The organism is Niveibacterium sp. COAC-50 (assembly GCF_013184235.1).
Taxonomy (GTDB): domain Bacteria; phylum Pseudomonadota; class Gammaproteobacteria; order Burkholderiales; family Rhodocyclaceae; genus Niveibacterium; species Niveibacterium microcysteis.
Window position 1 is genome coordinate 56,606 of the sequence record NZ_JABCJM010000002.1, and the last position, 114,951, is coordinate 171,556.

The 114,951-nt window shown below is 65.7% G+C and carries 103 protein-coding genes (2 of these 103 only partly in view); 46 read left to right on the plus strand and 57 right to left on the minus strand.

What is annotated here, in order from left to right; genetic code table 11:
• The 3 genes in view from ispE to HH302_RS07730 are tightly spaced (each overlapping or abutting the next) and all read right to left on the minus strand, a layout consistent with a single transcriptional unit that may run on beyond the window.
• Positions 1-291 carry the beginning of a 4-(cytidine 5'-diphospho)-2-C-methyl-D-erythritol kinase gene (gene ispE / locus HH302_RS07720; protein ID WP_172200994.1) on the minus strand. The gene continues 576 nt to the left of window position 1, outside the view, so only the first 291 of its 867 coding nucleotides appear in the window; the start codon lies at positions 289-291; its stop codon lies off the left edge, out of view.
• Entirely contained in the window at positions 288-860 is a 573-nt protein-coding gene (locus tag HH302_RS07725; protein ID WP_172200997.1) for an outer membrane lipoprotein LolB, read from the minus strand. Before HH302_RS07725 ends, ispE begins: the two co-directional genes overlap by 4 nt.
• A complete protein-coding gene (locus HH302_RS07730) occupies positions 857-2,590 on the minus strand; it encodes a tetratricopeptide repeat protein (protein WP_172201000.1) in 1,734 nt (577 codons plus the stop codon). Before HH302_RS07730 ends, HH302_RS07725 begins: the two co-directional genes overlap by 4 nt.
• A gap of 92 nt (positions 2,591-2,682) precedes the next feature.
• On the opposite strand from HH302_RS07730, the gene mutM reads away from it, so the two are divergent.
• Together mutM and HH302_RS07740 are read left to right on the plus strand one after the other, a co-directional pair.
• Positions 2,683-3,495: a bifunctional DNA-formamidopyrimidine glycosylase/DNA-(apurinic or apyrimidinic site) lyase gene (gene mutM / locus HH302_RS07735; protein ID WP_172201003.1), complete on the plus strand. Its 813-nt coding sequence runs from the start codon at positions 2,683-2,685 to the stop codon at positions 3,493-3,495.
• Between the two features lie 160 nt (positions 3,496-3,655).
• Positions 3,656-5,620 carry a dynamin family protein gene (locus HH302_RS07740; protein WP_172201005.1) on the plus strand — a complete coding sequence of 655 codons (1,965 nt, stop codon included), beginning with the start codon at positions 3,656-3,658 and terminating at the stop codon, positions 5,618-5,620.
• Between the two features lie 66 nt (positions 5,621-5,686).
• Here HH302_RS07740 and HH302_RS07745 read toward each other — a convergent pair whose 3' ends face one another.
• The 3 genes from HH302_RS07745 to rsmD are packed head-to-tail and all read right to left on the minus strand — an operon-like array spanning position 5,687 to position 6,986.
• Positions 5,687-5,938, minus strand: a complete 252-nt coding sequence (locus HH302_RS07745; protein WP_172201007.1) for a YfhL family 4Fe-4S dicluster ferredoxin — start codon at positions 5,936-5,938, stop codon at positions 5,687-5,689.
• A 17-nt stretch (positions 5,939-5,955) separates the two neighbouring features.
• Positions 5,956-6,450, minus strand: coding sequence for a pantetheine-phosphate adenylyltransferase (coaD, locus tag HH302_RS07750; protein WP_172201009.1), 495 nt, complete (start codon positions 6,448-6,450; stop codon positions 5,956-5,958).
• Positions 6,447-6,986 carry a 16S rRNA (guanine(966)-N(2))-methyltransferase RsmD gene (gene rsmD, locus HH302_RS07755; RefSeq protein ID WP_172201011.1) on the minus strand — a complete coding sequence of 180 codons (540 nt, stop codon included), beginning with the start codon at positions 6,984-6,986 and terminating at the stop codon, positions 6,447-6,449. Before rsmD ends, coaD begins: the two co-directional genes overlap by 4 nt.
• Positions 6,987-7,153: 167 nt before the next feature.
• On the opposite strand from rsmD, the gene ftsY reads away from it, so the two are divergent.
• Genes ftsY through ftsX form a run of 3 tightly spaced genes read left to right on the plus strand, consistent with a single transcriptional unit; the run spans position 7,154 to position 9,880 of the window.
• Positions 7,154-8,284, plus strand: coding sequence for a signal recognition particle-docking protein FtsY (gene ftsY / locus HH302_RS07760; RefSeq protein ID WP_172201014.1), 1,131 nt, complete (start codon positions 7,154-7,156; stop codon positions 8,282-8,284).
• 25 nt (positions 8,285-8,309) lie between these two features.
• Positions 8,310-8,966, plus strand: coding sequence for a cell division ATP-binding protein FtsE (locus HH302_RS07765; RefSeq protein ID WP_172201016.1), 657 nt, complete (start codon positions 8,310-8,312; stop codon positions 8,964-8,966).
• Positions 8,963-9,880, plus strand: a complete 918-nt coding sequence (gene ftsX / locus HH302_RS07770) for a permease-like cell division protein FtsX (protein ID WP_172201019.1) — start codon at positions 8,963-8,965, stop codon at positions 9,878-9,880. The genes HH302_RS07765 and ftsX overlap by 4 nt, the downstream gene beginning before the upstream one ends.
• Positions 9,881-9,975: 95 nt before the next feature.
• Here the strand turns inward: ftsX and HH302_RS07775 are convergent, their stop codons facing one another.
• From HH302_RS07775 to HH302_RS07785, 3 genes are all read right to left on the minus strand, one after another.
• Positions 9,976-10,911 (minus strand): carbohydrate kinase family protein, encoded by a 936-nt coding sequence (locus tag HH302_RS07775; RefSeq protein WP_172201022.1) that lies wholly within the window; start codon positions 10,909-10,911, stop codon positions 9,976-9,978.
• Between the two features lie 120 nt (positions 10,912-11,031).
• Complete coding sequence (locus tag HH302_RS07780; protein ID WP_172201025.1) at positions 11,032-11,694, minus strand: hypothetical protein; 663 nt, start codon at positions 11,692-11,694, stop codon at positions 11,032-11,034.
• A gap of 139 nt (positions 11,695-11,833) precedes the next feature.
• The gene (locus tag HH302_RS07785) at positions 11,834-12,451 is read right to left on the minus strand and encodes an outer membrane beta-barrel protein (RefSeq protein WP_172201028.1); all 618 of its coding nucleotides are present in this window, start codon (positions 12,449-12,451) and stop codon (positions 11,834-11,836) included.
• Between the two features lie 358 nt (positions 12,452-12,809).
• Here HH302_RS07785 and HH302_RS07790 point away from each other — a divergent pair, with 358 nt between their 5' ends.
• Positions 12,810-13,664, plus strand: coding sequence for a hypothetical protein (locus tag HH302_RS07790; RefSeq protein ID WP_172201031.1), 855 nt, complete (start codon positions 12,810-12,812; stop codon positions 13,662-13,664).
• 875 nt (positions 13,665-14,539) lie between these two features.
• On the opposite strand, the gene tpx is transcribed toward HH302_RS07790, so the two are convergent.
• The 3 genes from tpx to HH302_RS07805 form a co-directional block, all read right to left on the minus strand.
• Positions 14,540-15,043, minus strand: a complete 504-nt coding sequence (tpx, locus tag HH302_RS07795) for a thiol peroxidase (protein WP_172201034.1) — start codon at positions 15,041-15,043, stop codon at positions 14,540-14,542.
• A 101-nt stretch (positions 15,044-15,144) separates the two neighbouring features.
• Complete coding sequence (locus HH302_RS07800; RefSeq protein WP_172201037.1) at positions 15,145-16,938, minus strand: ABC transporter ATP-binding protein; 1,794 nt, start codon at positions 16,936-16,938, stop codon at positions 15,145-15,147.
• Positions 16,935-19,604, minus strand: coding sequence for a M1 family metallopeptidase (locus HH302_RS07805; protein ID WP_172201040.1), 2,670 nt, complete (start codon positions 19,602-19,604; stop codon positions 16,935-16,937). Before HH302_RS07805 ends, HH302_RS07800 begins: the two co-directional genes overlap by 4 nt.
• Before the next feature lie 272 nt (positions 19,605-19,876).
• Here HH302_RS07805 and HH302_RS07810 point away from each other — a divergent pair, with 272 nt between their 5' ends.
• Positions 19,877-20,071, plus strand: a complete 195-nt coding sequence (locus HH302_RS07810; RefSeq protein WP_172201042.1) for a hypothetical protein — start codon at positions 19,877-19,879, stop codon at positions 20,069-20,071.
• A gap of 14 nt (positions 20,072-20,085) precedes the next feature.
• Here the strand turns inward: HH302_RS07810 and HH302_RS07815 are convergent, their stop codons facing one another.
• Entirely contained in the window at positions 20,086-20,490 is a 405-nt protein-coding gene (locus HH302_RS07815) for a hemerythrin domain-containing protein (RefSeq protein ID WP_172201044.1), read from the minus strand.
• Positions 20,491-20,773: 283 nt separating this feature from the next.
• On the opposite strand from HH302_RS07815, the gene HH302_RS07820 reads away from it, so the two are divergent.
• From HH302_RS07820 to rpoH, 7 genes are all read left to right on the plus strand, one after another.
• Entirely contained in the window at positions 20,774-22,408 is a 1,635-nt protein-coding gene (locus HH302_RS07820; RefSeq protein ID WP_216661833.1) for an ABC transporter substrate-binding protein, read from the plus strand.
• Between the two features lie 8 nt (positions 22,409-22,416).
• Positions 22,417-23,343, plus strand: a complete 927-nt coding sequence (gene oppB, locus HH302_RS07825) for an oligopeptide ABC transporter permease OppB (protein WP_172201046.1) — start codon at positions 22,417-22,419, stop codon at positions 23,341-23,343.
• A gap of 10 nt (positions 23,344-23,353) precedes the next feature.
• Entirely contained in the window at positions 23,354-24,307 is a 954-nt protein-coding gene (oppC, locus tag HH302_RS22290) for an oligopeptide ABC transporter permease OppC (RefSeq protein WP_216661834.1), read from the plus strand.
• A 2-nt stretch (positions 24,308-24,309) separates the two neighbouring features.
• Positions 24,310-25,347, plus strand: a complete 1,038-nt coding sequence (locus HH302_RS07830) for an oligopeptide/dipeptide ABC transporter ATP-binding protein (RefSeq protein WP_371814622.1) — start codon at positions 24,310-24,312, stop codon at positions 25,345-25,347.
• The gene (locus HH302_RS07835) at positions 25,344-26,345 is read left to right on the plus strand and encodes an oligopeptide/dipeptide ABC transporter ATP-binding protein (protein WP_172201058.1); all 1,002 of its coding nucleotides are present in this window, start codon (positions 25,344-25,346) and stop codon (positions 26,343-26,345) included. The genes HH302_RS07830 and HH302_RS07835 overlap by 4 nt, the downstream gene beginning before the upstream one ends.
• Positions 26,346-26,738: 393 nt before the next feature.
• A complete protein-coding gene (locus HH302_RS07840) occupies positions 26,739-26,975 on the plus strand; it encodes a hypothetical protein (RefSeq protein ID WP_172201060.1) in 237 nt (78 codons plus the stop codon).
• Positions 26,976-27,133: 158 nt separating this feature from the next.
• Complete coding sequence (gene rpoH / locus HH302_RS07845; RefSeq protein ID WP_172201062.1) at positions 27,134-27,991, plus strand: RNA polymerase sigma factor RpoH; 858 nt, start codon at positions 27,134-27,136, stop codon at positions 27,989-27,991.
• Between the two features lie 64 nt (positions 27,992-28,055).
• Here rpoH and HH302_RS07850 read toward each other — a convergent pair whose 3' ends face one another.
• From HH302_RS07850 to HH302_RS07875, 6 genes are all read right to left on the minus strand, one after another.
• Complete coding sequence (locus HH302_RS07850) at positions 28,056-30,110, minus strand: FecR family protein (protein ID WP_172201064.1); 2,055 nt, start codon at positions 30,108-30,110, stop codon at positions 28,056-28,058.
• Between the two features lie 128 nt (positions 30,111-30,238).
• The gene (locus HH302_RS07855) at positions 30,239-30,823 is read right to left on the minus strand and encodes an SCO family protein (protein WP_172201065.1); all 585 of its coding nucleotides are present in this window, start codon (positions 30,821-30,823) and stop codon (positions 30,239-30,241) included.
• On the minus strand, positions 30,823-31,719 hold the full coding sequence (gene cyoE / locus HH302_RS07860; protein WP_172201067.1) for a heme o synthase: 897 nt from the start codon (positions 31,717-31,719) through the stop codon (positions 30,823-30,825). Before cyoE ends, HH302_RS07855 begins: the two co-directional genes overlap by 1 nt.
• Positions 31,700-32,713, minus strand: coding sequence for a heme A synthase (locus HH302_RS07865; protein WP_172201069.1), 1,014 nt, complete (start codon positions 32,711-32,713; stop codon positions 31,700-31,702). Before HH302_RS07865 ends, cyoE begins: the two co-directional genes overlap by 20 nt.
• Before the next feature lie 5 nt (positions 32,714-32,718).
• Positions 32,719-33,258, minus strand: a complete 540-nt coding sequence (locus HH302_RS07870; RefSeq protein ID WP_216661835.1) for a hypothetical protein — start codon at positions 33,256-33,258, stop codon at positions 32,719-32,721.
• Positions 33,245-34,009, minus strand: coding sequence for an SURF1 family protein (locus HH302_RS07875; protein ID WP_253946071.1), 765 nt, complete (start codon positions 34,007-34,009; stop codon positions 33,245-33,247). Before HH302_RS07875 ends, HH302_RS07870 begins: the two co-directional genes overlap by 14 nt.
• On the opposite strand from HH302_RS07875, the gene HH302_RS07880 reads away from it, so the two are divergent.
• Positions 34,008-34,202 carry a DUF2909 domain-containing protein gene (locus HH302_RS07880; protein ID WP_172201071.1) on the plus strand — a complete coding sequence of 65 codons (195 nt, stop codon included), beginning with the start codon at positions 34,008-34,010 and terminating at the stop codon, positions 34,200-34,202. The two genes, HH302_RS07875 and HH302_RS07880, sit on opposite strands and share 2 nt — an antisense overlap.
• A 12-nt stretch (positions 34,203-34,214) precedes the next feature.
• On the opposite strand, the gene HH302_RS07885 is transcribed toward HH302_RS07880, so the two are convergent.
• The 6 genes from HH302_RS07885 to mpl form a co-directional block, all read right to left on the minus strand.
• The gene (locus tag HH302_RS07885) at positions 34,215-35,063 is read right to left on the minus strand and encodes a cytochrome c oxidase subunit 3 (protein WP_172201073.1); all 849 of its coding nucleotides are present in this window, start codon (positions 35,061-35,063) and stop codon (positions 34,215-34,217) included.
• A 40-nt stretch (positions 35,064-35,103) separates the two neighbouring features.
• On the minus strand, positions 35,104-35,307 hold the full coding sequence (locus tag HH302_RS07890) for a DUF2970 domain-containing protein (RefSeq protein WP_172201075.1): 204 nt from the start codon (positions 35,305-35,307) through the stop codon (positions 35,104-35,106).
• Entirely contained in the window at positions 35,304-35,864 is a 561-nt protein-coding gene (locus HH302_RS07895; RefSeq protein WP_172201077.1) for a cytochrome c oxidase assembly protein, read from the minus strand. The genes HH302_RS07890 and HH302_RS07895 overlap by 4 nt, the downstream gene beginning before the upstream one ends.
• Before the next feature lie 121 nt (positions 35,865-35,985).
• Positions 35,986-37,566, minus strand: coding sequence for a cytochrome c oxidase subunit I (ctaD, locus tag HH302_RS07900; protein WP_172201079.1), 1,581 nt, complete (start codon positions 37,564-37,566; stop codon positions 35,986-35,988).
• Between the two features lie 32 nt (positions 37,567-37,598).
• Positions 37,599-38,444 (minus strand): cytochrome c oxidase subunit II, encoded by an 846-nt coding sequence (gene coxB / locus HH302_RS07905; RefSeq protein WP_172201081.1) that lies wholly within the window; start codon positions 38,442-38,444, stop codon positions 37,599-37,601.
• Positions 38,445-38,772: 328 nt separating this feature from the next.
• Positions 38,773-40,122 carry a UDP-N-acetylmuramate:L-alanyl-gamma-D-glutamyl-meso-diaminopimelate ligase gene (mpl, locus tag HH302_RS07910; protein ID WP_172201083.1) on the minus strand — a complete coding sequence of 450 codons (1,350 nt, stop codon included), beginning with the start codon at positions 40,120-40,122 and terminating at the stop codon, positions 38,773-38,775.
• Between the two features lie 81 nt (positions 40,123-40,203).
• On the opposite strand from mpl, the gene HH302_RS07915 reads away from it, so the two are divergent.
• The 9 genes from HH302_RS07915 to HH302_RS07955 all read left to right on the plus strand — a co-directional run bounded on the left by HH302_RS07915 (position 40,204) and on the right by HH302_RS07955 (position 47,051).
• A complete protein-coding gene (locus tag HH302_RS07915) occupies positions 40,204-40,806 on the plus strand; it encodes a hypothetical protein (RefSeq protein ID WP_172201085.1) in 603 nt (200 codons plus the stop codon).
• The gene (locus HH302_RS07920) at positions 40,803-41,360 is read left to right on the plus strand and encodes a TlpA disulfide reductase family protein (protein WP_172201087.1); all 558 of its coding nucleotides are present in this window, start codon (positions 40,803-40,805) and stop codon (positions 41,358-41,360) included. Before HH302_RS07915 ends, HH302_RS07920 begins: the two co-directional genes overlap by 4 nt.
• Before the next feature lie 141 nt (positions 41,361-41,501).
• Positions 41,502-41,993: a type II 3-dehydroquinate dehydratase gene (aroQ, locus tag HH302_RS07925; RefSeq protein WP_172201089.1), complete on the plus strand. Its 492-nt coding sequence runs from the start codon at positions 41,502-41,504 to the stop codon at positions 41,991-41,993.
• Between the two features lie 58 nt (positions 41,994-42,051).
• A complete protein-coding gene (accB, locus tag HH302_RS07930; protein WP_172201091.1) occupies positions 42,052-42,504 on the plus strand; it encodes an acetyl-CoA carboxylase biotin carboxyl carrier protein in 453 nt (150 codons plus the stop codon).
• Positions 42,505-42,564: 60 nt separating this feature from the next.
• Positions 42,565-43,911 (plus strand): acetyl-CoA carboxylase biotin carboxylase subunit, encoded by a 1,347-nt coding sequence (accC, locus tag HH302_RS07935; RefSeq protein ID WP_172201093.1) that lies wholly within the window; start codon positions 42,565-42,567, stop codon positions 43,909-43,911.
• An 11-nt stretch (positions 43,912-43,922) separates the two neighbouring features.
• A complete protein-coding gene (gene prmA, locus HH302_RS07940; protein WP_172201095.1) occupies positions 43,923-44,807 on the plus strand; it encodes a 50S ribosomal protein L11 methyltransferase in 885 nt (294 codons plus the stop codon).
• On the plus strand, positions 44,807-46,309 hold the full coding sequence (locus HH302_RS07945) for a DUF3426 domain-containing protein (RefSeq protein WP_172201097.1): 1,503 nt from the start codon (positions 44,807-44,809) through the stop codon (positions 46,307-46,309). Before prmA ends, HH302_RS07945 begins: the two co-directional genes overlap by 1 nt.
• Positions 46,310-46,453: 144 nt before the next feature.
• Positions 46,454-46,669, plus strand: coding sequence for a hypothetical protein (locus tag HH302_RS07950; protein ID WP_172201099.1), 216 nt, complete (start codon positions 46,454-46,456; stop codon positions 46,667-46,669).
• 178 nt (positions 46,670-46,847) lie between these two features.
• Positions 46,848-47,051, plus strand: a complete 204-nt coding sequence (locus HH302_RS07955) for a hypothetical protein (protein ID WP_172201101.1) — start codon at positions 46,848-46,850, stop codon at positions 47,049-47,051.
• Positions 47,052-47,170: 119 nt separating this feature from the next.
• On the opposite strand, the gene HH302_RS07960 is transcribed toward HH302_RS07955, so the two are convergent.
• From HH302_RS07960 to HH302_RS07970, 3 genes are all read right to left on the minus strand, one after another.
• On the minus strand, positions 47,171-47,815 hold the full coding sequence (locus HH302_RS07960) for a DNA-3-methyladenine glycosylase 2 family protein (RefSeq protein WP_216661836.1): 645 nt from the start codon (positions 47,813-47,815) through the stop codon (positions 47,171-47,173).
• Positions 47,812-49,038 (minus strand): GGDEF domain-containing protein, encoded by a 1,227-nt coding sequence (locus HH302_RS07965; RefSeq protein WP_172201103.1) that lies wholly within the window; start codon positions 49,036-49,038, stop codon positions 47,812-47,814. Before HH302_RS07965 ends, HH302_RS07960 begins: the two co-directional genes overlap by 4 nt.
• Before the next feature lie 150 nt (positions 49,039-49,188).
• Positions 49,189-50,469, minus strand: coding sequence for a threonine/serine exporter family protein (locus HH302_RS07970; protein ID WP_172201105.1), 1,281 nt, complete (start codon positions 50,467-50,469; stop codon positions 49,189-49,191).
• Between the two features lie 242 nt (positions 50,470-50,711).
• On the opposite strand from HH302_RS07970, the gene HH302_RS07975 reads away from it, so the two are divergent.
• Both HH302_RS07975 and HH302_RS07980 read left to right on the plus strand, forming a co-directional pair.
• Positions 50,712-52,286 (plus strand): M4 family metallopeptidase, encoded by a 1,575-nt coding sequence (locus HH302_RS07975; protein WP_172201107.1) that lies wholly within the window; start codon positions 50,712-50,714, stop codon positions 52,284-52,286.
• 152 nt (positions 52,287-52,438) lie between these two features.
• Positions 52,439-52,975: a GNAT family N-acetyltransferase gene (locus tag HH302_RS07980; RefSeq protein WP_172201109.1), complete on the plus strand. Its 537-nt coding sequence runs from the start codon at positions 52,439-52,441 to the stop codon at positions 52,973-52,975.
• A gap of 13 nt (positions 52,976-52,988) precedes the next feature.
• On the opposite strand, the gene HH302_RS07985 is transcribed toward HH302_RS07980, so the two are convergent.
• Positions 52,989-53,912 carry a DUF2167 domain-containing protein gene (locus HH302_RS07985; RefSeq protein ID WP_172201111.1) on the minus strand — a complete coding sequence of 308 codons (924 nt, stop codon included), beginning with the start codon at positions 53,910-53,912 and terminating at the stop codon, positions 52,989-52,991.
• 221 nt (positions 53,913-54,133) lie between these two features.
• Between HH302_RS07985 and HH302_RS07990 the strand changes: the two genes are divergently transcribed.
• Positions 54,134-54,577: a CBS domain-containing protein gene (locus HH302_RS07990; RefSeq protein WP_172201113.1), complete on the plus strand. Its 444-nt coding sequence runs from the start codon at positions 54,134-54,136 to the stop codon at positions 54,575-54,577.
• 27 nt (positions 54,578-54,604) lie between these two features.
• Here HH302_RS07990 and pbpC read toward each other — a convergent pair whose 3' ends face one another.
• The 3 genes from pbpC to HH302_RS08005 all read right to left on the minus strand — a co-directional run bounded on the left by pbpC (position 54,605) and on the right by HH302_RS08005 (position 58,997).
• Entirely contained in the window at positions 54,605-56,998 is a 2,394-nt protein-coding gene (gene pbpC / locus HH302_RS07995) for a penicillin-binding protein 1C (protein WP_253946073.1), read from the minus strand.
• Between the two features lie 69 nt (positions 56,999-57,067).
• A complete protein-coding gene (locus tag HH302_RS08000) occupies positions 57,068-57,730 on the minus strand; it encodes a VC0807 family protein (RefSeq protein ID WP_216661837.1) in 663 nt (220 codons plus the stop codon).
• A 115-nt stretch (positions 57,731-57,845) separates the two neighbouring features.
• Complete coding sequence (locus HH302_RS08005; protein ID WP_172201115.1) at positions 57,846-58,997, minus strand: alpha/beta hydrolase-fold protein; 1,152 nt, start codon at positions 58,995-58,997, stop codon at positions 57,846-57,848.
• A 68-nt stretch (positions 58,998-59,065) separates the two neighbouring features.
• On the opposite strand from HH302_RS08005, the gene HH302_RS08010 reads away from it, so the two are divergent.
• Positions 59,066-59,224 (plus strand): hypothetical protein, encoded by a 159-nt coding sequence (locus HH302_RS08010; protein ID WP_172201117.1) that lies wholly within the window; start codon positions 59,066-59,068, stop codon positions 59,222-59,224.
• Positions 59,225-59,484: 260 nt separating this feature from the next.
• Here the strand turns inward: HH302_RS08010 and HH302_RS08015 are convergent, their stop codons facing one another.
• The 4 genes from HH302_RS08015 to ybaK all read right to left on the minus strand — a co-directional run bounded on the left by HH302_RS08015 (position 59,485) and on the right by ybaK (position 67,992).
• Positions 59,485-60,309 carry a PHB depolymerase family esterase gene (locus HH302_RS08015; RefSeq protein ID WP_172201119.1) on the minus strand — a complete coding sequence of 275 codons (825 nt, stop codon included), beginning with the start codon at positions 60,307-60,309 and terminating at the stop codon, positions 59,485-59,487.
• Between the two features lie 222 nt (positions 60,310-60,531).
• Positions 60,532-65,661: an MG2 domain-containing protein gene (locus HH302_RS08020; RefSeq protein WP_216661838.1), complete on the minus strand. Its 5,130-nt coding sequence runs from the start codon at positions 65,659-65,661 to the stop codon at positions 60,532-60,534.
• Positions 65,662-66,575: 914 nt separating this feature from the next.
• Entirely contained in the window at positions 66,576-67,280 is a 705-nt protein-coding gene (locus tag HH302_RS08025; RefSeq protein WP_172201121.1) for a PEP-CTERM sorting domain-containing protein, read from the minus strand.
• Between the two features lie 229 nt (positions 67,281-67,509).
• On the minus strand, positions 67,510-67,992 hold the full coding sequence (ybaK, locus tag HH302_RS08030; RefSeq protein ID WP_371814623.1) for a Cys-tRNA(Pro) deacylase: 483 nt from the start codon (positions 67,990-67,992) through the stop codon (positions 67,510-67,512).
• A 112-nt stretch (positions 67,993-68,104) separates the two neighbouring features.
• Between ybaK and HH302_RS08035 the strand changes: the two genes are divergently transcribed.
• Together HH302_RS08035 and HH302_RS08040 are read left to right on the plus strand one after the other, a co-directional pair.
• The gene (locus HH302_RS08035) at positions 68,105-68,863 is read left to right on the plus strand and encodes a GNAT family N-acetyltransferase (RefSeq protein WP_172201133.1); all 759 of its coding nucleotides are present in this window, start codon (positions 68,105-68,107) and stop codon (positions 68,861-68,863) included.
• A gap of 122 nt (positions 68,864-68,985) precedes the next feature.
• Positions 68,986-69,807 carry a 1-acyl-sn-glycerol-3-phosphate acyltransferase gene (locus HH302_RS08040; protein ID WP_172201135.1) on the plus strand — a complete coding sequence of 274 codons (822 nt, stop codon included), beginning with the start codon at positions 68,986-68,988 and terminating at the stop codon, positions 69,805-69,807.
• A gap of 19 nt (positions 69,808-69,826) precedes the next feature.
• Here HH302_RS08040 and HH302_RS08045 read toward each other — a convergent pair whose 3' ends face one another.
• A complete protein-coding gene (locus tag HH302_RS08045; protein WP_172201137.1) occupies positions 69,827-70,342 on the minus strand; it encodes a DNA-deoxyinosine glycosylase in 516 nt (171 codons plus the stop codon).
• On the minus strand, positions 70,326-72,116 hold the full coding sequence (locus HH302_RS08050) for an endonuclease/exonuclease/phosphatase family protein (RefSeq protein WP_172201139.1): 1,791 nt from the start codon (positions 72,114-72,116) through the stop codon (positions 70,326-70,328). The genes HH302_RS08045 and HH302_RS08050 overlap by 17 nt, the downstream gene beginning before the upstream one ends.
• A gap of 92 nt (positions 72,117-72,208) precedes the next feature.
• Here HH302_RS08050 and HH302_RS08055 point away from each other — a divergent pair, with 92 nt between their 5' ends.
• Together HH302_RS08055 and HH302_RS08060 are read left to right on the plus strand one after the other, a co-directional pair.
• On the plus strand, positions 72,209-73,837 hold the full coding sequence (locus HH302_RS08055) for an isovaleryl-CoA dehydrogenase (RefSeq protein ID WP_172201141.1): 1,629 nt from the start codon (positions 72,209-72,211) through the stop codon (positions 73,835-73,837).
• A 60-nt stretch (positions 73,838-73,897) separates the two neighbouring features.
• A complete protein-coding gene (locus tag HH302_RS08060) occupies positions 73,898-74,824 on the plus strand; it encodes a transporter substrate-binding domain-containing protein (protein WP_172201142.1) in 927 nt (308 codons plus the stop codon).
• On the opposite strand, the gene HH302_RS08065 is transcribed toward HH302_RS08060, so the two are convergent.
• Positions 74,807-75,274: a putative toxin-antitoxin system toxin component, PIN family gene (locus tag HH302_RS08065; RefSeq protein ID WP_172201143.1), complete on the minus strand. Its 468-nt coding sequence runs from the start codon at positions 75,272-75,274 to the stop codon at positions 74,807-74,809. The two genes, HH302_RS08060 and HH302_RS08065, sit on opposite strands and share 18 nt — an antisense overlap.
• 134 nt (positions 75,275-75,408) lie before the next feature.
• On the opposite strand from HH302_RS08065, the gene HH302_RS08070 reads away from it, so the two are divergent.
• Positions 75,409-77,043, plus strand: coding sequence for a bifunctional aminoglycoside phosphotransferase/ATP-binding protein (locus HH302_RS08070; RefSeq protein ID WP_172201144.1), 1,635 nt, complete (start codon positions 75,409-75,411; stop codon positions 77,041-77,043).
• Here HH302_RS08070 and HH302_RS08075 read toward each other — a convergent pair.
• From HH302_RS08075 to HH302_RS08100, 7 genes are all read right to left on the minus strand, one after another.
• Entirely contained in the window at positions 77,028-79,823 is a 2,796-nt protein-coding gene (locus HH302_RS08075; protein WP_172201145.1) for an AMP-binding protein, read from the minus strand. The genes HH302_RS08070 and HH302_RS08075 overlap by 16 nt on opposite strands.
• Before the next feature lie 82 nt (positions 79,824-79,905).
• Positions 79,906-80,709 carry a hypothetical protein gene (locus HH302_RS08080; RefSeq protein ID WP_172201146.1) on the minus strand — a complete coding sequence of 268 codons (804 nt, stop codon included), beginning with the start codon at positions 80,707-80,709 and terminating at the stop codon, positions 79,906-79,908.
• 49 nt (positions 80,710-80,758) lie between these two features.
• Positions 80,759-81,238, minus strand: coding sequence for an Lrp/AsnC family transcriptional regulator (locus HH302_RS22295; RefSeq protein WP_206254986.1), 480 nt, complete (start codon positions 81,236-81,238; stop codon positions 80,759-80,761).
• Positions 81,239-81,253: 15 nt separating this feature from the next.
• Positions 81,254-81,730, minus strand: coding sequence for an Lrp/AsnC family transcriptional regulator (locus tag HH302_RS22300; RefSeq protein ID WP_216661839.1), 477 nt, complete (start codon positions 81,728-81,730; stop codon positions 81,254-81,256).
• Positions 81,731-81,734: 4 nt separating this feature from the next.
• A complete protein-coding gene (locus tag HH302_RS08090; RefSeq protein WP_246479762.1) occupies positions 81,735-82,817 on the minus strand; it encodes an Lrp/AsnC family transcriptional regulator in 1,083 nt (360 codons plus the stop codon).
• A complete protein-coding gene (locus HH302_RS08095) occupies positions 82,817-84,007 on the minus strand; it encodes a cytochrome D1 domain-containing protein (RefSeq protein ID WP_371814625.1) in 1,191 nt (396 codons plus the stop codon). The genes HH302_RS08090 and HH302_RS08095 overlap by 1 nt, the downstream gene beginning before the upstream one ends.
• Positions 83,997-84,362 (minus strand): cytochrome c, encoded by a 366-nt coding sequence (locus HH302_RS08100; protein ID WP_172201147.1) that lies wholly within the window; start codon positions 84,360-84,362, stop codon positions 83,997-83,999. Before HH302_RS08100 ends, HH302_RS08095 begins: the two co-directional genes overlap by 11 nt.
• Positions 84,363-84,641: 279 nt before the next feature.
• Here HH302_RS08100 and HH302_RS08105 point away from each other — a divergent pair, with 279 nt between their 5' ends.
• Positions 84,642-86,015 (plus strand): hypothetical protein, encoded by a 1,374-nt coding sequence (locus HH302_RS08105; protein ID WP_172201148.1) that lies wholly within the window; start codon positions 84,642-84,644, stop codon positions 86,013-86,015.
• 65 nt (positions 86,016-86,080) lie between these two features.
• Here HH302_RS08105 and HH302_RS08110 read toward each other — a convergent pair whose 3' ends face one another.
• A complete protein-coding gene (locus HH302_RS08110; RefSeq protein ID WP_172201149.1) occupies positions 86,081-86,389 on the minus strand; it encodes a c-type cytochrome in 309 nt (102 codons plus the stop codon).
• A 121-nt stretch (positions 86,390-86,510) separates the two neighbouring features.
• Positions 86,511-88,235: a nitrite reductase gene (locus tag HH302_RS08115; protein WP_172201151.1), complete on the minus strand. Its 1,725-nt coding sequence runs from the start codon at positions 88,233-88,235 to the stop codon at positions 86,511-86,513.
• 155 nt (positions 88,236-88,390) lie between these two features.
• On the opposite strand from HH302_RS08115, the gene HH302_RS08120 reads away from it, so the two are divergent.
• Entirely contained in the window at positions 88,391-88,699 is a 309-nt protein-coding gene (locus HH302_RS08120; protein WP_172201153.1) for a metal-sulfur cluster assembly factor, read from the plus strand.
• On the plus strand, positions 88,696-89,778 hold the full coding sequence (locus HH302_RS08125; RefSeq protein ID WP_172201155.1) for a hypothetical protein: 1,083 nt from the start codon (positions 88,696-88,698) through the stop codon (positions 89,776-89,778). Before HH302_RS08120 ends, HH302_RS08125 begins: the two co-directional genes overlap by 4 nt.
• A 6-nt stretch (positions 89,779-89,784) precedes the next feature.
• Here HH302_RS08125 and HH302_RS08130 read toward each other — a convergent pair whose 3' ends face one another.
• Entirely contained in the window at positions 89,785-89,967 is a 183-nt protein-coding gene (locus HH302_RS08130; protein WP_172201157.1) for a hypothetical protein, read from the minus strand.
• 265 nt (positions 89,968-90,232) lie between these two features.
• Between HH302_RS08130 and cysK the strand changes: the two genes are divergently transcribed.
• Positions 90,233-91,165, plus strand: coding sequence for a cysteine synthase A (cysK, locus tag HH302_RS08135; RefSeq protein WP_172201159.1), 933 nt, complete (start codon positions 90,233-90,235; stop codon positions 91,163-91,165).
• Between the two features lie 113 nt (positions 91,166-91,278).
• Positions 91,279-92,418, plus strand: coding sequence for a MalY/PatB family protein (locus tag HH302_RS08140; RefSeq protein ID WP_172201161.1), 1,140 nt, complete (start codon positions 91,279-91,281; stop codon positions 92,416-92,418).
• A 351-nt stretch (positions 92,419-92,769) separates the two neighbouring features.
• On the opposite strand, the gene HH302_RS08145 is transcribed toward HH302_RS08140, so the two are convergent.
• Positions 92,770-94,257, minus strand: coding sequence for a methyl-accepting chemotaxis protein (locus HH302_RS08145; protein ID WP_172201163.1), 1,488 nt, complete (start codon positions 94,255-94,257; stop codon positions 92,770-92,772).
• A 142-nt stretch (positions 94,258-94,399) separates the two neighbouring features.
• On the opposite strand from HH302_RS08145, the gene HH302_RS08150 reads away from it, so the two are divergent.
• A complete protein-coding gene (locus HH302_RS08150; RefSeq protein ID WP_172201165.1) occupies positions 94,400-95,914 on the plus strand; it encodes a pyruvate kinase in 1,515 nt (504 codons plus the stop codon).
• Between the two features lies 1 nt (position 95,915).
• Here the strand turns inward: HH302_RS08150 and HH302_RS08155 are convergent, their stop codons facing one another.
• Together HH302_RS08155 and HH302_RS08160 are read right to left on the minus strand one after the other, a co-directional pair.
• Positions 95,916-96,215, minus strand: a complete 300-nt coding sequence (locus tag HH302_RS08155; RefSeq protein WP_172201167.1) for a chorismate mutase — start codon at positions 96,213-96,215, stop codon at positions 95,916-95,918.
• Positions 96,216-96,240: 25 nt separating this feature from the next.
• The gene (locus tag HH302_RS08160; protein ID WP_172201169.1) at positions 96,241-98,676 is read right to left on the minus strand and encodes an EAL domain-containing protein; all 2,436 of its coding nucleotides are present in this window, start codon (positions 98,674-98,676) and stop codon (positions 96,241-96,243) included.
• Between the two features lie 680 nt (positions 98,677-99,356).
• Here HH302_RS08160 and pepN point away from each other — a divergent pair.
• Positions 99,357-102,056 (plus strand): aminopeptidase N, encoded by a 2,700-nt coding sequence (pepN, locus tag HH302_RS08165; protein WP_172201171.1) that lies wholly within the window; start codon positions 99,357-99,359, stop codon positions 102,054-102,056.
• A 114-nt stretch (positions 102,057-102,170) separates the two neighbouring features.
• Here the strand turns inward: pepN and HH302_RS08170 are convergent, their stop codons facing one another.
• Complete coding sequence (locus tag HH302_RS08170) at positions 102,171-103,982, minus strand: S8 family peptidase (RefSeq protein WP_172201173.1); 1,812 nt, start codon at positions 103,980-103,982, stop codon at positions 102,171-102,173.
• A gap of 507 nt (positions 103,983-104,489) precedes the next feature.
• Here HH302_RS08170 and rhlP point away from each other — a divergent pair.
• Both rhlP and HH302_RS08180 read left to right on the plus strand, forming a co-directional pair.
• Positions 104,490-105,329, plus strand: a complete 840-nt coding sequence (rhlP, locus tag HH302_RS08175; protein WP_172201175.1) for a rhombotarget lipoprotein — start codon at positions 104,490-104,492, stop codon at positions 105,327-105,329.
• The gene (locus HH302_RS08180) at positions 105,326-105,928 is read left to right on the plus strand and encodes a rhomboid family intramembrane serine protease (RefSeq protein ID WP_172201186.1); all 603 of its coding nucleotides are present in this window, start codon (positions 105,326-105,328) and stop codon (positions 105,926-105,928) included. Before rhlP ends, HH302_RS08180 begins: the two co-directional genes overlap by 4 nt.
• On the opposite strand, the gene HH302_RS08185 is transcribed toward HH302_RS08180, so the two are convergent.
• Together HH302_RS08185 and HH302_RS08190 are read right to left on the minus strand one after the other, a co-directional pair.
• Positions 105,907-107,031 (minus strand): radical SAM protein, encoded by a 1,125-nt coding sequence (locus HH302_RS08185; RefSeq protein ID WP_371814626.1) that lies wholly within the window; start codon positions 107,029-107,031, stop codon positions 105,907-105,909. The two genes, HH302_RS08180 and HH302_RS08185, sit on opposite strands and share 22 nt — an antisense overlap.
• A 242-nt stretch (positions 107,032-107,273) precedes the next feature.
• Entirely contained in the window at positions 107,274-108,893 is a 1,620-nt protein-coding gene (locus tag HH302_RS08190) for an ABC-F family ATPase (protein WP_172201190.1), read from the minus strand.
• A 189-nt stretch (positions 108,894-109,082) separates the two neighbouring features.
• Here HH302_RS08190 and HH302_RS08195 point away from each other — a divergent pair, with 189 nt between their 5' ends.
• From HH302_RS08195 to egtD, 3 genes are read left to right on the plus strand one after another with little or no spacing between them, the layout of a single operon-like run.
• A complete protein-coding gene (locus HH302_RS08195) occupies positions 109,083-109,466 on the plus strand; it encodes a VOC family protein (RefSeq protein WP_172201192.1) in 384 nt (127 codons plus the stop codon).
• Between the two features lie 31 nt (positions 109,467-109,497).
• The gene (gene egtB / locus HH302_RS08200; protein WP_371814628.1) at positions 109,498-110,760 is read left to right on the plus strand and encodes an ergothioneine biosynthesis protein EgtB; all 1,263 of its coding nucleotides are present in this window, start codon (positions 109,498-109,500) and stop codon (positions 110,758-110,760) included.
• Positions 110,761-110,763: 3 nt separating this feature from the next.
• Entirely contained in the window at positions 110,764-111,735 is a 972-nt protein-coding gene (gene egtD, locus HH302_RS08205; RefSeq protein WP_172201196.1) for an L-histidine N(alpha)-methyltransferase, read from the plus strand.
• A 55-nt stretch (positions 111,736-111,790) separates the two neighbouring features.
• Here the strand turns inward: egtD and HH302_RS08210 are convergent, their stop codons facing one another.
• The gene (locus HH302_RS08210; protein ID WP_172201198.1) at positions 111,791-113,410 is read right to left on the minus strand and encodes an alpha-amylase family glycosyl hydrolase; all 1,620 of its coding nucleotides are present in this window, start codon (positions 113,408-113,410) and stop codon (positions 111,791-111,793) included.
• Between the two features lie 145 nt (positions 113,411-113,555).
• On the opposite strand from HH302_RS08210, the gene pyrF reads away from it, so the two are divergent.
• Positions 113,556-114,374, plus strand: a complete 819-nt coding sequence (gene pyrF, locus HH302_RS08215; RefSeq protein WP_172201200.1) for an orotidine-5'-phosphate decarboxylase — start codon at positions 113,556-113,558, stop codon at positions 114,372-114,374.
• A 91-nt stretch (positions 114,375-114,465) separates the two neighbouring features.
• Here the strand turns inward: pyrF and HH302_RS08220 are convergent, their stop codons facing one another.
• On the minus strand, positions 114,466-114,951 hold the final stretch of the coding sequence (locus HH302_RS08220; RefSeq protein ID WP_172201202.1) for an efflux RND transporter permease subunit. Its footprint extends 2,712 nt past the window's final position; 486 of the gene's 3,198 nt are visible here — the last part of the coding sequence; the start codon falls outside the window, past its right edge; it ends in the stop codon at positions 114,466-114,468.

The following is a 114,951-nucleotide window of genomic DNA, read 5'->3' on the forward strand; positions in this document are numbered from 1 at the left end:
TTCGACCTCGATATCCACGCCGAGTGCGACGCCCGCTTTCTGCTGCAGCAGGCGCGCCGCGCGTACGACCAGATCCTGCTCGGGAGGGACGCCAGCGAGTTCGGACAGGCGATTGATCTTGCCGTCATCGCGAACCGTCAGGGTGATCCAGTCGCTGCGGTCGAGCAGGCGGAAGGCGCTCTGCAGCAGGTGATAGCCGTCGGCGCGACGGCCAACCACGTGCAGAAACAGATTGATCTTCGCCGGCGCCGGCACTCGCGCGACACGGCCGCGCACATCCACACCACTCATTCCACGACTCCGTGCAACCACGATTCGATCTTGACGCGCACCACCACATCTCCTTGCCTGGCTTCGATCAGGCTCGGGCCGGCGACGGATTCCACCGCGCCGTAGCCGGAATAACTCAAGAGCCAGCCGCTATCGCGCATCGACACGATACGCGCGTCGGAATCCCGCTCGATCGCGACAGCGCTGGCGCCCGGCTCGGCACGCAGCCAGCCGGAAAACTGGCGAAGCGGCAGCGGCACACCGATCACCTGCTCGGCAAGCGCGACATCATCCGCAGCCTCGAAGGCACGCCCATCGCCGAGCTGAACATGCGCGCGTTGCGGATCGAGCTGCAGCTCTGCGACCGTCTGCCCCAGCGGTGTTTCAAGACGCACCGTGTCGCGCATGCCGAGGTGCGTCCAGTTCAGACGCAGTACGTCGGCGCGGTTGGCCTGCCTGACCAGCACGCGGCCGCTCAGCGAATAGTCGCCTGCGCGAAGTGGCGCCTGCTGCGGCGCCGTGGCACAAGCATTGAGGAGCGCCACCGCGGCCAAACTCAGCGCAGCAGAAATGCGACGCCCGAAGCTCATGGTGTGAAACGTTTGATGACCTTAGCGAGTTCCTCATTCTGAGGATGCGCGGCAAGGGCGTCCTGCCAGGTCTTACGGGCGTCGTCCTGGCGCCCCATCATCCACAGCACCTCGCCGATATGCGCGGCAATCTCCGGATCCGGCCGCACCTCGAACGCCCGCTTCAGATGTTCATAAGCGGATTCCAGGTTGCCGCTTCGATACAGCACCCAGCCCATCGAATCGAGGATGAACGCATCGTCCGGCGCCAGCTCAAGCGCCTTGCGGATCAGTGTATTGGCCTCAGCAAGACGGATATTGCGATCCGCAAATGAATAGCCGAGCGCATTGTAGGACTGCGCCTCGTCGGGCTTGAGCTTGATCAGGCGGCGCAAATCGCGCTCCATTTCGTCGTACTTGCCCAAACGTTCGGCCAGCAACGCGCGGTCGTAGATCAGCTCGGTCTGGTCAGGCTGCTTGCGAATCGCGGCATCGAGCAGCGCATAGGCCTCGGCCGCGCGATCGAGTTCCCGCAGGATCTGCGCTTCGGCAAGCAGGAAGGTGTTTGCTTCCTTCGGCTCGGCAGCGCGCAGGCGCGCGAGTTCGCTGCGCGCCCCTGCCAGATCGCCGCCGCGAGCCTGCAAGAGGGCTGCGCGAATCCACGCCGAGTTGCGCTGCGCACCGCCGGTGATCGCGCGATACGACAGAATCGCCTCGGGAATCCGCTTCTGCTCTTCCTGAATCTGGGCAATCTGCATCCGGACCGTATCCGAGTCGGGCTTGCCGAGCACCAGCAAGCGCTTGAATTCAGCCTCCGCCGCATTCGCGTCACCCGCCTGCAGCAACAGCAAGGCCCGGGTGTAGCCGATCTCGCCGTTGTCCGGCGCCAGCGTCACCAGCTTGTCGAACTCGACCCGCGCGGCGTCGTACTGCCGATCAGCGGCCAGCAAACGGGCATAGGCATGCTGGATATCAACCGACTGCGGCTGCTTGCTGCGGAAGGCGGCGAGGAAGGCGATCGCGTCCTTGGTTCGCCCCTGTTGTTGCAGCAGTTGCGCCTTGAGCAGCGCCGCCGGCTCCCAATCGCTCTTGCGCACCAGCGCAGCGTCGAGCGAGGCAAGCGCAGCATCGGCATCGCCTGCATTGAACGCGGCATGGGCGCGCGCGAAGTTAGCCTCGGGCAACTTCAGATAGGGCTCCGTGAGCCGATCCACGCTGCGCCGAACCTCGGCCTTGTCCGGGTAGCGCTGCAAGGTGCCATTCAGCGCCATCAGCAGTCCCGCCGGGCCCTCAGGGCTTTTTGCCAGAATGCGTGCGAGCTGCGGCTCCAGTTCATCGAGCTGCCCCATGCCGCCGGCCAGCAAACCGGCGAGCATCTGCACCGCCTGCAGGTTATCCGGCTCCAACTTGTTCCACAGACGTGCCGCCTCAAGGGCGTCCGGTACGCGGCGCGCGTAGAGGGCGATCTCTGCGGCGCGATGGGCGATGCGCGCATCCTGCGTTTTTCGCGCCAGGTCCAGATAGCCTTGCGACGCCAGCTCCAGATTGCCGCGCGCGCCAGCAATTTCCGCCAGCAGAAACTGGTACAGCACTTGTGGCGTCAGGGCGCTCGCCTGCTCTGCTGCGGGGCTCTGAGCAGGCGTCGACTGTGTCGCCGCGGGCTCGTCGGCACGCGCCACGAACACGCCGGCGCCCAGGCACAGGCCGAGCACGAGGCGCGAAACGGTTTTCAGCAACGGGCGCGGCGACATGGCGGAAACTCCAATCCGGGTAGGCGTCATCTGGGACAGTCGGAAGTAACATGCGTTCGTCCGATGTTATCAGCTTGCCGTGATACCCCTCGATGCCCGAACTGCCTGAAGTTGAAACCACTTGTCGCGGCATCGCGCCGCATGTCGAGGGCCGCACCGTCACCGCGGTGGCTGTGCGCGAGGCACGCATGCGTCGCCCGGTCCCGCCCGAGCTGGCTGCCGAGTTACCAGGGCAGACGATCGCATCGGTCACTCGCCGCGGGAAATACCTGTTGCTGAGCGCCCCGGCCGGCACCGTGCTGATTCACCTCGGCATGTCGGGCAGCCTGCGGGTGGTGCCGCCCGATGCGCCGCTGCGCAAGCACGACCATGTCGACATCGTGTTCGGCGCGCACGCGCTGCGCTATCACGACCCGCGACGATTCGGCGTGATCGACTGGTGGGTCGCGCCGATCGACACGCACCCACTGATTGCACCGCTTGGCATTGAGCCGCTCTCCAGCGCCTTCAGCGGCCCCTGGCTGTATCGAGCTACGCGCGGGCGGCGCAGCGCGATCAAACTCTTCCTAATGGATGCCCATACGCTGGTCGGCGTCGGCAACATCTACGCATCCGAAAGCCTGTTTCGCGCTGGCATCCGGCCCAGTACGCCGGCAGGGCGAACCTCCGCTGCGCGCTGCGAGCGACTGGTCGAGGCCGTCAAGGACACCCTGCGCGCGGCGATCCAGGCCGGCGGTTCGACGCTGCGCGATTTCGTTGGCAGCGACGGCGAGCCCGGCTATTTTCAACAGGAAGCCTTCGTCTACGGGCGTGCAGGCTTGCCCTGCCGGCAATGCGGAACGCCGATCCGGCAGCAAGTGATGGGCCAGCGCAGCACCTTCTGGTGCCCGACGTGCCAGCACTGAATTAGCGCGCACGCGAGCACCCGCGCAGCCGATTACCGTTCGTCGGCCGCGGCCCGCCCAGCCGGACTGAATTTCGTTATGCTTGAGGAATTCGTCAAAATCCAGGCGCTGATCGTCGGCGCGGGCCGCTGGCGGCTGATCTCCACCCCCGGGAGCGGGTATGAACCTGACTGACAGTTTCTCCGAGTTTTCAGAGTGGCGCGACAGCGTCGGCCAGTCCATTTCGCAGCTGAAAACCTGGCTCACCCGCAACGAGGTCGGCGACGCCCAGACCGACTTGCGCCTGCGCTACCTGCTCGAGCGCCTGCGCGACGAGAAGCTCACCGTCGCTTTCGTCGCCGAGTTCTCGCGCGGCAAGTCCGAGCTCATCAACGCAGTGTTCTTCGCCGACTACGGCGACCGCATCCTGCCCTCCTCCGCCGGCCGCACCACCATGTGCCCGACCGAGTTGCAGTGGGAAAACGGCCAGTCGCCGTCGATCCGCCTACTGCCGATCGAAACGCGCGGACGCGGCGCCAGCGTTCAGGAATTCAAACGCCACCCGGAAGAATGGATCACGGTCCCGATCGATGTTGAATCGACCGAGAGCATGCAGCGCGCCATGGCACGCGTTGGCGAGACCAAGCGCGTCGCGCCGGACGAGGCGGAGCGCCTCGGCTTCGCGGTGGATCCGAGCGGCAAGAAGGGCACGCGGGTCGAGGAAGATGGCAAGGTCGAGATCGCGGCTTGGCGCCATGCGCTGATCCAGTTCCCGCACCCCTTGCTGAAGCAAGGTCTCGTCGTCGTCGACACCCCGGGCCTGAACGCGATTGGCTCCGAACCCGAGCTGACGCTTTCGCTGCTGCCCAACGCGCACGCGGTGCTGTTCATTCTTGCCGTGGATACCGGCGTCACGCAGAGCGATCTGGCCGTCTGGCAAGAACACATCGTTGCCGGCAAGGCGCAGCAGCGCGGCCGCGTGGTGGTGCTCAACAAGATCGACAGCCTGTGGGACGGCATCCGCTCGGAATCGCAGATCGACAACGAGATCCGCGGCCAGGTCACCAGCGTGGCGCGCACGCTGTCGGTACCGGAGAACCAAGTATTTCCGGTTTCGGCTCAGAAGGCGCTGCTCGCCAAGGTGACGCGCGACCCGGACCTGCTCGACCGCAGCCGCGTCGAAACACTTGAGAGCGCACTGACCAGCGAGCTGCTGCCGACGCGCCAGGAGATCGTGCGCGACAACGCACGCGGCGAAACCGGCGAGATCATCCGCCGCACCCGTGAGCTTCTGAATGCGCGTTTGCGGGGCGTTCAGGAGCAGGTGCGCGAACTCTCCGAGTTGCGCGGCAAGAACCGCAGCGTCATCGAGTACATGATGCGCAAGGTGCGCGCCGAGAAGACCGAGTTCGAACAAGGCCTGCAGAAGTACCACGCAACGCGCAGCGTGTTCACCAGCCTGTCGAACAACCTCTACGCACACCTTGGCCTCGACGCCCTTCGCCACGAGACCCGGCGCACGCGTGAAGCGATGCTGGATGCGAACTTCTCGCGCGGGCTGCGCGAGGCGATGGAGAGCTTCTTCGATCAGCTGCGCGGCAACCTGCGCAAGTCTTCGGACGAGGTCGGCGAGATTCAGCGGATGCTCGACACGATGTACAAGAAGTTCGCCATCGAGCACGGCCTCAAACTCGCCGCGCCGTCGAGCTTCTCGACGCTGCGCTACGAGAAGGAAATCGAGCGCCTCCGCGCCGCCTTCAACCAGCAGCTCAACACCGTCGGCGCGATGGTGCTGCACCGCAAGGGCACCGTCACGCAACGCTTCTTCGACACCATTGCGCTGGAAGCCCGCCGCACCTTCGAAATGGCCAACCGCGACGTTGACCAATGGCTGCGCGCGGTGATGAGCCCGCTCGAAACACAGGTGCGCGAGTATCAGATCCAGCTCAAGCGCCGGCTTGAAAGCGTCAAGCGCATCCACGAGGCCACTGGCACGCTGGAAGAGCGCATCGCGGAGCTCGATCAGGCCGAGCGCGGGTTGCTGCAGCAGATGGCCGAGCTGACCCGCCTGGAGCGCGGCATCGCCGCCGCAATTGGCATCACCGGTGATCTGGCCGAAGCCGAGGCTCCCGCCCGCGCCGCCTGATCAGTGCGGTAGCCGGAAACGCAAACGGGCGGCCGAGGCCGCCCGTTTCTGTTGCTGCACCGGCGCTTACTTCTGCGCGGTCAGCTTGAGGAATTTGTCCATCAGCTGATCCTTGGTCTCAACGCGTTCCGGATTCAGCGGGATGCAGTCGACCGGGCAGACCTGCTGGCACTGCGGCTCGTCGTAGTGACCGACGCACTCGGTGCACTTGTTCGGGTCGATTTCATAAATCTCGGCACCTTGCGAAATCGCGTTGTTCGGGCACTCGGGCTCGCACACGTCGCAGTTGATGCATTCGTCGGTGATCATCAAAGCCATGGCTTCTTACCTCTTCCTTACCCTCGCAGGGCGCTAATCTTCTCTCTCAACCGCGCCTGCACGGCCGGTTGCACGAACTGACTCACATCGCCGCCAAGCAGTGCGATCTCGCGCACCATCGTCGCCGACAGGAACATGAACTCATCGGCCGGTGTCAGGAACACGTATTCGACCTCGGGATACAGCCGGCGGTTCATCCCGGCCATCTGGAATTCGTATTCGAAGTCCGACACGGCACGCAGGCCGCGCAGCACGATGCGCGCATCCTGCTTCTTCAGGAAATCCAGCAGCAGGCCGGAAAACCCGTCGACCTCGACGTTCGGATAGCCGCTGAGCACCTCGCGCGCGATCTGGACCCGCTCGTCCAGTTCGAAGATCGGCCGCTTGCCGCGGCTGTCTGCGACCGCGACGATGACCTTCTCGAACATGCGCGAAGCGCGCCGCACGAGGTCTTCATGGCCGCGCGTCAGCGGATCGAACGTTCCCGGATAAACCGCTACGCGTTCCCTCATGCGTCGCCTCGTTGCAGTAGTTGATAGTGAACTTGTCCGGCCTTGCCGGCCTTGACGGCACGCAAGCCACCCAGGGTTTCGACCGGCGATTCCGCTTCGACGTACACAAAGCCGTCATCGGCCAACATCCGTTCGAGCTTCGGCGCGAGCCGCTCCAGCCACTGCTGGCGGAACGGCGGATCAAGGAAGATCAGATCGAAGCGGCGTGGTGTTGTGTCGACCAACCTCAGCGCGTCGCCACGTTGGCATACCAAGGCCTCGCCCCCAAGCAGGCGGGCGTTTTGCTGCAGGACAGCATACGCAGCCGGGTCGCGCTCAACAAGCAGCACATGGGCAGCACCGCGCGAAGCCGCCTCGAAGCCGAGCGCACCGCTCCCGGCGAACAGATCCAGGCACGACCAGCCATCCAGATCCTGCCCCAGCCAGTTGAACAAGGTTTCTCGCACCCGGTCGGGCGTTGGCCGCAGCCCCGGGACATCCGCCACCTGCAGGCGGCGCGAACGCCATTGGCCGCCCACGATGCGCAATTGGCTCATCGGGCAGCTCCGGACACCGCAAACTCAGGATGGATGGGGGGCATCTGCTAGACTTCTGGGTCGAATTTTCCTGCCGGCGCAGCCTCTGCAGGCTACCGCGGGCGCAGCATATTAGCGGCACACGGGCTTGCGCGCCACTCGCGCACCCGGCATCCACGGAAGCTCCCATGTTCGATTTCTTCAAGAAGAGACCCGCCGACAGCGCCGCGCCGCAGCCAAGCCCTGCCGCGCCAGCGCCCGCAACGGCCCCGGAAGCAGCGCCGGTTGACGCCGCACCGATTGCTTCGACGGTAACCACCCCGGCCCCTGCGCCAGAGACGAACAGCGCGCCGGCGGACGCACGCTCTTGGGCCGCGCGCCTGCGCGACGGCCTGTCGAAGACCCGCGCGAAGCTGAACGCCGCGGTCGGCCCGACACTGGGCGCCGACGTCGGCGACGTGATGTCGGACCTGTTTTCGCGACGCAAGATCGACGACGAACTGCTCGACGAGATCGAGACCACCCTGCTCACCGCCGACTGCGGTGTCGACGCGACGCAGTACCTGATCGACGAAATGCGCAAGCGCTGGAAGCGCGACAAGCTCGAAACCGGCGAGCAGCTCAAGGGCGTACTGATGGAACTGCTCGAAGGCCTGCTGACGCCGCTGCAGCAGCCGCTCGACATCCACACCCACAAGCCGACGATCATCATGCTGGCCGGCGTGAATGGCTCCGGCAAGACCACATCGATCGGCAAGCTGGCCAAGCGCTTCCAGGCCGAAGGCAAGAGCGTGTTGCTTGCCGCGGGCGACACCTTCCGCGCCGCCGCCCGAGAGCAACTGCAGGAATGGGGCCGCCGCAATGATGTGACGGTGATTTCGCAAGACGGCGGCGACCCGGCCGCAGTCGTGTTCGACGCCATCAACGCTGCGCGCGCCCGCGGCATCGACATCGTGCTGGCCGACACCGCCGGCCGCCTGCCTACACAACTGCACCTGATGGAAGAGATCGCCAAGGTGCGTCGCGTAATCCAGAAGGCGGACCCGACCGGGCCGCATGAAGTGTTGCTGGTGCTCGACTCCAACATCGGCCAGAACGCGCTGGCGCAACTGGCCGCCTTCGACAAGGCGGTTGGCGTCACCGGACTGGTCGTGACAAAGCTCGACGGCACCGCCAAGGGCGGCGTGCTCGCCGCCATCGCACGTACCAACCCGAAGCCGATCCGCTTCATCGGCGTGGGCGAGCGCATCGACGACATGCAGCCCTTCGTGGCGCGCGAATTCGTCGAGGCACTGTTCGACGCCGCGCCCGCCAACTAGCCGATCACAGCCAGGAGCGCGCCGCGTGATCCAGTTCGACAACGTTTCGAAGCGCTACCCCGGCGGGTACGAAGCGCTGATCGGCATCAACCTGCGCATCGAGCGCGGCGAGCTGGTCGTGCTGCGCGGCCACTCGGGCGCTGGCAAGAGCACCCTGCTGAAGCTGCTGCCGGTGCTCGAACGCCCCACCAGCGGCCGCGTGCTGATCAACGATCAGGACGTGAGTCGCTTGTCGGCCGGCGCGATTCCCTATCTGCGCCGCAGCCTCGGCCTCGTCACGCAAGACAGCCGCCTGCTCTACGACCGCAATGTGCTGGACAACGTGATGCTGCCGCTGATCCTCGCCGACATGCCGGTACGCGACGCCAAGGCGCGTGTCCGCGCGGCGCTGGAGCGCGTCGGCCTGGCACAGCATGAACGTTCGATGCCGATTTCGCTTTCGGGCGGCGAGCAACAACGCGTCGCGATCGCGCGCGCGATCGTCAATCGCCCGACCATGCTGATTGCGGACGAACCAACCGCCAACCTCGATGCGGCCTATGCGCAGGACATCGCTGCGCTGTTCCGCGACTACAACGAAGCCGGCGTGACGATGATCATCGCGACCCACGACGAACGCCTGTTCGCCGATCGCGCGCCGCGCCGCATCGAACTCTCGAAGGGAAGGCTGGTGAGCGCATGACCCGCTGGTTCGCCCTCCACGGCATCGCGCTCACGCGCGCCGTCAAACGTCTCACCCATACCCCGCTCGGCACCCTGCTATCGGTGCTCGTGGTTGCCATCGCGCTGGTGCTGCCCGCCTTGGGCTATGTGCTTGCCGACAGCGTCGCCCGACTTGCACAAGGCCTGTCCGGCCAACCCGAGATCAGCCTCTTCATGGAAGTGGGCGCCGACAAGGCCAAGGTCGCCGCAGTCGAACGTGCGCTGCGCAGCGACAAAGGCGTCACCGGCCTGCGCTTCGTTCCGCGCGACGAAGCGCTCAAGCAGCTGGCAAGCGGCAGCGGCCTGGGCGACGTAACCCGCGCGCTCGGTGAGAATCCGTTGCCCGACGCCTTCATCATCACCCCGCACAGCGACGCACCCGCCGAGTTCACACGCCTCGCCGAGAGCTTCCGCAAACTGCCCGGCGTCGCGCATGTGCAACTCGACACCGAATGGGTGCAACGGCTGGCAGCATTGGTGAGCCTAGTACACTCGGCGGTCGGTGCACTGGCCGGCCTGCTGGGCGCCGCGCTGGTCATCGTCACCTTCAACACCATCCGGTTGCAGATCCTGACGCAGCGGCACGAAATCGGCGTCAGCCTGCTGCTCGGCGCAACCCAACAATGGGTGCGCCGCCCCTTCCTGTGGTTCGGTGCGCTGCAAGGCGCGCTCGGCGGCCTCGCCGCCTGGGGGCTGCTGCTCGGCATCCTTGCGCTGATGCAGGGGCCCGCCACGCGACTCGCCGAGTCCTACGGCATCCCGCTCGAACTCGGCGGGCCGGATCTCCTCGGCGTAACCGTGCTGATCGGTTTCGCAAGCCTGCTCGGCTGGCTCGGCGCCGCGCTGTCGGTTCGCCGGCATCTGCATGCGGCCGGTGAGCGCGGTGACGGCTGAACACGACGGCACGGCCCCGCGGCTGCGAAAGCGATAGCACGTAAAAAAGGCCGGGGTGCAAACGCCCGGCCTTTTTCGTTACTGCCTATAGCAGATCAGAACGGCCGTGCGCCGTAGGCCTTCTCGAACCGCGCCGCGATCTCATCGCGCGTCGGCGCGTAGTTTTGCGGGCCGCGAACTTCGATCTTGTAAGCGCCCATCACGCTTGCAAGCTGACACGCCTTCTCCAGCGACCAACCGTTGGATAGCCCGTACAGCAGCCCGCCGCGGTAGGCATCGCCACACCCGGTGGGATCAGCGATCGCGGTGATCGGCACCACCGGTACGCGCGTTTCGCGCCCGTCGGCAAAGATGTCCGAACCTTCGCCGCCGCGCGTGACAACCAGCCCCTGCACCTTGGCCGCGATCTGCGGCAGCGTGAGACCGGTGCGCTCGCACAGCAGATGGGCTTCGTAGTCGTTAACGGTGCACCAGGTCGCCCAGTCGAGGAACTGCAGGAAGTCCTCGCCCGAGAACAACGGCATCGCCTGACCCGGATCGAATACGAAGGGGATGCCCGCGGCGTGGAAGTCGCGTGCGTGCTGCAGCATGCCGTCTCGACCGTCCGGCCCGACGATGCCGAGCTTCACGCCGGCCGCATCCGCCACATGGTTCTGGTGCGAGAAGCTCATCGCGCCGGGGTGGAAGGCGGTGATCTGGTTGTCGTCCAGATCGGTGGTGATGAAGGCTTGCGCGGTGTAGCTGCCGGGCACCTCGCGCACATGCGTATCCGGAATCCCGAGGTCGGCCAGCCGCTTGCGGTACGGCGCGGCGTCCTCACCCGCCGTGGCCATGATCAGCGGCGCACCGCCGAGCAGCTTCAGCGCGTAGGCAATGTTGCCGGCGCAGCCGCCGAACTCGCGTCGCATGTCCGGCACGAGGAAGGAAACGTTCAGGATGTGGATCTGGTCAGGCAGGATGTGCTTCTTGAAGCGATCCTGGAAAACCATGATCGTGTCGTAGGCGATCGACCCGCAGATGAGGACGGACATGGGAGCTCCGGATTTGGGAAAACCGGGATTCTAGTCTGCGCAGGCTTCACCGCTGACCCGATCTACCGCAGATGCCTCGCCGCGGCAGACGGTGACGCCTTGCAATCTGCCACACGGCATTCAGTTGGGCATGCCAGGCATCAGCTGCGCGCTGCTTCCCTGCCCGACGTTTGCGGCCATTATCTTCTGCACCGCGGCTTGGGCCGCGATGGTCCATAACCGCTCAATCACAGCGGGATCCTTCAGCTCTGCTTCGTCCACGCCGTCTGCGGGGTTGCCGAGCGGCCCAACATAGCCCCGCCTCGTGGCGACCCTGTCGCCGTTCTTGCCGAATACAGCGCAACTCACGCTCAGAACCGGCACCAGCTTCGAGCTGAACCCATGCGGAATGCTGAACCCATATAACTGAATCTCTAGTTTGAACATTGAATCGACGGACAAGGCCCCCTCCGTCACAACCCCTCTGCCGGACTTCTTGAGCTCGGCAAGCAATGCCTCCAAGACGATTCTCTCGATGAACACACCGTTATCTTCTGCGTGCCGCTGGATCGCCTGAGCAGGGGTCATCGCCTTTTCCACTGCGGCGGCACCCAAGGCGCCAAACATCAGCGCTGCACCTCCTCCCGGCCCGAAGTAGTACATCGGTTTGGGTTTGGCCAATTCACGGTCAACAAAGATGGTTTGGGTGGTCTCCGCTACCTCCTGCGCCATTGATGGCGGGCAAAGGAAAAGGCAAAGGCAAAAAGCGAGCAAAACGGAAAGAGAGGGGACAGGGAGTTTCATGGATCGACAACAGTGAAGAACGCGTTGGCAAATGCTGAATCGGGCGAGCGAAAAAATGCCTGCCGTTGCTGCCCTCGGACTGCGATACGAGAGGTGACCAGCGGTGCAGAAACGCACCACTGATCACCTCTGGACGAGATCAGAACCCGAACACGACGTTCACGCCGCCGTAGCTGGCGTTGACCTTCTCCTGGTTCGAGATGTCGTAGCGCCAACCGCCCACCTTGAGCGATTCCGGCTCGTACTCCTCGATACCAATTCGGGCGTTGACCCAGCCTTGCTTCGTGATCCGGTAGCCCGCCTCGATCACATAGCCCACGGCGTTCTTGTAGTCGACCGTCTCGGTTGCAGCGCCATCGCGCTTGAGTTCCGCGCTGATGCTGTTCACGAAGCGCAGGCCGGCGCCGAAACGCCACTTGTCGACACCGGTGTAGTAGCCCATCAGCTCGAAGGGCACGCGCGAGAAGGTGGCATCGCCGTTCTTGGCGCTGGCGTAGTCGGAATGGTAGTTCAGCGTAGCCTGCACCGCGATCGGCATGTTCGTCGGCGCCCACAGCGCACCCGCACCGATGTTGAACAGGTTGCCGGCACGCAGTTCGGTGGAACTGCCATCGGTGTAGGTGATGGTGGCGATCTCGTCGCCGCCGTAGGTGAGGCCACCGGTCAGCGCGAAGAAGACGGAGCGGCCTTCATCGGCCTGGGCGCTCAGGGTGCAAAAACAGGCCGCAACGGCGGCCAACAGCGTTTTCTTGTTCATCTTGGGTCGGGTCGTTGTGCTCGCGAACCATCGCGGCGAGCTGCGCGAGCGCTCATCCGGCTTGGCGGGCGCGGGCGGATTCTGCCGTGTGTTGTGCCCATCGCGTGGCCCATTCCGTCACGCCGAGGCGTGGTCGTGTGCCGCGATTGATCCGGCGCAAGCGGGCTTGCGCGTAGGGCCGCGACGGGACATACCCGCCGCAGAGTGTGAAGTAGCCTCGCACGGCAAAGCGGCCATCCGCGGACAATACCGGCGGACCACTGCGCTGCCTGCAAGCGCACCGACGCCGCAGCCGATCTGCCGATCTGCCGAACGGATCATGAGCCATACACCACATGCTTTCCGGAGAACTGCGCGAATGCCAGCGCTGAATATGAAAACCCGCTGGGTGCTGGGCCTGCTGACGCTGGCGGCCTTGCTCGCCAAACCCGCCTACGACTACCACCTCGCCCGCCAGGCGCGGGCGGCGGCGCAAGCACGGTATGCCGCGGACAAGGCTGAGTTTCAGCGTTTGTGCCGGGAGGTCGCCGGCTACAAGTTCTATCGCAAGGCCGAGAATGTTGAGGGGATTCTGCTCTTGAAGGTTCGTCGCGATGGTGATTGGCAGGATCTTATGGCGCCGGGGGCGGCCTTTGCGCTGGAGACCACTGACGATGGCTACATCACATCGTTTCTCGAATACCGATACCCCTCCTCCGGAGTGAACGACGAAAGCTACTTTACAAGCACCGAACGGATGGATGGAGCAATCCCCGGATTCAGCTATGTCGACGTCATCGATGAGAAGACTGGCAAGCGGATTCACTACACGCCTCGCTGGGACGAGCCGTGGCAGCACGACAACAAGTCCTACTTGAAGGGTTACATCAAGTTTTGGCTTGATGAAAACCCACCGCAAGATCCGGCCCCTCGCTATGCGGTGACTTTCGAAGACCATGTCGTGCCTACCGAACGGGCGCGCGGTCTGGCAAGCAGCACCGTCAAGGTGATCGACACGCAGACCAATGAAGTGATGGCCGAGATGCTTCGCTACGCCTGGGGCGCGCGGCAAGCGTCCTCCGCGCACCCGTATCCTTGGCTCACTGCCTACAAATGTCCAGGCGTTGGGCATGGCTCGAGTGCAGCGACGCGTCAGTTTGTCGACCGGGTCCTCGTCCCGCCAGGTGCGACTGCGCCACCGTTTCCTCCGCCTCGGCACGAGAACCGGCGGTGACGTAGGTTGGGTTGAGCGTAGCGAAGGCCAAGGTTTGGCTTGCGCGCAGGTTGCGGCGGCTGGCGATTCGCTTTGTCGCTTTGCAGGCGTGCGTTGGCCGGGGTCCCGCCCCCGGCGGGCGTGTTACTTCTTTTGCTTCGTCAAAAGAAGTAACCAAGAAAAGACGACCCGAAATAGTGCAGTGTTTGCACACACTGCCCGCTCCAGCGGCGCGGAGCAGTGCTCCGCGAAACCCCGCTTACGCCGTTCGCGGTCAGGTGCTGCGCACCTGACTTCCCTGCGCTGCTCGCACGACCGGGGGCCTGCGGAACTCGCCCTCGCTGCGCTCGGTTCTCAAACAGTCCTCGGCCTTCTTCCCGGTCGCGCTCCGCTACTCGGCGCTCTCGACGGGACCCACAGTCAAAACCGTCGCCGTTTTCACGCGGATCGGATTTGCAAAAAGCGGCTGATCGCTGACGCTTTTCAATCCCCCTCTGAAACGCCAAGCAGCGCAGAAGCATCGGGTTCCGACATGCGAAGCATGGCGGTGGCGAGGACTGTTTGAGCTCCGAGCGCAGCGAGGGCGAGTTCCGCAGCCACCCGATGCTTCGAGCAGCGCAGGGCACCCCGCGGCAGGCGGGGCGTTGAAGCGGGGCGACTTTCTTTGGGTACTTTCTTTGTTCACACAAAGAAAGTACCCCGCCCGCCGGGACGGGACCCGGCTTGAGCGGTCACACCGTCGCAACGCGACACAACCCATCGCAAGCCAAACCCGTCGGGCTTCGCAAAGCCCAGAACAAACCTACAAATCCACGACGCCACAAAACAAAAGAGCCCGCACTCAGCGGGCTCCTTCCACAACGCACACGGCCGTCACAACGGCCCCAGCCAAAACCTTACTTCAAGGCCGCCAGCGCCGCCTCATAGTTCGGCTCGTTCTTGATCTCGCTGACGAGTTCGCTGTGCAGCACCTTGTTGTCAGCATCCAGCACAACCACGGCGCGGGCGGTAACGCCGGCGAGCGGGCCGCTGGCGATATCCACACCGTAGGCCTGCTTGAAGGCCTCGCCACCGCGCATGGTCGACAGCGTCATCACGTTCTTCAGGCCTTCGACTTCGCAGAAGCGCTTGGCGGCGAAGGGCAGGTCGGCGGAGATGACCAGCACGACGGTGTTGTCGAGCGACGAGGCCTTCTCGTTGAACTTGCGGGTCGAGACTGCGCAGGTCGGCGTATCGAGCGAGGGCACGATGTTCAGCACCTTGCGCTTGCCGGCGAACTCGGCGAGGCCATGGTTGGCGAGGTCGGCGCCGACCAGCGCGAACTCGGCGGCGGTGCTACCGGGGGCCGGGAAGGTGCCGGCGACATCGATCGGGTTACCGCCCAGAGTGACTGTGCTCATGGTGTTGCTCCTGTCAGGGTTGAGGGTGGTGTTGCGGGCGCCATCTGTCGGGCGCCTCGGGTTCTCTGTTTGTACGCGTTTCGCGTGACAAGTTCGCGAGCCTACACCGAATCGGCCGCAGATTCGGCCACCGTGCGTTCGCCCGTCTGCAGGCGCCACAACGCGGCGTACTGGCCGCCGAGCGCGAGCAGCGCGTCGTGCGTGCCCTGCTCGACGATGCGGCCCTGCTCCATCACGTAGATGGTGTCGGCGTGCCGCACGGTGGAGAGCCGGTGCGCGATGATCAGGCTGGTGCGGTTGCGGGTGACGCGTTCAAGCGAGCGCTGAATCGCGGCCTCGGTCTCGTTGTCGACCGCGCTGGTGGCTTCGTCCAGCACCAGGATCGGCGGGTTCTTCAGGATCGCGCGGGCCAGCGCGATGCGCTGCCGCTGGCCGCCGGAGAGCTTCTGCCCGCGCTCACCGACCGGCGTGTCGTAGCCCTGCGGCATCTGGGCGATGAACTCGTGCGCTTCAGCGGCCACCGCGGCGACGACAATGTCGTCCCGCTTGGCCGTTGGCAGGCCGTAAGCAATGTTGTCGGCGACGGTCGCATCGGCGAGGAAGCTGTCTTGCGCAACATAGCCGATCGCGCGGCGCAGGTCTTGCAGGTTGGCTTCTCCGATGGCGGTGTCGTCGAGCAGGATGCGGCCACGCTGCGGTTCGATGAAGCGCAGCAGCAGCTTCACCAGCGTGCTCTTGCCGCTGCCGGTGCTGCCGACGAAGGCAACGGTGTGGCCGGCCGGCACCGTCAGCGAGATGCCCTGCAGCGTGGGCTGTTCGCCGTAGGCGAAGTGCACCGCGTCGAAGGTCAGCGCGCCCTTCACCGAACCGGCGGGCAGGTGACGGCCCTCGTAGGGAATCGCAAGCGGCGTGTCGATCAGGTTCATGACCCGTTCGATGGAGGCCATCGAGCGCTGGTACAGATCGGTCATGTCCGCAAGCCGGGTCAGCGGCCACAGCAGACGCTGCGTCAGGTACACCAGCACCGAGTAGCTGCCGACACCCAACTCGCCGTTCAGCGTCAGGAAGCCGCCGTAGAGCAATGTGACGGTGAAGCCGGCCAGGATCGCCATGCGGATCACCGGTGTAATCGCCGCGGAGAGGCGGATTGCCTCAGCATTGCGCACCCGGTAGGCGTCGGAGCCCTCGCGCACATGCTCGGCCTCGTAGGCTTCCGCCGTGTAGGCCTTGATCGTGGCGATGCCGAGCAGGTTGTTCGACAGTCGTGACGCGAGCGTGCCGGCCGCCTCGCGCACACCGGCATAGCGCGGCGCAAGCCGGCTCTGGAACCAGAAGGCGCCGTAGAGGATCACCGGCACCGGGATCAGCGACAGGAAGGCGAGCTTGGCGGTGAGCGCGAAGAACACCGCGCCGACCATCAGCGACGAGCAGAACACCTGGATCAGGTCGTTCGCGCCGCCGTTGAGGAAACGCTCCATCTGGTTGATGTCGTCGCCGAGGATGGACATCAGGTTGCCGGTGCGCTGGCGCTCGAAGAAGCCCATCTCCAGGCGCTGCACATGCTGGTAGGCCTGTTGCCGCAAGTCGTGTTGCAGGTTCTGCGCGAGGGTGCGCCATTTCACGTCGTAGAGGTACTGGAACAGCGATTCGCCGACCCAGATCAGCGCGGTGACCGCGGCCAGCAGCACCAGCTGGTCCTTCGGCTCATGCACGCCGACGCGGGCGAGGAAGGAGTCCTTGCGATTGACCACCACGTCGACCGCGACACCGATCAGCACCTCCGGCAGCACATCAAAGAACTTGTTGAGCACCGAGTACAGCGAGGCGAGCCAGACGTCGCGACGATAGGCGCGCGCATGGCCAAGCAGCCGGGCAAGCGGGTGCTGCGCAGTCATGACGGATCCCCCTTCGGTGGCGCAGACGCGCCAGTCGAGGCGGTGGCTGCGCTGTCCGGCAAGCCCAGCACCCGCGCCAGCGGCTCGCCAATGCGCTGCCAGGCTTCGATGTTGCGCGCGCTGCCAGCGAGCGCCTGCTTCACGGTGGGCCGCTCGTCATCCGTCAGATGCGCCGCGGCATAGGCGTCGATCTCGGCCGCAAGGGCTGCATCGCGTGCGCCGTCCAACGGACTGCTGACGATGTAACGGCGGGCCCAGGTGGAGGCGCGCGCAAACAGTGTGTCGATATGCGCCTGAGTGAAGGTCCACACCCGTCGTGCATGGCCGTGCTCAGCCAGCCACCCCGCGAGGCTGTCGCGCACCGCGCGCGGCAGGGCATCTTCGAGGCTCAGGGCCAGCACCTTTTCCACCGCCTCGGGGGTCGGTGCATATGCGAGCGCGTTGCCGTAAGCCCATTCGAGGCCGGTATCGCGGTTCTCCCGGCTGCGTGCAAGCAGGGCGTCGAATTCGGCTGGCGTTGCCTGGGCAGCGAACACCTGCAGCAAACCCACATAACGATCGCGCGACACGTTTGGCTCGGCGCGCGCGAATTGCTGGCGCGCCAGCGCGATCACGCCAACATCGCCCGCCAAGCCGCGCAAGGTTTCCACGTCGGCGATCAAGATCGCGAACGCGGGTTGCTCCTGCTGATCGGTCGGCAGCGCCGCCAGCCGCTCGCCCACCGGCGCCAGCCAGCCTCGCACACGAGCATCCCAAGCGGCCGCGTGTGGCGTGTTGCGTGTGAGCCCGCGTACCGCCCGCATCACAGCGATCGCGCTGCTCCAGGTTTGCGGCGTATCGGACACCGGCAGCGCGTCGAGCATCGCAACAACCGTATCGATCCGCACGTCGCCGGTTTGCGCGAGCGCCCAGGCATCGCCCAGCAGGCGTGCGCGCTGCTCCGAACTGAGTTGCGGGAAGCGTGCCAGCAAGGCGTGCAGGCTGTTGTCATCCCAAGCTAGGCGCCACAGATCGAAAGGCGAAGGCTCGACGCTACGCATCGTGCGGCAGGCGGGGCCGGTGACGACCTGCGGTGCGCTGCCCAGCTCGATGCGCTCGCGTGTAGCGCCATCCTGCGCCGCCAACTGCAGCGGCAGCGGCCATTGCTCGTCCGCCCCCGCAATCGCGCCGAAACCATAGCGCTGTTGGCGCAGGCTGATCTGTTCCTGCCCCTGCTCACAGGTGCGGCTGGCGAACACCGTCGGGTGGCCGGGGCGAGTCGTCCACGCCTGCGCGAAGGCCGCAACCGGTTTGCCGCTGCGCTTGGCGAGCGCGTCCCAGAGGTCCGCGCCGGTTGCGTTGCTGTAGGCATGCTTGCCAAGGTAGCTGCGGATGCCGTCGCGCAGACCCTGCTCACCCAGGTACTGCTCGATCAGGCCGATCACCATGTGGCCCTTGTTGTAGGTGGTCGCATCGAAGGAATCGAAGGCTGCGCGATCGCTGGCAACGGCGCGCGCGATCGGCTTCGCGGTGGGCAGCGCATCATCCAGCATGGCCTTGTCGCGCTCGTGCCCGAGGTTATCGAGTGCGCGCCAGGCCGGGTTGAGCTCCCGCGCGGCCTTCACGCCCATCCATTCGGCAAAGGCTTCGTTGAGCCACAGATCGTCCCACCAGGCCATCGTCACCAGGTTGCCGAACCACTGATGCGCGATCTCGTGCGCGATCGTGGTGAAGCTGCCTTCCCGCTGGCGGAAACCGGCGCGGTCGGGATCCATCACGAGCAGGGATTCGCCATAGGTGATCAGCCCCCAGTTCTCCATCGCGCCACGCTTTCCGGGTACCGCCAGCTGATCGAGTTTGGGCAGCGGATAGCGGATGCCGAACCACTGGTGGTAGTAGTCGAGCACCTGCCAGGTGGCGGCCATCGCGTAGCCGGTTTGCTGGCTGAGGCCTTCAGTCGTCCAGATCGCCAGTTCGATGCCGTCGTGCGTGGCGCGGGCCGCCTCGAATTCGCCAACAGCGAGCGCGACCAGATACGACGCCATCTTCGGCGTCGGCATGAAGCGCACTTCCTTTCGGCCGTCGGGCAGACTGCGTTCGCTCGCCTGCGGCATGTTGCCCAACACGGTGAAGCGGGCCGGAGTGCGCACACTGATGTCGAAGCGGGCGCGGAAGACGGGCTCATCGAACAGCGGCATCATTCGGCGCGTGCCGATCGGCTCCATGTCCGTCGCGAGCATCCGCTTCTCGACGCCGTCCGGGGTGCGGTAGCGCGCCACGTACAACCCCTCGCCGTTCTCTTCGATACGGCCCTGCCAGCTCAGGCCCAGCGTGTGCCGCCCTGGCTCCAGCCTGCGCGGCAGCCGGATCGTGATGGTCTGCGCCTGGGCGTCCGCCTCGACGGGCATGGCCTGCGCGACGCCGTCCAGCGCGTCCGCGCGCACCGTCAGTGCATCGGCGTGCAAGACGATCTCACGTGTGGCGCGGCGCAGGTCGAAGCGGATTGTCTGGCGGCCGGAGAAGCTGTCGGCGTAAGGATCGGCGTCCAGCTCGACGCGATAGTCGACCGGCACCACGCTGCGCGACAGCGCGCCCGGTACCTGATCGAGTTTGAAGGCATATGCCGCGCCGGCACACAGCGTCAGGCTCAGGCCGAGAAGGCTGCCGCCAAGTCTGCGCAGGAACATCGTTGTCTCCATCGGGTGCGCTGGCAGGGGGCCAAGCGCCGAGGGCGACAGTTTAGGGCCAGACGCAGCGCTTGCCGGCTCATGCAGCGAGACGCCGCCCTGCAAGGAAGCTGGCACCCGCACAGCGCCGTCGACAACCGGGACGGTGACTCAAGGCTGCCGGGTGCGGCCCGCGAAATTCGTCACGCTTGGCGCGACGCAATCTTTGACAAGCACCTTTGTACAAAACCCGGACAATTGCATCCATCCCCTTTAATGCGCCCGAGGTCTGGATGTCCGCAACGCTCCCCCTTCCCTGTGCAGGACGCTGCCGGCACTTTGCGCCGGAAAGCTCGCATTGCCACCTGCACGGCAAGGGTATCGAAGCGCCATTCGAGCAGCGCTGCGATCACCACGAGGTGATGGAGTCGTTCTCGGTGAGCAGCAATCTTTCGCTGCTCGACGGCCTCGATCTGGACCGGGGCTGACCCCGGCCAGGCAATCAGATCGCGTCCGGATCGAAGGACATGCCGGCGCCGGGTTCCAGCGCCTCCCACACGATGTTTTCTTCAAACGCGACGTGTGCGGTCAATGCCGCGGCAAACGCACGCACGCCTTCCACCGTAGGTGTGGCCAGCGCATCGGCGAGTTCGCGCAGGCGCTCGTGATCGCGCCGCGTGCGCTCAGCCAGCTCGGTTCGCCCTGCCGCCTCCAGGCGCGGCAGCACATGTTTTTCTTCTTCCTCGAAATGCGCCGAGAGTTCGCGCTCGAACGTATCGCGAATCCGCTGCGCAACTGCCGGCAGCGCAGACGGGTCTTCCGGCGTGAGGGCCCGCACCGCGAGTGCGAGCTTGAGCGCCGAAGCGTGTTCGTGAGAAAGATGGATCAGGCGAGGGCTGCGTGTCATGTGTGGTTCTGGCCTAGCGGTTCGGAAGCCCCGTCTGCTTGGACGGGAAAATGGCAGATTCGCATTTAACGGCAAAGTTCTGCACCAAGGATTGAGGCGGATCAAAGCGCGCCGATCGCCGCCAAGGCAGGCATGTTGCTTGCACGGTACCCTCCGAACGCCTACCCTTGCCCGCTTTGCCCGGTACGGCAAGCCCGGACACACGCCGGACGCCCTTGACCGCTGCGCAGCCCAACCGGGCAGCGCGATACCGGGATGCGCCCCATTCAGGAGCCCAGAAACGATGCACATGCCCCAACGGCTTGCATGCTTGATCAGCGCTGCAGCCGCGCTAGCCGGCGCGATCGGCGCATTCGCGGCCGAGGTGCCGCCGGGCACCAAACTCCATCCGGTGCAGGAGATCGTGCGCGGCAATGGAACCGAGCCAGCCACACTCGATCCGAATAAGTCAGAGGGGCGTCCCGAATCGAACATGGCGGTCGAGCTCTTCGAAGGCCTGGTGACACTCAACCCGGACGGCAAGGTGATACCGGGCGTCGCCGAGAAATGGGAGAGCCGGGAAGACGGCCGCGTCTGGCTATTCACGCTACGCAGGACCGCGAAGTGGTCAGACGGCAGCCCAGTGACCGCGCACGACTTCGAGTACTCGTTCAAGCGCATGGTCGATCCGAAGACCGCTTCGCAATACGCTTGGTATCTGGGCAAAGCCAGCAACGTGAAAAACGGTCGCGCCATCGTGGCGGGCAAGGTGCCGCCCTCCGAATTGGGCGTCAAGGCGCTTGGCGACCACACGCTCCAGATCACGCTGGAGAAGCCGGTCTCTTACCTGATTGCCACGCTCTCGCACGGCAGTCTGATGCCGGTACCCCGCAAGGCCATCGAGAAATACGGCGACAAGTGGACCGAGCCCGGCAACATGATCTCCAACGGGGCCTACAAACTGGCCGAGCGCGTCGTCAACGAGCGGATCGTGATGGTGCGCAACCCGCACTACTGGAACAACGCGAAGACGGTGATCGACAAGGTGACCTTCCTGCCGATCGTCAACCAGTCAGCCGAATACCAGCGGTATCGCGCCAACGGCATCGACATGACCGCCGACGGCGGCGTGCCGCCAGAGCAGCTCAAGCAGATCCGCCGCGAGATTCCGAACGAACTGGCAACCTGGCCGCAGTTGGGCACCTACTGCTACGTCTTCAACTTCCGCAAGAAGCCTTTCGACGACGTGCGGGTGCGCAAGGCCCTCTCGCTGGCGCTGCAGCGCGAGGTGATCGCGCAAAAGCTGGTCGGCACTGGCGAGACCCCCGCCTACAGCTTCACCCCAGAAACCGCTGAAGGGTATTCGCCGATCGAGCACGATTGGCAACGCTGGACGCAAGCCCAACGCGAAGACGAGGCGCGTCGCCTGCTCGCTGCGGCGGGGTATACCAAGGCGCGTCCGCTCCGCTTCGAGCTTCTGTACAACACCAATGAACAGCACAAGAAGATCGCGCTGGCGGCGGCGTGGATGTGGCGCCGCATCGGTCCGGTGGAAGTGGTGTTGGTAAATCAGGAGTGGAAGACCTTTCTCGACTCCCGCAACCGCGGCGACTTCGAAGTCTCGCGCTACGCGTGGATTGCCGATTACAACGAACCGTCGACGATGCTCGACCTGTTCCACTCCCAGCATGGCAACAACGACGGCAAGTACAACAACCCGCAGTACGACGCAATCATGGACCGCGCCAAGAGCACGCTCGATGCTGGCGAACGAACACGCCTTTACCAGGATGCCGAACGGATTCTGGCGAGGGACTTTCCGACTGTTAACGTTTACCACTACAGCAACCGCCACCTGATCAAACCATGGGTCAAGGGCTACGGCCACAACCCGGAGGGCCGCATCCTCACGCGCGACCTCTACATCCTCGCGCACTGAAGCCGCCCATGCTCAAGTTCATCCTCCGCCGCCTGCTGCTTGAAGCCTTGCCAACCCTGCTGGTGCTGGTGACGGTCACTTTCTTCCTGATCCGCCTGGCGCCCGGAGGCCCCTTCTCGTCGGAGGCGAACATGCCGCCCGAGGTGATGGCTGCCATCGCGGCCAAGTACCGCCTCGACCAGCCCGCCTGGCAGCAATACCTCGGCTACCTTGCCGATCTGGCGCGCGGCGACTTTGGCCCGTCGTTCAAGTACAAGGACTTTACTGTCAACGATCTGGTGTGGGCCGCCGCGCCAGTGAGCTTCCGCCTGGGCTTGATGGCCTTCGTCGTCGCGGTCGTGGTCGGCATTGCAGCGGGTGTGACCGCCGCGCTGCGGCAGAACAGTTGGGTCGATTATTCGGTGATGGGGATTGCGATGATCGGCGTAGTGCTGCCGAACTTCGTGCTCGCGCCGGTGCTGGCGCTGGTCTTCGCAATCGGCCTCAAGTGGTTGCCCGCCGGCGGTTGGGAAGGTGGCAAGCTGATCTATGTGGTGCTGCCGGTAGCGGTGCTGTGTCAGCACTACATCTCGGTAATCGCCCGCATCACCCGCGGCAGCATGATCGAAGTACTCGGCAGCCCCTTCATCCGCACGGCACGCGCCAAAGGCCTGCCGGCGGGCTACATCCTGCGCCGGCATGCGCTGCGCCCGGCGCTTCTGCCGGTGATCTCCTACCTCGGCCCCGCCTTCGTCGGCATCATCACCGGCTCGGTGGTGGTCGAGACCTTCTTCGGCATCCCCGGCATCGGGCAGCTCTTCGTCAACGGCGCACTGAACCGGGACTACCCGATGGTGCTCGGGCTGACGATCCTGATCGGTACGCTGACGATCTTCTTCAACGCGGTGGTCGACATCCTGTACGGCTTCATCGACCCGCGCATCCGCATCCACTGAAGGGCCGACGATGCATTCGCCTTCCCACGCGCCGTCGGCGCCCACCTTGGTCGAACGCCTCGCGCGACCGCTGCCGCCGCTACCCGGGCTCGACGACACCCTGTCGCAAAGCATCCGCGGTCGCAGCCTGTGGGCCGATGCCCGCCGGCGCTTCCTGCGCAACCGCGCAGCGCTCGCGAGCCTGGTGATCCTCACCGTGATCGTGCTGCTGTGTGCCTTTGGCGCCCAGCCGTCGCCGCACGCCTTCGACGAGCCGGATTTCGACAACATGCACGTCGCCCCCGCCACCGACACCGCACACTGGTTCGGCACCGACAACCTGGGGCGCGACCTCTATGTACGCACCCTGCTCGGCGGCCGCATCTCGCTGATGGTCGGCGCCCTCGGCGCGCTGGTCGCTGTGCTGATCGGCACGCTCTACGGCGCCACCGCCGGTTTCCTGGGCGGCAAGACCGACAGCGTGATGATGCGCTTCCTCGAGATCCTCGCCAGCTTCCCGGTGATGTTTCTGGTGATCCTGCTGATGACCTTCTTCGGCCGCGAGCTGTGGCTGATCTTCCTTGCGATCGGCGCGGTCAGCTGGCTGGACATGGCGCGCATCGTGCGCGGCCAGACCCTGTCGCTCAAGCGCAAGGAATTCGTCGAGGCGGCGCGGGTCTGCGGCGTGTCGCGCTGGGGCATCATCACCCGGCACATCGTGCCCAACGTGCTGGGCATCGTAGCGGTGTACGCCACGCTGCTGGTGCCCTCGATGATCCTGTTCGAGAGCTTCCTCTCGTACCTCGGGCTCGGCGTGCAGGAGCCGATGACCTCATGGGGCGCACTGCTAGAACAGGGCGCCAAGTCGATCGAGGCCGCGCCCTGGGAGCTGGGCTTCCCGGCCGCTTTCCTCGTCACCACGCTGTTCTGCTTCAACTTCATTGGCGACGGCCTGCGCGACGCGCTGGATCCGAAGGACCGATAACCGTGTCACTGCTCCAAGTCCGCAACCTGAACGTCCGCTTCGCCACGCCGGAAGGCGAGGTCGCCGCGGTTAATGACCTCTCGTTCTCGCTGCAGGAAGGCGAATCGCTGGGGATCGTCGGCGAGTCCGGTTCCGGCAAAAGCCAGACTGCGTTTGCGCTGATGGGCCTGCTCGCGAGGAACGGGTGCGCCACCGGTGAAGTGCTCTACGGCGGCGCCAATCTGCTTGCGCTCACGGAAGCCGAATTGAACACCCGCCGCGGGGCCGAGATCGCAATGATCTACCAGGACCCGATGACCGCGTTGAACCCCTACCTGACGGTCGGCGACCAACTCACCGAGGTACTGCGCTTCCACAAGGGGCTGGACCGCAAGGCCGCATTGGCGGAATCGGCGCGCATGCTGGATGCGGTGAAGATTGCAGAGTCGAAGAAGCGTCTGACCATGTACCCGCACGAGTTCTCTGGCGGTATGCGCCAGCGGGTCGTGATCGCGATGGCGCTGCTGTGCCGGCCGAAACTGCTGATCGCGGATGAACCGACCACCGCGCTCGACGTCACGGTGCAGGCGCAGATCCTGCGGCTGCTTCAGGATCTGCGGCGCGACTTCCGCACCGCGGTGATCATGATCACGCACGATCTGGGCGTGGTTGCCGGGGTATGCGACCAGGTGCTGGTGATGTACGCCGGCCGCGTGATGGAACAGGGCCCGGCGGAAGCGCTGTTCGTGCATCCCAGTCACCCCTACACGATGGGTCTGCTGCATGCGGTACCGCGGATGGATCACCCACACGGCAGTGACCGTCTCGCGACCATCCCCGGCAACCCACCCAACCTGCTCGCGCTGCCGCCCGGTTGCCCGTTTGCGCCACGCTGTGTTGAACGCGACACCGCCTGCCTCGCCCCTGCCCCCCTCACCGCCTTTGCTGAGGGACGTCGGCGTGCCTGCCATCGGCCAATCGAACACCTTTGCTATGCCGATGCCACCGCAGCGCCGGCAGCGGATAGCGCGCAAATTAACGATCGGAGGGTCGCACCGTGAGCGCGCCGCTGCTTGAGGTTCGCGACCTGCAAGTCCAATTCCAGGTCGGGCGAGAGGGCTTGCTGCCTTGGTCACCACCGCGGCTGCTGCGGGCGGTCAACGGCGTGAGCTTTACCCTGAATGCTGGAGAAACGCTGGGCATCGTCGGTGAGTCCGGCTGCGGCAAGAGTTCGCTCGCACGGGCACTGATCGGTCTTAACCCGATCGCAGGCGGCAGCGTGAAGCTGGGCGGGCGCGAGCTCGCCGGACTGCTTGAAACCGACTGGCAGCCGCTGCGCGCCGACCTGCAGATGATCTTTCAGGACCCGCTGTCTTCGCTGAACCCGCGTATGACCATCGGCGACATCATCGGCGAACCCCTGCGCACGCTGCGCCCGGGCATCGGTGCGCACGCGGTGAAGGCCGAAGTGGAGCGCGTGATGGCGCGCGTGGGCCTGCAACCCAACGTGATCAACCGCTACCCGCATGAATTCTCGGGCGGTCAGTGCCAGCGCGTCGGCATCGCGCGTGCGCTGATCGTCAAGCCGAAGCTGATCATCTGCGACGAACCGGTGTCGGCGCTGGATGTGTCGATCCAAGCCCAGGTCATCAACCTGCTGATGGATCTGCAGCAGGAAGACGGCCTCGCACTGGTCTTCATCGCCCACGACCTGGCGGTGGTGCGCCACATCTCAGACCGCGTGCTGGTGATGTACCTCGGCCGCGCGATGGAGATGGCCGATGCCGACGCGCTGTTCCGCGCTCCGGCCCATCCCTATACCCGCGCTCTGCTCTCCGCCGTACCGATCCCGGACCCGGCACGCGAGCGCAGCAAGGCAGTGCAGATCCTTGAAGGCGACCTGCCAAGCCCGATTGCGCCGCCCTCAGGCTGCGTGTTCCGCACCCGCTGCCCGCTCGCCATCGAAGCCTGCAGCGCAGCGATCCCACCTCTGACCGCCCAGGGCGGCAGCACGCATGCGGTCGCCTGCACGCGCGCACCGCTTGAGCCGGCAGGCTGATCAGTCGGCGGCCTCACGCAATTTTCATCAAGTCATGACACCTATTGCCAACCGTACCGACCCGAGCTGCGGCATCGCAATATGAAACAGGGCCCACGGCGCCTTTCGCTGCGGCCATTCAGCCGCAATTTATGACCAAATTCGCTGGATCAGCCTGCGCAGCGCTTCTCGGGCAGGGTGCGCGAACACGCTGCGCGGCATTTATCCCAAGTTCATTTGCTGCAACGCAAAACGCATTCTTGCCAACTGGATAGCTTTTTGTCATTTTTGGCGCTTAAAATCGCCAAACACAATCAAGACGCGACTTCACCACAAGCGAAGAATCCGCGACAGAGACAAAACCCGATCGCGCTCCAACAACGCGACCGTTCTTCCAGAGCGAGAACACAAGACATGAGCACGCAAACCCAGAGCTTCGAAGTCGGACATCGCGTCCGCATCGGTCACCTCGACGCCGGCGCTGCCGCCCGGCAGGCCTTTTTCAACGGACGCACGGGCACCCTGGTGCGCAAAAACCGCCTCGGCGGCAATGCGCGTGAAGCCATGTGGTACGTCAAGGTTGATCCGGACGAGGCCTGCGCCTCGCTGGAAGCGCTGTTCTACGCATCCGAACTCGAACCCGTCGCCTGAGTGCGCGGCACGGCCGTTCCGGCACACCGCAATTGAGTGCGCCGGAGCTGCCGTCGGTCTGCATGCGGAAACAAATCCCGGGAACAAAATCCGTTATTAGCACTCTCTAGCGTCGAGTGCTAACATTGTTCCAGAGGTAATTTGTTGGAGGTATGCAGATGACCACATCGCTGTCGTTCCCCGTCCCGTCCGCACTGGGCAGTCTGGATCAGTACGTTCAGGCGGCGAACCGGTTCCCGATCCTGACGGAAGCGCAGGAGCTTTCGCTCGCACGCAAACTGCGTGATGAACAGGATCTCGAGGCCGCGCGTCAGCTCGTGCTCTCGCACCTGCGGCTGGTGGTTTCGGTCGCCCGCAACTATCTCGGTTACGGCCTGCCGCACGGCGACCTGATCCAGGAAGGCAATGTCGGCCTGATGAAGGCCGTCAAACGCTACGACCCGGATCGCGGCGTACGTCTGGTGAGCTTTGCAATCCACTGGATCAAGGCCGAGATCCATGAGTACATTCTGAAGAACTGGCGCCTGGTGAAGATCGCTACCACCAAGGCGCAGCGCAAGCTGTTCTTCAACCTGCGCAGCATGAAGTCCGACAGCAGCACGCTGACCACCGGCGAAGTGGCCGAGATGGCGCGCGTGCTGGGCGTGAAGCCGGAAGAAGTGCGCGAGATGGAAACCCGCTTCTCGGGTGGTGACGTCGCGCTTGAACTGGGCCCGGAAGAGGATGACGACGGCCGGGTCGCGCCGATCGCCTATCTGGCCGACGCCAACGCCGAACCGACCGCCGTGCTTGAGGCGCGCGGCCGCGACCGCCTGCAAAGCGAAGGTCTGGAGAGCGCGCTGGAAGCGCTGGACGAACGTAGCCGCGCAATCATCCGCCGCCGCTGGCTGGCTGACGACGAAAGCGCGACGCTGCAAGAGCTGGCCTCCGAATACGGCGTCTCCGCCGAGCGTATTCGCCAGATCGAAGCCAAAGCACTGCAGAAGATGAAGGGCGCGCTGGCGGCTTACGTCTGACCCGGCTGCCAGGCCCTCCCAAATGACCAAGGCCCCGCAAGGGGCCTTGTCGTTTTTGCCCGCTCTACTCGCTTTGCTGCCCAGGGCGGCGCGGCCGATCCTGCTCCGGTCGCCCGTGTTCGCGTGACTCGTGCCCGCGATTGCCGCCGCCTTCAGGCGCGCGAGGCGCCTGCGGGCTGACGGCGGGCATCGCCTGGCGATCGGCGCGCGGCTCTACCGGCCGCCCTTCCGGCACGCGCGGGCGTGGCGCCGCGTGCTGCGCCTCTGCACCCGACACGCCCGACACCCCTGGCATGGGCATCGCGCGCGGCGGATTGCCGTGCGGTTGCGGCGCTGCCGGCTGTTCGCTGCCCGGTGCGGGCGGCCAACGCCGGGGCGGCCCCCCCTCGCTGCCGCGCGGCATCACTGCCGGATCGGAACGGCTCGCCTCGCCCCCTTGCCTCGGCATACCTGGTACGACGCCGGGCTGGTTCTGTTGTGGCCCGATGTTAGGCATGCCCGGCTGGCGCTGCGGCGGCGCGGATTGCGGCCGCACGTCGCGCTCGATCGGGATCGTCGGCATCGGGGCGCTACGCGTTGGCGGTGCCGCCGGGGCGGGCCGATCAACCGGCGCTGGCGGCGCGGCACGCTCGCCGCCCCAGCCCTGCGGCGCCCGACGCGGATCGCCGATCGGATAGCGCGGCAGGTCACCGCGCTGCGGATCGCCCGGAATACGAGGCGGCATCGACTGCGGCCCCGGCCCGCCGGACGGGCGCGGATCCGGTACTGGCATGTCACCCCCGCCCGGCCCGCGCGGCGGACGCGGCGTGACGCCCGGCGGCGGGGGCGGCGCGCCACCGATCGGCAAGTGCCGAATGACATCCGTGTTCACACGGCCCTGACCATGCTGTATCGGGCGTTGGCGGAAGAAGTCGTCACGCGACACAAAGGTTGCGGCGTCGCGCTGCGCGCCATAGCGGTAGTCGATCGGCCGGCGCGGGTAGTCGCCATTCGGGCCACCCGGCATCGGCGGCATGCGTGTGACGTGCGTGATGTTGATACGCTGGATGTAGGTCTCGCTGTAGGTGTAGGCCGGGCGGTACACCTCAAAGGGTGCAAGCGGGAACCAACCGACGACCGGGCCGAGGCGAACACTGATCGAGAAGCCTGGCGCGCCACCGTAAAAGCCGACCAGCGCCGGCGCATAGACCGGCCGCGCAACATAGCTGCCCGGTGCCCACCCCCAGCGCCCACCGATCATGATCCAGCGGCCATAGTGGAAGGGCGCAAAGCCCCAGGGGGCGTCGTCGATCCAGGTCCAGCCCCAAGGTGCCACCCACGCCCAGTGGCCGTAACGGTAAGGCGCCCAACCGGGCGCCACCGCCACCGGGTACCACAGCGGGCCGTAGCGGCTGTCTTCCTCCCAACGGCCGTGACCATCCAGCGCTTCGATGCCGGTCATCTCGGGCGACACATAGCGGCTCGACGCAAGCCGATCCTGTTCGCGGTCGCGACGCTCGGCCCATTCATCAAAGCTGCTGCGACCAGCTTCTTCCGACGCCACAAGGCGCAGCGCTACCGCATCCAGCTCAACGCGTTGGCCGGCAAGCACGGTAAGCCGCTCGGCAATTCCGCTGACACGCGCACGGCCGGCAAACACGGAGACCCAGGCACGGCGTGAGCCAGGGTCGTACTCCAGAGCATAGTCGCCCGCGCGCTGCGCCTCGACACGCACACCACCGGCACTTATCACGAGCTGATCGTCATCCGGCAGGCTGCGCAGGCGCACACGTGCCACGCCGCGTCGCACTTCAAGCGCGATGACTGCATCGTCGACGCGGTCAAAATTGAGTTGTGAATCGGCATCCAGCCGAACCGAAGTACTCCCGATACGGACTTCTGCGCGACCATCCGTCGCGGTCCAGAGCCCGATGCCGGACGTCACCGGCATGTTCACATTGATCGGTGCCCAGTCCTGACTATCAGCCGTCCATGCCTCGATCCGACCTTCGACATAGCTGACCCGGCCGACCCGCCCCGGCGGGTCCGGCACCTCGGCCGATGCCTGCGCCATGAGGCAGAGTGCGCCGATGAGCGCACACACCCAACGCAAGCCGCCGTCTGCTCGCCACTCCCGCATGAAAGCCCCCAACGCGCCGCGCGCGTACCAGAATCGCCACGCCGACTTGGCGGGCGTACACGCTCAACGCCTCACTGTTCAGCGTAGCTGACGGCGGCGGGGCTGCGAGTTGTAACAGTCGGTGAAGCTTACTTGCCCGCGATCAGGAGGCGCAGATCGTCGGCGATGTTCTGCGGTGTCTCGCCGTGGCGGATGTACAGCCGCAAACGACCCTGCGGATCGTAGGCATAGGTGCCGGCAGTGTGATCCACCGTGTAGTTGCCGCCCGCGATGTCCCCCTGCTTCTGCGCGAAGATGCGGAAATCTTTCATCACACGCTCGGTCGTTGCGGCATCACCCCGCAGGCCGAGGAAAGTGGGGTGGAAGGCGGGCATGTATTCGGACAGCAGTTGCTGGGTATCGCGCTCCGGATCAACCGTGACGAAGACCACCTGCAGGCGCTCGCCATCGGCCCCCAGCAGCTTCACGACCTGCGCCATCGTCGAGAGATTGGTCGGGCAGACGTCCGGGCATTGGGTGTAGCCAAAGAAGACGGTGACCGCCTTGCCCTTGAATTCGGCGAGCGTGCGCGGTTTGCCATGCTGGTCGGTCAGCGTGAAGGCTTTCGCATAGTCCGCCCCCGTGATGTCGGCGGCGTGGAATTTCGGGGCGTCAGAAACGCCGCAGCCGCCTAACAGGGCGGCTGCGAGCACGGCAAGAAAGCGGCGGCGCATCACAGGTAGTGGTCGATCAGCAGGGCGGCGAACAGCGCTGAAAGATACACGATCGAATAGCGGAAGGCGCGCCGCGCCAATGCGTCCGAGTAGTCCACCCAGAGTCGCCAGCCATAGCGGATGAAGCCAGCCCCCAGACCGACAGCGGCGACGAGGTAGGGCAAGCCGCTCATCTTGGTCGCATACGGCAGCAGCGTTACCGCGAACAGGATCAGGGTGTAGAGCAGCACCTGCAAGCGGGTGTATTCCGAACCGTGGGTTACCGGCAGCATCGGCAAACCGGCGCGGGCGTACTCTTGGGTCCGGTACAAGGCGAGCGCCCAGAAGTGCGGCGGCGTCCAAGCGAAGATGATCAGGAACAGGAGGCAGGCATCGGCCGAGACCTCACCGGTCACCGCGGCCCAGCCGAGCACCGGCGGCATCGCCCCCGATGCGCCACCGATCACGATGTTCTGCGGTGTGTAGGGCTTCAGCAGCACGGTGTAGATCACCGCATAGCCGACGAAGGTCGCGAGTGTCAGCCACATGGTCAGCGGGTTGACCGCCTGCCACAGCACGGTCAGACCGAAGCCGCCCAGCAGGCCCGAGAACGCCAGCGTCTCGGCCGGTGTCAGCACGCCGCGCGGCAGCGGTCGTGCGCGCGTGCGCGCCATCACGGCGTCGATCTTCTGCTCGATGAGGCAATTGATCGCGGCCGCCGCGCCAGCCACGCAAGCGATCCCCAGCGTGGCGGCGATCACCGTCGCGGCATTGGGTAGCCCCCCTGGCACCGCGAGGAACATGCCGATCACCGCGCAGAACACGATCAACAGGTTGACGCGGAATTTCGTCAGCGCACCGAAGGCGCGCAAACGATCGGCCAGTGGCTGAGCAAATTCAAGCGAGAGCGTTCTCATTCAGGCACCTCCCCCGACGCACCACCACGGCACGCGGCCGCAGGGCGTGATTGATCCGGACCATCACCAGCACCAGCACCAAAGCGCCGGCGTTATGCATCACCGCAAGCGGCAGTGGCAGGCTCAACAGTACGTTGGCCACACCGAGCGAAATCTGCAGCACCAGCGCTGCAAGCAGCAGCGCACCGAGCCCGCGCGTTGCGGTACGCCGTAGCAGCGCAATCGCCAGCGCAGCAAGCAAGGCACCCGCCACCAGCGCTCCGACACGATGACTCAGGTGAATCGCGGTCAACGCCGCGTTTGAGAGCAGATCACCGCTGGCTGTCATGCCCAGTTCACGCACGAGGTGGAACGCATTGTGGAAGTCCGTCTCCGGCCACCACTGGCCGTGACAGGTCGGCAGATCGGCGCACGCCAGCGCCGCGTAGTTCGTGCTCACCCAGCCGCCGAGAACGACCTGGCACGCAAGCGCGAGAAACGCAGCTCGGGCAAGCCAGGCTTGCGCCGGCGGTACGTCAATGCGGCGCAAGCCCGCGAGCCGGCAGGCAAGCCACGCGAGCAGCGCCGCGGTGGTCATGCCGCCGATCAGGTGACCGCTGACAATCGCGGGTTTCAGCAGGAGCGTGACCGTCCATTTGCCCAGGAGCCCCTGAAAAATCACCACGCCAACAAGGGCCGCAGCAAGACCCAGCGGCGCGCCCTCGCGACGGCGGCGCCAGGTCAGCACCGCAATGCAGAGGATCATCAGACCAAGCGTTGCCGCCAGATAGCGATGAACCATCTCCTTCCAGGCCTTGGGCATCGACACCGGCCCCTGTGGCGCGTCGGCCTGCGCGGCAGAGATCGCTTCGGCCGCGTGATGCGGACTCAATTGGCCATAGCAACCGGGCCAATCCGGGCAGCCGAGACCCGCATCCGACAGCCGGACGTAGGCGCCCAGCACGATCACGATGCAGGCCAAAGAGAGGGAGGCGAGAACGAGTCTGCGCAACATGCCGTTCAGCCCAGCCGCGAGTACTTCAGGATGCGGGTCAGATCCTTGATGATCCGCTTCGGCTCAGGCTGTGCCGGGTAACGCATCATCCGGTTGCCCAGCGGGTCAACCATCTCGATCCGCCCTGCTGGCGCCGCGGCGGCCTCGGCGCGCACCACGCGCAGCCCCGGATGCTCGGCGAGCAATTCGGCACTGGGCGCGCTGCCGTCGGTCACGAGCCAGACCCGCTCGACGCGCTCCATCTCCTTGCCCTGTGCTGTGCGCACCTGACGCATGATCCAGAGGTCGTGGCGGCAGGCGGCGTCGCACGCCGCTGGCGCGGCGTAGACCATCACCCAGCGGCCCTTCAGGCTTGCAGGTTCGATCGCAGCGCCGCCGAGCTCGACCATTCGGCCCGGTTGCCACGGCGCTGGCTGCAGCAGCTCGCCGTAGTTGGCGCCCGTCGGCGCTCTGCCAAACCAGTAGAGCGTGTAGCTTGCGATGACCGGGGCGGCACAGACCGCGGCAATCAGCAGCAAGGTGCGGCGGGCGTCAGGCTTCATCACGTCGCAAACTCCTCCATCCAAACCACAGCGTCAGCCCCGCAGTGAGGGCCGCGAGCAAGAACCATTGCAGCGCGTACCCGCGGTGCTTCTCCGGCCCGAACGCAGGTGGCGCCCACTCGCGCACGAGGCCATCACCCACATTGCTTTCGAGTTGCAGCACCAGCGGGTAGACCTTTGCTGCGCCTGCCCACCGCTGCATCTGGGCAACATCGATGCGCGACCACAGCGCGTCGCGGGCATCGCCGCCCGCGAGCGTGTAGCCGCCGGTCGCAGGCTGCACCGCCACCCCGATCAGTGCCTGTGCCGCGCCGCTTGGCAATGACGGCAATGGCAACTGACGACGATCGCCCGGCATGGGCGCCCAACCCCTGTTTACGAACAGCCAGCTGCCGTCGGCGAGCGCGAGCGGCGTAAGCACATGGACGCCTGCGCGGCCGGCGTGGGTTCGGTTGTCGATCCAGACGGTGCGGTCGATCAACCACTTCCCGCTCACCACCACACGAGCGCCGTCGTAGTGCGCCGCGTCGGCAGACGGTGGTAGCGGCTGTGCCGAACCTGCTGCAGCATGGGCAGCGGCGAGCGCTGCCTTGAACTCGGCACGCTGCAATTGCCAGCGCCCCAAACCCAGAAACAGCACGCAGAACGCCAGGCCTGTCAGCAATGCCAGCGCGCGACGCAGCGACGCACGCCGGCTGGCCGACGCCGCCGGGGCTGAACTACACTGCGTGACAACCATTCCGGAGTGAGACATGCGCGTTCTGGTGATCGTGTTTCTGGTGCTGATCGTGGCAAGCCTGGCTTCCGCGCTGGGCTTCCTGCTCAAGGACCGCGGTGCCGGTCAACGCACCGCGATGGCCTTGTCGATTCGGGTTGGCATGTCCTTGCTGCTATTCCTGTTGCTGATGGCGAGCTATCACTTCGGTCTGATCAACGGCAGGCTCTGAGTCCCGCCGCAGTCAAAGCCAGTAGACGACGACGAACAGGAACAGCCACACGACGTCGACGAAGTGCCAGTACCAGGCCACCGCCTCGAAGGCGAAGTGGCGTTCCGCCGTGAAGTGCCCCTTGATGCTGCGTGCGAGGATCACGATCAGCATCGTTGCGCCGATCGTCACATGCATGCCGTGGAAGCCGGTGAGCATGAAGAAGGTGGAGCCATAGATGCCGGACGCCAGCGTGAGGTTCATCTCCGCGTAGGCATGGTGATACTCATACGCCTGCAGGCACAGGAAGATCACGCCGAGCAGCACGGTCAGCGCGAGCCCATTGATCAGCTGGCCGCGAGCACCCTTCAACAATCCCCAATGCGCCCACGTGAGCGTGACGCCGGAACTGAGCAGGATCGCGGTGTTGATGGCCGGAATACCCCACGCGGCCATCGGCGTGAAGGCCTCTTCCGCGTAAGGGCCGGCATTGGGCCAGGCACTCTTGAACCCGTCCCACAGCATCGCGGACTTGCCGGAACCCAGCTCAGGCAAAGCCAGCACGCGAACATAGAAGAGCACGCCGAAGAAGGCCGCGAAGAACATCACCTCCGAAAAGATGAACCAGCCCATGCTCCAGCGGAACGAACGGTCGACCTGTGCGCCGTACTTGCCGCCTTCGGATTCGCGCACCACTTGGCCGAACCAGCCGAACAGCATGTAGATCAGCGTCGCGAAACCGGCCGCCACCATCCAAGAGCCAGGCGATACCCGGTTGAGCCACATCGCCGCACCCGCACCGATCAGCAACAAGGCGGCGGAGCCGAAGATCGGAAAGCGTGAGGGCTCGGGTACGAAATACTTTTCGAGCGTGGAGCTCATCTGTGCGTCTCCCTGTCGATGCTGTTTTATGTCGGCGCCTTCAAGGCGACGCCGTAACCCATGACACAACCATCACGAGCGTGAAGATGAACAACGCACCCGCGATCAAGCCCGCCACCACCACCGCAAGCGGATTCAGCGAACTCGCGTCTTGCTGATAATCCTGTCGTTTGCGCACACCGATGAACGACCACAACACCGCACGCAGCGTTGCCAGGAAGCCGGCCCGCGGCGTCGCCGTCACCCGGCCCGCCCCGCAGCGGCCACAGGCGCAGCGCCTTCCACCTCGAAGAAGGTGTACGACAAGGTCACGGTATTCACTTCAGCCGGCAGCGCCGCGTCCACCACGAAGACCACCGGCATGACACGGCGCTCGTGCGGCGCCAGGGTCTGCTGCTGGAAACAAAAGCACTCGAGCTTCTTCACGTACTGCGCGGCGACGCGTGGCCCGTAGCTCGGGATCGCTTGCCCCACCACCGTTTTGTCCGTGGTGTTCTCCAGCACGTAATCCACCCGCACCAGTGCGCCGGGGTGCGTGCTCACACTCGACTGCTGCGGCGAGAAGCGCCACGGCAACGCGTGGGTGTTGGCGTCAAACTCGACGGTCAGCGTGCGCGAGGCATCGACCTGGCTGTTGGCCGCCTGCGCATCCGCTTTCATCAGGCGATTGATGCCGGTGACCTCACAGATCGTGTTGTAGAACGGCACCAGCAGAAAGCCGAAACCGAACATCGCGACCGCAGCCACGGCCAGCCGCAGCAGCAGACGACGATTCTCGGAGGCGCGTTCCAGTGAGCTCATTGGTGGTTCTGCAGCCAGTACTTGAGCATCACGCCGAAGAAGAACACCAGGGCGATCGATCCCAGCCCCAGTGCCGTCTTCAGGTTGCTGCGCGTTGCGCTCCGCTTGGCCATGTTGCGAATCACTTGACCTGAGGCGGCTCTTCAAAGGTGTGGTATGGCGCCGGCGACGGCACCGTCCACTCAAGCCCCTCGGCACCGTCCCAAGGCTTGGCTGCGGCCTTCTCACCACCGCGCACACACTTGATGACCGTGAAGAGGAAGATCAGCTGTGAAAGCCCGAACCCGAAGGCGCCGATCGTGGCGATGGCATTGAAGTCCGCGAACATCGGGTTGTAGTCCGGAATGCGCCGCGGCATGCCAGCCAGGCCGAGGAAGTGCATCGGGAAGAAGGTGATGTTGAAGAAGATGATCGAGCACCAGAAGTGCAGCTTGCCGAGGCGCTCGTCATACATGTGCCCGGTCCATTTCGGCAGCCAGTAGTAGGCGCCGGAGAACAGCGCGAACAGTGAGCCGGCCACCAGCACATAGTGGAAGTGCGCCACGACGTAATACGTATCCTGGATCTGGATGTCGATCGGTGCGATCGCGCAGATCAGCCCGGTGAATCCGCCCATCGTGAACACGAACAGGAAGCCGACCGAGAACAGCATCGGCGCCTCAAAGGTCATCGAGCCGCGCCACATCGTCGCGACCCAATTGAACACTTTCACGCCCGTCGGCACCGCAATCAGCATCGTTGCGTACATGAAGAACAACTGGCCGGTCGCGGGCATGCCGGTCGTGAACATGTGGTGCGCCCACACCATGAAGGAAAGAATCGCGATCGACGCCGTCGCGTAGACCATCGAGGCGTAGCCGAACAGGGGCTTGCGCGCAAAGGTCGGAATCACCTGCGAGACGATGCCGAAGGCCGGCAGGATCATGATGTACACCTCGGGGTGCCCGAAGAACCAGAACACATGCTGGTAGAGCACCGGATCACCGCCACCGGCCGCGTTGAAAAAGCTGGTGCCGAAGTGCCGATCCGTGAGGATCATCGTCACGGCCCCCGCCAGCACCGGCATCACGGCGATCAACAGGTAAGCCGTGATCAGCCAGGTCCAGCAGAACAGCGGCATCTTCATCAGCGTCATGCCGGGGGCGCGCATGTTCAGCACGGTCACGACGATGTTGATGGCGCCCATGATCGAGCTGATGCCCATGATGTGGACCGCGAAGATCGCCATGTCCATGCCCATGCCCATCTGGATCGACAGCGGCGCGTAAAGCGTCCAGCCAGCCGCCGATGCTCCGCCCGGCACGAAGAACGACCCCACCAACAGGATCGCAGCCGGCGGCAACAGCCAGAAGCTCCAGTTGTTCATGCGCGCGAAGGCCATGTCGCTCGCGCCGATCATCAGCGGGATCTGCCAGTTCGCGAAGCCGACGAAGGCCGGCATGATCGCGCCGAACACCATCACCAGCCCGTGCATGGTTGTGAGCTGGTTGAAAAACTCCGGCTGCACCACCTGCAGGCCGGGCTGAAAGAGTTCGGCACGGATCGTCAGCGCCATCACGCCCCCGGAGAGGAACATGATGAAGCTGAAGATCAGGTACATCGTGCCGATGTCCTTGTGATTCGTGGTTTGAATCCAGCGCATCAACCCGCTCGGGTGATGGTGGTCATGTCCGTGTTCCAGGCCGTGTGGGACCGCACTCATGCTCTAGCTCCTGTCTCGGAATCGGTGCGTGATCAACCGGCCGCGGCCGTGTTGGCAGATGCCTGCGGGGCCGCGGGCTGTGCTTCAGCGGCCATGCGTTTCTTCTGCGCCGCAACCCATTCGGCGTACTTCTCAGCAGACACCACATGCACCTCGATCGGCATGAAGCCATGCTCCTTGCCGCACAGTTCGGCGCAGTTGCCGCGATACACGCCCTCCTTCTCGGCGCGGAACCAGGTGTCGCGGATGAAGCCGGGGATCGCGTCCTGCTTCACGCCGAAGGCAGGCACCCACCAGGCGTGGATCACATCGTTCGCGGTGGTGAGGATGCGGATCTTCTTGCCCACCGGCACGACCACCGGGTTATCGACTTCGAGCAGGTAGTTGGCGCCCTTGGCCGCCCCGCCTTCGATCTGGTCGCGCGGCGTGGACAGCGTCGAGATGAAGCGCACGCCCTCGCCCTCGCCCTTGAGGTAGTCGTAACCCCACATCCACTGGTAGCCGGTGGCCTTGATCGTGATGTCCGGGTTTGACGTGTCCTTCATCGAGATCACCGTCTTCGTCGCCGGGTAGGCCATGCCGAGCAGAATCAGCACCGGCACGACAGTCCAGGCAATCTCGACCGCTGTGTTCTCGTGGAAATGGGCTGCAACCGCGCCCTTCGATTTGCGGTGCCGGAACACCGACCAGAACATCACGCCGAAGACACCGACGAAGATCACCAGGCAGATCACGAGCATCATCGAATGCATGCCGTAGATCTGTTCGGCAATGCCGGTGACAGGAGGCTGGAGGTTGTAACGTGCGTCGGCTGCCGACGCGGCGTTGGCGACAAACGCCATTGCCAGTGGAACTGATGCGCGAGTGGTATGCCTCATGGGTCCTCGAAAAACACCGGATGAGTGCTGCTTCTGACGACAGCTTTGCAGTCCGTGAGCACCCGACCTCGCGACGCCTCACACGACCGCTTGCCGCAACTCCAACTCCCGCGCGGGGGAACGACGCCCTTTCGGGCCGCCCCGCCGCGTTCGGTTTTGATGGTGCCACAGCGAAGGCGCTCGCAGCAACAAATGTTGATTCATATCAATGTGTTGCATTGCCGCACATGCTGCATCGCCATATCCATCTGCCTGAACACACACCGCTTACGCAGCACAGAAAAACAAAAGGCGCCCGAAGGCGCCTTTTCTCTCTGCGTGCAAGGGGTCAAGCGACAGCCAGCGCATCCAGCAACTTCTGATGGACACCGCCGAAGCCCCCGTTGCTCATCACGAGGACATGGTCGCCGGGTGCGGATTGCTGCACCACAGCACGCACAAGTTCATCGATCGACTCAAAGGTGCGTGCCCTCTCGCCCAGCGGATTCAATGCCTCGGCCGGATCCCAGCCGAGTTTGTTCGCATAGCAATAGACAAAATCCGCCTGCGTGAGGCTTGGCGCCAAACGATCCTTCATCGTGCCGAGCTTCATCGTGTTGGAACGCGGCTCCAGCACGGCGAGGATGCGCCCTTGCGGCTGCCGCCGGCGCAAGCCTTCAACGGTGGTTTGGATCGCAGTCGGGTGATGAGCAAAATCGTCATACACGGTAACCCCGCGCACGACGCCACGCACTTCGAGCCGCCTCTTGATGCCCTTGAAGCCCGCGAGCGCGGCAATCGCATCCTGCGGGCGCACGCCGACATGGCGAGCCGCCGCAATCGCCGCCAGCGCATTGGCGCGGTTGTGCGCTCCAGCCAGCGGCATCTCGGCACGCCCGATCTCGTTGCCATTAAGAGAAAACACCGCCTCCGACACCGAATCACCCTCTCGCGCGTGCCACGCACCCGCGTCGTCAAACCATTCGAGCTCGCTCCAGCAACCGCGGTCGATCACGCGTCGCAGACTCGCCTCGGCCCCGTTGGCCACGATGCGACCAAGGCGCGGAATCGTGCGCACCAAGTGATGGAACTGCGTTTCGATCGCGGCCAGGTCGGGGAAGATGTCTGCGTGGTCGTACTCAAGATTGTTCAGGATCACCGTGCGCGGGCGGTAATGAACAAACTTCGAGCGCTTGTCGCAGAAAGCGGTGTCGTACTCATCGGCTTCGATGACGAAGAAGGGCGACTCGGTCAGCCGCGCCGACACGCCAAAGTCCTGCGGCACCCCGCCAACCAGAAAGCCGGGATTGAGCCCGGCGGACTCCAGCAGATAGGCCAGCAGCGACGTGGTGGTGGTCTTGCCATGCGTGCCCGCAACCGCCAGCACCCACTTGCCCGGCAGGATGTGCTCAGCCAGCCACTGCGGCCCGGAGGTGTAGGGCAAGCCGCGATCCAGAATCGCTTCGAGCAGCGGATTGCCCCGCGACACCGCGTTGCCTACCACATACATATCTGCCGCCTGATCCAGCTGCGACGGATCGAAGCCTTCGATCAGGCCAATCCCCTGTTCCGCCAGTTGCGTGCTCATCGGCGGATAAACATTGGCATCGCAGCCAGTGACGCGATGGCCTGCGGCGCGGGCAAGCAAGGCAATGCCGCCCATGAAGGTGCCGCAGATACCAAGAATGTGAATATGCATCAGGGACGGCGCAGCCGGGAGACCGCGCGGGGTGTGGTTAGAATAGGCTCAATTGTAGCCGAGGCCCCGCGCCCAACCCCGATGCCGCTCGATGCACCGCCCCCGCGCAGTTCGCTGCGCCAGAACGTCGCCGCACTGGCAGCCCGCCTGATGGCCGAAGACGGCATATCCGATTACGGCCTCGCCAAACGGAAGGCTGCGCGCCAACTCGGCGTCACCGAGGGCGAAGCGATGCCGAACAACGCCGAGATCGACGCCGCATTGCGCGAGTATCAGGCGCTCTACCCCGACGACGAGCATGAGGAACGCCTGGAAACCATGCGCGAAACCGCCTGCGAGGTCATGCGGCTGCTCGCCCCCTGGCGCCCCGCCCTGACCGGCGCGGTGCTCGACGGCTCGGCAAATGGATTCTCGGAAGTCGAAATCGACCTGTTTGCCGACAGCGCCAAGGAAGTCGAGATCTTCCTGCTGAACCAGGCGCTCGACTATGAACACCGCGAAGTGCGCCGGCCGGGCCCGGAGTCGCCCGAGGCGATCCTCGCGTTTGAATGGGACGAAGTGCCGGTCAAGCTCTGCGTGTTCGGCCCGCTGGCGGAGCGCATTCCGCGCCGCAACGGTTCGGACCGCGCCAAGCTGCCCGCGGTGGAAGCCCTGCTCACTTCACCGGCACAGCGCGACGAATGAACCCCACCACTCGACGCGCCCTCGCAGCGGCGCTGATCATCGGTGTATCCGCCATTGCCGGCTACGCGGGCTGGCGCACCCAGCGCCATGTCGACCAAGCGACACCCGCACCGAAGGTCAGCGACAGCGCACTCCGGCAGCTGATGGCATTGCAACTGCCCGACTCGGACGGCCGACCTCAGGCCCTCCAGCAATGGCAGGGCAAAGTGCTCGTCATCAACTTCTGGGCGACCTGGTGCCCACCCTGCCGCAAGGAAATGCCCTTGCTGGATGCAGCCCAACGCAAATGGGCGGATAAGGGTGTGCAAATCGTTGGCATCGGCATCGACGAAGCCGACGCGATTCACAACTATGCAGTCACGAACAAGCTCGCGTTCCCGCTGCTGGTCGGCGGCGCGGAACTGGTCGACCTCACCGTCGCGCTCGGCAACGCAGCGCAAGGACTTCCGTTTTCAGTCGTGATCGGGCCAGACGGCCGCGTTGCACAAACCAAGCTCGGTGCATTCAAGGACGATGCGCTGGAGAAACTGCTGCAGGAACTCGCCACGCGTTGATCTGGCGGCCGCCGCGCTTGCAAAGTGCGGCATCGAGTGGCATCGTGCAGCGAACTCGCCGCATGAGGCTGGCCGACTATTTTCGTCGGTTCCTGCCTCGACGGTAGTCATCTTCGTCGATTTCCGGCAAACTTGTCGGTTATGGCGACCTCCAATCGCAAATCGAAGCGCACTTCTGCTGCACCGCCGCAGCGCCGCATCCTCGTGCTGCACGGGCCGAACCTGAACCTGCTCGGCACGCGCGAGCCGGAGGTATACGGCCGCACGACGCTGGCGGACATCCACGACATGCTCTCGGCGCGCTCGCGTGCCGATGGCGTGCTGCTCGAATCCTTCCAGAGCAATCACGAAGGCGAGCTGATCGACCGTGTACAAGCTGCGCGCAGCGAAGGGATCGACTTCATCCTGATCAATCCGGGTGGTTACACCCACACCAGCGTCGCGTTGCGCGACGCCTTCTCCGCGGTGCAGATCCCGTTCATCGAGGTGCACCTGTCGAACATTCACGCCCGCGAGCCTTTCCGGCATCACTCCTATTTTTCGGAGATCGCGGTGGGCGTGATTTGCGGACTCGGCGCCCAGGGCTACGCGCTCGCGCTCGAGTACGCACTCAACCGCATTCGCGAAAACTAAGCCGTCACCGCCTCCCCAGACAAATGGCGGGCCGGCATCCACGTGAGGGAGCAATAAATTGGACCTGAGAAAACTCAAGAAGCTGATCGACCTCGTCCAGGAGTCGGGCATTTCTGAACTGGAAGTGACCGAGGGCGAAGAAAAAGTCCGCATCGCGAAGCATCTCGGCGCACCGAGTGGTGCCGCCCCGGCACAGTACTACGCGGCGCCGGCCCCGGTTGCCGCAGCACCGGCCCCGGCCGCACCCGCCGCGCCGGCAGAAGCCGCGCAGCCGGACGGCCATGTCGTCAAGTCACCGATGGTCGGCACCTTCTATCGGACCTCGGCCCCCGGAGCGAAACCCTTCGTCGAGCTCGGCCAGTCGGTTTCGAGCGGCGACACGCTGTGCATCATCGAGGCGATGAAGCTGATGAACGAGATCGAGTCCGATGCAACGGGCACGATCAAGGCGATCCTGGTCGAAAACGGCCAGCCGGTCGAATACGGCCAGCCGCTGTTCGTGATCGGTTAAGGGTTCGGGCGCGAGCCCTTCCCCCTACCGACCCTATTCACCTTTCACGGACACTGCCTCATGTTTGAAAAAGTCCTGATTGCCAACCGGGGCGAGATCGCGCTGCGCGTGTTGCGCGCCTGCCGCGAGCTTGGCATCCGCACGGTTGCAGTGCACTCCGAGGCCGACATCTCGGCCAAGTACGTCAAGCTGGCCGATGAGTCGGTCTGCATTGGCCCGGCCGCCTCGGCGCAGAGCTATCTGAACGTGCCGGCGATCATCGCCGCCGCGGAAGTGACCGACGCCGAAGCGATTCACCCGGGTTACGGCTTCCTGTCGGAAAACGCCGATTTCGCTGAGCGCGTCGAGAAATCCGGCTTCGTGTTCATCGGTCCGCGCCCCGACACCATCCGCCTGATGGGCGACAAGGTTTCGGCCAAGCAGGCGATGATCGAAGCAGGCGTGCCTTGCGTGCCCGGTTCGGGCGGCGCGCTGCCGGACGACCCGAAGGAAATCACCAAGATCGCCCGCGCGATCGGCTTCCCGGTCATCATCAAGGCGGCCGGTGGTGGCGGCGGCCGCGGCATGCGCGTGGTGCATACCGAAGGCGCGCTGATCCAGTCGGTTACGATGACCCGTACCGAAGCGCAGGCGGCCTTCAGCAACCCGACCGTCTACATGGAAAAGTATCTGGAGAATCCGCGCCACGTGGAGATCCAGATCCTCGCCGATCAGCACGGCAATGCGATCTACCTTGGCGAGCGCGATTGCTCGATGCAGCGCCGCCACCAGAAGGTGATCGAAGAAGCGCCTGCGCCCGGCATCGATCGCAAGCTGATCGAAAAGGTCGGCAAGAGCTGTGTCGACGCTTGCAAGCGCATCGGTTATCGCGGCGCCGGCACCTTCGAGTTCCTGTACGAGAACGGCGAATTCTTCTTCATCGAGATGAACACCCGCGTTCAGGTGGAGCACCCGGTGACCGAGATGATCACCGGCATCGACATCGTGCAGGAGCAGATCCGCGTCGCATTTGGCGAGAAGCTGCGCTACACGCAGAAGGACGTCGTGCTGCGCGGTCACGCGATGGAATGTCGCATCAACGCCGAAGACCCGTTCAAGTTCACGCCGTCTCCCGGCAAGATCACCAACTGGCACACGCCGGGCGGCCCGGGTATCCGCGTGGACTCGCATGTGTACAACGGCTACACGATCCCGCCGAATTACGATTCGATGATCGGCAAGGTGATTTCGTACGGCGACACACGCGAGCAGGCAATCCGCCGGCTGCGCATCGCGCTGTCCGAGATGCTGGTCGAAGGCATCAAGACCAACATTCCGCTGCACCAAGAACTGCTGCATGACGGCAACTTCATGCGCGGCGGCACCAGCATTCACTATCTCGAAGCGAAGCTGGCGAAGAAAGACTGAGGAACACGACGATGTGGCTGCAGGTTGCCGTTCAGGCGGATGAAGCGCATGCGGAAACGCTTTCCGAGGCGCTGATGGACGCGGGAGCGTTGTCGGTGTCGATCGATGACGCCGATGCCGGCACGCCTGACGAGGTGCCGCAGTTCGGCGAGCCGGGCCATCCGGCCCAGCCCTTGTGGCAACACAGCCGCGTCGTCGCGTTGTTCGATCGTGATGTCGAGCTGGCGGTAGCGCTCGCCGAAGCGGCGGCGCAGGCCGGCCTCGACGCGGTACCGCCATTCACCGTCGAAGAGGTCGCCGAACAAGACTGGGTGCGCCTGACGCAAAGCCAGTTCGATCCGATCGAGATCGATCCCCGCCTGTGGATCGTGCCGTCGTGGCATGTGGCACCGAACCCAGACGCGATCAACATCGAGATGGATCCGGGCCTCGCATTCGGCACCGGGTCGCACCCGACCACCCGCCTGTGCCTGCAGTGGGTGCTCGACAACATCCCCGCCGGCTGCAGCGTGCTCGACTACGGCTGCGGCTCCGGCATCCTCGCGATCGCGGCGGCCAAGGTCGGCGCGGGCAAGGTTGTCGGTATCGACATCGACGAACGCGCGCTCGAAAGCACACGCGACAACGCCGAGCGCAACGGCGTATCGATCGAGGTGGTGCATAGCGGGACGCCGGTTACGGCCCGCTACGACCGCGTGATCGCGAACATTCTGACCAACCCGCTGTGCGTGCTCGCCCCCGCCATTGCGGCCTGTGTCGCAGACGGCGGCAAGCTGGTGCTCTCCGGCGTGCTGGAACCACAAGCCGAGCAGGTCATCGCCGCGTACGCCCCCTACATCGCGCTCAAAGTCGGCGCGACACATGAGGGCTGGGTGCGCCTGGAGGGTCAGCGCTAATGCTGATGACGCGCTGCCCGCACTGCGGCACCGCGTTCCGGGTCAAACCCGAGCAGCTCCGCGCGCGCGGCGGGCGGGTGCGCTGCGGCCACTGCCAAGCCCCCTTCTCTGCGCTCGAATCCCTGATCGATTCGCCGCCGGCGCCGCAAGGCACCGAGGATGCGAACACCGAAGTGGCGGTCACGACCTCGCCCGCGACGCCCGCGAGTACACCTGCACCTGCACCTGCACCTGCACCTGCACCTGCACCTGCACCTGCCAGCGTGACGCCGTCGCCCGCGGTTGTGACAACGCCTCCGCGCGTCACCGCGCCAGTCGAGCCGCCGAAAGCGCCGCTCGCGGTGAACTCGGCGCTCGCTACACATCGCACGAGTTCCTGGGCCGGCACCTCGACCACCGAGATCGTTCCGCCGATGCCGGAACTCGATCCCGCCGCGCCGCCACGCAGCAGCTACGAGCTCGATTTCGACCTCGATGCCGACGTGCCCGCGACCGCTACGCCGGCCCCCGTTGCGCCACCCGCCACGGCCGACTTCATCCGGCCCGCGCGCGACGACGAGAAAACGACACTCACGTTCGACTGGCGCACCGGCGGCGACATCCCGGGCGGGCATGGCGGTGCAGCACAAGCACATGAGGCGGAAGTCGACCTCGCCGCTTCTGACTGGCACAGCGAGCCGGTTGAGCGAGTCCCGGTCGAATCCCTGTCGGAAGTACCGCTCGAGGCAGAAGAACTCGCACCCGCGGACGAAGACGACGCGCCGATCTTTGTTACCGCCTACGCTTCACCTGCAGGGGTGACACAAGAACCGAGCTGGCCGACCGAGGTGCACGAACTCGATGCCATCGAGGAAGACCGCTTTGCCCCGCTGCCCGAGCCGGCCGTTGCCAGCGCCGCCGTGGTGGGGGACGACCTGCATACGGTACCGGGCGAGCCCGAGCTGATCGAGCACGTCGACGACGAAGATGAGCCGCCGCATGAGGCTGCGCAGCAGTTCGCCTGGGAAAAGCCGCGGACCCCGAAATCCGTCAGCTGGATGTGGGGCATCGCGATTTTTGTACTGTTCGCCGGCGTTGTCGCCCAAGGACTGCTTTGGGCGCGGCACGACATCGCGCGTGAGCTGCCCGAGACCCGGCCATTGTTCGAGGCTGCGTGCGCGAAGCTGGGCTGCGCAATGCCGTGGCCGCGCGTGTCGTCGCAGATCAGTATCGACGCCTCGGATCTGCATCCTCGCCCAGGCAAGGACGGCCAGTTTGAATTGAGCGGCACACTCCGCAACAAAGCGGCATTCAGCCAGTCTTACCCGCACATCGAGGTTACGCTCACCGATGTGTTCAATCGTGCGCTGGTCCGCCGCGCGCTACCGCCTGAGGAATGGCTGCCGCCGAATCTGCAGCACACGCAGGCCTTTGCAGCGGGCAGCGACGTGTCCTTCACGCTCTATCTGGACGCAACCGGCCAGAAGGCCACCGGCTACAAGCTCTACGCCTTCTACCCCTGACCGCCATTTGCGGCAGCGCAACAAATCCCGCTTATACAGCAATCGGAAAGATGAATTGGTGCTCCCTTTAAGGCGGAGTAGTCTTTGTGCTGTGCACAAAATCATAACAAGGCACGCAGTACAACTACCCTGGGGGTACAGATCATGAGTGAAAACGCTCTCGAAGTTTTTGAAGTCTCCAACGGTTCGGTGCGCGTCTTCGGTGGCGTCTATGCCGCCAATGATGGCTTCTTCGCCGAAATCCACGAACAGCGTGACGGGTCGATCCGCCGCGTCGACAAGTCCGACATGCTGCCTTCGCACGAGATCGCGGTGGCATGGATGCAGAGCCGGCCCTGGTTCAAGCACTCCGCCGCCTGATTCCGCCCCTCGCCCGACATCCGGGCGCCCTGACGTAATGGCCACCAAACGGTGGCCATTATTCATTTTGGGTCTCCGATAGAAAAAACTATCGACATATCAAAAGCTTGAATTTGTTAGCTGCTTTGGCTGCGACTAGAATTCAACTCAGCAGTAAAGCAAAAAGAAAGGAATAGTCATGGCCCCCCTACCGCTTGACGTGATGGAAACCGGCACCGGTCGCAACTGCGTATTCGGTGGTGTGTATGCCGCGAACGACGGCTTCTTTGCAGAGATCCACGAACAGAAAGACGGCCGCGTCCGTTTGATCGCGAAGTCGAGCAGCATGCCGACCCGCGAGATCGCGGTGGCATGGATGCGCACCCGCTGCCAGGCAAACTAAAGATCTCCCCCGCTGGGCGTGCTTTACGCGCGCACCGGCACAAGCACCGAGACAGGTGCAAAGCAAACAGGGCCAAACGGCCCTGTTTGTTTTTTTGGGTCGGCATGCGCGATATGCGCTCAAGGAGCGTCGGCAGCCCGCCACAGGTACCAGCTGGCAACGCTCCGCCAGGGCGCCCAGCACTGTCCCGCCGCGCGAAGTTCGCTGGCGCTTGGCAAATGCTCCAGCCCATAGGCTCGCGCATAGCCTGCACGAATGCCGTAGTCGTCGAGCGGCAGCACGTCGATACGGCCCAGCGTGAAGATCAGGAACATCTCCACCGTCCAGCGCCCGACGCCTCGCACGGCTGTGAGCCGCGTCACGATCGCATCGCTGGACAAGCGCTCGAGTTCGCCACTCGCCATCGGCACGACGCCTTCCAGCGCCTTGGCGGCGAGGTCCCGCAGATAAGCTTGCTTCTGCCTTGAGAGCCCGGCCGAGCGAAGTTGCTCATCGCTCGCAGCGAGCACCGCAGCTGGCGGCGGGAATGCGTGCTCGGGAAACAGCGCGAGGAAGCGGCGATGAATCGTCTCCGCCGCCTTGCCGGCAAGTTGCTGGTACATCACCGCCGTCGCCAGCGCCTCATACGGCGAACGAGCGGGGTCGGGCGCCAACAGACAGCGGCCATGGCGTGCTATCAGCGCAGCGAGCACCGGATCCGCCGCCGCAAGCCCACGCTCGGCGGCACGCAGCCGGCGCGGCGTGATCAGAATCTGCTTGGTCACGCGCGCAAGGGGCTGCGCAGGAAACTCGTCAGCGGGCCCGTGTCGTCTTCGGAAATCGGTGACGGTACTTCCGCTGGCGGCTGCCAGCCTTCGACGCGATTGCCGCCCGCTTGCCGCGCACTCACCAAGGCAAGATCGGCGCGACGCAACACGGCATGCGACCGCTCACCGACCATGCAGTCGGCAACGCCAATGCTGACACTCACGGCGATCGCGCCATCAGCAAGCACGAAAGGCTCCTCGCCGATCGCCTGGCGCACACGCTCTGCCAGGACATGCGCCTCGCCCACATTCGTATCGGGCAGAAGGATGCAGAACTCGTCGCCACCGAAGCGTCCGCAGACATCGTCCGCACGGGCGACGCCAATAATCCGCTTTGCCACTTCGAGCAGCACCCTGTCGCCGGTGGCGGCACCAAAACCGGCATCGATATCACCGAAGCGGTCTACGTTGATCATCACAACGCTGTAGGGGCGCCCGCTCCGCAGCCAGCGCGCGTGCTGGCGAGCCAGCAGTTCGGTGAGAGACAGACGGTTCGCGAGTCCGGTGAGATCGTCGATGCGCGCAAGCCGGGCCAGCTGAGATGAGACACGGATGTTCGCCCAGAGCAGGCAGCCGAACGAGAACACGATCGACAGCACGCTGACACCGGCATAGCAGAGCACGCGCGTGGTCGCATCGTTGGCATTCAGACCGCCGGGCAACAAGTTTGCGGCGATGCGGGTGCAGAAGATACCGCCAAGTCCGGTCGCGGCCAGCAGGACCACGACGCGAGCGGATTGCTCCTCGACAGCACCAGGGCCGAGCACACGCAACGCGATCGCACCGCTGGCCAAAACCAGCAGACCCGACATCAAGGTCACTCGGATCGTCGCCTGCATGCCCTCGCCCGCAAAGCCAAAGCTGATGACCAGGCCCGCCAGTGCAGCGAGCGGCACCAGCCACAGGCGGGCCTCGGCGCCATCGAAACGGCGTACGCCTTCGAGGAAGGCAACAAAACCGGCGAGCACGCCGGCATTGAACACGGCACGCCCGCCGGGCAAGCCGATCCACATCAGGCCGACCAGTGCGATCAGGCCGGTCGCCACGAGACTCATGCCAAGGCACCAGAGGTCACCGCCGGGCACTTCGCTCCGCCGGCGGATCGTCAGCGTCAGCACCAGTGCCAGGGCGGTGTGAATGGCGGCCGCCATGATCGCCATCGTCGGTTCGTGAAACTGCATGGTGACGCTCCTTCCCAGCCTCGCTGACGGGCATGTATCACCTGCCGTCGCGCCGCCTCACCCGATCATTGCAATCTAGTCATGCTACGCCCGGCGTTTCGCTTGCGAGCGAGAAATTCGTCAAACCTGCCGACAAACGGCTGGCGGCGATCAATCCCGCGGGCGCCGTACCAATCCAGCCAGGCGCGCGCCGATCAGCAAGCCCAGCCCCATCGCGCCCACCACGAAGCAGGCCTTGAAGAAGCACGCGAAAGTCGCGGCCAGTTGCGCCGCATCAGCATGCGCGCCTTCACGCGCGATCTGCATCGCGCCGGCGATGCCTTGGTAGATGAACACGCCGGGCATCATCGGTACTGCGCCAGCAAAGGCCACGGCGGCAAAAGGCAGACGCATGCGGTCAACCGCAACGTTGGCCATTGCCCCGATCGCGAGGCAGGCAAACAAGGTCGCGATCTCCTGCGACACGCCGTTGCGCATGGCGACGTAGCGGATGCCGTGGCCCACCATGCCACACAGGATCGATGTCCAGAGCACACGCCAGGGTTCGTTGTAGAACGCGCCGAAGCCACAGGCCGCCACGCCCGCCAGAAGTACGTCGACCAGCAAGGTGATGTTGGCGTCTGGCGAGGGCGCCGCGGACACGGTGGTCATGCCCAGCGTCAGCCAGCCGCCCAGGAAGACGCCGAGTGCCGCCGCCACGAGGATCCCCGTGGCCAGCCCGAGGCGCGCGATCCCGGTCTGCATGTGGTTTTCCAGCATGTCGTAGAGGCCGTTGATCAGATGTGGCCCAGGCACCAGCATCAGCGCGGGCACCATCAGGCAGAAGCCCGGTGTCGCGGTCCATCCGGCACGGATCACCAGCCCGCCGAGGATCGAGCCGATCAGCGCCGCGGTGAACGGCATGGCGAACAGCACGACATGCCGTTTCGCGAGCTCCTGGCGCGCCAGCAGACCAAGCCCTGAGGACACGCCACTCACGGCGACCGCCCCCCAATCCGCTTGCAGCAAGCGGGCCAGCGCTGCGGCTGCAACGCCGAAAATGCAGGCGAGCAGCCAGCGGTTATGGCGCACGGCACGGCGCTCGATCGATTCCAACTCTGCAGTTGCTTCGGCCAACCCGATGCGGCCTTCGCACACCTCGTCAATCACGCGATTGACGACCGAGCTGACGGCGACGTTGATGCGCAGCTCGGGAGCTTGTGCGTGGAACTGTTGCCCGCCGGGCGAAAAGAGCGTGACACCGCGGTAGCTGACGAAGACCAGGATATCGAGGCCAAGGTGCGACGCAGCGCGGAGCAATTTCCGCCGCAGCAGTTCAGCGCGCATGTTGTATTCACAGAGCAATCGCGCAGCAAGAACAAGGAACCGCATCGCCGGCAAAACATCGGCTGCGGGGATGGGAGTGGCGTGCTGGGCTTGGGCAGTATTCATCGTGTGACCTCTGCTGGCGCCCGCGTGGTTGCGGGGCCGGATCGCTGCCGGATGAGCAGCGTGGCAATCGTAGCGGATGCGGCGCGACAGCCACGCCGGATCGGTCAACTCCGGCCTTCGATGCGGGAAACGCTGGACAGCGCGTCCGCCGCAACTATGCTATTCGAATCCCCCCGACCGACGAGGGTACGTGGCACAACTGCGCACCCCGACTCTCCAGCCCGACAGAGAAGGAGTTACCCATGGTGTTTCGCAAACGTCAGCTTGTGGTCTCAATCGCAGTCGCACTGTCCAGCGTTGGCGCCGCCTCGGCGCAGGAAGCATCCGCCCCGGCGGTCAAACGCGCCCAGATCCATCTGCAGAACTTCGGCGCAAACGTGCAGGCATCCGAAGGCGATCAGTTCATCGCACGCGGCACGATTACCGATGCCGACGGTAGTGAGCATGTCCGCTTCGACCGCACCTACAAGGGGCTGCGCGTGATCGGCGGCGACATCGTCGTGCATTCGAATGCGCGCGGACAAGCGCAGCGCTTCAGCCACACGATGGCGACACGGCATCAGATCGACACCCGCCCGACGCTCGACGACCTCGCGGCCACGGCCGTCGCGGAATCGGCATTCCGCGGCCAGCGTGACGGCGCCTCGCGCAGCGAGCAGGTGATCTTCGCGCGCGGCAGCCAGCCCACGCTCGCCTATGAAGTGGTGACGACCGGCACGGCACCCGACGGCACCCCCAGCGTGATGCACACCTTCATCGACGCCCACGGTGGCCAGGTGCTCGACAAGTGGGACGAGATCGAAACTGCCGCCACCTTGGGCACCGGCAAGAGCCTGTTCGACGGCACCGTTTCGCTGACCACCGACAGCCAGAGCACTGGCGGCTACGCCTTGCGTGATCCCTCGCGTGGCAACCACTACACCACCAACCTGAAGAACCGCACCAGCGGTGGCACCATCTTCACCGACGCCGACAACGTGTGGGGCGACGGCACCACCGCCGACACCGCCACCGCGGCCGTCGACGCCACCTTCGGGCAGAACGTCACCTGGGATTACTACAAGAATGTACACGGTCGCAACGGCATTGCGAACGATGGACGTGGCGCCTATTCGCGGGTGCATTACAGCCGCAAGTATGTGAACGCGTTCTGGAGCGACTCCTGCTTCTGCATGACTTACGGCGACGGGGATGGCACCAGCTACTATCCGCTCACCTCGCTCGACGTGGCTGGCCACGAGATGACGCACGGCGTCACCAGCCGTTCGGCCAACCTCACCTACTCGGGTGAATCAGGCGGCCTGAACGAAGCAACGTCGGACATCTTCGGCACGCTGGTGGAGTTCTATGCCAGCAATGCATCGGACCCCGGCGACTATCTGATCGGCGAGAAGATCTTCGTCGCGAACAAGGGCGTCAGCAACCCGACCAAGGCGCTGCGCTACATGTTCAAGCCAAGCCTTGATGGCTCATCGCCCGATTGCTACAGCAGCACGCTGGGTTCGCTCGACGTGCACTATTCGTCCGGCGTGGCGAACCACTTCTTCTACCTGCTCGCCGAGGGCGCCAAGGTGCCGACCGGCTTCAACCTGTCGGCCTCACAACTGGTCTGCAACGCCGATACCGGGCTTACCGCGATCGGGCGCGATGCGGCAGGCAAGATCTGGTACCGCGCGCTCACGGTGTACATGACGTCCAACACCAACTACAAGGGCGCCCGCACCGCAACGCTCAGCGCGGCGGCGGACCTCTTCGGGGCAAGCTCTGCGCAATACGCCGCCGTGGCGCGCGCTTGGTCGGCCGTCAGCGTGAATTGAACCTCGCACGCCGGCGCGCACGGCGCTGGTTACGCAAAACGCCCGGCGGCCACCATCGCGCCGGGCGTTTTTGCATGAATTTGCCAAGCTGGTCTGGTGCAACGCGCACACTTGCGGTACGAATCACCCCTCCAGGGCCCCACCGTCAGACCATGCCTGTAACGCCTGACACGATCTTGCTCGAACCGCTCGCCACGCACCACGCAGAGGCCTTCTGGCCCCATGCGCAGTCCGATGCGCTGTATGCGTTCGTCCCGATCGAGCAGCCGGGTTCGCAACAGGAACTGGCCGCGTGGTTCGCGCGCCTCGCCGCTGGCGCGCCCGCGCACCTGAACGAGGAGTGGCTCAACTGGGCCGTGCGGCTTCCGGAAGGTGGCGCCGTTGCCGGCATTGTGCAGGCGACCGTGATGCCCGACGGAGAGGCCGAACTGGCCTACCTGATCGCACCGGCATTCTGGGGCCACGGCATCGGCCGCGTGGCGGTGCGACGCATGATTGAATGGCTGTGGCACGAGCGCGCGGTGGCGGTGCTCCGTGCGGTGGCGGACACCCGCAACCTGCGCTCGCAGGCGCTGCTCGATGCGCTCGGCTTTGTGCTCGCCGGGGAGGTGGCGTCGTCGATACGCGGCGTGCCGAGCACGGACCGGGTGTACGCCGCTCAGGCGCGCAGCGTGCTCCGGCGCGCCTGATTCGACACCGCGCTCAGACGGACGCGTCGTCCTGCTGCGCCTTGCGCCCGCCAAACAGGCGGCGGGCCGCGGCCACCAGCGCAACACCGCCGAGCGCGATCAGCTTGAACGACTTGGCCGCGAAGGCGGCAATCACGGCGAAGAGCCCGAGCTTTTTCACCGCCAGGCCGCCAACAAGCGCGGCAAGCCCGTACTCAGCCACCTTGTCGGTGGAGGCATTGAAGTCCGAGTAGCGCTTGCCGTCGCCGTACTCGAGGGCGGCAAGCAGGGCATGCGCGACCGGCTTGTCCTGCGCGATGCGATCGGCGCCGGTAACCAGGTTCAGGCTGAAGTAACCATCGCGCCCGAGTGCGTAGGTGTTGTAGTTGATCGAACCTTCGGCGCTCTCAGGCTGGCCTTTCTGGCGTGCGCGGATCGACCACACAAGGCGGTGCGTGGTAGCGTCGTAGGTCGGCGCCTGCACCCAGCCGAGCACGTCGAGCTCAGGGATGCCGCGCGCACGGCGATCTTCGTTGCTGGCGGCGGTGCCTTGCTTGATGTTTTCAAGCAACTCGTCGGCCTTCCAGTCACGCGCGTCGTCGTCCTTGATGTAGCCCGCCTTCTCGAACTCTGCGACAACCAGCCAGTCGCCCTCGCCGTCCGGGAAGATCACGCCAGCAAGGCGGTCATCCGCACTGTTGCCCATCGCGTGCATCAGCTTGCCGGCAGCCGGCTGCGGCACCCAGATGCGGCCAGCGGGCAACTTCAACGTGGCCTGGTCGAGCAGCTTCACTTCGGCCGGGCCGACCACCTTCACCGCTTCGGCGGCCTGCACCGCAGCCGACATCTCTGCCTGACGCGCGGCGACCTGGGCATCGTCGGCCGACGATGGGCCTGCACACAACAGCATCGAACACACGCTAAGGCAACTCAGGGCACGGCGGGCAAACGCAATCATGATCGGTCCGAAAGGGTCGGGAACATTGGCGGGGCTGGCCCTGCCGGGAAAGGAGGGGGTACGATGCCCTCCGCCGTTGCCGGCAGCAAGGGCTGGCTGCGGTGCCGTGTGTCCTCGCGCACACTGCAAAGCAATCCTTGTGATTTTGATGCGGGCAGTCCAGATTAGAAGCTCACAGATCCGCCCGAGAGCGGCATACCCACAGCGAGGAGAGCAAGGCAATGACGATTACGGTACGGCAGATGCTTCAAGCCAAGGGTGGCAAGGTGTTCACCGTTTCGCCGGATCAAAGCGTGTTGCATGCGCTGGAGTTGATGGCGAAGAACGATGTGGGTTCGGTGCTGGTCACCGAAGGCGAGCGCCTCGCCGGCATATTCACCGAACGTGACTACGCGCGGAAAGTGGTGCTCAAGGGCCGCACCTCGGCTGAGTCGACCATCGGGGACCTGATGACCTGCAACGTGCTGACCGTCTCGCCAACGCAGACGATCGACGACTGCATGGCGATCATGACCAACAACCGCATCCGCCACCTGCCAGTGGTCGAAAAGGGCCAGCTGATCGGCATCGTCACGATCGGTGATGCGGTGAAAACGGTGATCGAAGAACAGCAACGCACGATCAGCCAGCTCTCCAGCTACATCTCAGGCGAACTCACGACCTGATTCGGCAGCGCAGCCGTCGCCGGGTGCTCAGTTCGCCCGCGGCAGACTCATGCTGAAATCCACCACCGCGAAACGCCCGCCGGCATCCACCACGCTGACAGTGTGGGCGCCGGCGGTAGCGACCTCGATCAGCTGAGTCGCAGCGGCCGGCGCGCTGCGCAGCACCCGCCCGTCTAGCAGCCACCACACGGCGCCGCTCGCCCCCAGCAGCTGCAACTGCACCCGTGCGGAGGACTGGCCAGGCGCCGGCCGAAGCACACTGCCCGGCGTCAGACCATTGATGCGGAGATTGCCCGCACCGTCGCCGGCGGCCATGCAGCGCGGCGACCAGGCGGGGATGCCAACCCGTTCACGCATTGCAGGGCCGAGGAAGGGCTCCAGATGCGTCGGCCAACGCGCGACGCGGCGGGCCTGGGCATCGGCTCGACAGGCGGGTGTAGTGCGCAAGCCGCTATCCGGATCGATCCAGACCGTATCGAGCTGCCCGCTCGGACGCACGCGGTCCGGCAGCGTTGGCGGCGCGGCACCGTTAAGCGTCCATGCAGTGCGCTGCTGGTGGCAATGCGCCGGCTCGGTGTCGGCCAATGCGCGGCCAAGCGGCCAGCAGATCTCCGCCACGCCGACGTTCTTCGGCGGCGAGCGCGGCGCGCTCGCGGCGGCGCCGGGCAGCGCGGCCGCGATGTCCTTCAGTAGCGGCGCGGCGATGTTGGCCCCGAAGAAGCCGGGGTTGGGTGTGCCGTCCGGGCGGCCGACCCAGACGCCTATCGTGTGGCGATCGGTCACACCAACCGCCCATGCGTCGCGAAAACCAAAGCTGGTGCCGGTTTTCCACGCCACGCGCCGTGAGCCCGCCTCGATGAAGGGCCTGTCGGGGTGACCACCGGTTTCAAGGATGTCGCGCACGATGAAGGCGGCCCCCTCGCTCATGATGCGGTTCTCCACCCGCGGGGCATCGGGCGTGAGGCGTGGTTGGCCAGCCAACCCGCCCGCGGCCAGCGCCCGATACGCGCCGACGAGTTCCTCCAGCGTTGTACCTGCGCCACCGAGTATGAGTGACAGGTTGGGCGTAGCGCCCTTGGCCATGCGCAAACGCAGGCCGCCCGCCCGCAACCGGGCGGCAAAACGTTGCGGCCCCACGCGGTCGAGCAGATCGACCGCCGGCACGTTGAGCGACCGTGTCAGTGCTTCGGCAACGCTGACCGGGCCGGAGAATGCGGCCTGGAAGTTGCCGGGCTCATAGCCGGAGAAAGCCTGCGGCGCATCACTGAGCAGGCTCTCGGAATGAATCAGGCCTTCGTCCAGCGCGATCGCGTAGAGGAAGGGTTTCAGCGTGGAGCCCGGCGAGCGCACGCCGCGCACCATGTCGACGTATGCGTAACGGGCGCGATCGGAGAAATCCGCCGAGCCGGCATAGCCGAGCACAGCAAGACTGGCGTTGTCCATCACCAACGCCGCCATCGACACCTTCGGCGGCAACTGGTCGACGCGATCCAACAACATGCGCTCCAGCGTGCTTTGCACCTCAGGTTCCAGCGTGGAGCGTACAAGCTGCAAGGCGCCTTCGGTACGCGCTGCTGCGGCCGGGGTGCGCGCTTCGCCGCGCAGGCGCTCGGCCGCGAGCGGCGCAAGCCAATGCGCGCGGATCGGCTGCGCGCCGACGCGCTCAACGCGCGCGTCGGCCACTTCGGCTGCCGACCACACACCAAATGCAGCCATCCGATCGAGCACCTTGTCGCGCGCGGCCTGCGCCTTGTCCGGCGCACGATCGGGCCTCAGCCGCGACGGCGCCTGTGGCAAGGCCGCGAGCATCGCGGCCTCGGCGTGGCTGAGGTATTTGGACGGTTTGCCAAGGTAAGCCCGGCTCGCCATTTCAACACCTTCGACGATGCCGCCCATCGGCGCATGGTTCAGGTACAGCGTGAGGATTTCATCCTTCGAGAAGTGCACTTCAAGCTGCAAGGCTCGCACGACCTGGCGCAGCTTGCCGCGCAAGGTGCGTGGCGGCGGATCGAGCATGCGCGCCACCTGCATCGTCAGCGTCGATCCGCCGGAAACGATGCGCCCGTTGCGCGCCCACTGCCACGCCGCACGCAGCATCGCGAAGGGATTCACGCCCGGATGCCAGCGGAACCAACGGTCTTCGTAGTTGAGCACCGCCTGCAGGTAGCGCGGTGACACCTGCTCTGCCGTAACCGGGTAGCGCCATACGCCATCCACCGAGGGCCAGGTGCGCAGCGGGGTGCCGTCGGCTGCGGCAACGATCAGTCCGGCCTCGTGCGGCGGAAGCGGCAACGGAAACAGGCGATCGAGCACCCACGCCGTGAGGACGAGGCAAGCAAGCGTCGCCAATGCCACGCGTGCGCTGCGGCGCACAGCCAGTGCAGCGAGCATCCGCTTGATCGCCACAATGCGCGCTTGCATCCAACTCAAGTTTTTCGCCTCAGCATCGCATCGCTCGTGACGACCTGCGCGTCGTCATCGCGAGCGGCTTCAACCCACCGCATCTTGCGGGCCGACCTGCTGGCCATCGGCCGGGCCGGCATCGCGCTCTGCGCGCCCCAGCAGGCGGCGATACCACAGCGTCCACAGCATCAGCAGCGCGACCAGCCCGTAGCCAATGAAAGGTGCCACCGCGAGGAAGCGGGCGGGTGGCCAGGTCCATGCCAGCCAGGTACGCAGCGCGGCCTCGGCGGTGAGGCCGCTCCCCCACACCGCGGTCATCACCGATACCGCCCGACGGGCTCCCGAGGTAGCCCACCACGCCTCGATCATCTCGTGGGCGTCGTCTTGCTCACGGGCCATCGTCGCGCGCGCGAGGTAGAAGATCAGCGGCTTCTCAAACAACAACGACACCAGAAAGGCCACGCCAATCGCACCGGAAGCCAGGGATTCGCGGACCAGCAATATCCGCGCATCGCCACCCAGAGCCAAGCCCAAAAGCGACATCGCAATGCCGACCAACACCAACACGCTCAGCGCGTCCAGACGCCGATGCCGCAGCAACTCGCCCAGGCTCCAAAGCAGGGGCGGAATCGCCGACGCAATCAAGCCCCCAAACTCGCCCCAGCGCGGCTCGGCCAGCGTGTAGGCCATCCACGGCAGCGCCAGATTGACGGCGAGTTCGGCGATGAGGTTGATGTGTTTTCGGTTCATGGTATTCACAAGCGGCATACGGCTAGTCAACCGAAAGCGTAACCCGACACGCGGCCGTCCGCGTCGCCCGCGCGCGCGAACATAGCCCTCGCTACCGTGGGCGCGGACTGCGCGCCTAGGCGCGGCATGCCTCGGTGGCGTCGTCCCGAATGAGGTCGGGGTAAAAGCGATACGGCACCTTGACCGCCGGCAGCGGAGAGACGAAGCACTTCACATTGCCCGCACTATCCCGACGCGCATACATCAACCAGCCCGCGATGAACCGGTCGTCACGGATATAGAGGAAGGGCATCGGGTTGCGGCCCGGACCGAAATCGAGCCGGATCTGGTGTTCGGTCGCGGAAATGCTCACCTTCTCGCCCGTATCAAAGTGGTACGCACCCGCGAATTCCTGTGGGTTAGGTATTGGCGTTGAGGCGCTGTCGGCATCGGGCCGGTCACGAGCAAGCATCCAGTCCACCGGGTCCTTGGTAAAGGCCAGCAGTTGCACCCCCGCGTGGTCCATCGCTTCTTCGTGGACATCCGGATTGCCGCCCGCACTCCGCAGCAACGATACCGGATTGCGCGCAACGGCAATCGGTACATTGTTGTCGGACAAGCCGCTGTAGACACGCACGTTATTGCTGGCGACGGCATCGAATGCGTGGCCCCAATCTTCCGCGCCAGTCAGAGGGATGTTCGAGAAGTAAAGCAGGTCGTCATTCGTGAGTCCGCCCGCGACCGGCATGACGGCCGAGAAGCGCTTCGGAAAGCTCAGCGCCATCGCCCAACTACCGAACCCCCCCATGCTGCCGCCGGTAATAGACACCCGCGTCTTGTCGACGCGATAGCGGCTTTCGACGTCGCGAATCACTGCATCAAGAAAGACCGGGTCGTGCCAGGTAATTGGCCACTGGGCGTTCGTCGGGTATTGGTAGAAATCCAGATCCTGCTGCGGCGCGATGATGATTGCGGGAAAGTGGGTGCCTGTATTTCGCATGAACCCCATCACGCCAATCCGGGTGATCGAGTCGAGCTCAAGGTCGCTCAAGACGACCGAGCCATGCAGGAAGATCAGCAAAGGCCAGCGTTTGTCTGGACTTGTCTCGTATCCCTGCGGAAGGTAGAGCACATAGCGCGACGCGCCATCGACCGGCGACGCAAGAGCCTCCTGTGAGAACGAGACCGGCTTCGAATCGCCCCCCCCTCCACCGCCGCCACCATCACCACCGCAACCGCTCAACACCAGAACAAGGCAGGCAAGCGCTGCTAGAACTCTGCATTTCATGAATAAGGTCTCGTCAGAATGAGGCGCTCGAGCACCGCTCGGGCTGGCTTCGGCAGCGCAGAGGCTGCATGTCGCAAGAAAATTACATCGGCATTGTCTTTGTCGCCACGAAGACAATACGCACCGCGTCGACCGCGAACGTGACAGTACGCACGGCGAAGGCCGAAAACCGCCGCTGCGGTTACACGCCCTCCGCGTTTTTCATCGTCGTTCAGGGTCTCTGGTGATTCCGCTGCTCATCGGCACGCTGCAAGGCCGCCAACAGCACTGCGACGCGGGGACACATCTGTGCCGCCGCATTGGTAACGCCCAGCACTTTGGCGACGCAAACTCCGAATCCGGTTGCCGTGGTAAGCCCACAGCGGCCAGCGCAATCCCGCGTAGCGCTCCTAGCCCCGGACCAACTGCCGGTGAACCGGCGCGCAGCAGGATCGACCGGACCTGGCGGAGATGAGATGGCTGGATCTGCGCTGGCCATGCCAGCGGCTTATCGGACTGCAGCGCGCGCAAAGAAGTCCTGCATGTAGCCATGCAAGGCTGTCTGATTCCAACCCGGCGCGTGCGTGGCGATATCCATCAGCGTCTGCTGAACCGGGGCGCGGCACCCCATCGCTACCGTAGTCGTCGAACGTGTTCCCGACATCAGCGATGAGTCGGTCGACGACTGGGTCGTACCGTCGCAACTCATCATGCCCTGCCAAGCCGTAAAGGCTTCCGCCAAGCCCATGGTGCCCATGGCGCCACCGGCGATCGGCACGACGGAGTCGTTGCCGCCCGCCATCAGCGCGACCGCAACAGGCCTTGATGGCGTACACGTTCGACCGCGAAGCAGCGGCCCCGCCAGCGAAATGACGGCGGTGACATGATCGGCGTGGTCACAGACAAACAACTGCGACAACTCGGACCCGTTTGACCAGCCAGCCACGAAGACGCCCGCCGACGGGCCGCGGTCGCGCTGCACCGCATCGATCAAATCGGCCAGGAAGCCAATGTCGTCGCCGTAGTTCCAAACATTGCCTTTGCCTTGCGGGATGACGAGCCGATAACCAAAACGATCGGCAAATGCTCGGCCGTGCCACATGGCCTCGGTACTGTCGAGCCCGACGTTCGCTCCGTGCAGCAACACCAGCAGCGGCGCATTGGCTGGCAGCGTGACCGGTTCATAGACGACGTAGCTGTGGCCAGAAAGCACACCGCAAACCGTGTAGTCGCAGGTTGATGGCACCACCGTAGAACTACCGCCGCCATCACCGCCACAGCCGGCAAGCAATAGCGCCGTGAGGCACACAGAAGCGGCATGGGTTCGCAACATGACAATGCCTTTTATGGGAAGAGAAAGGCTCATTCTCCGCAAAGCGCAAATCAGAGCGACCGCGCCAGATCAAGCATCAGTTCTGGCCGCCTCCAGATCATGGGCGGCGAAGAACCGCCGATTTAGCAGAGGCCGATATTCGATGCGGCAGGACGATGTTGGAGCGCGAGGCGGGCAGCGCCGACAGCGCCACCCGCCTTGCACCATCACAGGTTCACTTCGTCACTTCTCCACCGGTGCGCGAGGGTCAACGATCGTGATCGGCGCCGAGGCGGGGCCGATGCCGCGCAGTTCGGGTCGGTACATGTCTTCCGCGAACGGGGCCGGAACCACATAGCGGCCCGGCGTGACGACGCGGACCATGTAGAACACGTTGAGCTCACCCGGCTCAAGCCGCGCCGCGGCGACATAGCGGTCGTCGCGGAACTCACGGTGCTTGATGCGCGCATCCTCCATCGCCTGGCCGACGTTGATGTTGCCAACGGTGAACTCCTGCGCTGATGGCCCCTGCGAGAGATTGAGGTTCTCGACTTCGAAACCGGCCGGAATGTGGTCGACGATCAAGCCGTCTTCGATGCGCTGCTTTGCGCTGGCGGTGACGCGCACGATCATCATGTCGCCCACCTTGAGCGGGCGCCCCTTCCATTCCTTGCCATCGGCCTCGTACCAGGTGCGGGTGAGCTTGATGGCGTCGGACTTCGGTTCGGGCGCCTTGACCGGGTAGCCGCTGGCTTCGATCTCGACGAACAGGGCCTCGCTGTGGCTGCTATCGATCTGCACGCCACGGGCGAGTGCGGCAGCGTCGAAGCTGCGTGCTTCGGAGCTCTTCGAGGTGAGTGTTTGGGCCGCGTCACCGTTCTTCAGCACGGCGCTCCACTCCTGCTTGCCGTCGCCGCCCGCCGCACGTGCCGCGAGGAACAGCGACAGGCGTTCCTGAGTGGAAGCCCAGCCACCACGCTCTCCGAGGCGGTCGGCGAGGTCGAAGAGGATCTGCTCGCGGCGCGGGTGCGCGATCTTGTGCCGCACCAGCAGCGCGTACGACAGCGCCAGATCGCGCACCGGCGAGCCGTAGTCACCCAGCCATTCCCAGTAGTAGCCAGTCGGTTGAACGCCATAGCGGCGCGTCATCGCTTCATCGAGTGCAACCTTGGCGCGCGCCGGGTCACCGGAGAGCTGCAAGGCAATCGCAAGATGAACCAGCGGTAGCGGTGAACGCGCACGGTCGCGGTACTGGTCGTGCAACAACCGCAGCGTAGCGAGCGGCGCGGCCTGCTCGCGGGCGAGCATGTAGGCCAGATGCGCCATCTCGGCGAAGCGCTGGTGGCCGTTGCGCAGCAGTTCGTAGTCCTGCGCCTTGTAGAAGCCCTTGTCGTCCGGCTTGAGCGTGCCCGGGATGCTGGGGAAGTTGTTCGGCGCGTTCTGCAGTTGCTGCAGCATCCAGGTCTGCGCGCGCTTGCTCATCTCCGCCGGCACGGTGAAGCCGGCCTCGCGTGAATCCTGCAGGAAACCGGCGACATAGGCGGTCAGCCACGGTTCGTAGTTGCCCTGGCCCCACAGCGTGAAGCCCCCTTGCGCGCCCTGCATGCCGGCGATACGGCCGATCGCGCCTTCGATGAAGGCGGCGCGCTGCTCACGCGTGCGCGGCTCCAGCCCCATCGCCTTGGCGCCGGCCTCGTCGATGAAGACATGCGGGTAGGCCGCGCTGGTGGTTTGCTCAAGGCAGCCGTAGGGGTAGTCGAGCAGGCCCTTGACCAGCGCCTTCACGTTCAGCGGCGGCTTGTTCGAGAGCGTGACGCTGACATTGCTCGATGCCTTGAAGTACGGCGCGATCATCGTCGGATCGAGCTTGAGGCTACCGTTCGGCTCGATGCGCGCGCGGCGCACCACGCGCTCCATCGGCACTGGCGGTTGCACCTGCAGGGCCGATTCGCGTTTGATGACGATCGGCTTGGCGCCGCCCGTCTTCAACTGCAGCGTGACGCGTGCAAGGCCGTAGGCATCCGTCGCCTCGGCCTGGAAGCGCAGCGTGCTGCGTTGCTTGTCGGCGAGCTTGAGCGTGCGCTCACCATCCTTGATCTTTGCCGGATCGGCCGCTTCGAGCTTGAGCGTGATCTCCTGCGGTGCGCCGGAAAGGTTGGTCACATCGAGTGCAATGGTCGCCAGATCCCCCGGCGCAATGAAGCGCGGCGTCGCGAGTTCCGCAACGATGGGCGCGGCGACCGTCATCTCGCGTTCGGTGTTGCCGTAGCGCTCGGCGGTGGACGCCACGGCCATCAGCCGCAGCGTGCCGTTGAAGTCCGGAATGTCGAGCGGAATCTCGGCTTCGCCCTTGGCATCGAGCTGCACCGGGCCGCTGAAGATGTCGACGAGCTTCACCTTCTTCGGCATCGACTGGCTGTCGCGCATGCCGGCGTCGCCGCCCCACTTGAGCTTGCCGCGCGTGCCATCCATCTTCTCGATCAGCTTGCCGTACAGGTCGAGCAATTCCGGCGCGTAGCGGTGCTTGCCGAAGAAGAAGTCGAAGGGGTCCGGCGTCTTGTAGCGCGTGATGTTGAGGATGCCGACATCAACCGCCGAGAGGGTCACCGTCGCCACTTTGCCCGCCACGCCATCGACCTTGACCTTCACTTTCGTGATGCGTTCCGGTTGCACCTTGTCGGGCGCCGTCACCTGTACCTTGAGACGGCGGTCCTCACGCGCCAGCGGCAGGTGCGCGAGGCCCAGCGCACGCGCCGGCGTCACGCGGTCGCCCTGGCTGCCAGGGCGGAACACGACGGCGGACACATACAGATCGTGCCGCGCCCACTTCGCATCGACCGGAATGCTGACCGTGGTGCCACCGGTCGACGCAGCGACCCGCTTGGTCCACAGCACCTTGTCGCCTTCGACCACGATCAGCGCTTCGCCATCGTGCGGCGGCGTCAAAGTCAGGCGCACGTTGTCGCCCGGTTTGGCCGGCACGCCTTCGAGCTTCATCTGCACACGATCCGGCCGGTTGCCTACATCGTCGGCGTCCTGTGCGTTCCAGCCGGCATAGAAGCGGTAGCGCAGCGTTTGCTGCGTGTCCGGGTCTTCCACTTCGAGGCGGTAGCGCCCCCACTTGACCGGCAAGGACACTTTGGCGCGCTGCTTCAGCGCCACCGCGCCAGATTCGATCAGCTCCTCGGTTTCGGTAAAGCCGGAATGCCAGCCGCGCTGATCGTCGAAGCGCCAGTAGTACTGACGATCTTCGCGGAACAAGCGGATCTTCGCCTGCGCCAAAGGCGCCAACACACCGGCGGGCGTCACGCGGACCAGCTCGAAATCGGCGTTCTGCTCTTCGCGCGAGACGTCGCGGTCGAAGGCCGGGCGCACGCCGATCATCGCCTTGGCTGGCCACCAGGTGCGCTCGACCGAACGCACCACCGGGCGGCCTCCGGATTCAAGCAGGCTGAAGGACGCACGCACCGTGACCGGCGACTTCGCACTATCGACACCCGTCGGCACCGTGACATTCGCAGCGCCCTTGTCGTCGAGCGCGGTTTCTTCCATTTCGCTGCGGCGCTTGAGCGTGTCGTCAGCGAAGTCGCCAAAGATGAAGCCGTTCCACTCCTTCGCGAAAGGCGTGCGCGCACGTTCGATCGCCACGCTGCCGAGCAGCCGGTTGCCCGCCGCCGGCGCGCCAAAGAGGTAGTCACCCTGCACCGCCACCTCGAACGCGTCGCCGCCCATCAGCGGCGCCTTGGCGGTCTTCAGATCCAGCTTCATGCGCTCGGGCAGGAATTCCTCAACCTGGAAGCTCCACACCGCGTCCGGCGCCTTCGCTGCCGGATCGGCACGCACCTCCAGCATCCAGCGGCCGGTCTGCGCGTCGGCCGGCAGGCTGAGCGCCTGCTGGAAGTAGCCGGGCTGCTTGTCGTTCGGGCGCCAGCTTTGCGTAACCACCGCACGGCCATCCGGCCGCTTCAGGATCGCCTGCACCGGCGAGGGCGGCAGCGCGCGGCCGTCGGCATCGCGTGCGAGCAGCGAAACGTTGAACTTCTCGCCCGGCCGGTACAGATCACGTCCGGCGTACACGAACAACTTCGCGTCGCGCGGCAGGTGGCCGCCGATATCGAACTCCGACAGGTCCAGGCCTGGCTCGCGCAGTGCAACCAGCGACAACTCCTTGCCGCGCCGACCCAGCAGCAAGTGGGCCGATGCGGGCAGGCCGGCGATCTGCACATGCCCGTCACCATCAACCTTGGCTTTGGCGAGGCGCTTCGCGTTCGCGTCGAGCACCTCGATGTCGACATCCCCCATCGCCTTGCCGCTCACCAGCGAGGTGGCGAAGACATCCATCGTCTTGGTGTTGCGATGCGCGTGCAGGCCGATGTCGGAGACGTAGAAGTAGGTGACCTGGTATTCCTCGCGGAAGCGCCCCGGCTGGCTCATCACCGCGATGTAGACGCCGGGTTCCTGCAGTTCCTTCACATCTTCCACCGGCAGGAAGGTCACCTGACGCTTGTTCGGTTTGTCGCCGGTCAGGAAGCGGCCCGCGTACACGCTCTTCGATACATCGCGCAGGCGATCGAGCTGCCAGGAACCCACCGTGCCCTTGAGCCGGCTGTTGGTGTCGTAGCCATACTCGTAGTTCTCCTCACCGCCCTCGCCCGCCGCCTCATCGTCCGAAGCCGGCGCACGCCGCCCCGCGATCACTTGCTCGATGAAGCGCGGCAGGTTCTCCGGCTCGACGCGCAGGAACTGCACATCCACTTCCGCGACGTTCACCGTGACGACCGGCAAGCCGCCGTTCTGCTTCGCAGGCAGCACCGTACCCTTGCTGGCAAAGAAGTAGGAAGGCGGCATCTCTTCCGTCGCCAGCTCGCAGGTCTTCGCGCTGGCGAGCTTCGCGCCGCTCGCGGCCAGCACGCCCTCGTTTACCGTGATGCGATATTTGCGCTGCGGCTGGATGTAGGGGAACACGACGATGCGCGGGTTGCCATCCACCACCCAGCTGCCCTGTAGGATCTTTTCACCCGGCGCCGCTTTGTCGCCATTGCGCGGCTTGCTGCCGTTGGCCTGCTCCTCGCCCGATTCGGACTTGCCGTCGATGCGGCCGAGGTCGGTCACCTGGAAAACCTTGTCGAGTGCCTGGCTGCGATCCACCGGTTCTGAGAACACCACCGCCAGCGCGGGCTGATCCTCGAACAAACGCGCGCGGCAATCGGTCGCCGCGAAGGGGCCGCCGGTATCCGCGATCACCGCATCGCCCGCCATCGTCCCGCCCGCGCCCGCCGCACGGTGCTCGTACCACCAGCCACCGCCAGCGGCCGCGAGTGCCACGACGACCGCGCCAGCGGCCAGGATGCGTTTGTTCGCAAACGGGTTCATGCCCATGCTCCAGAACGGATTCGGATGTGGCGGCGAGTATGCCGCTTTGCTAATCCGCTCGGTAGCGGATTTGGGGTGGGGGAGCGACGGATCGCACGGCAGGGGTGTTCGGTGCCGTGGTGCGGGCACTTTGCGCACAGTGGCGGCAACGCAGCGCCGGCCGTTGGGTTGGCATCAGGGAGCGGCGTGGCTTGGGCTGCGCGTCGCAGAGCACAACGGTTCGGCTTGCGATTTGCCGCGTCGCTTTGCCGCGGCTTTTCCGTTCAAGCCGGGCCCCGCCCCGGCGGGCGTGTTACTTCTTTTGCTTCGCCAAAAGAAGTAACCAAGAAAAGGCGACCCGGCGTTCGCGGTCAGGTGCTGCGCACCTGACTTCCCTGCGTTGCTCGCACGGCCGGGGGCCTGCGGAACTCGCCCTCGCTGCGCTCGGTGCTCAGACAGTCCTCGGCCTTCTTCCCGGTCACGCTGCGCTACTCGGCGCTCTCGACGGGACCCACAGTCAAAATCGTCGCCGTTTTCGCGCGGATCGGATTTGCAAAGCGCCGCTGATCGCTGACGCTTTTCAATCCCCCTCTGAAACGCCGAGCAGCGCAGAAGCATCGGGTTCCGACATGCGAAGCATGGCGGTGGCGAGGACTGTTTGAGCTCCGAGCGCAGCGAGGGCGAGTTCCGCAGCCACCCGATGCTTCGAGCAGCGCAGGGCACCCCGCCGCAGGCGGGGCGTTGAAGCGGGGCGACTTTCTTTGGGTACTTTCTTTGTTCGCACAAAGAAAGTACCCCGGCCGCCGGGCCGGGACTCGGCTTCAGCGGCAAGACCACCGCAGACCGTTAGCCGACGTGTTGGGCTTGGAACGCTCTGCCCAATCTGCGCAGATGACTGGTCGCGCGTTACCGCGGCACGGTTTGCCTGCTACTCATTAAGAACGCCGACGTCTGCGCGCAATGGCACCAAACAGCGCAAGGCCGCTCAGCATCATGGCGTAGCTCTCGGGCTCCGGAACGGCAGCAACATTAGCCCCGCTATACACGGAGGAATAGAGCCAGCCGCTATATGCCCCATCGCTATAGAGGGCAAGGCGCAGCACGCCGGTCCGAGTGGCCGCCCCCGCCCAGGAGCTTAGGTAGGCGCTCGCTGTACGGTCCGTCGTGTAGCCCCCCTCGCTTACATAGCTGCGCAGCAACGCCTGCGCCCACGAGTCGCCGCCACCCACAGTGCTCACTTCGAGCGAATACGGCACGGAAACCAACAGAAATCCTGTCCCTGTAATGTTCAGGTTGCCGCCGCGTTCGCCGCCGGAGGAGGCCACCTGAAATACCCCCGCAGGCGTTACAGCTGACGACGCGTTCCAACTGGTCGGCGTAATCGCTGCGCTCGCATTGGCGCCACCACTCACGCTGCTGGCAGTCAGGTTGGGCTCAACGAAGTTCGAGTCATAGGCGCCATTCGCGCTGCTCCAGACGTAGCTCGACGCGCTCCAAGTGTAGGTAAGCGTGCCTTCAGTAGCGACAGTCGTGAAACTCGCGCGACTCCAATCCACATCGGCGGTGCCACTCGCCGCCATGACCGCTTCCGGCACAAGGGCCGCAATGCTCAACACAAGAGCAAAACTCTTTAGGCTCATCAAATATTCCGGTAGTTGTTAGGTTCGATCCAAACACATCGGATCTGGCCGAATTCTAGGGCACGCTCGGAGCCCACCACCTTGATTGCAGTACGCACACCCCCAAAGGAATTGGTGAAATTTGTTTCCGCTGTGAAGGATTACGCCATCCGTGCGTCGTCAGTATTCGCGATGGCGGTGCAACGGCGTGGAAGTAATTCGGCAACATTGAAGAGGAAGCGCAAGTCTGTCACCCCGTCGCCGCATCCACCGCCGTCGGCGCCACCAGCGCCACCAGATCCGCCGGCGTAATGCCGACGAGATACCCGCGACTGCCCCCGTTGATGTAGAGCTTCTCCAGATCGAGCACCGTGCGCTCGACATACACCGGCATCTGCTTGCGGGTGCCGAAAGGCGAGGTGCCGCCGACGCGGTAGCCGGAGTGGCGTTCCGCGACTTCGGGCTTGCAGGGTTCGACACTCTTCACGCCGATCGCGCGCGCGAGGTTCTTCAGCGAAACCTCGCGGTCGCCGTGCATCAGCATCACCAGCGGGTGGGCGCGGTCGTCCTGCAGGATCAGCGTCTTCACGACGCTGTGTTCGTCCACGCCGAGCGCTGCGGACGAGACCCGCGTACCGCCGTGGTCGACGTAGGTGTAACAGTGTTCGGTGAAGGCGATGCCGCGGCTCTTGAGCAGGCGATTGGCGGGCGTGGAGGGGATCTTCGGACTCACGGTGTCTTCCTGAAATGCGTTGTCACACGGCGGTAACGCACGCGTCATGTTTGGGTCACGGCCGGATTCTAGAGTCACCCCGACAAAAAACGGACAAGACAGGGTGAGAAGCATGCTGCAAATCGAATCCAGGCCCGAGCGGGCCCGCACGCGTGATCTGCAAGTTCGGCTGGCGAGCTGCGAGACCGAGATCCGCGAGGCGCAGAAGCTGCGCTGGCGCGTATTCGCCGACGAAATGGGTGCACGCCTCAACAGCCGCGAACACGGCGTCGACCGCGATCATTTCGACCCATTCTGCGAGCACCTGATCGTGCGCGACGAGGCGCAGGGCCGCATCGTCGGCACCTACCGCATCCTCACCCCGAGTGCCGCGCGCCGCATCGGCAGCTACTACTCGGAAACCGAATTCGACCTGACGCGTTTCCACCTGATCCGCGACCGCCTGGTCGAGATCGGGCGTTCCTGCATCGACCCGGAATACCGCAGCGGTGCGGTGATCGCGCTGCTGTGGGCTGGCCTTGCGCGCTTCATGCAGGAGAACGGCTACGAATACCTGATGGGCTGCGCGAGCATCAGCATGGCTGATGGTGGCCACGCGGCGGCGGCAATCTACGACCAGCTCGAAGCGCACCAGGCGCCGGCCGAGTGGCGCGGCTTCCCGCGCCTGCGCCTGCCGCTCGAAGCGCTGCGCAACGGCCAGCGCGCCGAGATGCCGCCGCTGATCAAGGGCTACATGCGCGCCGGCGCGATGGTGTGCGGCGAGCCAGCGTGGGATCCGGATTTCAACACAGCCGATCTGCTGTTACTGCTGCCGATGGGCCAGACCGACGCGCGCTACGCGCGCCACTTCATCGGCTCGCGCGGCGAGTGAGCCTGGCCCGACGGGTGTCAGGGCTGGCCGCTGTGGCCACGCCGTTGGCACGCGGGGTGCTGGGAGGCGCCGCGAGGGCGCGGGTTACAATTGCGCCACGCCAACGGCCCGCAGCGGGCCGGATGGCGCACGTGGTCGGCGCAGTGCGCACGGCCAGCCCGCAGCCCCGCCGACCCGTACTTGCCTTGTTCAAACAGATCCGTGCCGCCTGGCGGCTCCTGCGCACCGTCCTGCATTTCTTCCGCGGCTGCGCCATCGTGGCGATCCGCTTTCCGCGCTGGACGCCCGCGCAACAACTGGCCGCCAAGAAGCGCTGGTCGATCCAGCTGCTCTCGCGCCTCGGCGTAACGCCAGTTCTGCATGGCGACGTGGTGAGCGGCGGCGCGCTGGTGGTTGCAAACCACATATCGTGGCTGGATATCTTCGTCATCAACGCGTTGCGCCCCTGCACCTTCGTGTGCAAGGACGATGTGAAGGACTGGCCGCTGGTGGGCTGGCTGGTGGCCAACACCGACACCATCTTCATCCAGCGTGGCAACCGTGCGGCCGCCCGCCGCACGGCAGAGTCGATGGTCGAGCATCTGCAGGGCGGGGTTTCGATCGTGGTGTTCCCGGAAGGCACCACCACCGACGGCACCCACATGCTGCCCTTCCGCCCCGCCTTGTTGCAGTCCGCCGTGGATGCCGGGGTGCCGGTCGCCCCGGTCGCGATCCGCTACCGCGATCCGCAGCACCCGATCAGCCCTGCGCCGGCTTACGACGGCGATATCTCGCTGTGGCAATGCATGCGCGCGATCACGCTGGCCGACGGCCTGGTCGCCGAAGCCTGGGCGCTGCCTGCGCTCGACTCGCAAGCGGAACGCGCTCACCTGGCCGCGCACGCGAAACACGAAATCGCCACCCGCCTGGGTGTGCCGCATCAGGCGCCCAGCCCCGCCGCCTGAAGTCCCGCGCCTTCAACAGTTAGTCGACAAGCTGGCGCCACGCGGCCAGCTTGTCGTCAAACCCCTTGCTGGCATGGGCCGGGCTGGTGGATGGCAGCCGGATACGCTCGATCGCGCACGCCGTGGCATCGAGCTGCGGCAGCACATGGCGGCGGAACAGCGTTTCGGCCGCGGTGCCATTGAAGGCAATCTGCACGATCGCTGGGTGCTGCGCGAGAAAACCGGCGAAATCGTTGGCTTCGACGCTGTCACCCTCGATCGCTGAATCAAGGCTGCCGATGCGGCGGCAGGCCGCGAGCACATCCCACAAGGCCACGCCAGCCGCCTGCAGATGCCGCAGACGGTCCGCATAGGCTGCCGCCGGATCGAAGCCGAACAGCGTGCCGACAATGGGCCAGAACGCGTTGCGCGGGTGGGCGTAGTACTGCTGCGCGGCGAGCGAGGCTTCGCCCGGCATCGAGCCCAGCACCAGCACACGCGCACCCGGCGCGGCGACCGGCGGAAACGCCAGCAGGCGCTCAGCGGGGGATGGCATCGATATCGAACACGGCGCGCACCGGGTCGTGGTCCGACTGGGCGTCCGGGTACTCTGCGTTCAGATGCACGATCTGGTAGCCGCGCAGCGCCTGCCCGGCCAGCGGGGGCGACACGAACACATGGTCGAGCGCCTGCGCGTTGCCCTGGTAGATGAAGCTGTAACGCTCCTGCGGCGGCAGACCAAGCGTGAGGTTGGCGAGCCCGGCAGCCTCCAGCGCCTGCGCAGCGGGGCCGAAGGCGAAATCGTTGAAGTCACCCAGCACGACGATGGCCGCATCAGCGCGATGGCCGCGCAAGGTGCGCACGAAATCGGCCACCACGGCAGCCTGCGCCGCCCGCTGCACTTCAGAGCCCGCGAAGGGGGGCTGCTGCGGCCCGAACAAGGGCTGATCCATGCGTTTCGACACGAAATGCGTTGCCACCACGACCAGGCGCTTGCCGGCAACCGAGAACTGCGCAACCAGCGGCTTGCGGCTGGATTCAAAGGCCGGGTCGCTGGGTGCGATGCGGCCTGCAGCGGGTTGCAGCTTGCCGCCCACGCCGATCGCCACCGCATCCTTCGCGCCGCCAACGCTGCCGTCGAGCTGCACCCGTGCAGGGTCGTACAGGATCACCTGCCGGATGTTGGCGCCGGGCGCCCCGCCGTCGGCGTTGTTCTCCGGCGCGATGTCGATCCAGCGGTAGGCCGGCCCACCCGCGGCACGGACTGCATCGGTAAGCCGCGTCAGCGTGCGCGTCGCATCGGTCACGCCGTTGTCGCGCGCGCCGCTGCTGTCCTGCACTTCTTCGAGCGCCAGCAGATGCGGGGCGCGCAGCGGCCCGACGATCTGCCGCGCCAGTGCATCGAAGCGCGCCTGCGGCGCATCGCCGCCGAGGTTCTCGACGTTGTAGGCCGCCACCGCCAGCTGGCCTGGCGCCAGGGCGGGCGCGGCGTCCGCGGGCAGGCTCTTCGATACGAGCTGCGGCGTCTCGGTGAGCTTGAGCCGATAGCTGCCGTAGGCGTAGTCGACCACGCCACGCACGCCGCGCAGGTGATCGCCCACCTTCACACCGGCCGGCGTCGCAGCGAGCGAATCGTCGATCAGAATGCGATGCGGATTGAAGGCACCCGGTGCGATGGTGAGGGCACCACGCGCCGAACGCAGCCCAGTTTCCGCCTGGGCCGCGGCGATCACGACCAGCTCGCCGCGCTTGCCGCGCGCGCTCACCGCCACCGCATCGTCGATCTCGATCCGCATGCCTTCGAGGCTCTCGAAGAAATCCATCGCATAACGCCGGGGTTCCAGCGCACGACGGGCGGCTTCGACGTTGCCCAGCGTGGGCGCGATCGCTGCGGTAGGCGGCAGCCGGCCGCCGTCGCCGATGCGCACAGGCGCCGGCAGGGGCACACCGGCGGCAAGGCGCTGCCAGCGCGCGTCGTCGAGCTGCGTGATCGTCAGGTTGTCGGGGTTGCGGCCCGGTCGGTACTCGCCGACACGGCCGCTCACGGCGAGCCGGTCGCCAACGGCGGGTTTGGCACCCTTCGCGAGGTACACGAACACCGCATCGGCGCTCCATTCATCCGCATCCGGCGTTTCGTCCTGCAGCCAGAAGCCATTGCGGGTCACCGCGGTCACCACGCCGCGCAGATCCTCCACGGAACGGCCCGCGTACGGGCTCAGGTGACCGGTACCCTGAACTTCGCCAATCGTCATCGCGGACGCGCCGGTGGCGGCGAGCAAGGCGAGCAGGCCCGGGACAATACGGTGCAAGGGCAGCTTGGTACGCATCATGGTGCGCTAGCGTACCGGATACCGCAGCGCAGCGTGCCCCGTACGCACGCGTACGTCAGAATCAGCCAGACACCCGACCAAGGAGTGGCGCGATGAGCTGGCCGACGCACGAAGTGATGAACCAATCGCCGGAACTGGGCGACTACAACCTGTTCGAAGCCGACGCAGCGCTGCGCGAAGCCGCCAACCGCGAGGGCGCGGCCTGGGCGAGCGATGCGCTGCGGGCGACCGGTGCGGAACTCGGGCGCACCGAGCTGTTCGAGGCTGGCCGCCTGGCCAACACCTACGGGCCGGTACTCAATGCCTTCGATGCGCACGGACACCGCATCGATCAAGTCGAATTCCACCCCGCCTGGCATGAGCTGATGCGCGGCATCGTCGCACGGGGCTTCCATGCCTCGCCGTGGGCAGAGCCGCGCCCCGGCGCCCATGCCGCGCGCGCTGCCGGCTACCTGATGCAGGCGCAGGTCGAGGCCGGTTCGCTGTGCCCGACCACGATGACCTACGGCGCCATTCCGGCGCTGTCGCGCGACCCCCAGCTCGCTCGCGATTGGCTGCCGCGCCTGATGTCGCGCGACTACGATCCCCGCGACGTGCCGTTTGCCCTGAAGCGCGGCGGGCTGATCGGCATGGGCATGACCGAGAAACAGGGTGGCTCGGATGTGCGGGCCAACACCACGCGTGCTGAACCGGATGGCCACGGCGGCTGGGCGCTGACCGGCCACAAATGGTTCTTCTCCTGCCCGCAGATCGACGCCCACCTGGTGCTGGCGCAAACGCCCAGCGGGCTCTCGTGTTTCTTCGTGCCGCGCTGGCGGCCGGACGGCACGAAGAACCCGGTGCTGGTGCAGCGCCTGAAGGACAAGCTCGGCAACCGCTCCAACGCCTCGTCCGAAGTCGAGTTCCAAGGCGCGTATGCCAGTCTGCTCGGCGAGGCCGGGCGCGGCGTGCCGACCATTCTCGAAATGGGCACCTATACGCGGCTCGATTGCGTGCTCGGCACCACTGGCCTGATGCGCCAGGCGCTCAGCCGCGCGGTGCATCACACCCGCCACCGCAGCGCGTTTGGCGCGATGCTTGTCGCGCAGCCGCTGATGCGCAATGTGCTGGCCGACATGGCACTTGAAGTGGAGGCCGCGATCGCGATCGCACTGCGGCTCGCGCGCGCCTTCGACGAACATGACGATGCCTCGCAGCACCTGCGCCGATTGCTCACGCCGGCGGCGAAATACTGGATCTGCAAGCGTGGCCCGGAACTCGCCGCCGAAGCTATGGAGGTGATGGGCGGCAACGGCTATGTCGAATCCGGCGCCCACGCTCGCATCTATCGCGAGATGCCGGTGAACTCGATCTGGGAAGGCTCGGGCAACGTGATGTGCCTCGACGTGATGCGCGCACTCGCCCGCAGCCCGCACGCGGCCGATGCCCTGGCCGCAGAGCTTGCCCCCGCAACCGGGCGCAACGCGGACTTCGACCGCTTTGTCGGCACGCTCCACCAGAGCCTGCGCGCGGGCGAGCCTGATCCAGCCGGGGCGCGCCGACTCGCGCAGAACGTGGTGCTGGCGGTGCAGGGCGCACTGCTGCTGCAACATGCGCCCGCCGGTATCGCGCAGGCTTTCTGCCGCTCGCGCCTGGCAGGGGACTGGGGCTACAGCTTCGGCACCCTGCCCGCCGCCAGCGACCTCGATCGGCTGATCCAGCGCGCGCTGCAGACGGAATGACCCTACCCGCGGCGCGGCGAAAGGGCTAGGCTAGCGGCAAAGAACAAGGAGAGAGACGCCGTGCTGCTCCGCCGCCGCATCCTGATGCTGGCCGCGTGTGTTCTGGCCAGTCTGGCCGCCACCGCGGGTGAAACGATCGTGCGCTTCCCGCGTGGCGCCAATCCGACCGATTTTCGTTACACCTACCCGGTCCGCATCCTGCAGCTGGCGCTCGACAAGACCGCCGCGGAAGACGGTCCGGCGCGCGCCGTGCAGGCCACCGAGCCGATGACCAATGCGCGCATCCAGGCCGAAATCGAGCGCGGCGGCCTGATCGACATCGCGAACTATCCGCCGGGCCGGGATCTCACGCAGCGCCTGCAAGCGATCCCGATCTGCATCCGCAAGGGCATCCTCGGCATCCGCATCTTCATCATCGACCGCAAACAGGCGCCCCGCTTCGCCGCAGTGCGCACGCTGGACGACCTGAAGGCGCTCAGCGCCGGCCAGCTGAAAGACTGGCTGGATACCCGGGTGCTGCGTGCCAACGGCCTGCAGGTAGTGACCTCGGAGAACTACGAAGACCTCTTCGAAATGCTCGCGACCGGCAAATTCGATTACTTCCCGCGTGGTGTCCATGAGCCCTATCGCGAAGTCGAGCCCCGCGCGCTGCGCTTTCCGGACCTGATGGTGGAAGAGACCCTGGCGCTCAACTACCCGCTGCCGGACTACTTCTTCGTGCGCAAAGGCAATACCGCGCTGGCGAACCGCGTGCAGCGCGGCCTCGAACGGGCGATTGCCGACGGCTCCTTCGAGGCGGCGTTCCAGAAGGAGTTCGCCGAATCCTTGCGTCGCGCCAAAGTCGCGCAACGCAACATCATCCATCTCGACAACCCGGATGTCGGGCCCTTGCCCAACCCGGACGACCCGAAGCGCTGGCTTCAGGCCACCAAGGCCGCCGACGAGGGCGGCAAACGCAGCAACGGCAAATCAGCCCATAGCGACTGAGAGCCAGCGCTCGAACGCCTCGGGCGTGATGATCGCGACGCGCTCGCGCAGCAGGCGATGCTTTGCCAGCCGCAGCACCGCCTTGTCGCGGCTCAGCAGCAGGTTTGCGCCACCGGTGAAGGCCAGCTCGATGAACTTCTGGTCATCGCTGTCGCGGCACTTGGGCAACAGATATTCCGGCTCGATCGCAGGCACCAGCTCGACCCGCGCGCGGTATTCGGCAAGCAGCGCGGCCTGCGCATCCGGTGCGACCGCGAACTGCGTATAGGCGAGCACGCGGCGCAGTTCTTCGAGGGTTTCTTCCCTTGCCAGCAACACGAAGCGGCCCGCCTCGCAGGCCGCGCGCAAATGCGGCAGCTTCGGGTCACGGAACAGCCACAGCGCCAGTACGGTGTTGGAATCGAGCAGCACGCGCGGCTGCGCCGGAAGGGTTTCTAGCAAGGCAGACATAGCCGCGACTCTAGCCTAGATCGCAGCCGCATCAACGCTGCATGCCGCGGCGATTGCTTTGCACCCGCTGCTCGCCTACGGTTGAAAGGCGGCCACCGCTTGCGTTAGGCACGCCGCCGCGCCGGCAGCCACCCATGAAGCCCGATCGCCCCCTTCCCGATGCAGACACGTTGCAACGCCAGCTGGTTGAAGCGCTGCACACACCCGACTGCTACCCGCACCCGGTGGGCACGGTGCGGCTGCTGGAAACCCATATTTCGCGCGTGCTGCTGACCGGCGACTTCGCCTACAAACTGAAGAAGCCGGTCGACCTTGGCTTTGTCGACTTCAGTACGCTCGCGCTGCGCCGGCGCGACTGCGAAGACGAGCTGCGTCTCAATCGCCGCCTCGCACCCGAGCTCTACCTCGCCCTCGTCACCTTCTGCGGCGACCCCCGCGCGCCACGCCTGCGCTGCGACGCCGACGCCGACGCAGCGGATGTCATCGACTACGCGGTGCAGATGCGCGAGTTTCCGCAGGATGCGCTGCTCGACCGCATCGCGGCGCGCGGTGCGCTGACGCCCGACACCGTCGATGCCATTGCCGACGCGATGGCGCACTTCCACGAGAGCGTTGCGCGTGCGGGCATCGATGATATTTACGGCACCCGCACCACGGTTTGGGACCCGGTCGCCAACATCATCGCGCCGCTTCGCGCGAGCGCGCAGAACGCCGACGAAGGCGCGCTGCTGAGCCGGCTCGACGCATGGTGCACCGGCGAGTACGCACGGCTCGAAACGTTCTTTGCCGCGCGCAAGCGCGACGGTTTCGTGCGCGAAGGCCATGGCGACCTGCACCTAGGCAATATTGCACTGCTGCACGGCCGGCCGCAGGTGTTCGACTGCATCGAGTTCAGCGCCGCGCTGCGCTGGGTGGACGTGATCTGCGAAGTCGCCTTCCTGTTCATGGACCTCGAAGCGCATGGCCGCAGCGACCTCGCGTGGCGCTTCCTCAACCGTTACCTCGAACACGGTGGCGACTACGCGGGCCTCGCCGCCCTGCGTTTTCACCATGCCTACCGCGCGCTGGTGCGCGCCTATGTCGCCGGCATCCGCGCCGCTCAGCCGGATGCCGCCAGTCACCCGCAGGCCACGCTCGATCGCGCGCGCTACCTCGCCTGCGCAGCGCGGGTGCTGCGCAAGCCAGCGCCACAGCTGCTGCTGATGCATGGCCTCTCCGGCAGCGGCAAATCGTATTGGGCTGGTATCGCACTCGAACTCATCGGCGCAGTGCGCGTGCGGTCGGATGTCGAGCGCAAACGCCTCAACGGCCTGGACCCCACGGCCCGCAGCGGTTCGCCGGTCGACGGCGGCATCTACGCCGAAGCCGCAACGCGCGCCACCTATGCGCGGCTCGCGGAACTCACCACCGGCTTGCTGGCGGAAGGCCACAGCGTCATCGTCGATGCCGCCCATCTCAAACGCTGGCAACGTGATGCCCTGCGCACCACGGCACTAGCGCTTGGTCTGCCCTGCCGCATTCTCAGCTGCGTCGCAGCGCCGGCCACGCGGCTCGCACGGCTGCGGGCGCGCGCAGCGGCCGGGCTGGATGCATCGGAGGCCAGCGCGACAGTGCTGATGCACCAACGCGAGCACTGTGAGCCGCTGGCGGCCGACGAGCAGGCGATCACGCTCGAGATCGACAGCGAACGCGCGACGCCCGAGCTGCTACGGCGCTCACTCGCCGCACCGAGCCACGCGGCGCGCGTGCGCGATCACGCGCCGTCCTGAGCGCTTGTATCGAGATCGGGTTCGCCGCACAGGCGGCGCAGCTCGGCGCGGGTTGCCGCCATCAAGCGCATCGCCGCCGGCCAATCCTGGCCATCGGGCGCCAGGGTCGCGCCTTGCTCGAAACGCAGTGGCTCGCGATGTGGCAGCCAGGTGCCATCGCGCAACAGGGCACGACTGCCGCGCAAGCCGGTGCAGACGACCGGCACGCCGGCATGCGCGGCAGCGAGGAAGGCACCAGCATGAAAGCGTCGCAGGCCTGCTGCGCGCGTGAAGGTGCCCTCCGGGAAGACCACCAGCTGCGCGCCGCGCCGCAGGGCCTCGACCAGCACTTCGACATCCTCCGCGCCGCGCAGCGCATCGTGGCGCTCGACGAACAGGGCACCGAGGCCGCGCAGCAGCGTGCCGGCGACGCGCTGCTGCGCGAGTTCGGCCTTCGCGACAAAACGGTACTGCGGCGGCAAGGCCGCGCTGAGCAACAGCCCGTCGAGATAGCTTGCGTGATTGCACACCAGCAGGTGCGCACCAGCGGGCGCGGCTAGGGCGGCAGGTGTCTCGATCGACAGCCCGCACAGCTGCATCCAGCCGCGTGCGGCACGATGGACCCAGGCGCGCGCCCAGGCGTGCGCGGGGCAGAACGCCACCAGCACGCACGTCGGTGCCGCCAGCAGCGCGAACGCCGCAAGCGACCAGTACGACCACAGGCGCCCCGCCAGCCAGCGTGCGCTGACGCGGAGCCGCGCCAACAGGCCTTGGACCAGCAGGCGCACGCCCTGCAGCCACAGCGGCCAGTCGCGCTGGCGCAGTTCGCCGGCCAGATAGCGCTCGCGCGTGGCAGCCCGGCGCAGTTTGCCGCTGGAGGTCTTGAGCACCGCATGCGGCGGCGCAAGCACGATGTCGTCGGCCGCTTCGCCAAGCACCGCCTGTGTGCAATCTGCAATGCGCCGCTGCAGCGCCGCACGGGCCGCGGCATCGCGTTCGCGCGTTTCGGCCAGCACGACGAGGCGCTCGCCGCCGCCGCCCGCTGGCGCACACGCGAACACCGCCACACAGCCACGGCGCACGCCAGGCAGCGCACCGACCGCCTGCTCCAGATCGTAGGGGTAGAGGTTGCGGCCGCCGCGGATGATCATGTCCTTGATCCGCCCGGTGAGATGGATCTCGCCATCAGCGAGATACGCCATGTCGCCACTGTCCAGCCAGCCGTCGCGGAACAACCGGGCGTTTGCCACCGGGTTGCGGTAGTACCCGCTGGTGGCCGAGGGGCCACGAAATTCCAGGCGGCCAATGCGCCGCTCCGGCAGTTCGTCGCCCGCGAGATCCACCACGCGCACTTCATGGCCGGGCAGCGGGCGGCCGCAGGCCGGAATCAGCACCGCATCGTCGCCCGCTGCAGCGGGGTCCGCGCGGCGCTCCTGCGCGAACGGAGCGGTGCGGATTCGATCAATGCGCGGGCCGCGCCCCGGCGGCGGAAAGGCGAGGCCGACCGAGCATTCCGCCAGCCCGTACACCGGCGCCAGCGCCTCACGCCGCAAGCCAGCCGGCGCGAACCGCGCAGCAAAGGCGTCCAGCGTTGCCGGGCTGACCGGTTCGGCGCCATTCAGCGCCATCCGCCAGCAGGAAAGATCCAGCTCCGCCAAGGCAGCATCCGGCACCTTGCGCACGCACAGCTCGTAGGCGAAGTTGGGGCCGGCCGATAGCGTCGCGCGGTGTTGCGAGATCGCCTCAAGCCAGCGCGCGGGTCGCGCCAGGAAGGCCAGCGGGGACATCAGGACCAGTGGGAAACCGTAGTAAAGCGCGCCCAGCCAGGCGCCGATCAACCCCATGTCGTGATACAGCGGCAACCACGAGACGAACACGTCGTCCTGCGTGACCTGGCAGGCGTGCCCCATCGCGCGCAGGTTCGCAAGCAGGTTGGCGTGGCTCAGCGCCACACCCTTCGGGTCGCCGGTGCTGCCGGAGGTGTATTGAAGCAGCGCCAGCGCATCCGCGGCCGGGTGCATGACATGCTGCGCCGTGCCGACCAGTTCGTCCGGCGCCAGCACCGCGATGATGCCCGGCGCCGCGGCCCGCAGGCGCAGCGCAACCGGCTTGGCCTGCGGCACCGTGATCAGCAGGCTGGCTTGTGCATTCGCGAGGATCGTCGCGTGGCGGCGCACATGCTCGTCGATCTGCGCCAGCCGCGCCGGTGGGTAGATCGGCACCGGCACGCCACCGGCGAGCAGCACGCCGAAGAAGCTCACAAGGTAGTCGTGCCCTGTCGGCAGCATCAGCGCCACCGTCTGCCCGCTGCGAAGACCAGCGGCGATCAGTGCGGCGGCGCGCTGGGCAGCGCCCTGCCACAGCGCGCCGTAGGTCAGGGGCTGGTCGGCGCCTGCCTGGTCGAGCAACAGCACATGCACGCGATCAGGCTCGCGCTGCGCGCGCCACTCAAGCACTTCGACCAGGCTTGTCGCCTGCTCGGGCGTGCCCTGCTCGCGGGCGCGCTCGACCGGGAGGGCCGTCGACGCAACGCTGGTCGGCAATTCGCCAGCCCAACGCAGCAACTCACGTAAGGTATCGGCCTCGGCGTACGCGCGCTCCGGGAACTGCAGCTTCAGCGCATCCGCAATGCGACTGATCAGTTCGACGCGACCGAGACTATCGAGCTCGAGATCGCGGCCAAAGGCGCTGTCGGCGTCGAGCGCGATCTCGCGGCCCGGATGCGTTTCGCGCAGCAGGGCGGCAGCAATCTCAAGCGCCTGCGCGCAACGGGCATCGCGCGTGGCGACAGCATCGGCCATGATCGGCCCTCCACCCACGGCGAAGGCGAGAGTGCCACATCACCGGGGCCTATCCTCAGCATAGGCGCCGGCGGATCAGCCGTCAGAACCGGTAACCGAGGGTCAGCTGGATCCGGCGCCGGTAGGTGTTGGGCACGCCGCTGCCCCACAGCAGGCCACCGCCCATCAGCGCCGCTTCCCATGCCGGCGCGAGCCGCAAGCCACCTTCAAGCTCGGCGGTGGCGCCGCTCTTGCCATCCTGTTCCCAGTCGAACACCGGCTTGATCGTGAGCTTCAGGAACCGGCCGCCGCCCCAGCCGTCGTTGAGGCTTGCTTCGAGCTTGGTGTAGTTGATGTCCTTGCGGCTCTCATCACCTGCGAACGAGACGACCTGCTGCACCAGGCCAGCGAGGGTCAACGCGTGCTTGCTGTCGGCGATGCGGTAGGCGCCGGCAGGCAGACGCGTACGCAGCGCAGGCGCGATCTGGTACTTGCCACTGCCGAGGCTGGCCGGGTCTGCGGTCGGCAAGGTGAACTCGGCGTATGCGGTGAGTGGCAGGCCGAAGACATCCACCGCTTCGAGATCGCCCCGCAATTTGATGTCGCCGAGTCGCGGGTCGAGCAGCTTGCCGCTGTAGCTGGTGTCGGCATCGGGAAACGGCACGTCCAGCCGCAACAGCGACAGATGCGCGGCGGGGAAGTACTCAAGGCGCAGCGTGCTGCGGGTTGATTCGTCAGCCGTGCCGCGGTCGGTATTCTGGCGCTTGAACTGGAAACGCCAGGGATAAGGCTGCGCCGCTGCGGCGCTCGAAGCCGGTTCGTCGTCGGCCACGGCAGGCGTGCTTGCCCACAGGGAAGCAAGCAGCACGGCAAGGAAGCGGCGAGGTAGGTGGAGGCTGACCATCACGAGCGGAATTGTCGCCGCAGCGCGCGACAGGTGAAAGCCGGCACGCGGCTCAGGCGCCGATGCGCAGGCCGGTTTTCTTCAGGATGGCGGTGGAGAACAACACGTCGTGCGCGCGGCAGGCCGCGCCCAGCAGGGCATGGATCTCCGCAACGCGGGCGAGCACTTCTTCGCGCGTATGACCGTGCACCATCGCGAAGAGGTTGTAGGGCCACAGCGGCAGGCGACGCGGCCGGCGGTAGCAGTGGGTGACGCAGTCCATATGACCGAGTTGTTCGCCGAGCGCGTCCACCTGTTCGTCATCGACATCCCAGACCGACATGCCGTTGGCGGTGTAGCCCAGGGCGTAGTGGTTCGGCACCGCAGCGATACGCCGCACCCTGCCGTCGGCTTGCATGGCGCGGAAGCGTTCGAGGATGCGCCCGGGCTGTTCGCCGAGCGCCTCACCGATCGCCTGGAAGGGCTCAACGGTGAGCGGCAGGCCAGCCTGCGTGGCGAGCACGATGCGGCGGTCGAGTTCGCTGTCGTCCATCTCGCTCGCTCCTGATCAAACAGTGAACTTGAGTTCGACGAAGAACTCGCGTTCCTTCGGGAAGGCGTACACCGGCAAACCGGTCTCGGCCTCGATCCGCGCAATCGCGGCATCAATGCCCTGCGGCGTTTCGGTCGCCAGCACGAACCACATGTTCAGCGCATGCTCACGGCGGTAGTTGTGCGCCACCTCGGGCAGCGCATTGACCTGCTCGCACACGGCATCCCAGCGCTCGTCCGGCACCGCCAGCGCCGCCAGCACGAAAGCGCCGCCCATCCTGGCGACATCGAACATCGGCCCGAAGCGCGTCAGCACCCGGCGCTCAAGCAGGGCGGCGATGCGATCCACCACCGCCTGTTCGCTGATGCCAAGGGCGTCGGCGAGCGCGGCGTAGGGCCGCTCGATCAAGGGCAGACCGTCCTGCAGCGCGGTGATGAGGGTGCGATCGATCGGGTCGAGCTGCGCAGGTTCGGTTGCGAGCGGGCGCGCCATCGGCTCAGCGTTCCGCGTAGCGGGCACCGCGCTGCTTGTAGCGGCGGGTCGAGAACAGCACCTCGGAAGGGCAATCGGCAATGCCGGCCTCGGCGACCGCGCGTTCGCGGGTCTGCAACACGGCTTCGCGCTCGCGCCCGTGGATCATGCAGTACAGGTTGTAATGCCAGCGCTCGGACACGCGTGCGCGCCGGTAGCACAGGTTCACGCCGGGCAGCGCGGCGATGCGGCGGCCGGCTTCGGCGGCGCGCGCATCCGGCACATCCCACACGCACATCGCGTTGGCGCGAATGCCCAGCTCGTGGTGATGGACCACGATACCGATGCGACGGATCGCGCCGGTCGAGAGCCAATGCCGCAGCTGTTCGATCACTTCGGTTTCGTGCATGTCGGCACGCATGCCCAGCCGCGCGAAAGGCCGCGGCACCAGTGGCAGGCCTTGCTCCAGCGCCGCCAGAAGGCGCCACTGACGGCTGTCCAGATTCACGCGGGCGCGGGTGAGGTCGACCGAGCGTGCCGCGCGCGCTTCCGGACCGCGCAGATCGAAACCCAGATCCAGGTGATAGCCCTCGAGCATCGGCAGGTCGAGCGGTGCCGCGCCGGTGGCATCCTCGATACGTTGCAATGCGGCGTCGATCTGGCGCCGTTCTCCTGCAGTGAGCACGAACCAGAGGTTGTATTCGTGCTCGCGCGCGTAGTTGTGATTCACCTCGGACATCAGCGAGATGTAGCCCGCGACCGATTCGACGCGGTCCTGCGGCACGCTCAGCGCGGCCAGCGTGGATGCGCCGAAGGCTGCCGGCGTGAGCACCGCACCAACACGCGAAATGGCACCTTCGCGCTGCAAACGGCGCAGTGCGGACAGCACATCGCGCGGCGGGCGGCCATAGGCCTCCGCGATGCGGGCGAAAGGCTCCGGGTCGAGCGGCAGATCGCGCTGCCAGCGGTTGAGCAGTTCGAAACCGAAGGCTTCGTCATGCACCTCGTCACCGCCCTGCCCACCGAGGAGCGTAAGAATGTCGACCGAGCCGCCGCTAGAGGGCACGGAATGGGGCGGCGGCATGTCGGTCATCATCCTGGGTTTCATCAGAATCCGATTCTCGCGGCGCGCGTCGTGAAGAAGATGCCGGACGGCGCGTCGATGGAAAAGCTTGCGAGCGTGTCAAAGCGCTCGGTGTTGATCACGCTGACCCGGTTGTCATCGCGCGCCGAGAGCCACACCTCGGCGCCGCGCGGCAGGAATTCCAGATGCAGCACGGCGCGACCGGGTTCCAGCGACTTGACGACACTGCGCGACAGCGAATCGATCACCTGTACTTTGCCGTTATCCGGGAAGGCGAAGTTGACCCATATCTGTCTTCCGTCAGGTCGCGCCATCACGAAGACCGGCTGACCCGCCACCGGAATCTGCGCAACCTGTTGCCAGCTGCGGGTATCGACCACCCATACCTGGTGCCGGCCAATCGCCGGCAGCCACAGGTAGCCATCGGCCATCGCCCAGCCGCGCAGGTGCGGCATCTTGTAAACCGGCAGCTTCTCGTCACCGCGGCCCCAATCGCGCAAGACCTTGCGCACGCCTTTCTCAGGCTGCCAGAGATCAAGCAGTGCGAGTCCGTCCTCGCCGAACAGGCCGGCGAGGTAGTAGCGCCCGTCCGGCGTCACCAAACCGTCATAAGGCTGCAGGCCGGCGGCGTATTTTTCGGTGCGCGGCGTCTTGGGGTCGGACAGGTCGGTGACCCAGATCTCGCCTGCGTCGAACAGCGCGTAGGCGAAGCGGTTGCCGGGCAGGTCGGCCAGCCCGACCACCTTGGAGCGCTTGCCCTCTGCGCCGTAGGTCGAAGGCACCTCGGCCAGCGGCGCCAGCGTATCGGCGTCGAAGGCGCGGATACCGCCCGGCTCGTAGTTCTGCGCGACGACGATACGGCCGTCCTGGCTGATGGCGCCGCCAATCGAGTTGCCGGCTTGTTGCACGCGGTGCGTGATACGGCGGGCCAGCAGGTCGACACGCGTCAGCGCGCCGTCGCGGCCGAATACGAAGGCGAAACGGCCATCGCGTGCGAACACCACCGAAGCATGCGACAGATCGCCCAGCCCGCTGACCTCGCCAAGCACGGTGCGATGCGAGGTGTCGACCACCGCGATCTTGCCGCTCGCGCGTGCAATGACGACCCCCAGATCGCCTGTGCCACGCAACTCGGGCGCTGGCGGCTGCGAGGCGCATCCGGCGAGCAGGCCGGCAGCGAGCAGCAGCGCCCGGATCCGCAGGTCAATGCGCACGGGCAAGCTCCTGCGGGAAACCGTTGATCAGCTGATCGAGGATCCAGTCGGCCTCACCCTCGGTCAGAAAAGGTGCCCAGGGTGGCATCGGCGTGCCCGGACGGCCGTGCAGGATGGTGGCGAGCATCGCCTCGCGCGGCCGGTTGGCCAGTGTTCCGGCGTTGAGCGCCGGCCCCAGTCCGCCGGTCAGCTGCATGCCGTGGCACGAGCCGCAGTCCTGCCGAACCAGGTGAATCAGCGCGTCAACGCGTTCGGCCGACGGCGCCGCGGACGCATCCGAGGCCTGCCAGAAGCCCAGCAGCAAGGCACCGACCGCGCCGATGCGGATGATGCGATCAAACAAGTGTGGCGACATGGATTCGCGCTCCCCCTTCGCGAGATGGGGCCAGCATGCCGACCGGGTGCTACGCCAGCGTTGATCGCAGTCAAGCCGCCGGACGCACTGTCGGCGAATCGGGCGGGGCCTGATCTGGCACAAGCGGGCCGCTCCGCGCTGCGGCGGCTCTTTTGTTGGGTGTTGCCCCGGTTGATGGTGATCAACACCCCATGTTGCCCCCTCCAGAAATCCGGAATTTGGCCGAAAATCAGATAAGTGTTGCTGCAGACACGCCCATTAGAAGAACAAGGAGACATCGTGACCGCGATTCAACTGATGAAATCGCCGATGCGGCCTTTGGCTCAACGCCGCTGGCGCTGCTGGCTGAGCGTGCTGTGTGCGGCATCACTGCTTGGCGGTTGTGCGAGCTGGTATGGCCGCGACGCGCAGCAGGAGGCCCTGAAACGCGCCGAGTCGCAATTGCAGCAACGCGTGATGCGCTACGCCGACGGCTACATGGACAGCGTGTCGCTGGCGGTGCGGCAAGTCGAGGATCAGGTGAACGACCCGCACTCGCGGCGCCTGCTCAACGATTTTCAGGTCAAGCAGTCCACCGCTGCGGTACAGATCGGCTCCGGCCCCAGCGCAAAGATCAATGCGCTGGACATGCTGATCCTCGCGACGCTGACCCGTAATGTCGTCGAACAACGCCTGCCGCCGGTGCTCGGCAAATCCGCCGCGCCGGTGATCAACACCTTCGGCAAGCTCGAAACTGGCGCCTGGGCGCTGGTGGATTTTCTGACGCCCGCCCAACGCGACGATCTGCGCAGCAAGCTCGAAGCCTGGAAGCAGACCTCCACCTCGCTGGACAGCGTCGCCTTCAACCGCCTGGCGGACTTCGCACGGGCAACCGGCCTGCTGAAACCGGGCGACGCGCCGGATGATGGCGTGTTCGGCCTGATCGGCCTTGACCCCTTTGCTGGCCTCAGCCCCGCAGTGAAGGAGATCGAACAGAGCCGGCTGTTGGCCGAGCGCGCGATCTACTACGCCCAACGCTCGCCGATGCTGCTCGATCTGCAGACGCGTTCCTTGTCCAGCGCACTGGCGGACATGCCCGAATCGCGCGCGATGTTGGCGACCTCCACCCGCGTCGGCGACGCGGCAGCGAAGATGGCCGAAACCGCGGCACTGATGCCGGCGACGCTGAGCTCTGAACGCGAGGCCGCCATCCGCCAGATGTTTGCCGCCCTGCAACAGCAGCAAGGCACGATGACCGCGATGCTGCTCGAACTGCGGCAAAGCCTCGAAGCTGGCCGCGCGGCATCGGATTCGGTGCATGGCGTGATCGAGAGCACCGACGCGCTGCTGACCCGGCTCAAGGTCGGCGAGCCGCCGCCACCGAACGCGCCGCCGCCGGGCCGCCCCTTCAACATCACCGAATACACCGCAGCCGCCGCAGCCCTGGGCGACAGTGCGCAGCAGATCCAGAGTCTGGTCATGCTGCTGGAGAAGGACACCCCAGCCGCGATGAAGCTGGCGGAGTCGGCGCGCGCGCAGGGCGAAGTGCTGATCGACCACCTCTTCAAGCGGCTGATCCAGGCCTTCGGCGTGCTCTTCCTAGGCGTGCTGGTGATCGTCGTCGCGTCGCGCTGGATTACCGGCCACTTCCAACGCAAGGCGCTGCAGCGCTGAACCCGCCGCCGACAAAAAGGGCGCCAGAACGGCGCCCTTTGCTCTTGTGCAACACACCGTACGGGCTACTTGCCGCCAGCGAGTGCCCACGCGACCAGCGTCCGGATGTCCTCTTCCGGCACATTGTTGGGTGGCATCGGCACCGGCCCCCAAACGCCCTTGCCGCCCGCCTTCACCTTCGCGACGAGCTTGTCCGGCATGTCCGACTGGCCTTTGTACTTGGCCGACACATCCTGCCAGGCCGGCCCGACCACCTTCTTGTCCGGCGCATGGCAGGCGGCACAGTTGTATTTCTTCGCGAGCTCGGCACTGGCTTGCACCTGTGGCGCCCCCAACGCTGCGCCTGCGGCGATCAGCAGAACGATTCGCTTCATGTAACCCTCCCCCCGATTTGCGGGCTTTGATTCGAAAACGCCGGCGGGTCTCCCCGCCGGCGTTCCCATTCCCTCTTGAGACCTTTGGCCGCGCGGGTGGCGGCCGCCGGGCAACACGCGATCAATAGACGTCGTTTTGCGTGTTGTTCAGGTTGAAGTGGCCGGTTGGCGTGATCAGGCGCGGATCGCGGATCACGGCCTTGAGCGCGAGGGTCTTGTCGTCGACCACCACGATCGCAGACTCCTTGTTCTTCGCTGACCACACGGAGAACCATACTTCGTCGCCGGCCTTGTTGTATTCCGGCTGCACCACACGGCGGGCGCCGTCATCCTTGATGCCCGACCATTCGCCGATCGGCAGCACCTTGAAGCCCTTGTCGAGGTTCTTGATGTCGAACACCGCAACCGATTGCGAGATTGCCGGTTCCGGATTGAGTGGCGTGTCGACATACAGGTGCGTCGATTTCGGATGCGTCTTGAGGAATAGCGAGCCACCGCCCTGCCCCTTCAACTGCGCGACCATCTTCCACGCATATTCCTTGTGCTTGACCGGATCGGTACCGACCAGCGCAATCGTGTCGTCGCCAAGATGGCCGGTCGCCCAGACCGGGCCGAATTTCGGATGCACGAAGTTGGCGCCACGACCCGGGTGCGGAATCTTGCCGACGTCCGCGATACCGGCGAGCTTGTCTTCCTTCGCGTCGATCACGCCAATCTTGTTCGACTGGTTCGCTGCCACCATGAAGTAGCGGTGCGTGCTGTCCCAGCCGCCGTCGTGCAGGAAGCGGGCCGAGCCGATCTCGGTGATCTTCAGCGCATCGATGTTCGAGTAGTCGACCATCAGCGTCTTGCCGGTCTCCTTCACGTTGACGACGAACTCCGGCTTGAAGTGCGACGCGACGATCGACGCCACGCGCGGTTCCGGATGGTAGTCCTGGGTGTCGACCGTCATCCCGCGGGTGGCGACGATCTTCTTCGGCTCCAGCGTGTTGCCGTCCATGATCACGAACTGTGGCGGCCAGTAGGTGCCGGCGATCGCGTACTTGTCCTCGTAGCCCTTGAACTTCGAGGTATCGACCGAGCGCGCCTCAAGACCGACGCGGATCTCGGCAACGTTGTCCGGCTTCTCCATCCACAGGTCGATCAGGTTGATCTTCGCGTCGCGGCCGATTACGAACAGATAGCGGCCAGACGCCGACACGCGCGAGATGTGCACCGCATAGCCGGTCTTGATGATGTTGATGATCTTCTTGCTGTCGCCGTCGATCAGGGCGATCTCGCCGGCGTCGCGCAAGGTGGTCGAGAAGATGTTGGCGATGTTGTAGTTGTTCATCTTCTTCGTCGGGCGCTTCTCCGGCGGAACGATGACCTTCCAGGTCGCCTTCATGTCCTTCATGCCGTATTCCGGCGGCTGCGGAGGCGTTTGCTGCACGTAGCGCGCCATCAGGTCGACATCCTGCTCGCTCAACTCGCCCGAGGTCTGCCAGTTCGGCATGCCGGCCGGCGACCCGTAGGCAATGAACACCTTGAGGTAGTCCGTGCCCTTGCCGATCGTGATGTCCGGTGTCAGCGGCTTGCCGGTGGCACCCTTGCGCAGCACGCCATGGCAGCCGGCGCAGCGCTCGAAGTAGATCTGGCGCGCCTTGTCGAACTCCGCCTTGCTCATTGGCGGCGCCTTCGGGTTGATGTCCTGGTACATCTCCACGTCGGCCAGTGGCGAGCCGCCCGCCTGGTATTTCACCTCGGCGTCGGTAACCCCCATCTTGTTGTCCGCCGCCCATAGCGGCCCGCCCCCCAATGTGGCCAGTGCGGCCAGCGTGGCGATCGATAACGCCTTCTTGTTCATGTGCTCTCCCCCAATGTAAGACCGGTGCCCAGACCGTCTGAGACGGCGCCACTGTCTTCCCCACTCCTGGTGGGGTCATTGATGCGAGTCAAGATCGCCGGAGCGCCTTTGCGCTTGGGCGCGGGCGGCTATCATGGGCGCAACGGAGGCCATGCATGACGACACAGAACCCACCTGATTTCGACGCAATCCTGGATGCACTTAGCGAGGTCGCCGACCCCGAACTGGGCGTCGGCATCGTGCCGCTCGGCCTGATCTACGAAGCCCATGCCGACGGCGCAACGCTGCACGTCACGCTCACGCTGACCTCGCCGACCTGCCCGCTCGGCGATGTGCTGATCGCCGATGTCGAAGATGCACTGACAGCCCGTTTCCCCGGCTTTGCACCGGCCGTGACGCTGACCTTCGAGCCGGCGTGGACGCCGGAGCGCATGAGCCCCGCCGCCCGCGCGGCGATGTCATGAACGCGGTTCGCCTGCTGCCAGTAGCCGGCGCGCTGGCCGCCCTGCTCGCCGCAGTGTGGGCAGGGCTGGTGCGTCTGGGCTTGCCGCTGCCGGTGCCACACGCGCAGTGGCCACTGATGCACGCAGCGCTGTTCGGCTGCGGTTTCTTCGGCACCGTGATCGCACTTGAACGCGCCATCGCCTACGGGCGCGAAGCCGCGTTCGCGGTGCCGCTCGCCAACGCCACGGCCACTGTCGTCGCCCTTGCGGGGCTGTGGGAGCTGGCGCTCTACATCTGGGTCGGCGCTGGCGTCGGCCTCGTCGTGGTGGCCTTCCTGCAAGCCCGTGCGATACGCGAACCGTATGCGGATGTGCTGACGCTGGCGGCGAGCTTCCTGCCGCTGGCCGCAGTGTTCGTGCTGGGCGGACATGGCACTGCCGCAGCGCTGAGCTGGATCGCCTTCCTCGTGCTGACGATCGCGGCCGAGCGGCTCGAACTCTCACGCGTGATGCCGCGCCCTGCATGGGCAACCGCGCTGCCGCCGCTGCTCGCTTTCGCCCTTGCGGTGCCAGTCTGGTTCGCCGTGAGCCACCCGCTCGGCGCGCAGCGCGGGCTCGCGCTCGCCTTGCTGGCGTGGGTCGCGTGGCTGGCGCGCTTCGACGTGATCCGCATCACCCTACGGCGGCCGGGTCAGCCGCGCTTCACCGCGGTATGCCTGATCAGCGGCTATGCCTGGCTGGCGGTTGCCGCCATCGTGCTCGGCGCTGCCAACGTGCCGCTCGGCGCCGGCGACGCCGCCTACGATGCGGTGCTGCACGCGGTGTTCGTCGGTTTTGTGATGTCGATGCTGTTCGGCCATGCGCCGATCATTCTTCCGGCGATTACCGGCTGGCGCCCACGCGTACGCCCGGCGCTGTATCTCGCGCTGGCCGTGCTTCATCTGTCAGTTGCGCTGCGCCTGAGCGGCGATGCGGTCGGGCTGACGAGCCTGCGCCAAACTGGCGGCGTAATGCATGTCGCCGCGCTGGTGCTCTATGCGCTGCTGCTGGTGCAAGGCGGCGGCACACGCATTCGCCTGAGCGCGCCGGCCAAGCGTTAGGCTGTATCAGACCCAGGCCTCGGGGGGCAGATCAAACTCCCCGATATCGCGCTCGCACAGCCGCTCAGCCGGCTCACAACCGGGCGGGCACAGCGACGGATCGCCCCACTGCGTGGCGCACCATATCTCGTCGAGTTGGTCGTCCGGAGCTGGCGCACGCACAGGGTAATCAACCGCATGTGGCGTCATATCGCCTCCTGAGCCGTCGCGGCGCGAAAGCCACGATTTTGATGGAATCGTGAATTAATAGACCATCAGCATCAGAATCGTCAAACCGCCGACTTGACGCAGCGCCGCAAAACCGTGGCCAACGGCGCACGCGGCGCCACGCCAATAGGCAACCCTGCCATGCATCCATATGCATATGCCCGCGCAGATATTGGGGCGCCCGACACATGCGCCTAGAATCCGCCCACAGCCCCAGAGGCCATCCCCTTACAAGGAGACGCACACCATGCGCATCGCGAATGACGTGACTCAACTGATCGGCCGCACTCCGCTGGTCCGCATCAATCGTCTGACCGCCGGCTCGGCCGCCACCGTCGCCGCCAAGCTGGAGTTCTTCAACCCCGCACACAGCGTGAAAGACCGCATCGCGATCTCGATGGTCGAAGCGGCCGAGCGCGACGGCAAGATCAAGCCGGACACGATCCTGCTGGAGCCCACCTCCGGCAACACCGGCATCGGCCTCGCCATGGTCTGCGCCGCACGGGGCTACAAGCTCACGATCGTGATGCCGGAAACCATGAGCCGCGAGCGCCGCCTGCTGCTCAAGGCCTACGGCGCCGAACTGGTGCTGACGCCGGGGCCGGAAGGCATGCCAGGTGCGATCAAGCGCGCCGAGGAAATGGCCGCCGCCGATCCGCGCTACCTGATCCCGCAGCAGTTCACGAACCCGGCCAACCCGGCCATTCACCGCAACACCACCGCCGAGGAGATCTGGGCCGACACCGATGGGCAGGTCGACATCTTCGTCTCCGGCATCGGCACCGGCGGCACGATCACCGGCGTCGGTGAAGTGCTCAAGGCGCGCAAGCCCGGCGTGAAGATCGTCGCGGTGGAGCCGGATGCGAGCCCGGTGCTGTCGGGCGGTGCACGTGGCCCGCACCCGATCCAGGGCATCGGCGCCGGCTTTGTGCCGGAGATTCTCAACACCTCGATCTACGACGAGATCGTCCGCGTGAAGAACGCCGACGCATTCGACCTCGCGCGCCGCGCCGCAACGGAAGAAGGCCTGCTCGTCGGCATCTCGTCCGGCGCAGCGCTGTGGGCGGCAACCGAGCTGGCGAAGCGGCCGGAAAACGCTGGCAAGCTGATCGTCGTGGTGATTCCGTCCTTCGGCGAACGCTACCTCTCGACCCCGCTGTACGAACACCTGCAGGTATAAGTCCGGCGTTACGCAGCGTCGACAGTGGCATATACAAACGCGACTTCGGTCGCGTTTGTCATTTGTGTGCCGGGTTAGGATGTCGGCTCCTTGCCTGCGGATACCACGACGACATGTACGACTTCGATACCCCGCTACCTCTCGCCGATCGCGCGCATTCGATGAAATGGTCGCGCTATGCCGGCCGCGATGTGCTGCCGATGTGGGTCGCCGACATGGACTTTGCCGCACCGCCGCCGGTGATCGACGCACTGCGCGAGGCGGTCGACTTCGGCCACTTCACGTACAGCAAGCCGACCGCGACGCTGACCGAAGCCACCATGGCCCATCTGGCCGACGCCTACGGTTGGCAGGTCGCGCCGGAGTGGCTGGTGTGGCTGCCGGGCCTCGTATGCGGCATCAACATCGCAGTGCGCGCCGGCTGCGACGCCGGCGACGCCGTTTTTACGGCCACGCCGGTCTACCCGCCCTTCCTCGCCGCACCGGGGCTCGCGGAGCGCCGCCTCGAACGCCTTGATCTGGTGCGCGGCGCGAAGCGCTGGGAATGGGATTTCGACGCCGCCGACGCAGCGCTCGCGAAGAGCCGGATGTGGTTGCTCTGCCACCCGCACAACCCGGTCGGTCGCGCATGGGACGCCGACGAACTGCGCCGCATCGCGGAACTGGCCGAACGCCACGACGTGGTGCTGTGCTCGGACGAGATCCACTGCGGGCTGGTGCTCGACCCGGCCAAGCGCCATGTGCCGATCGCGGCGCTGGATCCGGCAATCGCGCGGCGCAGCATCACGCTGATGGCGCCCTCGAAGACCTTCAACATCCCAGGCCTCGGCGCCGCGTTCGCGGTGATCCCGGACGCCGCGCTGCGGCGCCGATTCGAGAGGGTGATGGCCGGCATCGTGCCGCATGTGAATCTGCTCGGTCTGGTCGCGATGGAAGCGGCGTTCCGAGACGGCGAGCCGTGGCGCCGGGCCCTGATCGACTACCTCGCCGAGAACGCGCGACGCGTCGAATCGCGGATTGCGGCCTTGCCTGGCGTGAGCATGACGCCCGTCGAAGCGACCTACCTTGCCTGGATCGATTGTCGCGAGCACGCCCTGGAGCATCCGTCGGCCCACTTCGAGGCCGCCGGCCTGGGCCTCTCCGATGGCCGGGACTTCGGCGCGCCGGGTTTCGTGCGCCTTAATTTCGGCTGCCCGCGCAGCACCCTTGAGGCCGGCCTGGATCGCTTCGCCGCAGCGCTCTCAGGCCGCTGACCACACGGCGGCGCCTGAAAACACAACGGGCCGAATCCCACTGGGAATCGGCCCGCAATTTCGGTCAGCGCAACCCGCTCACCGATCGCCGTTGTCTCTTACGGCGTCATTCTTCTGGTTTGTCTCCATCCTCTGGCTCGATTCCTGGACTGGCGCGATAGCTACCGGAATCTGCATTTCTTTAGCCTTCGCCTTCTTGGCTGCCTGACGAAGTGCGCGGAGTGTAGCCAGATCGGATTCTCCGGTCGACAACTGTCAAGCCAGCAATTCAAGTCAAATGACAGCCGTGTTGCAATCAAGCCAGAAGCAGCCCGGGCAGTAATTCGCGACCGAATTGCGAGCCCAGGCAAATCAGTGATCGAACCGCTCCACTGCGCCGTGCAGATCCTGTGCCGTCTGCGCCAGCAACTGCGACCGGTTGGCGATCGCAACGCTTTCGCCACTGGCCTCGGCGGCAACCGCGCTCAGGCGCGCCACCGCTGCAGCCACTGAATGCGCAGCCTCGCGTTGCGTGCGCAGTGCCTCTTCGATGCCGGCGATGTTGTCGTCCACCCGGCTGGCACGACGCAGGATCGCCTCGATTGCACCACTCGCGCGCTCGGCGTTGCCCAAGCCGGCTTCGACTTCCTGCACCGCGCGCGCCATGCGCTCGGTCACGTCGTTCTTCACTTCGATGATCTCGCTCACCATGCGCGTGATGTCGCCGGTGGCGCGGTTGGTCTGCTCCGAGAGTTTTCGCACCTCATCCGCCACCACGGCGAAACCGCGGCCGGCCTCACCGGCGCGTGCCGCTTCGATGGCCGCATTGAGTGCGAGCAGGTTGGTCTGCTCGGCCACCGTCTTGATCATCTGCACCACCTGGCCCACGGCATCGGACTTGGCGCCCAGCGTCTCGACCGAGGCAGATGCCGCCTCTACCGCCTCAGCCATGCGCCGCATCGCATCGGCCGCCTCGCTGATCACCGCGCCGCCGTCGCGCGCCGCTTCGCGCGAGCGCACCGCCGCGTTGGCGGCCTCCGCTGCACGTTCGGAAATCGTGCCGACGGTCTGTTCCATGTCGCTCGCAACGTTGCCGGCGCTCGCGCTGGCATCGGCCTGCGCCTGCACTCCGGCCAAAATCCGCGCGCTGGCGGCGGCCAGCTCGGTCGCCGCCTCAGCCAAGGCGCGTGCCGACGAGGCCGCGACGCCCACGGTGCCACGCAGGTCGTCCTGCATCGCATGCATCGCGGCGATCATCGGGCTGCGGCTGATTTCCTTCTCGTCGAACTGGAAGTCCAGCTTGCCGGCCTTCACCGCCTTGGCGAACTCGGCGCCCACCTGCGCGCGCAGCAGCACGGTACGCAGCATGAAACCAAGGAAAGCCAGTACGCCGGTGACGACGAGCATGGCACCGAACTGAGCGGCGATCTGGCCGCTGCTGACCGCGTGCTGTGACGACCAGACCGCGTCGGCGCAGGCCCACAACACGGCGCCGAGCAGCACCGTCTTCTGGTCGCAATAACCGAGCAGGATCATCACCATCGCAACCGCCGCGAGCCGCGGCCAGGCGGCGCCACCGCCCAGTTGCAGCAGCAGCACGGCCATTACGACGACGCTGGCCATGGCGATCAGGCGGGTTGGCGTCGCGCCCGGCGCTAGTCGGTGCGACACCGCCAGGGGCAGAAGCGCCACCAGCGCCCCCACGATGGCCGTAGTCAGCGCTCCACCGCCCAAACCTATCGCCACCGCCACCAGCCCGCCCAGGCCGACCAGACCCAGCACGAGCTTGTCGGTAACCGAGCGCGCAGCAAAGAACACCCCATCGCGCGACTGAGACAGCCGCATGATCATCGTCGTCATGAAATCTCCGTGCAGATCGAATACGGTGCAAGCAGGGTTATCGGCAGCGAACGCCGCAACCTGAGGCGCAACACTGCAATCGGCCTGCAATGCCGGGCGGCGAAGATCACTGCCCCGCTTCCTGTATTCCGAAAGGCGCGCCATGCCGACCACGGTCGCCGACAAGACTTCACTGCACCTCGCCAATCTGTACACCGAACTCGAAGCCCTGCGGGCGGACATCGCCGACGAGGGCGAAGGCCTGGTCGACCAGTGGGCCAGCTGGATCCGGCGCGCCGACTTCGCGCCCTCGGCACGCAACCTGGCCTGCTACCTTGCGCTGCGACGGCGCGACCTGTGTGCCCTGCAGGAGGAACTGACCCGCTTTGGCCTTTCATCGCTGGGGAGAAGCGAGTCGCGCACGCTCGAATCGCTTGCCGCCACGACCGCCCTGGTGGCCCGCGCAGCCGGCGTGCCCGAAGCGCACCAACCCGCCCTGCCCGCGCGTGGCGATTTCATTGCCGGCAACCGCCGCCTCGAAGAAGAATGTCTGCGGGTCTTTGGCGTGCCGAGCCCGCAGCGGCGCACACGCATCATGGTGACCTTGCCCGACGCTGCGGCGGACGACAGCGAACTGCTGCGCGGCCTGCTGCAACGTGGCGTCGAACTGGTTCGCATCAACTGCGCACACGGCGACGAGGCGAACTGGGCGGCCATGATCGACCGACTACGCGCCACCGAACGCAAACTTGGCCTGCCGCCGCGCACGCGCGTGCTGATGGATCTCGGAGGGCCGAAGCTGCGCACCACCGTTTTTGCCGGGGCCAGCGACAAGCCGCGCTTCGGTGTTGGCGACAGCTTCTGGCTCGCGCGCGCGCCGTCCGACGTGCCCACGGGCGAACGGGCGATCGGCTGCAGCCTGCCCGAGGTCATCGGCCAGCTCGCGCACGGCGACCCGGTTTGGGTGGACGACGGTGAACTGGGTGGTCAAGTCACCGAACGGCGCCACGGCGCGGTTCGGGTGCAGATCACCCATGCACCAAGCGATGGCAAACGCCTGAAGGCGGACAAGGGGCTTAACTTCCCCGCCTCCGAACTCGCCGTGCCGGCGCTTACCGAAGCCGACTTGGCCGCACTACCCTTCGTCGCACGCCACGCGGATATCGTCGGCTATTCCTTCGTGCAGGGCGCCGACGATGTCGCGCGCCTGCAATCGGCGCTGGAGTCCGCCGGCCGGCGGGGCGCGCAGGCGCCGGCCTTGCTGATGAAGATCGAGACACGGCGCGCGGTGCGCAACCTCCCCGAGATCATCGTTGCTGCCGCCGGTCGCAACCCGGCCGCGGTCATGATCGCGCGTGGCGACCTCGCGGTCGAACTGGGCTACCAACGCTTGGCCGAGATTCAGGAAGAGATTCTGTGGCTCTGCGAAGCCGCTTCGGTACCAGTGGTGTGGGCGACCCAGGTGCTCGAATCGCTCGCCAAGCGCGGCCAACCTTCGCGCGGGGAAATCACCGACGCAGCGATGGGCGTGCGCGCCGAATGCGTGATGCTGAACAAGGGGCCTTACATCCTCGACGCGGTCGATCTGCTCGCCGACGTGTTGCAGCGCATGGAGGCCCACCAGCGCAAGAAGACTGCGCGGCTGAGAGCTCTGCAGTCTTGGCAGGCCTTGTTTTGATCTAGTCCTGAGCAGAGGCGGCGCGCGCCGCCAGCGCCGCATGCCTGCGCACGACTTCATCGATGATCGTGCGAAAGACCTGTTGTACAAGCGCCGCATCGAGCCCATGGCTTTGCGCCAGGGCCTCGTAACGCCGGCCTTGTTCGCGCTCGCGCGAGGGATCAACGGGCTTGGCGCCGGCTTCCGCCTTGAGCCGTCCGATCGCTGCGGTCACGTCGAAGCGATCGGCCAGCAAGCCGATCAGCCGTTCATCGATCTCATCGATCCGGTCGCGCAGGGCGAGAAGCTCGGGTTGCGTCATCAGGAAGGCATGCCTGCGGAACCGATCAGCCCACCGCCGCGAGGCGCGCGCTGACTTCGTCCGCCGTCAGCGGTTGGGAGAACAGGTAGCCCTGGAAGCTGTCGCAAGCCAGCGCGGTCAGCGCAATGCGGGTGCCTTCGTCCTGCACGCCCTCGGCGACCACCGCCAGACCCAGACCACGCGCAAGGCTCACGATCGAGGCGACCACCGTCGCTGCGCGGGTGCTGCGCACCATCTCCTCGACCAGGCTGCGGTCGAGCTTGAGGATGTCGAGCGGCATCCGCGCGAGCATCGCCAGGTTCGAATACCCCATGCCGAAGTCATCCAGCGAGATGCGGATACCGGCATCCTTGAGCCGGCCGAGTACGCGTGCGACGCCCTCGGGGTCTTCGATCAGCAGCGATTCGGTGATCTCGACCTCCAACGCGTCGGGTGGCAGCCCGCTCGCCTTGAGCGCATGCTCGATCGCAGGCAGCAGTTCGACATCTCGGATCTGCCGCGCCGACACGTTCACCGCCACGCGCAGGCTGTGGTGCCCGATCGCCCGCCAACTGGCGAGCTGCATGCAGGCGTGCTCAAGCACCCAACGACCGATCGGCACGATCTCGCCGGTATCTTCAGCGATCGGGATGAAACGCGAGGGCGGCACCCAGCCAAGCTTCGGGTGGCGCCAGCGCAGCAGCGCCTCCAGCGCCACGACGAGGCCGTTACGTGCAGCGACGCGCGGCTCGAAACGCAGTTCGAACTCGCCGCGCTCAGTCGCGTGACGCAGCGACTTCTCCAGCGCAAGCCGTTCGTGTGCGGCCTCGGCGAGCGACACATCAAACAGCGCATGGCCACCGCGGCCCGACTGCTTGACCGCGTACATCGCCATATCGGCACAGGCGATCAGCTGCTCCGGCTCATTGCCGTCCTCCGGATGCAGGCTCGCGCCGATACTGCAATCCAGATAGAACTGTTCGCCGCTGACCGCGAAGGGCTGCTCAAAGCAACGCCGCACGCGCGCCACCGCCAGCGCCAGCTCACGATCGGCCAGCCCACGACCGGCGCCGACCGGCGCTTCGAGCGGCATCACCGCGACGAACTCATCGCCACCGTATCGCGAGAGCAGGCCGCCATCTCCGCAGGCTTGCGCCAGCCGCTGCGCGACGTCACACAGCACGCTGTCGCCAGCCGTGTGGCCGAGCGAGTCGTTGATCTGCTTGAAACGGTCGACGTCGATGAAGATCACCGCGACATGCTCGCCGCCAGCCGCGGCATGCAACATCTCGCCAAGGAAGGAGATCAGCGCACGCCGGTTCGGGCAGCGGGTGAGCGGATCGCGTTCGGCGAGGAAGCGCACCTGACGCTCGATTTCCTCGCGCCGGGTGATCTCGCGCTCCAGCCGCTGCACGGTTTCGGACAGCTCCCGCGTGCGCTCGGCAACACGGGTTTCCAGTTCGGCCTTGTCGGCGCGGGTGTCTTCCAGCGAACGCACCGCCTGCATGTAGCGCAGGTTCTGCGAGCTGGTACGTTCGAGCTGGGTCAGCCGCGCGGTCAGCAACTCACGGTGCGTCGCCAGCGCCGCCGTCGTGTCGCCGATCCGCTCGTAGTGTTTGTGCAGCTGATCGAGGCAGGCCACATGGCAGTCCAGCAACGCATGCTTCTGAGCCGCCGCCAGCGCGCGATCCATGTGGGCATCGAAGGTTTCGCTGTCACTGATCTCGGCGGCAATCGTCGCGAGGTGGTAGTGGCTCCACGCCTCGATGATCGGCTCGCCCATCGCTTCGCCCAATTCGAGCGCATCCTCGATCGCATCACGCGCGGCGTCCAGCGTGCCGCGCAACTGGTGGATCACCCCCAGCTGGCCGAGGGCGAGGGCGCCGAGGCGATTAGCGCCCTCGCGGCGACTGATCTCGAGCGCTTCGACCAGGGCTTCACGCGCCTCCTCATGGCGGCCGAGCGCGATCAGCGGCGTGGCGCGGTTGTAGAGCGCGTAGCCCAATTCGATAGCGTGCTGCGGGCAGCGCAGGCGGTAGATGCGCTCGGCGCGCTCGGCCAGGTGGAGGCCCTCGGCCGGCCGGCCGGAATTGGAATAGGTAACCGCCTCGGTCACCAGAGCGCGTGCCTGACCGCGAGCTTCGTCGATCAAATCGAACAGGTCGCGCGCGGTTTCGATGTGGCGCAGCGAATGATCGAGCAATCCACTCGCCGCGCAGACCGTGGCCAAGTGGTGGTGTGCCCAGGCTTCGCCGAGGCGATCGCCGTTGGATTCGAACCAGGTCAGTGCCGCGCGCAGATGCGTCGTCGCATCCGGCACGCGGCCCAGCACGCGCAGGATCTCGCCCAGGCCGAGCCGGATGTTCGCCGCCAGCGGACCATCGGACGCGTTCAGCGCATCATCGAGCAACTCTTCGGCATAGCGCAGCGCCCGTTGCGGTGCTGTCTCGCGCAGCCGGTCGAGCTGTGCAAGAGCATCCATCCGCCTATCCGCGCCGCTACCAACGTCTGACACCTGAGCTGCAAGAACCACCGTGACCTCCGCATGCGTGCGCGGAGTCTGCCACGACTTGGGCGGGTCGTCAGAGCCATCTGTCCGCGTTCGCGGGCGGATTGCCGGGCGACGCGCAATTTGCGCCGGGAGCACAAGCAATCGCTGTCAATTCGGAACCGTCTGGAAACTGTGCAGGCAGTCACGGCCTTTGCATTGCGGCCAGCGGCAATTCGGGATTACCCGCAAAGCGGCCTGCGGATTAGGTTTTCTATGTTTTCGTTCGATCGGAAAGTTTTTTTTGAATTGCGCAATCCCCGCAAGGATTGCAAACGACGAGGCTGGTTTAATTCGTTCCAAGGCGTTACGGACTCCCCCCGTCCCCCCCCCGAAGTCGCTTCCCCCAGCGGCCTCTCCTCCTCCGTAGCGTCCTTGTCTCCCCCCGCCCGTCGGTCGAGTCCCCCCTCACCGACGGGCTTCATCTTTCTGGCTTCCGCTTCGCTCACCTGTTCGCCCCGCGCCGGCAATTCCCGGTCGCATCGACGACAACCGAGCGCCGTTTGCTCCACTAGAATTTCGCTCCATTCCAGAATGGCGGAACGGGCGTGCGCGTGGGCGCAAGCACCGGCTTCTGCCCCGCCTATGCACGGCGCCCAGACCGAGGAACCCCCATGCGAACCGACACGCCACAAGCGATCTACCTGAAGGACTACACCCCGCCGGCCTTCCTGATCGAGACCGTCGATCTCGACGTCGCGATCGAAACCGGGCACGCCACGGTAACCGCGGCACTCGCCTGCCACCGCAACCCGGCGGCGGCTGACCCGAGCGCGGCGCTGGTGCTGACCGGCGAAGAACTGAAACTGGAGGCGATCCGCCTTGATGGCCGCCTGCTTGGCCAGGGCGAATACGCGCTGTGCGATGACCGCCTGCTGATCCACGCCGAACTGCCCGAGAGCTTTACGCTGACCACGGTCAGCACGATCAACCCGGACGGCAATACGCAGCTGTCGGGCCTGTACCGCTCGAAGGACGGTTACTTCACCCAGTGCGAGGCCGAAGGCTTCCGCCGCATCACCTGGTTCCTCGACCGGCCTGACGTGATGGCGAAGTACACCGTCACGATCCATGCCGACAAGGCGCAGTTCCCGGTGCTGCTGGGCAACGGTAACCCGGTCGGTGCCGGTGACGAAGAAGGCGGCCGCCACTGGGCGAAGTGGGAAGACCCGTTCCGCAAGCCGAGCTACCTGTTCGCGATGGTCGCGGCCAAACTCGACATGCTCGAAGACTGGTTCGTCACCAAGTCGGGTCGCAAGGTGCGCTGCGCGGTGTACGTGGAGCCGGGCAAGCTCGACCAGTGCGGGCATGCGATGGCAGCACTGAAGAAGTCGATGAAGTGGGACGAAGACGTGTTCGGTCTGGAGATGGATCTGGACCACTACATGATCGTCGCGGTCGGCGACTTCAACATGGGCGCGATGGAAAACAAGGGCCTCAACATCTTCAACACGAAGTACGTGCTGGCCCGCCCGGACACCGCCACCGACATCGACTTCCAGAACATCGACCGCGTCGTCGCACACGAGTACTTCCACAACTGGACCGGCAACCGCGTGACCTGCCGCGACTGGTTCCAGCTCTCGCTGAAGGAAGGCCTCACGGTGTTCCGTGACCAGCAGTTCGGCATGGACATGCATTCGGCCGGCGTGACCCGTATCCAGGAAGTGCGCACGCTGCGTACCGCACAGTTCCCGGAAGACGCCGGCCCGATGGCGCACCCGATCCGGCCGGCCAGCTATGCCGAGATCAACAACTTCTACAGCGCCACGGTGTACGAGAAGGGCGCTGAAGTGATCCGCATGATCCACACGCTGATCGGCAAGGACGCCTTCCGCAAGGGCATGGATCTCTACTTCGCGCGCCACGACGGTCAGGCGGTGACCTGCGAGGACTTCGTCGCCGCGATGCAGGACGCGTCCGGCCTCGACCTCACACAGTTCAAGCGCTGGTACAACCAGGCTGGCACGCCGAAGCTGGTTGTGCGCGGCGCCTACGACGCAGCAACCAAACGCTTCACGCTGGATGTCGAGCAACTGTATCCGGCCACGGCCTACGAAAAGCGCCTCGAAGCCGAAGGCAAGCCCGTTGCGCGCGGCGCCTACCACCTGCCGCTGGTGTTGGGTCTGCTCGATGCCGATGGTCGCGAGCTGCCGCTTCGCCTCGCGGGCGAGACGAGCGCTGCGGGCACCCAACGCGTGCTGTCGGTTACCGAAGATCGTCAGAGCTTCGTGTTCGAGGACATCGCGGCCGCACCCGTGCCCTCGCTGCTGCGTGGCTTCTCGGCGCCGGTGGTGCTGGACTACCCGTACACCGCCGCGGAACTGACGCACCTGATGGCGCACGACAGCGACGCCTTCTGCCGTTGGGAAGCCGGTCAGCGCCTCGCAACCGACATCCTCACGGCAGGCATCGCGGCCTACCAGGCTGGCGACGGTGATTCGCTCGCGTGGATACCGACGACCTACGCCGATGCGATCCGCGCGCTGCTCGGTTCGGCCTTCGCGCCGGGCGGCGATCCGGCGCTGGTGGCCGAAGCCCTGGCGCTGCCGTCCGAAGTGGTGCTGATCGAGGCCACCGACGGCACCGTCGATCCGGACGCGATCCACGCCGCCCGACTCGCGCTGCGGCGCCATCTTGCCCGTGAGCTCAAAGGCCCCCTCGCTGCGGCCTACCATGAGCTGAAGGTGGATGCGCCCTATTCGCCCGAGGCCCAACAAGCGGGCGCACGCGCTTTGCGCAACGCCTGCCTCGGCTACCTTGCCGAGATCGACGACGCCGAATCGCGCGCCTTGGTCATGACGCAGTTCGATACCGCGGACAACATGACCGACACGATGGCCGCGCTTGCTGCGATTGCGCAGTTTGAGGTGGCAGAACGCGACGACGCGCTCGCCCGCTTCCTCGACAAGTGGAAGGACGAGGCGCTGGTTGTCGACAAGTGGTTGATGGTTCAGGCCACCGCGCGCGCTGCGGATACGGGCCAGCGTGTGCGCGCCCTGCTGCAGCACCCGGCGTTCGACATCAAGAACCCGAACAAGGTGTATGCGCTGATCCGCGCGTTCTGTGCCGCGAACCCGAAGCATTTCCATGCCGCCGACGGTTCGGGCTACGCGTTCGCCGCCGATGCGATCCTGCAACTCGATGCGATGAACCCGCAGGTGGCATCGCGCATCGCACGCGCCTTCGACCGCTGGCGCAAGTTCGACACACATCGCCAATCGCTGGCGCGCGTGCAGCTGGCTCGCATCCAGAGCCAGAACGGCCTCTCGCGCGACGTGGCTGAAGTGGTCGGCAAGGCGCTCGACAGCTGAGCACGCGCCGACGCAACGTGAGCCCCGCCCCGGCATCGCCGCGGCGGGGCTTTTCATTTCACACGCAAAGTTCGGCGGACACCTTGCGGCGCCCGCCGGCCTGTGACGCCCTGCTTACCAGCTTGCCGTCAGCGAATACTTGCCGTTGGTCGAGCCGGTGCCGCCGCTGTAGTAGCGCACCTGTACATAGCGCGTGACCGTCGTCGTGCCGGTGTTGGTGGTGCTTGCGGTATCGGTCTTGCCGGCACCCAACTCACTCTTCGCGATCTGCGTACCCGCAGAGTTGTAGAGGTAGAGGTCATAGTCAGCCGTGCTGAGGCCCGGCACGAGTGTCGCAGTGAGCGTCTTGCCGGCCGGCAGATCGACGCGGTACCAGTCCTGGTCGGTACTGGAAGCCATCGTGCCGGCCACCTTCGACGGCTGCGACAACAGCATCGGCGCGGTGCGGGAGTTGTTCGGCTCCACCTCGGTCACGTTCACGACACCGCCGCCACCGCCACCACCGCCATTCGCCGCCGCCACTGCCGCGCTGGCATCGACGAGGCCCGCACCGCATCCGGAGCAGGTGCCCGGGAAGGGGCGCACGGTGCTGGTGAGCACGCCCTTCACCTGATCCGGCGTGAGCGCCGGATTCTTTGCAATGACGAGCGCCGCGACCGCAGCAACATGCGGTGTCGCCATTGAAGTGCCCTGGTAAAAGGCATAGGAATCCGCTCCGGGCGACTTGGTGCCCGCGTTGAGGGTGGACAGGATGCCGTTGGACGCGCTGCCACTCATATCGCCCCCGGGCGCCGCGAGCGTCACGATGCTGCCGTAGTTGGAGTAGTACGCGCGATCGCCATAGCGACCGGTCGCCGCTACGGCGATCACGCCGGAGCAATTCGCCGGGTTCGAGTTCGACGCGTTCTGGTTCTCGTTGCCCGCCGCCACCACCACCACGGTGCCGCGCGAACGCGCCGAGGTGATCGCGTTCTGCGTGGTGGTGTCGCAAGCACCACTGCCGCCTAGCGACATGTTGATGACCCGCGCAGGCGTGGCGTTCGCCGGGACGCCGCTGACCGCGCCCCCTGATGCCCAGACGATCGCATCCGCGATATCCGAGGTGTAGCCGCCGCAACGCCCCAGCACCCGCAGCGGTTGGACGCGCGCACCGTAGGCGATACCGGCAACCCCGCTGCCGTTGTTCGTCAACGCGGCAATCGTGCCGCCCACATGCGTGCCGTGCCAGCTTGAATTCGTGGCAGCCCAGCCGGTGCCGCACTCGCCCGCATTGGTCCAGTCGCCCGGGTCACTCGCGTCGGCATCGCGGCCATCGCCGTCGTTGGACACGGCAGTGTCGGAGATGAAGTCGTAGCCTGCGACGATGTTCGCGGCGAGGTCGGCGTGTGGCCGATAGCCGGTGTCAATCACCGCAACCACCACGCCGCTGCCGTTGCCCTGGTCCCACGCCCCCGGCACACGCATGCCCGCGGTGGCTTCGTAGAGATCCCACTGCTCCGCGTAGCGCGTGTCGTTCGGCGTGAAGAGCGCATGCATCATGCGGTCCGGCTCCGCGTATTCGATACTGGCATCGCGGGCCTTCAGTTCGGCGATCAACTGCGACGCTTCAGCCTGCGTGACCTTGCGGTCGAGCTTCACGACGTCCGCACCGAGGGCGGTCTTTCGCAAAGCATGCATCGTCACACCCAGGCGCGCGCCGGCAGCTTCAAACACCTGCGCACGCTGCGTCGCCACCGGCGCCGATTGCGCGCCGATGTTGAGCGTGTTGCGGTATTTCACGATCAGGCGATCGGTGTGTTCAACCGGTGCCTGCGGCACATCGAACGCGCTGATGGTGCCGCCAGCAATTGCAAGTTGGGGAAGGGCTGCCGCGAGACATGCGGCGATACCGGTCACGCGCGTGACCGGGGAACGGCGAACGATCATCTTGGACATCTCCTGTTGTGGTCCAGACCCCACCGGGGTATCCGGCGGCAGTCAATTCCGCGCGACCCGATCACCCGATTAAGGTGCGCGTCGTCACGAAACCCGCTGAGCGAGTCGGCCGAGTATGCCGCTCACATATTTGTACGTGCGAATCACTTTTTCGGAGACAACCCACTCGCAACACGCCATGCAATATGGGTAGATCTCCCATGCTCGGCGCGCGTCCTCCGTGCCGAGCCTCAGAGCACAATAGAACCCACGCAGGCAATCCTCAAGGTCGAATTCGCACCGCAACGCGGCCACTGCAGCGAGCGCACGGGCCCTCCATTTGTTGGGTCGAAACACGAACCTGCCGACGGGGTCAGCGGGCCACGCTGCGCGCCGGCACGGGGCTTGGTATCGGAATCTGCTACGCAAACGCGCAGGCGATGCAACGTGTGATGAGACGCTCGCCAAAGCACGCGAGCGGCGCAAGCATCGCGTTACCGTCAACACCACCCGAGAACCATGAATACCCGCACTCTTGTTCGTCGCGCCGCGGCAGCGCTGGCGCTCCTTACGCTGGCCGGCTGCGCCAGCCTGTGGCATCGCACCGACACTCACACCCAATCGGGCAGCGCCGTCGAATACCTGTTCCCGGATGCCAAGCAAGCGCCACAGATGGCACCGGGCGTCACCACGCTGCGGCCGCCGGTCAAGGTCGGTATCGCGTTCGCCCCCGCCGCGCAGTGGGGCTCCGCGATTCCCGAGCAGCAGAAGACGCTGCTGCTCGAAAAGGTGAAGGGCAACTTCGCGAGCCTGCCTTACGTGGGCAAGATCGAGGTGATTCCTTCGTCCTACCTGCGCGCAAAGGGCGGCTTCGCGAACCTCGAACAGGTGTCGCGCATGTTCGACGTCGATGTCGTCGCACTGGTGTCTTACGACCAGGTCCAGTTTGTCGACAACGGCGTGCTGTCGATGCTGTACTGGACCATCGTGGGTGCCTATGTCATTCAAGGTGATCGGTACGATGTGCAGACGATGGTCGACGCCGCTGTCTTCGATGTTGCGAGCAAGAAGCTGCTCTTCCGCGCACCAGGCACGAGTCGCATCAAGGGCAGTTCGACCCTGGTGAACTACAGCGAAGCGTCTCGCGAGGCACGCGCTGCAGGATTCGACGCCGCGGTGGATGATCTGATCCCGAACCTGAAGCGCGAGCTCGACGGCTTCCGCGAGCGCATGAAGACCGATAGCAGCGTGCAGATCGTCAATCGGCCCGGCTATAGCGGCGGCGGTGGCCTCGGCCTCGCCGGCGTGCTGGTGGCGATCGGCCTTGTGATCCTGATCGGGCTGCGCCGCCGGTCATGAACACCCACCTGCGCTGGCCATCCGCCAGCCTTGCGATAGCGGCGATCAGCCTCGCCGCCATCGCGCTGCCCGAGCTTTGGGTCGCCCGATTCGAGTTGACGCGGGCACCAGTCGCAGGCGCCGCCCTCTGGCAACTGTGGAGCGGCCACCTGCTGCATTTCGGCGCTGCGCACGCACTGACCGACCTGGTGACCCTGATCACCGCCGCCGCCATTGTCGAATCGGCGCTGGGCAGTCGCCGAGTCTCGCTGCTCTATTGCGTGGCAGCGCCCGTGCTGAGCCTTGGAACATTGCTCACGGCGCCGGCACTCACCGCCTATCGCGGTGCATCGGCGCTGGCGGTGATGATGAGCTTTGCGGCAGCCGGCGTACTGTGGCGTGAGGCCCGCCTGCGCGCGCCGGTGGTGCTGCTCATCACGGCCTTTGCGGCAAAGCTGGCCGGCGACGCACTCGGCAGCGCCACCGATCTGGCTGGGCTGCCAGCGGGCGTGGCAGTGGTATGGCAGGCGCACGCCGCAGGCGCCTTGCTTGGCGCCGGGGTCGCGCTGCGCCTTGCGCGTGAGGGCAGCGCCGGGCGCTACGGCATGATCTCGACGTAGTCGTAAACCGGGCAGTCGAGGATTTCGCGCTGCAAGGCTTCAGGCAAGGCGGCATACCAGTCCGCAAGCGGATAACGGTCGATCGCCTGCCCGAGGTGGCGCACCAGTTCGCACACCGGGTCGGTAATGCCACTGCGCCAGGCATCGTCTTTGCGCACGTACCCCATCCACAGATTCTTCATGCAGTTGCCGCGACACCAGGCTTGCGCTTCGCAAGCGCCGCAGGGCATGTCGGGGTGCTGCTGCAGCGGGCTGGGCACGAGCCAGTTCTCGGCGAGGTCCCCCATCTGCATGTCGGGGAGGTGCATCAGATCCGGGCACGGGAAGATGCGCCCGTCCGGCATCACGTTGAGGATGTGCGATGAGACGCGACACTGCGCGCGACCATGGTGGCGTTCATCAACGAGTTGCGGGAACAGCTTGTTGCGCACGATGCCCATCAGCGGGATCACCGGCAGCAAGGCGTCGGCATCGCGGAAGAAGCGCGCCACCAGATCGTCGAGCACTGCCTTGCGGCGTATCAGCGCTGCGTCGCCATAGGCGTGATCGGCAACGAACTGAAAGTAGAGGTAGTCGAAGCGATCGAGCAGCGCTTCGATCTGCGCGAGGTCGATCTCGTCGCTGGACCAGGTCATGCGAGCCGTCAGAGAGCCGCCAACGCGTGCATGAACGCGCTCGACATTGCGCATCACCTGACGATAGATGCCGCGCCCGCGATAGCCGTCGGTGACCTGCTCGCCTCCATCGATCGAGACCAGGATGTTGTCCAGTCGCCGCAGCACCCATTCGGGCAGATCGTCGAGCAATGTGCCGTTGGTCTGAAGCTGGAAGCGGAAGTGCGGGTATCGCCACATCACTGCTTCCATGAATGCGCGGTTCAGGGTCGGCTCGCCGCCGTAGAAGGTGACGTAGACGTCCTTTGCACCAAGGTGTGTTTCGACGAAACGGTGCAGCGTGTCGATGTCGTACTCGACCTTGCCCTGCGAGCCGAGCACGTCGCCTTCACTGATCGAGCAATAGCTGCACTTGAGGTTGCACTGCAGCGTGGTCAGCAGTTGCAGTTCGACACGATGGCCGATGATCGCGGGGAGGTCGCTCTGCACTGGGGGCCGCGAGCGGACGAATGAAATGGGTTGCGCGTGCATGATGCCAAGGGCTTTGCCGGGGGAGCGCGATTTTGAGCGCCACGACGAAGCCCCGCTTGGAGCAAGGTCAACGCCGGCGCAGTCTGTGGTCGCCCGAGGCAAGGCGCGCGGACACCGACCGGTGGAGCACGACGAGCGCGGCATGAAAAAAGGCCGGCGCCTTTCGGCGACCGGCCTTTCCAAAACGCATCGGCTGAGTCTTACTCGACGCCCTGGCTGTGCAGGTATTCGTCGTAAGTGCCGCGGTAGTCGATGATCTGACCGTCCTGCTTGATCTCGATGATGCGCGTCGCCACCGAGCCGACGAACTCGCGGTCGTGCGAGACGAACAGCAGCGTGCCGTTGAAGTCCATCACGCCCGAGTTGAGCGACTCGATCGACTCCATGTCCATGTGGTTGGTCGGCTCGTCGAGCAGCAGCACGTTCTTGCGCTGGAGCATCAGCTTGCCGAACAGCATGCGACCCTGCTCGCCGCCCGAAATCACCTTGACCGACTTCTTCACGTCGTCGCCCTTGAAGAGCAGCCGGCCGAGCGTGCCGCGGACCAGCGTCACCGCGTCGTCGCCCTCATAGCCGCCTTCGCGCACGTAGCCTGAGATCCAGTCGGTCAGATTCTCGCCGCTGGCGAACTCGTCGGCGTGATCTTGCGCGTAGTAGCCAAGCTTGGCCTTCTCGGCCCATTTCACGGTGCCGAACTGCGGCTTGAGCTCGCCCATCAGCAGTTTGAGCAGCGTGGTCTTGCCGACGCCGTTCTCACCGATGATCGCCACCTTGTCACCGGCGTCGATGGTGAGCGTCAGATCCTTGATGATCGGCTTGCCCGGTTCGTATGCGAAGGTAAGCTTCTCGATCTCCACCGCCTGGCGGTGCAGCTTTTCCTTCTCGTCGTAGTCGAAGCGGATCCACGGGTACTGGCGGCTCGAGGGCTTGAACTCGTCGATCTTGATCTTCTCGATCTGCTTGGCGCGGCTCGTGGCCTGGCGGGCCTTGGACTTGTTGGCCGAGAAGCGGCGCACGAACTCCTGCAGTTCGGCGACCTTTTCCTTCGCGCGGGCGTTGTCCTTGGCCTGCTGCTCGCGCGCCTGCTGCGCGGCTTCCATGTAGTCGTCCCAGTTGCCCGGGTAGATCTGGATGCGGCCGTAGTCCAGGTCGGCCATGTGGGTACAGACCTGGTTCAGGAAGTGACGATCGTGCGAGATGATGATCATCGTGCTCTCGCGCTGATTGATCACGTTCTCCAGCCAGCGGATCGTGTTGATGTCGAGGTTGTTGGTCGGTTCGTCGAGCAGCAGGATGTCCGGGTTCGAGAACAGCGCCTGACACAGCAGCACGCGCAGCTTCCAGCCGGGCGCGACTTCGCTCATCGGGCCGGTGTGCTGCGAGGTCGGGATGCCCACGCCCAGCAGCAGTTCGCCCGCACGCGCCTCGGCGGTGTAGCCGTCGTACTCGGCGAAGTGCGCCTCCAGTTCGGCGGCATGCATGTAGTCTTCTTCGGTCGCCTCGGGGTTCGCGTAGATCGCGTCCTTTTCCTTCATGCAGGCCCACATCTCGGCATGGCCTTGCATCACGACGTCGATCACGCGCTGGTCTTCGTAGGCGAACTGGTCCTGGCGCAGGAAGGCCATGCGCTCGCCCGAATCGAGCGACACGTTGCCGGCGGAGGGCTCCAGCACGCCGGCGAGGATCTTCATGAAGGTCGACTTGCCTGCGCCGTTGGCGCCGATGAGGCCGTAACGGTTGCCGTCGCCAAACTTGATCGAGACGTTCTCGAACAGCGGCTTGGCGCCGAACTGCATGGTGATGTTGTTTGCGACCAGCACGACGTATCCCTTTGCTCTGCCATCGGGCGGCCGTCCGCCCGGAAAAACCGCATATTGTAACGCGGAATTATTGCTTTCCACTCAAAGACTTGCGCCCCTTGCGCGAAAGCCGGCGAACTTCGCGTTGTGGTGCGCCCCGCGATGGTCTTAACTGCAATCTGAAGCCGCTCCCCCCGCAGGAGGCACGCCATGCTCGCCGATGCCCCAGTCACGACCCTGTTGCCCGTCGTGGATCTCGACCGCGCCCGCCATTTCTACGAACAAAGCCTGGGCCTGCGCCCGGTCGGCGCACGAGCGGACGGCAAGTTCATATACGCCTGCGCCGGCGGCGCCTTGCTGGCGCTCTTCCCGCGCCATCAAGGCACGCGTGCCGAACACACCGCGCTCAGCTTCCAGGTGCCGGACGTCGAAGCCGCTGTGCGGGCACTCGAGGCAGCCGGCGTGGTGTTCGAGGACTACGATCTGCCCGGCCTTCGCACCGAGGGGCATCTCTGCGTTCTGGGTGCGGAGCGGGCCGCCTGGTTCAAGGACAGCGAAGGCAACATCCTGTGCGTGCATCAGGACCTTGCGTGACAGGGCCTTGCCGCACGGCGGGATGCGCGCCGTGACGAGCCCGGCCGACGCAGCGCAGTACACCGCTGCGCTCGCGGCGCGCTACCACGAGGTACGGACCCTCAGCCTCGCACTCGCGGAACCACTAAGCGCCGAGGATCAGTGCGTACAGTCGATGCCGGACGCGAGCCCGACGAAATGGCATCTCGCCCATACCACGTGGTTCTTCGAAACGCTGGTACTCCGCGCCAGCCTGCCCGGCTATCGCCCCTTTTCCGAAGCCTTCGCCTATCTGTTCAATTCCTACTACGAATCGCTCGGCGCCCGACAAGCCCGGCCGGAGCGTGGGCTGCTGACGCGGCCGCCTCTGTCGGTGGTGCTGCAGTACCGCGCACAGGTGGACGAAGCGATGGACGCACTGCTCGCAACGTCGATCCCCGTTGAGTTGGCAGCCACCATCGAACTGGGGATCCAGCATGAACAGCAGCATCAGGAGTTGATCCTCACCGATGTGAAACACCTGTTTTCACGCAACGTGCTGCTGCCGGCCCATTCCGCCGCCTCACTGCGGCCGCGCACCGCGCCAGTGGCGCTAGCGTGGATCGAATTCGAGGGAGGCCGTTGCGAGGTTGGCCACGCTGGTGCGGGCTTCGCCTTCGACAACGAGTGTCCGCGCCACGCGGTGCTGCTGCCGCCGTTCTGCCTCGCCAACCGGCCCACGACCTGCGGTGAATACCTCGCCTTCATCGCCGACGACGGCTACCGGCGCCCGGAATTCTGGCTGTCCGATGCATGGGCAACGGTACAGGCCCAGGGCTGGCGGGCGCCGCTGTATTGGCGAGAGATCGACGCCGAATGGCACATCTTCACGCTGCATGGCGAACGCATGCTCGACCCCGATGAGCCGGTGTGCCACCTGAGCTTCTATGAAGCAGCGGCATTCGCGAACTGGGCGGGCGCACGGCTTCCGACTGAATTCGAGTGGGAGGCCGCGATCGGCTCGGCAGCATGCGATGGCCACTTCATTGAAGCCGGTCGCCTGCATCCGGAGGCCGCGCACCCGGGCAACGGTCTGCTGCAGTGCTTTGGCGACGTATGGGCGTGGACGCGCTCGTCCTACGACCCCTACCCCGGTTTTCGCCCGTTTTCAGGCAGTGCCGGTGAGTACAACGGCAAGTTCATGGTCGGGCAACTGGTGCTGCGCGGGGGCAGCTGCGCGACACCCGCAGGGCATATCCGCGCGAGCTACCGCAACTTCTTCCCGCCGGCCGCGCGCTGGCAGTTCTCAGGATTGCGACTCGCAAGGGAGTGCTAGACCATGGACCGTCCGCCCGCCTACGCCACGTCACGCCTGACCCGCAGCCACACCGCCCACAGCGGCTTCGCGCGCGACTTTGTCGAAGGCCTTGCCGCGCACCCGCGCCGCCTGGCGCCGAAGTACTTCTACGACACAGCGGGTTCAGCCCTGTTCGACCATATCTGCGCGCTGCCCGAGTACTACCCCACGCGCACCGAGATCGGCATCCTGCGCGCCTGCTCCGAGGACATTGCCGCCTGCATCGGGCCAGGCGCCCAGATCGTCGAGTTCGGCGCAGGTTCCGTGCTGAAGATCCGCCTGCTGCTCGACGCACTGCACTCGCCGGCGGGCTTCATCCCGATCGACATCTCCGGCGAGCACCTGCACGCTGCGGCCGCGGCGCTGCAACGCGACTATCCGGCGATCCCGATCGAGCCTGTGGTGGGCGACTTCACCGCACCGATCACGCTGCCAGCCTGCCCCGCAGGGGCGCGCCGCGTGGGCTTCTTTCCGGGGTCCAGCCTTGGCAACTTCGAGCCGGACGATGCAATCCGCTTTCTCCGCCACGCAGCCGAAAACCTCCACGGCGGCGGCATGCTGATCGGGATTGATCTCGTCAAGGATCCGGCGCGCCTGCACGCCGCCTACAACGACGCGGCGGGCGTCACGGCCGCCTTCAACCGAAACGTGCTGGTGCGCGCGCAGCGGGAGCTGGGTGCAGAGCTCGCACCGGAACGCTTCGCCCACTACGCGTTCTACAACGCCCCCTTGCGGCGGATCGAAATGCATCTGGTCAGCGAGACATCGCAGCGCATCGTCGTACTCGGGCGGCGTTTCGACTTCACGCCCGGCGATACGCTGCATACCGAAAACTCCTACAAGTACACGATCGACGACTTTCGCGAACTGGCGCGCAGTGCCGGGTATTCGCCCGGCGCGTGCTGGTGTGATCCGGATCGCAGCTTCAGTCTGCACTGGCTGGCGATGCAATGAAAAAGGCCCCGCGGCATTCACGCCACGGGGCCATCTGCGTTACTAAGCGAGTGCCTTACTTCGCGATCGTGTAGACCACGAAGGACTGCGGCTGCACCGTGGTGCTGAAGCTGCCGCCAGAAGTCACAGCGCCGCCAACGCCGCTCGCAGGCCACGCCACCGACACGCTCGCGCCAGCAGGAAGGCCGGTGAAATTCACGCTCGATGCGGTGGAGCCATAGTTGATCGCGACGAGCGCCGTCTCGCTTGCAGTGCTGCGCGTGAAGCTCATCGTCCAACCGTTGGCCTGCGGATTGTCGTAGCTGCCCGCGGCCAGCGCCGGATGCGCCTTGCGCACCGAGATCAAGGCCTTGTAGAAGCTCAACAGCGAGTTGGCATCGCCCAGCTGCGCAGCGACGTTGTTGGTCGAGACATTGCTCGACACTGCACGGAAGGGCTTGCCAGTGGTGAAACCGGCCGTCGTGGTGTCGGCCGTCCAGCTCATCGGCGTGCGCAACTTCCAGTCGCCACTGAGGCTGTTGTTGTTGGCCATGCCGATCTCTTCACCGTAGTAGATGAAAGGCACACCGGGCTGCAGCATGTAGGTTGCCACCGCGAGCCGGTATTGCGGCAGGTTGCCGTTCAGCTGCGTCCACAAACGATCGCCGGCAAAGGCGTCATGGTTCGACACCATCGCCGCCATGTTCGCCGGCGCGCCGGTGAAGTAGTTCGCCACCGCCGCCACCGCACTGCTGCTGCCCTTCGCTGCGCTGACGATGTCGTAGTTGTGGCCAAACGCGAACGCACTGCCGCAGGCGCTGGATGCACTGAAGCCCTTCGGATCGATCGGCGCCTCACAGACCATGTAACGGTTCTGGTAACCGTTGAGCATGGAGAGGATGTCACCCATGATCACGTAGTTCTCCGGCTGGCCTTCCCAGGCCGAAGGGCCGTTCTCGACCAGGTTGCCGACGGCGTCGAAGCGGAAGCCATCGACACCGCGGTTGAGCCAGAAGCGCATGCTGTCGCGATGGTAGGCGAGCACGCTGGCATTGCGCAGATTGAAGTCAGGCATCTGATCCCAGAAGCCGGCGAAGTAGTAGCCGGTGCTGCTCGACTTCCATGGGTCGTTGCCGTAGATGTTCCATCCGCTCGGCTTGGTGCTGGACCAGATGTACCAGTCGCGCCGCGCGCCGTCCTTCGCCCCGCTGGAGTTGAGGAACAGCGGGTTCTGCGCGGCGCTGTGGTTCATTACGTAGTCGATGATCACGCCGATGCCGCGCGCGTGGGCGGCGGCCACGAAGGCGTCGAAATCGGCCAGCGAACCGTACTGCTTTTCGATCGCGCGATAGTCGCTCACCGCATAGCCGTGATCGTTGTCCTGCGACTGGGTCACCGGCATCAGCCAGATGCCGGTCACGCCCAGGTCCTTCAGGTAATCAAGGCGCTGGGTGAGACCCTTGAGGTCACCAATGCCATCGCCGTCGCTGTCCTGATAGCCACGGACATAGATTTCGATGAACGGCCCCTGCTTCCAGGTGGCTGGCAGTACGGAGCCGGGATCGCCCTTCGCCACCGCGGAGACATCCGCATCCGGCAGCGTTTCCGGCGGCACAACCGTTACCGACCCGCCACCACCACAGGCAGCAAGCGAAACCAGCATGGGCAGCAGAGCAAATCGAAGAGCACGACGCATGAAGCCTCCTGTACGGGGCATGAGGGAATCGCGTGATTGTCGCGCGAAAAGCCCCCGAGGATGTTGACCGCTCGTACCCTTGGCTTTGCGCGGCGCGCCACGGCTCGCGGGTAGAATCCCGCGTCTGACTGCAAGGATCACGTTCATGGACTTTCGTTCCCGCCTCGACGCCGCCTGGCGCACCCAGAACTCGCTGCTCTGCGTTGGGCTCGACCCCGACCCCGCCAAATTTCCCGCCCATCTGAAGGGGCGCCCGGATGCGGTATTCGAGTTCTGCCGCGCCATCGTCGACGCCACCGCCGATCTCGCGTGCGCCTTCAAGCCGCAGATTGCCTACTTCGCCGGCGCGCGCGCCGAAGACCAGCTCGAAGCCCTGATCGCGCACATTCACGCCAAGCACCCGCAGGTGCCGGTGGTGCTGGACGCGAAGCGCGGCGACATCGGCGCCACCGCGCAGCAGTACGCCCGCGAAGCCTTCGAGCGCTACCAGGCCGACGCGCTGACGGTGAACCCCTACATGGGCTTCGACTCGGTCGAGCCCTACCTGGAATGGAAGGACCGCGGCCTGATCGTGCTGTGCCGCACCTCCAACCCGGGCGGGTCCGACCTGCAGTTCCTCGAAGTCGGCGCGGGTCGCAAGCTCTATCAGCATGTCGCCGAGCTCGTCGCCACCAAATGGAACCCGCACGGCCAAGCCGCGCTGGTGGTCGGCGCGACCTTCCCGCAGGAACTCGCGGATGTACGCAAGATCGTCGGCGACGTGCCGCTGCTGGTGCCGGGCATCGGCGCACAGGGCGGCGATGTCGAAGCCACCGTCAAGGCCGGCCGCACGGCCGCTGGCAGCGGCCTGATGATCTCGTCCTCGCGCGCGATTCTCTATGCTGGCAAGGGCGAGGACTTCGCCGATGCCGCGCGCGCCGTGGCGCTCGCCACCCGCGACGAAGTGAACCGCTACCGCGGCTAAGCGGCCAAGGCCGCGCCGGCGCGGCAGACCAAAAGCAAACGGGCCACAGCGTGCGATGCCGCTGTGGCCCGTGTTGTTTCCAGCGCGCGGATCAGGCGACGCCAGGGCTGCGACGCAGCGCCCGGAACAGCCACTTGAAGCCGCGCCAAAGCAGGCGCAAGCCCAACAACGCGGCGAAGGCTTCCGCGAGTGTGGTGACGAAGGCGAGGAAGGCATTGCCGCGCGCCTCGCGGCGCTGGAACTTGCGGATCGCCGAGTCGCGCTTGATCTCGATCGAATCGTAGAAGCTCGGAATCACCAGTAGCGTCAGCAGTGTCGAGGTGATGGTGCCGCCGATGATCGCCACCGCCATCGGGCTGTAGAACTCGCCGCCCTCGCCGACACCGATCGCGACCGGCAACATGCCTGCGATCAACGCAAAGGTGGTCATCAGGATCGGGCGCAAGCGCTTGCGGCCCGCGGTCATCAGCGCCTCTTCGCGATCCATGCCTTCGCTCTCGAGCTTGCGCGCGGCGTCCAGCAGCAGGATCGCGTTCTTCGCGACCAGCCCCATCAGCATGATCACGCCGATCAGGCT

Bases quoted from the DNA above. Each gene is read 5' to 3' on its own strand.
- tpx (WP_172201034.1), bottom strand. From the start codon at position 15,043: ATGAGCACAGTCACTCTGGGCGGTAACCCGATCGATGTCGCCGGCACC.
- HH302_RS08210 (WP_172201198.1), bottom strand. From the start codon at position 113,410: ATGCGTCGTGCTCTTCGATTTGCTCTGCTGCCCATGCTGGTTTCGCTT.
- HH302_RS07725 (WP_172200997.1), bottom strand. From the start codon at position 860: ATGAGCTTCGGGCGTCGCATTTCTGCTGCGCTGAGTTTGGCCGCGGTG.
- oppB (WP_172201046.1), top strand. From the start codon at position 22,417: ATGCTCAAGTTCATCCTCCGCCGCCTGCTGCTTGAAGCCTTGCCAACC.
- coaD (WP_172201009.1), bottom strand. From the start codon at position 6,450: ATGAGGGAACGCGTAGCGGTTTATCCGGGAACGTTCGATCCGCTGACG.
- mpl (WP_172201083.1), bottom strand. From the start codon at position 40,122: ATGCATATTCACATTCTTGGTATCTGCGGCACCTTCATGGGCGGCATT.
- HH302_RS08140 (WP_172201161.1), top strand. From the start codon at position 91,279: ATGTACGACTTCGATACCCCGCTACCTCTCGCCGATCGCGCGCATTCG.
- HH302_RS07810 (WP_172201042.1), top strand. From the start codon at position 19,877: ATGTCCGCAACGCTCCCCCTTCCCTGTGCAGGACGCTGCCGGCACTTT.
- HH302_RS08145 (WP_172201163.1), bottom strand. From the start codon at position 94,257: ATGACGACGATGATCATGCGGCTGTCTCAGTCGCGCGATGGGGTGTTC.
- HH302_RS08055 (WP_172201141.1), top strand. From the start codon at position 72,209: ATGAGCTGGCCGACGCACGAAGTGATGAACCAATCGCCGGAACTGGGC.
- HH302_RS07855 (WP_172201065.1), bottom strand. From the start codon at position 30,823: ATGCGCCGCCGCTTTCTTGCCGTGCTCGCAGCCGCCCTGTTAGGCGGC.
- HH302_RS08090 (WP_246479762.1), bottom strand. From the start codon at position 82,817: ATGAAACCCAGGATGATGACCGACATGCCGCCGCCCCATTCCGTGCCC.
- cysK (WP_172201159.1), top strand. From the start codon at position 90,233: ATGCGCATCGCGAATGACGTGACTCAACTGATCGGCCGCACTCCGCTG.
- rsmD (WP_172201011.1), bottom strand. From the start codon at position 6,986: ATGAGCCAATTGCGCATCGTGGGCGGCCAATGGCGTTCGCGCCGCCTG.
- HH302_RS08130 (WP_172201157.1), bottom strand. From the start codon at position 89,967: ATGACGCCACATGCGGTTGATTACCCTGTGCGTGCGCCAGCTCCGGAC.
- HH302_RS07780 (WP_172201025.1), bottom strand. From the start codon at position 11,694: ATGAAACTCCCTGTCCCCTCTCTTTCCGTTTTGCTCGCTTTTTGCCTT.
- HH302_RS08155 (WP_172201167.1), bottom strand. From the start codon at position 96,215: ATGACGCAACCCGAGCTTCTCGCCCTGCGCGACCGGATCGATGAGATC.
- HH302_RS22300 (WP_216661839.1), bottom strand. From the start codon at position 81,730: ATGGCGCGCCCGCTCGCAACCGAACCTGCGCAGCTCGACCCGATCGAT.
- HH302_RS07885 (WP_172201073.1), bottom strand. From the start codon at position 35,063: ATGAGCTCCACGCTCGAAAAGTATTTCGTACCCGAGCCCTCACGCTTT.
- HH302_RS08075 (WP_172201145.1), bottom strand. From the start codon at position 79,823: ATGGCCGATGCTGTCGCCACGCGCGATGCCCGTTGCGCGCAGGCGCTT.
- HH302_RS08180 (WP_172201186.1), top strand. From the start codon at position 105,326: ATGAACACCCACCTGCGCTGGCCATCCGCCAGCCTTGCGATAGCGGCG.
- HH302_RS08005 (WP_172201115.1), bottom strand. From the start codon at position 58,997: ATGAAATGCAGAGTTCTAGCAGCGCTTGCCTGCCTTGTTCTGGTGTTG.
- HH302_RS07790 (WP_172201031.1), top strand. From the start codon at position 12,810: ATGCCAGCGCTGAATATGAAAACCCGCTGGGTGCTGGGCCTGCTGACG.
- HH302_RS07730 (WP_172201000.1), bottom strand. From the start codon at position 2,590: ATGTCGCCGCGCCCGTTGCTGAAAACCGTTTCGCGCCTCGTGCTCGGC.
- accC (WP_172201093.1), top strand. From the start codon at position 42,565: ATGTTTGAAAAAGTCCTGATTGCCAACCGGGGCGAGATCGCGCTGCGC.
- HH302_RS08010 (WP_172201117.1), top strand. From the start codon at position 59,066: ATGTCGCAAGAAAATTACATCGGCATTGTCTTTGTCGCCACGAAGACA.
- HH302_RS08035 (WP_172201133.1), top strand. From the start codon at position 68,105: ATGCTGCAAATCGAATCCAGGCCCGAGCGGGCCCGCACGCGTGATCTG.
- HH302_RS07775 (WP_172201022.1), bottom strand. From the start codon at position 10,911: ATGTCCGTCCTCATCTGCGGGTCGATCGCCTACGACACGATCATGGTT.
- HH302_RS07945 (WP_172201097.1), top strand. From the start codon at position 44,807: ATGCTGATGACGCGCTGCCCGCACTGCGGCACCGCGTTCCGGGTCAAA.
- HH302_RS08025 (WP_172201121.1), bottom strand. From the start codon at position 67,280: ATGAGCCTAAAGAGTTTTGCTCTTGTGTTGAGCATTGCGGCCCTTGTG.
- egtD (WP_172201196.1), top strand. From the start codon at position 110,764: ATGGACCGTCCGCCCGCCTACGCCACGTCACGCCTGACCCGCAGCCAC.
- HH302_RS08170 (WP_172201173.1), bottom strand. From the start codon at position 103,982: ATGATCGTTCGCCGTTCCCCGGTCACGCGCGTGACCGGTATCGCCGCA.
- HH302_RS07740 (WP_172201005.1), top strand. From the start codon at position 3,656: ATGAACCTGACTGACAGTTTCTCCGAGTTTTCAGAGTGGCGCGACAGC.
- HH302_RS08045 (WP_172201137.1), bottom strand. From the start codon at position 70,342: ATGCCATCCCCCGCTGAGCGCCTGCTGGCGTTTCCGCCGGTCGCCGCG.
- HH302_RS08000 (WP_216661837.1), bottom strand. From the start codon at position 57,730: ATGAACCGAAAACACATCAACCTCATCGCCGAACTCGCCGTCAATCTG.
- HH302_RS08115 (WP_172201151.1), bottom strand. From the start codon at position 88,235: ATGAACAAGAAGGCGTTATCGATCGCCACGCTGGCCGCACTGGCCACA.
- HH302_RS07965 (WP_172201103.1), bottom strand. From the start codon at position 49,038: ATGCAGTTTCACGAACCGACGATGGCGATCATGGCGGCCGCCATTCAC.
- HH302_RS07950 (WP_172201099.1), top strand. From the start codon at position 46,454: ATGAGTGAAAACGCTCTCGAAGTTTTTGAAGTCTCCAACGGTTCGGTG.
- HH302_RS07815 (WP_172201044.1), bottom strand. From the start codon at position 20,490: ATGACACGCAGCCCTCGCCTGATCCATCTTTCTCACGAACACGCTTCG.
- HH302_RS07865 (WP_172201069.1), bottom strand. From the start codon at position 32,713: ATGTTGCGCAGACTCGTTCTCGCCTCCCTCTCTTTGGCCTGCATCGTG.
- ctaD (WP_172201079.1), bottom strand. From the start codon at position 37,566: ATGAGTGCGGTCCCACACGGCCTGGAACACGGACATGACCACCATCAC.
- HH302_RS07850 (WP_172201064.1), bottom strand. From the start codon at position 30,110: ATGCGGGAGTGGCGAGCAGACGGCGGCTTGCGTTGGGTGTGTGCGCTC.
- HH302_RS08150 (WP_172201165.1), top strand. From the start codon at position 94,400: ATGCCGACCACGGTCGCCGACAAGACTTCACTGCACCTCGCCAATCTG.
- HH302_RS08160 (WP_172201169.1), bottom strand. From the start codon at position 98,676: ATGGATGCTCTTGCACAGCTCGACCGGCTGCGCGAGACAGCACCGCAA.
- HH302_RS07745 (WP_172201007.1), bottom strand. From the start codon at position 5,938: ATGGCTTTGATGATCACCGACGAATGCATCAACTGCGACGTGTGCGAG.
- HH302_RS07840 (WP_172201060.1), top strand. From the start codon at position 26,739: ATGAGCACGCAAACCCAGAGCTTCGAAGTCGGACATCGCGTCCGCATC.
- coxB (WP_172201081.1), bottom strand. From the start codon at position 38,444: ATGAGGCATACCACTCGCGCATCAGTTCCACTGGCAATGGCGTTTGTC.
- HH302_RS08020 (WP_216661838.1), bottom strand. From the start codon at position 65,661: ATGAACCCGTTTGCGAACAAACGCATCCTGGCCGCTGGCGCGGTCGTC.
- pbpC (WP_253946073.1), bottom strand. From the start codon at position 56,998: ATGCAAGCGCGCATTGTGGCGATCAAGCGGATGCTCGCTGCACTGGCT.
- oppC (WP_216661834.1), top strand. From the start codon at position 23,354: ATGCATTCGCCTTCCCACGCGCCGTCGGCGCCCACCTTGGTCGAACGC.
- rhlP (WP_172201175.1), top strand. From the start codon at position 104,490: ATGAATACCCGCACTCTTGTTCGTCGCGCCGCGGCAGCGCTGGCGCTC.
- HH302_RS07800 (WP_172201037.1), bottom strand. From the start codon at position 16,938: ATGACTGCGCAGCACCCGCTTGCCCGGCTGCTTGGCCATGCGCGCGCC.
- HH302_RS07915 (WP_172201085.1), top strand. From the start codon at position 40,204: ATGCCGCTCGATGCACCGCCCCCGCGCAGTTCGCTGCGCCAGAACGTC.
- HH302_RS08120 (WP_172201153.1), top strand. From the start codon at position 88,391: ATGACGACACAGAACCCACCTGATTTCGACGCAATCCTGGATGCACTT.
- aroQ (WP_172201089.1), top strand. From the start codon at position 41,502: ATGGCGACCTCCAATCGCAAATCGAAGCGCACTTCTGCTGCACCGCCG.
- HH302_RS08125 (WP_172201155.1), top strand. From the start codon at position 88,696: ATGAACGCGGTTCGCCTGCTGCCAGTAGCCGGCGCGCTGGCCGCCCTG.
- HH302_RS08110 (WP_172201149.1), bottom strand. From the start codon at position 86,389: ATGAAGCGAATCGTTCTGCTGATCGCCGCAGGCGCAGCGTTGGGGGCG.
- mutM (WP_172201003.1), top strand. From the start codon at position 2,683: ATGCCCGAACTGCCTGAAGTTGAAACCACTTGTCGCGGCATCGCGCCG.
- HH302_RS07820 (WP_216661833.1), top strand. From the start codon at position 20,774: ATGCACATGCCCCAACGGCTTGCATGCTTGATCAGCGCTGCAGCCGCG.
- ftsY (WP_172201014.1), top strand. From the start codon at position 7,154: ATGTTCGATTTCTTCAAGAAGAGACCCGCCGACAGCGCCGCGCCGCAG.
- HH302_RS07955 (WP_172201101.1), top strand. From the start codon at position 46,848: ATGGCCCCCCTACCGCTTGACGTGATGGAAACCGGCACCGGTCGCAAC.
- HH302_RS07990 (WP_172201113.1), top strand. From the start codon at position 54,134: ATGACGATTACGGTACGGCAGATGCTTCAAGCCAAGGGTGGCAAGGTG.
- HH302_RS08065 (WP_172201143.1), bottom strand. From the start codon at position 75,274: ATGTCTGCCTTGCTAGAAACCCTTCCGGCGCAGCCGCGCGTGCTGCTC.
- HH302_RS07985 (WP_172201111.1), bottom strand. From the start codon at position 53,912: ATGATTGCGTTTGCCCGCCGTGCCCTGAGTTGCCTTAGCGTGTGTTCG.
- HH302_RS07895 (WP_172201077.1), bottom strand. From the start codon at position 35,864: ATGAGCTCACTGGAACGCGCCTCCGAGAATCGTCGTCTGCTGCTGCGG.
- prmA (WP_172201095.1), top strand. From the start codon at position 43,923: ATGTGGCTGCAGGTTGCCGTTCAGGCGGATGAAGCGCATGCGGAAACG.
- HH302_RS08040 (WP_172201135.1), top strand. From the start codon at position 68,986: ATGGCGCACGTGGTCGGCGCAGTGCGCACGGCCAGCCCGCAGCCCCGC.
- HH302_RS08050 (WP_172201139.1), bottom strand. From the start codon at position 72,116: ATGATGCGTACCAAGCTGCCCTTGCACCGTATTGTCCCGGGCCTGCTC.
- pepN (WP_172201171.1), top strand. From the start codon at position 99,357: ATGCGAACCGACACGCCACAAGCGATCTACCTGAAGGACTACACCCCG.
- HH302_RS08070 (WP_172201144.1), top strand. From the start codon at position 75,409: ATGAAGCCCGATCGCCCCCTTCCCGATGCAGACACGTTGCAACGCCAG.
- HH302_RS08015 (WP_172201119.1), bottom strand. From the start codon at position 60,309: ATGTTGCGAACCCATGCCGCTTCTGTGTGCCTCACGGCGCTATTGCTT.
- HH302_RS07920 (WP_172201087.1), top strand. From the start codon at position 40,803: ATGAACCCCACCACTCGACGCGCCCTCGCAGCGGCGCTGATCATCGGT.
- HH302_RS07970 (WP_172201105.1), bottom strand. From the start codon at position 50,469: ATGAATACTGCCCAAGCCCAGCACGCCACTCCCATCCCCGCAGCCGAT.
- HH302_RS07875 (WP_253946071.1), bottom strand. From the start codon at position 34,009: ATGTCTCACTCCGGAATGGTTGTCACGCAGTGTAGTTCAGCCCCGGCG.
- HH302_RS07785 (WP_172201028.1), bottom strand. From the start codon at position 12,451: ATGAACAAGAAAACGCTGTTGGCCGCCGTTGCGGCCTGTTTTTGCACC.
- cyoE (WP_172201067.1), bottom strand. From the start codon at position 31,719: ATGAGAACGCTCTCGCTTGAATTTGCTCAGCCACTGGCCGATCGTTTG.
- HH302_RS07980 (WP_172201109.1), top strand. From the start codon at position 52,439: ATGCCTGTAACGCCTGACACGATCTTGCTCGAACCGCTCGCCACGCAC.
- HH302_RS07805 (WP_172201040.1), bottom strand. From the start codon at position 19,604: ATGTTCCTGCGCAGACTTGGCGGCAGCCTTCTCGGCCTGAGCCTGACG.
- HH302_RS08195 (WP_172201192.1), top strand. From the start codon at position 109,083: ATGCTCGCCGATGCCCCAGTCACGACCCTGTTGCCCGTCGTGGATCTC.
- rpoH (WP_172201062.1), top strand. From the start codon at position 27,134: ATGACCACATCGCTGTCGTTCCCCGTCCCGTCCGCACTGGGCAGTCTG.
- HH302_RS07880 (WP_172201071.1), top strand. From the start codon at position 34,008: ATGCGCGTTCTGGTGATCGTGTTTCTGGTGCTGATCGTGGCAAGCCTG.
- HH302_RS08100 (WP_172201147.1), bottom strand. From the start codon at position 84,362: ATGTCGCCACACTTGTTTGATCGCATCATCCGCATCGGCGCGGTCGGT.
- HH302_RS22295 (WP_206254986.1), bottom strand. From the start codon at position 81,238: ATGGACGACAGCGAACTCGACCGCCGCATCGTGCTCGCCACGCAGGCT.
- HH302_RS07975 (WP_172201107.1), top strand. From the start codon at position 50,712: ATGGTGTTTCGCAAACGTCAGCTTGTGGTCTCAATCGCAGTCGCACTG.
- ftsX (WP_172201019.1), top strand. From the start codon at position 8,963: ATGACCCGCTGGTTCGCCCTCCACGGCATCGCGCTCACGCGCGCCGTC.
- pyrF (WP_172201200.1), top strand. From the start codon at position 113,556: ATGGACTTTCGTTCCCGCCTCGACGCCGCCTGGCGCACCCAGAACTCG.